Origin of the sequence: Paenibacillus sp. SC116 (genome assembly GCF_024733555.1) — a bacterium.
In the GTDB taxonomy this organism is placed as follows: domain Bacteria; phylum Bacillota; class Bacilli; order Paenibacillales; family Paenibacillaceae; genus Paenibacillus_B.
This window is the reverse complement of record NZ_JANIOF010000004.1, coordinates 1-115,343: the sequence shown is the minus strand read 5'-3', so window position 1 is coordinate 115,343 and position 115,343 is coordinate 1. Positions and strand designations below refer to the sequence as shown.

Here is a 115,343-nt window from a genome sequence, read left to right as displayed (position 1 = left end):
TAAATACCCCACATTATAACAACGCTGAAGAGGGACGTGCATAGTACTGCAAAATCCCATCATTAATGGTGGCACGTATTTTTGAACTATTGCTTAGCTCGGTCAAGTATGACCTGACAATGGAATTCGCCAAAGCGAAGTGGACTGGTTTATTTGGGAGCTGGTATTCATTCATTACTTTTTGGACAATACTTTCCAGCGTCTTCGGTTGTTGACGTATCAGGCTTACTATAAAATGGGACGCTGCATCAATAAGCTGGTGATGCTGTTGAACAAGCGAAGTGATCTCTTTGCATTTTCCTCCATGAGAAACGACAAAGGCATAGGGCTGGCTCTGGACGATTTTGTCCAAGCTAGCTCTAGCTCCTTTAACGTCGGTATAATACAACAGTTTTTGTTTCATCAAGGTCTTGTCCCCAAATAGGGCATCTCCGCAGTAAAATACTTGATCAGGAGTTATAATGCCGATCATTCCAGGGAAATGGCCAGGCAAAGTAACGATCGAAAATACTGCTTTTTCAATCACTAGCTGACGATCCCGATAAGGGATGATTTCGGTAATCACATCAACAGCTTCTGTACGCTCAGTTTCCTTTGATATACAAGGGATATGCCCAGACAGCCAACTCTCCAGAGCCCGCTTCTCCATAAATTGGGCGGTCCATGATGTCGCATACACTTTTATATTTTTATAGGTTTGCTTAAAATAACTGAGCCCACCCAACTGAGCCTGATGACCATGTGTAAGAATAATGGCTGCTGCTTGGCAACCGCATTGCTTCAAAGCATGGTCAATCCGCTTGGCAACCTCTTTGTTAGCACCGCTATCGATAAGAACTGCAGATTGATTAGATTTATTCACATATACGCCTATCGTTACATTTTCTTCAAATATATAGCTGTTACCGTTAATTAGCTCTAGACTCTTTACTTCCATGTATAGATTCCCCTTTATCCAAGGTTCCTATATCCGTATATTCACCTTGTTCATACAAAATATTTCCTACTGCTGCAGTGAGAAATGTGTTTATTTTGGGAAGAAACGGAGTTGGATTCTTTCTTACAGCTATTATGTTATGTTCCTTACTTTCAGAGGACTCCACTGCTAACAAAGTTTGCGGTTTGGATTGTGTCTGTACTTCGCTTTCTGTATGTCGGGCTATAATCTTGTCCAAGTTCGTTAAAATAAAATTCATATCTATGTTACATTCAAATGGACGATCAAGGATTACCTCTTTGACCATTCGACTCTCCTTAATAATGTCATCCATTATTTTCTTATGTATACAAGTCGACTTGACTGGCTTTTTATCTATGCGATGTCTATTGAACTGTCGTCTTTCACGAAAACAATGAAGATCGACAATGGAATGAATTAAGGAATATACGATAGTTTCTATAGCAGCAGCTTGTCGTTCATTCGCTGATAGGCGTCTATACAAGCTTCCACGCACTAAGCACAAAATTGCGAGTTCCATACGATAATATGGGATATCGTGATTTCCAATGTTAGAGAGCAGCATATACAACGCCCCATTTATTGATTGATTTAATAATCAAATGCATCGTCATGAAAAGCTCCATGGTTATTGAATCTTTTATTCTCTCTGTCGCCCAGACTGTCAACACAATCGTAGTCTCGCATACTTCTAACCGTATCCATTTTTTTCAGCAACAACCATTCAGCCATCAACAGCGTATCTAAAAATTGAACGACGGTTTGATTATACTGAATAATTTCTGAAGTAGAAGGGCCAGTAGGATAATCAAGGTTCTTTCCAACAAATGCTGTGGCCTTGTCCGTTTCTATGTTAATAAGATTAGACAAAGCCTCTTCTTCTAGAGCAATCGCCTTAATTAGCTGCGCAGTTGCTTCTTCTTTGGAAATTGGATTTTCATAAATCAGATTATTCTTTTCCCTCACAATATTCCTCCTTTCCTCATGCAAGCTCTTCACGATTGTCTAATGAAATAATGTCATCTAGTTTGATTTGAAGCAGCATTTGGCTCTGGATTACACTTCGCATCATTCGTTCTACACTATGATTTATTTTTAAAGCATCATCCAAACTGACGCATGAATCTTTAAGGAGCGCTTGAATGGATTCACTTTCTGCATTAATAATATGCGACAAACCAATTTCTTCAAGTGCAATTGATGTTAGCAGCAGGTTGATTACCTCATGACGACTTAAAACGATTTCTGGCTTTATATCTGGAATCGTTGGCATTGACATTCCCCACTCAGCTCCCTTTTATTAAGCTCATCCAATTTGTATAAACCCCTATATAAATGTAAGAGACTTGTTATGCTTATCCTATCTCTATGAGGTTGTTGCTTTCATTATGATTACTAGTGAACAGCACAAAAAGCCCTTTACACCACATCGTCAAACCCCATGTGATATAAAATGGCATACGCTCCAACACATATATTTCTCATAACATATATCAGTTATTTTACAGCAACATCAAAAGGCCCCGCACCTACCGCAACCGTATTAAGCACTGTATTCGTTAACAAATTAATTACCGAGACCGTTCCATCAAAATAATTGGTAACTGCACCTTTCGTACCGTCTGAAGATAAAGCAATTCCAATCGGACCATTTCCCACAGGAAAAGTAGTAGTAACTGTATTTGTCGCAATATCAAGTACATAAACCTCATTCGTATTCAAACTCGTGATATAAGCATAGTTTCCAGACGGGGTAATCGCTATTCCTTGCGGAGACGCCCCGATTCCAGCAATAGTTTGCACCACTGTATTCGTAGGGGTACTAATGACCGTTATTGTGCTATCTCCAGAATTAAGCACGTACACTCTTTGACCATTTGGCGTAATTGCCAATGCAATTGGGGAAAAACCTACTAGGATCGTTTGGATAACTGTATTCGTCACGGTACTTATGACATGCACCTTATTATCAATCGAATCCGTCACATATAATAAAGTTCCACTAGGTGTTATCGCCGCCCCATTAATACTATTCCCTACTGCAATTGTGGCCGTCACCGTATTCGTTGCGGTATCAATAACCGAAACCGTTCCACTATCTCGATTCACTACATAAACATATGCTCCGTTGGGCGAAACAGCTAAGCGAATAGGCGATATCCCTACTGATATAGATTGAACGACAGCATTCGTTGCGGTATCAATAACCGAGACGAGGTTTGTTATTAAATTCGTGACATAAACATAGCTGCCACTAGGTGTATCAATTAATCCCGCAGGAAACGTAATTCCCGTAATGGTTTGTACCGTTGTAGCGCTCATTAGGCGAATGACAGATACCGTACTATCTAAATTATTCGTAACATAAGCAAGGGAATCTGCTTCTACCGTGAGATCCGTCTCTGCTACTCCCTGTGAACCGAGAAATAACAACGTATTTTCAGCTTTAAATCGATAGGTTCCGGCAGTTGGCAGCGTTTTTGCTTTGAGCAGCAAATCAAATTGTGCGAGCCCCAACAAGTCAAGTGTTAAGCCAAGTGTTACTCTGCCCCCATTATTGGATATTTGGCTGCTTAACAATGTTGTGCCATTCAGTGTATCGTTCGTATCTGCTGTGAAGCCTGTTGGCAGTGTAAATACAACAGCCCCAAGTGCCAAAATGGCATTAGGGCGATAGGATATGAGTATGTCCGTAACCGCTCCTTCGCGATCAGTGGTTACAGGTGTCACCGTTAATTGGGCTGCAAAGGGAATGATTTCATCCTGATGTTCTTCTATCATAGGCTTACCGCCTCCCAAAATAAAGTAAATGGACCGATTTATTCGGTCCACTACTCTAGTTTATGTTTCTATTTTGCAATGTTGATAGAGTAAACAACTGTTTATATGAAATCACTTACTTTGCTTAAAATAATCCCGCTAATATCGCGACACGTCTGCTACTGTTCAATTTAATGCCAGCAGCTTCTCAGAATCCATAATCAAATGAACAGGGCAATGATCGCTGCCTAGTATTTCTGAATCAATTCGTGCATCCACTAAGGAATCATGCAGTCTCGCAGAAACAAGGTAGTAGTCAATACGCCAGCCAATGTTCCGCTCTCTTACCTTGGGCATATAAGACCACCATGAATAAGCATCTGTCTGATCAGGATAGAAATAGCGGAACGTATCCGTAAATCCAGCCTCCTGAAGCATCGTCATCTTTCCCCGTTCTTCCGTTGTAAATCCTGAATTGCCGTGATTCGACTTCGGATTTTTCAAGTCCATTTCTTGATGCGCCACATTCAAGTCACCGCAAATAATGACCGGCTTAATCGCATCCAACTGCTGCAAATAAGTGCGGAACCGATCCTCCCATACGAGACGTTCTTCAAGACGAGACAAATCCCGCTTCGCGTTCGGCGTATATACGTTGACCAAATAAAAGGTCTCGAATTCAAGCGTAAGAATGCGACCTTCCGGCTCTTCATTTTCCTCGATTCCATAGCGAACAGATAACGGCTTATGCTTTGTGAATACTGCGGTACCCGAGTATCCCTTCTTCAAAGCATAATTCCAATACTGCGAATATTGGTCGCCTAGGTCCAGATCAATCTGTCCTTCCTGCAGCTTCGTCTCCTGTACGCAAAAGATATCTGCGTCCATCTCCTGAAAATAATCCATAAACCCTTTATTTACACAAGCCCGCAAGCCGTTTACATTCCAAGAAATAAGCTTCATCGTCGACTGTATCTCCTTGCTATCCGTTAGTTCTACATCGTTTAGATGCAATGCTTGGCAGTATAAGCAATCTTATTTACTCATTACTGTACAGCTTATAGTGTAACATATTCAACACAATAGATAAGAACAGCACGATGGTTTCATGTCACAGGAACTTAAACGGCTGCTGGATTTGTGATTTATCGATAACAATTACGTGTTTATATTAACGACGACCATAGATTCTTCTTAACTCATTTCTATCATTTTCTGTTGGATCTGTAATGCTAGTCAGCCATGAATTATTCATAATAGAGTAGCCTGAGCTATGCTCCAGCTTGATGGTATGTCCAATTTCATGAGTAGCTAAAGCCTCTAAATAAGCAGCGTTGCGGTTGCTTACTCGGTTCCATTGGATGACTGCACCACCTCGGTGTCCTGAACCATAATTTTGCCACCAGCCCCATCCATCCCATCCATTGGCATAACCTTCGCCTAACGTAATGGAGGCATTTTGTGCAAGAGTTAACGAAATAAGGCCTGTCTCATTCCAATTTTGGATTGCTTTTTCCCATGCTTGTTTCAATTCAGGAATAGTCGTAGTGATTTGAACGGTAAAGGAGACTAGTGGATTCGTTGGGTTTGGGTTACTTTCAGGTGGGTTTCCATATATAAAAGCAGAAGATACGTAGTGTTTTACGCCATTTTTAATATAAATAAACCATCTATCATCAGGGGTGTTCAACCAATAATCATTCAATGACTGACCTCTTGTCCAAGCAGAAAATTGCACACGAGTATTGGGATTAATCTGTTCTAATATGGCGGCTGAAGTATTCGGTGCGGAACGGACATTAACAGGGATTGGAGCGGATACACCGCTAAAATTCACGGTCACTTCATTTTGAGCTTGCGCTTCTGTCGTAGATACAATATAGCCATTAACAACAAATAGCATAATAAATAAAAATAATAGTTTACTTAACATTTTTCTAGACATCATATGGAGGCTCCTTTCTAAGATGGGCATTTTCATTGTTCAACAATTTAGGTTTGAGTGGTCATTTGAACAACAGAGGACATCAATTTTATGACTGTTATCGAAAACAAGAGAGCTATTCTGTGTTCAAGATAGATAGATTGTATTGTCACCTCCCTAAACGAATATGAATGAAACTATGAAACCAACTTACAAGGTTACTCTATTATTTATTCGGTATATTCAACGAAATGTTTAGATATATTTAGTAAATTTATTTTATATATAAGATTAAAATCGTCGCTAGGATCAATCTATTATATTCTAATTCCTTGTATTTGCTTGGTATATTGGCACGTCTAGCGATTAGCAGGAAGAAAAAATAACTGCTCTTTAAATAAAGTAATAGATCAAACATTTATCCAGCTATTGTTTAAAGGAAAATCACAAATAACCATCAAGCTATTCTGGATTAAAATAACGGAATATTTCCGTATAACCAGACTTAAGGATGGTCATCTTCTTTCGCTGTTCAATTATAAATCCCAATTAACTATGATTGGACATTCGATTTGGTAAATCAATGTCTCGATACGCTGTATTCAAATATGGACTAATTCCGCCTCGGGTTCGGCGTTATATACGCTCACCAAATAATAGGTCTCAAAGTGTAGGATGAGAATCCTTTTCATAGACATCAATTAGTTCGCACACTTCTAGCTGTCGTTCATGACAGCAATACGTTGACCTTCATTCACACTAGGATAACTAGTAATCCGATCCCGGTCATTTCCTTTTGTCAGCCCATTTTGTACATCATGGCCCCTGCCATCATCCCTTAAAATATTATTATCAGCTCGAACCGTCTGTTTCGTTAAATCAACAACGCCTTGCTCACTATCCGCTGCGCTATCAGCAGTAGCTATAAAAGGATTGTTCGTTTTATTCCGCACTTTTGCCGTTTCTCCAATGACCGAGCTCTCGTCAAAACTAACAAGCTGCTTATGGTTATTCACTATTAAGGCAGGATAGAAAATGGTTTCATATTGCAGTACATCCTTCGGCCCGATAATCTCTACACTTTCTACGCTACTATTGCTAATTATTATTTTCGTTCCAGCATCAATCGATTTACTACTGGATAATACCCCTTTGTCAAAATCAACGACATTTCCGTAGCTATCGTACTCTGCAAATTCATACGTTCCTTTAAAATTAAGAGAATGAGATTGAACAGACGTATTTATAATCTGCATACTCTCCCCTTGTTTCAAGCTCTTCGTTTCCAAGGCAAAATCATCTCTCTCATATAAGGCAAATGCCTCATAAGGACCATATACATGCAGAGGCTCGACCTCTTTGTTCGTTACGACGTATTTGATTTTACCAATCTGCCGAGAGGAATCCGATGAACTCCCATAACGATCTATCTCATTATTCAAATAGGAAACATAGTCGTACTGCATCGTTCCTTGAGCCACATCAAAATAAACGTAATAGATGTTATCGCTTACATTGTTGATTTCCAGCGTCTTGTTCGGCTCTATGTATCGATGAAACACAGCTGGCTGCTGTCTTGACTCTATTTTAAAATAGGAATGTGGGGCATATACTTCAATCGCCTCTTCATCTCTATTCGTTATCGCTATCTTCTTAGCGATCTCAAGAACCATTTGTCCACCCGTATGATCAGCCTTATAAAATTGCAACATGTTATATTCATCGTAATCGGCGTGATCATTTTTACCACCTACATAAAAATATTCATCTGTAATCCCTATATTCGTTACTTCCGCACTTTCACCTGGCTGCAATCGAGTGCTTACAAGAGCAGGAGATTTCGACCGAACAATATCACTCTTATTCTGATCAGAAGCTATCGTAACGAATTCATTTGATGTATTAGTAAGGATTAAACGTTCTTCATTCTTAACAGAATGTGTAGATGACTTTGTCCCCTTCCCGTAGCCATTAGCCCCTCTCGAATAGCTGGTTGTTGCATAGTCAAACGTTAGTCCATTTACATGAACTGTTACTGTTCTACCATCTTTTGAGCTGACCCGAGCGGATTCACCTGGGGCTAGATTGTAGGTATAGTCAGTTGCATAAGCAGTTTGCGATACACCAATTAGAATCACAAAAAGCATACTAACGCTAAGCACAAGCCAGCGTTTTAAACTAGATTTCATAGCAGTTGCCCCCATTGTAGTGTCTCTATAAGTAAATATGTACTATTATGCATTGTTCTCTTTATGTATTTTAAATGAAACGATGATGAATCGCCCTTATTTATATCAATAATATTATGATTATACTAAAATAAGAATATGGTTGAATATTCACCATTCAGATCAAATTTCATAGTACTTTATTACTTGTTTTTAAGAAATTCGCTTAAATATTTGTAAATGATTAGGATGAACACTTCCGACAAGTACTTTGTTATAGTTCTTTGGGACTATTTTGATAAAAATACCTATATAAATAAACTAGAGAAGCACCTCTTTAAATTACTCAATTACTCGGTTGATAATAGTTTGCGTGCCAATAAGACGATAACTATAGGGTGCTTTTTTATAGCGTATAAAGGACAAAAATCACAGCCAAGCCGTTATATGAGACAATGTTGAAGGCCTTTTAGATACTTATGAGCGGAGTGACATTGCTTGGAGTTGTAAAAGAGTTAAAAATTATCCATGTTGATCAATTGAGCATAAAAAAGACCTGGAAAGAGTATATCCTTCAAGGTCTTTACGAAATTAACTACAGACTAGTGTTACATTTCTATTAGCAAATACATCTTTTAATTCTTCAAAAAACTTGTCACTCTCTGAACTTTTACTATTTACATGAATCAAATAAATATAAAATGGTGGTACTGCACCAAATCCCCTACAAAGACAATCTTCAAGACTACTCAAATTAAAACCAAAATAACCACCCGGGCCGTTAATAGCCTCTCCTAATGCACAAAAGAAATCAACAGAATCTTGTACATGTGTTACATCAATGTAATATTTCTTATTCATTTGATCTTGAGGGCTATGATTTCTGTTAAAAAATAATCGAGCAACTTCTAGCCATCCTATTTTTTGCTTTTTGGATAATGTTATCCAAATGTTACTTTTAGAAAGTAGCGATCTTCTCATATCCCAAATAGCCAAGCTTTCTTCTGTGGCTATTTGTAAAAGCTCCCCAATCAATTCAAGATTAATCAAACCTTCATTAAATCCAGACTTATAATAAGATTGAGGTTCTTTTAAAGTAAAATAGTATGAACCTATTGGATTCCCTTTATTATTTAAAATAGTTAGATATAAATTATTTATATATGATTTATTTTTCTTACAGTACTCTATAAATTCCTCATTAAATTGAAAATTCACTAGTATTATTTTATGAAACTCTTCATCGTCAATCTTCTCAATACAACATCCTGTCAGTCCAATCAAATCAGCGGAATTACCTATAACCAAGTCATTTTCAGCATCTATTAGGGAAAACTTATTTATCATACAACCTCCATAGCCTTCTAATTCGTTAATTCCTTCGTGCTTCCGCGACGGCCATATAACTTTGAGAAGACATCTCTCAAGGTTAATCCATATAAATCTATTATAGAATCTTGTTTATTTGTTGAACGTGATTCCAATTATCAGGTGGTCTTCTACTTTTAGAAAACCATTTGTAATTACTACCTTTCCATTGTGACCGCCAATGATCATACGCACTTGGATTATCATCATCATCAAAACCATAATGAAATCCACAACAAGGGCATATTTCGTCTGATGAAACTCCATTCTTATCCTTTGGCGGTTCATAAAGTTCATCGTAGCCACAAACTATGCAAGTGTGGGACATACTAATCCTCCAAGTAATCAGATAATGAAATGACCTTGAAGGAATATTCACTTCAAGGTCAAAAAAATTGTACTATATATCTTTAACTTTACTACTTCAAATAGTCTCACTTCCAAAAAGAAACAGGAATAATTGCGTCTCCTCTTTTGCCACTCTAATTATAATATCATTAAAGCATTCGATTATCATTTTAAAGTCTTCAGGAGCATTATTATCCATAATATCAGCACAAGTCCATAAGATATATAACTTATTGGCTTCACAATCTAAAATACCACTAGATATCGAATCAACAAAAGCATCTAAATTATCACTTATTAATGGTGGGTCTTGTGGAAGTATACGACTAGCCATTTGAAAAAAAGAATGCTTATTTAAAATACTTGAACCATCCAACAGAAAAACTGCAGATGAATTTCTATCAATTTCCCCTAATACAATACTAATTTCTGGCTTACCTCTCAAAGTCAAATACTTAATCGCCTCCAACATGTATAGCTTTAACATTGGCACTACTTAAAGATTGCACTAAGCTATCCAAGTTTGTATGATACGTAGAGTTAATAAATAATCGTACTTGCTTCAAATCTTCCACAAAGCAAAAAAGTTCAGATTGATTAAGCCGAACGTTAGTCTTGTAGTAATCCTTCATTTTTCTTAATTGCATATAGCTGCTCCAATTTGATGTACCCTTGAATATAGCTTCGTGTAAACTATTTGGTAATTCTATTATCCCAACCCTTACTTTTTTTTCATCGAATAATACAATATCCAGTCCCATAGCTCCTCCTACTATCATAGCTAGACTCAATTGCTTTTCTTGCTTCCTACCCAGGAGAGGCACATTCCCCATCAAGGTCTTACATATTGTTTGTGATTTAACTATATCTTACTTTATATCCCTCATGGTTCTCCGGCCAGAACCGATAATTGAAACTAAATCCTCTCCACTATTTAATCTGTAATATTCTTTTCCATCCTCTGGATGAAAAAATAAAATCACTGGAGTTTTTTTCACGAAACTGGATATCCATATCCACGAATCTGGAACATCAATTCCCACATAATCATGTAATTTCTCAAAGCTTCAGTTCTGGATGATATAGCAACGAGCTCTCATTTGGAATCCGTCATAACACCATCTCGACCATTGTAGCGGAACGGCTGCTCTATGACGCCTTGATGTCCTAGTGCTTCGCCATAGCAACCATACGTGTACGTATCTGTTACTTCTCCAACTGGATTCGTCAATGCCTTTGTGCTGCCACTACGGTCATAATGATAGATGACATATGTCACTTACAAGAAAGAAAAGACCTTGAGGATTTCCACCCTCGAGGTCTAATGAATTAACAAGAGATTATTAGAATTCAATAATCGTTGATTGTGTATTGTATCCGTCTGGTAGATTATATTTCCATAACTCTTCTACTTCAGAACCACCAATGTTGATACCTAAAAATGAAGGATCTAAAAATATTTCTTGATTGTTAGATAAAATCAATTTTAATGCATCGCATATTAACTCACAATTATTTACCTCTAAGTTGAACAACTCAATTTTGGCGATTTTATTGTCCATCATTGGATTATTAAAGATAACCCCGCTGATTCTCGATTTTGCTGGTATCACATCTTCCAAATCGATATCTATTTTAATAGTATCAACCTTAGTGATAGATAGTTTCGAATATTGCTCAATAGATTGAATGTTAATCAATTGTCCTCCAAACTCAAAAATAAGATAGTCCGGATTGGCAACAAATTCAGACAACTGATTTTCTTCGAAATCTATAAAACCCGTTAAGTATATTTCATCTAAACAAAACTTACGCATAACCTCTGCAATTTCTTTTAACATTTGGAACTCCATTCTGAAATATTATTTGAAAATTATATTAAGATCCATTGCCTCCGACTAATCGCTCAAACCTCTATTAACATCTAGGTTAACGAATCGTTTCAGTTCTGGATGATAGTAACGAGCTCTCATTGATACAAACCATTGAAATTCATCCTAACACCATCCCAGCCATTCTAAGGGAATGGACGCTCCTTGACGCCCTAATGTCCTAGGGCATCACCATAGTAACCTACGTGTACATATCTGTAATACCACCAGCTTCTTTCGTCAATGCCTTCGTGCTTCCACAACGTTCATAATATTACTCCTGTCACACTATTTTCAATCTGTTTTGTTAGCTACAAGATGAGCTATATAAAGAAAAACCTTAAGGAATTTAATTCCTCAAGGTCTGAAGTATATTATGCTACAATCATCCTTTATATCAGTTAAAATCCCTTAATAAATCTCTATTAATATCTATCCAGAGTTCAATAATTTTAAGTAATTCTTCTGTTTCTATAATACATTCTACTTCTTTATCTCTAGGAAATAGATTACAAACTGTGGTGAAGTCTCTTCTTATCTCTAAATCAACTATATTTCCACCATGCTGTCTGAAATCCACCTTTCCTGATAGTACTTCATTGATATGTTCGATAAATATTGGATTAGAAAAACCCTCCATATCATATAACATTACTTCTACAGGAGATAGTTCAATTGGCAGTTTAATCTTTTTAAAATGTGAGCCATCTTTTCTAGTATTAATGATTTCGTACTTATACTTCATTTAAACCACCCTTTCAGACATTATTCGTGTGGAAAAGCTGTTACCAATTCACCAGTGCTATTTATAAACATCCTGATCTTCATACCACTACTGGTAGTCCCAACATTCCAATTAAGCAAATCAACTTCAGATAGACTATTATAAGCTTCTTTTGTGGCATTAAGTACCTCTGCTCTGTTCCAATTATCAGGAAAAAAAGTAGAAGTTTTGGACATGCCGTTATAAGTAACGCTAGCTTTATAAACACCAAACCTATCTTTACTAGTTATATTGGATAGTGTATAGGGAGAATTCATATTTTTATGATGATATCCTGATGCTTTTCTTCCATCCAATCGACCATGAAATATATGCCCCATAAATTCACTGTTGTACCTTAATACATTACAATTATGCACCCAAATCCCAAGGTTAGATACAAAGTAAGACTGGAATCCGCAACCTCAAAGTTATTTATAAACTGCTGTTACTCGTGGTTCTTTCTCAATCTTATCTATCGATAGTTTAGAACCATCACTCGTAACAAGCAAGTCTCCAACCTTCAGATCTTTGACCTCAGTCCATCCCTTGCCATCCAACCGGAAAAATCATTCATCACTAGGTCGATATAAAAAAGACCTTGAGGATTACCACCCCCAAGGTCTGCTTCATCGATATCATTATCTTATCAGAACATTAAACAGGTTAATAAGTCTCTCCAGTACAGTTTGGTCGGAAGTAAATTCAAACCGCATGCTATGCTCTTGGTGACTTCCTCCAATTTGTCCAGAGACAGTTACCTTCCCTAATCTTGTTGCTTTAATAACTAGATGTGCATCAGAATCGTAGTCATCAATTTGACTACGTCCTGATAATTTTTCATATGCTTCCTCTAGCGATTGAATAATCTCTCCAATCTTTTCCTTTGATATACAAAAATTGGACTGCCCTGCGAACCCTCCCGATTTAACTTGAATATTAAAGGTAAGGTAATTCTCAACCGTGTATAAATGCTCCACAATAAGACACTGGGTTTCAGTATTCATGATAATATTGACATCTTCCATTTATTGATCCGCCTTTTACTTGAACTTAAAGTCGTCAAATTCTCCTGTTTTTGTGTTATACACAAAATGAATCTCAGTTCCATTGACGTTATTACTCATTTTTACCCATCCATCTTTCTCCAACCATCTTTTGTCAGTCATTGTGACTTTTGTTAACTGTTCTGCTCCTTCAAGTGGGTTTGATAAGACCTGTTTCATTGCCAATTGTTCATTAATAGCAAGTAAATTGAAATCATCCAAATCAAAAATTCTATTCGGTGAAATTAACGGATTCATGCCTCTAATAAATATACCTGTTACATCACCATTGTTCTTTTCAAGGAAAATAACAATGATCTAATCTTTCATTATCTTCCTCATCGTGTAAATAAATAATATTCGAAATTTCTTTATTTTCAAAAAAATAATCAAACTTTTTTGTAATCGATAAAATATAATTATTCATGGTCATCCTCTCTTCACTATTCAATCCAATCATCTTTGCTGTACGCACACGATTTTGGCAGGAAGTTGATAGGGAGCTAATGAGGGTTATTCATTCAAGACTTGCCGCCCGATTTATTCAGCACTGGCCCCCTCTGCCTCGGAATAAAGCAAAACGGTTATCCATGATGAATACCCATCGCTAATTTACGAGTCTATGCTGACTAGATTCTCCTACCTAAATCTCTATCAGCTTCTATTTGAAGGTCTATCGTTTTAGATCCCATGTATTTCTGTGCAGTCCCTAGAATCGTTCTATCATTCCCGAGTATTTTCAAAACCGTAACTGAAAAAACGTTCATTAAGTGAGCATCTTCGTCATTAGATACTTCTTCAAAATATTTAAAAATACTTTCTAACAGATTAATGTTTCTTTCCTCTTTTAATAATTTAATTATTTCAGGCATGAAGATGTCCTCAATTATGACCGTTTCTAGCACATTACCGTTAAACGTAATTGATTCTCTATACGCAGCCTCAGTTGATGGCAAGAACTCTAGCATTTTTCTTAAGAATTCTTCCGATTTTTTATTCATAAGCACCGACTCCTGTAGTTAAACAGTCTTATTGCTGCCCCTAAATCATCTCTTAAAGCATCAAGTATATCTAAATCATTAAGACTAAGTTTCCCGGATTTCACTAGATTATTTAAATTATCTAACCGTTCCTGTGCTTTTAATAGATGTTTTGAAGAACCCGCGTAAAACTCCTTTGTAGGTATAGTAGCAGTTCCGCCATCTCCAACTTTCGCACCAGGTCTATAAAGTTCATTTATGAATCCTCTGAGATCTACACTTTGAACAGCAGATAACAATTTTTCTCTATTAGAACCAGTAAATTCAGGCATATTGTTTAAAAGTCTAGTAACACCGTTAACAGCACAATTATGAACCCAAACTCCAAGGTTAGAAACAAAGTACGACTGAAAATCCGCAACCTCAAAGTTATAAACCGTTGCTTCGCGTGACTCTTTTTTAATCCTATCTATTTCCAGTTTAGAACCATCGCTCGTAACAAGCAAGTCGCCAACGTTCAGGTCTTTAACTTCTGTCCATCCCTTGCCATTGAGCCAGAATGGATGCTCTGCCGTAGCTTCAATGACTTCATCACCGATATGAACTTTATAAATTTCGTCAGCCTGTTTTTGGAACAGCCCCACAACTTCCTTGTAAGCCACTTCTCCCGTCTCATCGGACTTAGCAAGAACCATATCTCCGACTTGTATGTCTTCAATAGGTTTCTCCCCTTCAGTCGTCATTATTATAAAAATGCCTTGGACAAATTTCGTCCAAGGCATTAAAATAAAAACTTACTTCCACACTCTCTCAATATTACTGAGCTCGCTCCAAAGCGGAGGAAGCTTGTGTTCGCTCATAAAAGTATCGAAACCTGCACAACTTTCTTCTGAAATGTCGTTGCCATTCTGCCAAATCGTATCACATTCATCACAAATGTAAATAACGCAATTTAACTTCGTAACTCTAGCTTTATATACTACTCCTTGGCCTTCACACAATGGACAATATACTTGCATCGTCGTTTCTCCCCCTATCGCACAGGAAATGCCGTTATTAAAACTGATGGATTATTTTTTTTCACAACAATTCTTATAGAAGTTTCTCCGTTGATACCAATGACTCTTCCCATAGGAATATTATAAAACATATTACTACTATTTCTTTGTAAAACAGGAGATATTCTATATTTATTTGACCACGCCTCATCTACCAGACCTAATATTTCGTTTTTAGATACATTAAAAACAGTATGAGTGTCTTTCGTGGGATCAGGTGTACCATGAGCTAAAACATGCTTAACCCTATTACCATGAACAGAACCTGGTTCATAGATTAATCCAGCAGTAGAGCTCCATTTACCATTTCCATCATACGTTAATTTTCCATAATTCGCTTTAATCGCACAATTATGAACCCAAACTCCTAGGTTAGAAACAAAGTAAGATTGGAAATCCGCAACCTCAAAGTTATAAACCGTTGTTACTCGTGGTTCTTTCTCAATCTTATCTATCGATAGTTTAGAACCATCACTCGTAACAAGCAAGTCTCCGACCTTCAGGTCTTTGGCCTCAGTCCATACCTTGCCATCTAGTCAGAAAGGATGTTCTGCTGTGGCTTCTATTACTTCATCTTCTACCTAAATGTCTTCAATAGGTTTCTCCCATTCAGCTGTTGCACCTTTGTGCCTTCACGATGGTCATACGTTGCATATCGTCCTGATGGGCTACTGCCCGAGTCATTCAGCACTGCTGGGATTAGAAAGACCCCGAGAATATCCTTCCTCGGGGTCTTTTCTAAATTATAGATTATATATTACACTACGGGCTTCAAAAGCATTCTGACCTATGGAAACCAATTCCATACCTTCTTTGCATACTCAACAATAATAAAACTTAATCCACCTTCAAGGTCTGATGTCTCCGCTCTAATATACTCGCCTTGCCCAAGCAATTTTCCTGAGACAAGTAGAGTGTAGGTGTTTTCTTCTCGTTCACCGTCTAATTTTATTATCAAGACTGAAGAATCCCCCTCTATTTTTCTAAAAAAAGGGAGAAAACAATCAATGCCCTCTACATTATTTAGTTTAATATCGAGAGACTCACTTAATTGAAATATTTCTTGTTTATGCTTTTCAAAATCCATTTCCATATCTAAAATCCCCTTAGCACTTTTGCAATGTCCGAGATATCTTTAAGTTTTCCTGTTGAAATCTGATAAATAACATCTTTCATTGCAGCTTCACTAACACCAGTTGAAATATGGTTTCTTTTCATCAACTCTTGCATAACAGCTGCTGTACGCTTATTTCCATTATCGAACAGATGATTGCCAGCGATTTCTCTTTTTAAGTAAGCAGTTTTATGAACCCAAATCGGTTATGATTGATAACCGTCAATATCTTATGAGTCTGTGCTGACTATATTCTACCTAATGCTCTATCAGCTTCTATTTGAAGTTGTATCGTTTTGGTTCCCATGTACTTCTGTGCAGTCCCTAAAATCGATCTGTCATTTCCGAGTACTTCCAACACCGTAGTTGAAAAAATGCTCTTTAAGTGAACATCTTTATCAGTAGATACTTCTTCAAAATATTTAAAGATACTTTCTAGCAAATTGATGTTTCTTTCCTCGCTCAATAATTTAATTATTTTCGGCATGAATACTCTCTCAATTATGATAGTTTCTAGCACCTCACCGTAATACTCGATTGATTCTCTATACTCATCTTCAGCCGACGGTAAGAAATCTAACATTATTCTAAAGAATTCTTCCGATTCTTTACTCATAACCACCAACTCCTCTATTTAAACTGTCTTATTGCATTCTCTGGATGATAGTAACGAGCTCTCATTTGGTACAAACCATTCGAGTCCGTCATAACAACATCGCGGCCATTGTAGCGGAACGGCTGCTCTGTCACGCCTTGATGTCCTAGTGCCTCGCCATAGTAACCGTACGTGTACGTATCTGTTACTTCACCAACTGCATTCGTTAATACCTTCGTACTTCCACGACAGTCATAATGATACGTTGCATATTCATCTAACGCATATTTTCGCCCGATCTACAGAACTGAGTGGAGCATCGAAAAGACCTTGAGGATTGTGGCCCTCAAGGTCTTTTTAGTATTATTCCCACTCTTTTTCTATATTACTTAGTTCACTCCATAAAGGTTTTAATCCATGTGGAGTCATGTAATATTTGAAGCTCAAACAATTTCCCTCTATAATTTCTTGACCATTTTCCCACACCGTGTCACATTCATCACAGATAAATATACAACTACTCAACTTTGTTACTATTGCTTTATAAACTACTCCCGAACCATCACAAAAGGGACAGTATACTTGCATATTTTCAACTCCTATCTAACCGGGAATGCGGTAACTATATCTGATGTTCCTTGGTCTACAACAATTCTAATGGAAGTTTCTCCGTTTGTACCCACTACTTTGCCCATTGGAATATTATAAACCATGGTTCCACGGCTCTGCATCACCGGCATAATTCCACTTTTATTAGACCATGCCTCATCAACCAAACCTAAAATTTTGTCTTTACCTACATTAAAAACAGTATGATTACGTTTTGTAGGATTAGGGATACCATGAGCAAGAACATGCTTGACTCTATTTCCTTCTGCTGAACCTTGACCATAAATTAATCCTGCAGTAGAAATCCAATTACCATCCCCATCATACATTAATTTCCCATAGTTAGCTCTAACTGCACAATTATGAACCCAAATCCCCAAGTTAGATACAAAGTAAGACTGAAAATCCGCAACCTCAAAGTTATAAACCGTTGCTTCTCGTGGCTCTTTCTCAATCTTGTCTATCGCCAGTGTAGTACCATCGCTAGTAACAAGCAAGTCGCCAACCTTCAGGTCTTTAACCTCTGCCCATCCCTTACCTTCCAACCAGAAAGGATGCTCTGCTGTAGCTTCAATGACCTCATCACCGATGTGAACCTTATAGATTTTATCAGCCTGTTTCTGGAACAGCCCCACGACTTCCTTGTATGCCACTTCTCCAGTCTCATCAGACTTAGCAAGAACCTTATCACCTACCTCGATTTCCTCGATAGGTTTCTCCCCTTCGTCTGTTAGAACCTTCGTGCCTGCGGTGAAACAATTACACGCAACGTCATCAACCTTCTTGCTGCCCCAGCCGAAGAAGTTCTTAATTTTGCTTCCTGCCCAGAAGGCACCTTCGGTCACATACTTACCTGCATGCTTCATACCTGGGATCGGAATAAAGCTGGCTGTTGCACCTACGCCCTCTGCCCAGCGCTCTGCTGTCGATAACTTCTCGCCCGTAATATGGTTGTAGCCGCTAAAGGCTTGCTGGAAGCCCTTCGCAGTACCGATGCCTGGCATCGTATCTACGAGGAAATCTCCGCCTTGAATCCACGGCGAATCTCCATCTCTACTAAGTCCAAATGGATCAATATAAGAGATTGGGTTGCCATTTACATAGGCGAAACGGTTCAGCGTCTGCGACTGATCGATCGAACCTCTTACAATATCTCGATTCACGAAGCGCTTCAGTTCCGGATGATAGTAACGAGCTCTCATTTGGTACAAACCATTGGAATCCGTCATAACACCATCGCGGCCATTGTAGCGGAACGGCTGCTCTGTAACACCTTTATGTCCTAGTGCTTCGCCATAGTAACCATATGTGTACGTATCTGTGACTTCGCCAACTAGATTCGTCAATGCCTTCGTGCTTCCACGACGGTCATAATGATACGTAGCATATCCACCAGACGTATCTTCACGTCCGATTAATCCTAGACCATAAACATAGTACGTTTGTGCTTGACCTTGTTCATTCGTCTCCATCAGCACTTGCGACAGCATCGCTTCTGGATTGACGACATACTTGGTCGTTACTCCATTTGCCGAGACCGAAGTACGGATATTGTCGCTGTTGTAACCGTATTTCACACCGCCAGCTTCGATGAGCCTATTGCGTGCATCATACGTGTACAGCTGCATGCTGCCGTCGAGCGGTCCATTAATGAGATTTCCATCTGCATCGTACGTTACAGCTTGACCATTAAACGTTGCCATGCGGTTGTCCGTTGTATAGGTCATTTCAGCATCTGGCACCGTTTGCGTCATTGGGGAAAGACCTGGTCCATTGATATCAATGATAGGTTGTCCAGACATGCTCGTACCGCTTGTACCATTAGTACCGTACACATTGGCTGTAACAGATGCGCCAGCCAACTCTTGCTCCGTCAATACATTGCCTACAGCATCATACGTGTACGTGTAACCATGCAAGAGCGTGCCATCTGCACGTGTATCTGTAAGCTTGATCAAGCGACCTGCTGGGTTGTATTCACGTTTTTCTAGTGTGCCGTTAGGACGCTCTGTCGTAATGAGACGACCATTCGCATCATAGCTGTATGTCGTTACGCGATTTGCCCAGTCCGTTACGGTTTTCATTCGTCCTGCACGATCGTACGTGTATTTCACTGCTTTGCCATCTGGATAAATGAGTGTCGTTAATCGACCCGCAGCATCGTACACATACTTCAATCGCTGACCATCTTGATCTACGTATTGAGTCACGCGATTGAGCTCATCGAAAGTACGAGTGATACCATTTCCGTTATTTTCTTTCTGCTCTACCACATTGCCATTTTCATCACGCGTATACGTTACTTCTCCAGTTGGGTCTGTAAATGAAGCCAGACGTCCTGCTGGATCGTAATGGTACGTCGTCACTTGTGAACGTGCATTCGTTGACGTGACTAACTGACCTAATGGGTTGTAAGCATAGGCTTCATTACCGCCAGAAGCGTTGGATTGTCCTGTCAATCTGCCTATACGATCATACGTATATCCAGCAGCATTGCCATTTGGATCCGTCAATCCTTGTAATCGGCCAAGTGTATCAAATTGTTGAATCGTTTGTCCTTGCAGCGGATCGGTTACGCCATTCAGACGGTTCATACCGTCGTAAGTGTAAGCCGTTTGACGCTGTAACGGATCAATCGACTGCGTAAGGCGATTGTTCTCATCGAACATATACGTCCACGTTTCGTTCATCGCGTTCGACTGAGATTTCATATTGCCAGCCGCATCATATGCAACGCGATACACGTTGACACCAGATGCATCTTCTACCGCTGTAAGACGGTTCAATGCATCATATTCATACTTGAAGGTTTCACCTTCCGCATTCGTAGCCGCAATGACATTGCCAATGGCATCATGCTGGTACGCCGTAAAATTACCTAGCGGATTCGTGACCCGATTCAATCGGCCTTCTCCATCGTATCCAAACGCACTTGTTTCATTCTTGGCATTTGTCACTTGTGTGAGCTTGCCATTGCCATCATAGGCGAAGGACGTCTTAAAGCCTCGTCCATCTGTCGTGCTAGCCAAGAATCCTTGCTTGTCATACGTGTAACGAATCGTATTTCCTATTGCATCCGTCTCTGTTGATAACTGATCATCAGTCAAATAGACAACCTTCGTCGTATTGCCTGCTTCATCCTTCTCACTTACGAGACGACCTGCATCATCATAGCCGAGATGGAGTGTTTCTCCTTCGCTATTCTGTACAGTGCTTACTCGATTGCCCGTATATTTGTATAGCGACTGACTACCCTGCGCATTGGTTACCGATTGAAGCAATCCATTGGCATCATATGCATAGGTTGTCTTTCCTTGCTCAGGGTCCGTAACGGAAATAAGTCGATTATGCTGATCATACATATTCACAATCGTTTTCTTATCTGGTCCTGTCGCAGTTAGCAAATTATTTGCTTGGTCGTACGTCATCGTAATTGCTTGGTTCATATGATCGACAGCACTGATTACGTTCCCGCGCTCATCATACGAATATCGAGCTGTTTGCTTCAGCGGATTCGTCATACTTGTACGATTGCCCGCTTCATCATACGTATAGGAAGTCGTTCGACCTAGCGCATCTTCAACAGCAAGCAGCTGATAGCTGCTATTATGCGTACGTTTGAAGATGTCTCCGTTGCGGTCTGTTATGGTCGTGATAAGCTTCCCGTCTGCTTCTTGGTAAGCAAACAATGTCGGCTTGCTGCCAGCAAGCGCATCCTGCTGTTTCACGACACGGCCTTCGCTATCGTATTCGTTCACGAATAGCTTCGTACCTTCACTTTCCGCTGAAACGATGCGGTCCTGCGCATCATAGGCATAGTTCGTCACTCTGCCCGCTGCATCCGTAATCTGAGTCAATCGGCGAGCAGCATCATACCCAAATGTTACTTCGCGATTGGCTTGATCTTTTACAGAAGAAACATCACCATTTGCGTTATAGCTAAATGTTAATGCTGCACCCGTAAATGGATCGACTACCGCTTTCAAACCGCCTGCGTCATATTGGAACTGCAAACCCTGTCCAGTCTTATCTTTCATTTCAGTAAGACGACCGACTGAATCAAAATGATAGGTAGTACCTTTATTGCGCGACCACACATAGCCGCCATCTGCCTGTTTCTCGACTTTATCCAACTTGACTGCTTTATCGTCAGACTTATAGCTTCCATCTGCCTGCTGCTTAAACGTATTGCTATGGAAAGCATTGCGGTAGATCTTTAATGCGTCTCCTGCTTCATTTACCTCAAGTCGAAGCTCATAGTTATGGCCCCATGCTTTCCCTAGTGCTGCATCACCTTTAAGTAAAGAATGATACTGTGTCTGGAAAGGAATTGGTACCGCGCCATGCGCAGTTAGCAGCGTTCGGTTAATAATTTGTGCACCCGTTGACGTATCAATCGGATCGGCATGGAATGACTGTGGATCATAGTCAGATGCTTCTAGCTTCGCGATTTGATCTGCTCCTGCCGAACCTGAGATCGGAGCTGGTGGTGCATCCTTTTCTACGAAACGGAAGAAGTCATATGGCGCGTAAGCACTAATCATTGTCGCGTCTGAACTTCGGATCGTCACCGTCTGTCCAGCAGGGATCGTCATCGGACTATAGCCGATTTGTTCCGGCTGCTGCAGAATACGGTATTTGAAGTCACCTACAATCGTCAGTGCACGTTGTTCAGTGCTAATATTCGCAGCTTCCAGTACTTTACCGATGCCCACTTGTGCATGAACAAGCGCAGGCGTATCTACGGGAACTACTTTCAGCTCGTTTTTGTTACCTGTCACGACTGTCCCGTTAACTTTCGTACTTGTTAACACGACTCGCTGACCAGGCAATACTTCAATCGATTCTTGCAAAGCATCCTTACTATAACGAACTGCCTTACCTTGTCCATCATAGACGGCAATATCATATTTTCCTCGTACGGTCAGCTCCTGTGGAGCATTTGTCGCATTCGTTACCTCAATGCTGTTCCCTGAGAGGAGCTTAAGGAAAAATTGATTGGGATCCGCAGCCCAACGGATCGCATCTGTCGGCAATTCAACAGTAATAGGAACCGCTTGTGCATTCGTGATCACTTTACGTTCCGTTGAATCAAATGATTTCGCCAAGCCGCCGCCAGCCTTACCGGAAGACTGCAATGTTCCAGCAGCATCGAAAATTTGATACTCATATTGTGCGTCAGCTCTAGGAGCAAACGGACCAGCTGAAATGTTATAGAACGAGATCGTATCCATTGGCTGCATCGTCTTGATCGTTACAGCCCGATCCTTGTGATTCACAATCTCAAACGCATCGAATGCCCCTGATACCGTGACAGACTGTCCAATCGTTGGAGATACAACCATTTTGTATTGATCATGAATCGATTTGGTAGTTCCAGCTTGATTAGAATAGTAAGTAGAAACTTCGCCTTCCGCATTGTATTGAGCAAAGTCATACGTACCCTCGAAATCGACATACATCATTTTATTCAGCTTATTACGCAGCTTGATCGTATCATCTGCTTGAAGATGTCGCTTAAACGTTACCGGATTCTCACGTACTTGAACACGGAATGGATCATAAGCTCCATAGACGATAATCGGTTGTACATCGCTATTTTGTACAGCTGCTTTTTCGCCATGAACAAGTTTCTCCGTCGTTATCGTCTTGCGATTATTTTGATAGTAAGTAAGCTTGCCTTGCGGATCATACTTCGCCATATCATGGATGCCTGTCATCTTCACTTCAGCAGACGGCGTACTCGTCAATGTTGCTTCCATGCTTGCCCCAGGCTTCAGTTCATACTCAAATATGGCTGGCAAAGCGCGTTCCTTCACTTGGAACACATCATATGGCCCTTCGATAATCGTATTCGTCGCTAACGAGTTCGTCAGCGCAAGTCGGTTACCACTGCTCACAAGCTTGGACTTGCTCTTATAGCTGCGTTCTACGTCAGCTACATTCCCTTTAACATCATACAGGGCAAAGTTATAATTTCCTTCATTGTAGATGGAAAAGGCCTTATTCGATGTATTCGTCAGCTCTAGACTCGCTGCTGCTGGCAGCTTGTGCTTGAACGTAACGGGGTGCTTTCGATCTTTAATCGTAAAGACTTCATAGGCACCATATACTTCAATCGGTTCTGGCTGTCGACTCATGACAGCAATACGCTGTCCGGCCTCCACACTACGATAGTTGATGCTGCGATCCCGCGCATAGGTACCCGGTGCTCCATCTGCTTCATAGTCCATCATGTCATAGTTGCCTGTAAAGTTAATGTTCTCACTTCGAACCGTTTTGTTCGTAAATTCAACACTTTGCTCTGCTGTCAGCTTGCGCAGGGCAAGTGCAGGCGTCTCACTAGCTTGAACGCTTACTGCTTCATACGGCGCAAACCATTGCAGCATTGCCGTACCTGCTCCTGTAATGGTTATTCTTTCTCCACCATACAACAGCAAAGATTTCGATGAACGCAGTCGATCAAAGGAACGCAATGCTCCATCCTGTTTATAGCTCGCTTGATCATAGGTTCCTTCGATATCCAGATTGAAGTTACCAGGTGTGGTACTCGTAATTCGGGAGCTTGAACCAACAGGCAAATAGCCTTTATACAAAGCTGGATCTACTTGTTCCGAAAGTATAAATGCATCTTCAGCTCCGGAAATGGTCAAATTCGCAGCACCGCTATTTGTGAGTACGATATGCTCCGCTGCGGCCACACTGTAGGTATCTCCGATTAACAGACGACCAAATTTCTCAACCTTATTTTGTCCACTATAAATCGCATAGTGATGCTGATCATTAGCTGTTACCGTAAAGCTCTTTGTTGCTTTATTCGTCGCTTTCAGCGTCTCACCAACAGCAAGTCTCTTACTGAAGCTGACAGGCTTATCACGCTTAGTGAAAACAAAAGCATCGTAAGCCGTGTACATATGTGCTGGTGCAGAGCCAACATTCGTTAATGCGAATCTCTCCATGGAATCCACATAGAGTTGAGCAATACTTCGATTTTGATTATAAGTTTGAATCATACCTAACGTATCATACGTCGCATAGTCAAACAGACCGTTCAGCTTAATGGATGCTCGTCCTGTCGTTCCATTAGCGCCTGCTATACTTTGATTGGGAGCTATTTCTTTGACGACTAGAGCAGGATTTGGGCTTGATACATAGGTAAACCCCTGTTTTGGAGCAACTATTTCCATATCTGATGCACTATTATTCGTGATCACCATTTTGTTGCTGGCACCGATAGATTTGCTACTAGAAAATGCTCCTTTTTCAAAATCAACGACTTTGCCATGAATATCGTACTCAGCAAAATCATAGGTTCCCCTAAGGGTAAGCGAACGGGATTCAGCAGATGTATTGGTAATCTGCATACTCTCCCCTTTTTTCAGTACCTTCGTTTCCATCGCATAGTCATCTCTGTCATAGAGATGAAAACCGTCAGTAGGACCATAAACTTCTAGAAGCTCACTGGCTTTATTCGTAATAACAAACTTCTCTTTTTCACTAATTCTCCAATTCGTATTCGAGGAGCTACCATAACCTTTTAATTCACTGTTCAAATAAGAAACATAATCATACTGCCTTGTTCCTTTAGGTACTCTCAGGTAAATGTAAAAATCACTGCCATCTCTTTTATTGAGTTCCAACGTTTGATTCGTCGCAATATATTTATGGAACACAGCGGGTTTCAGCCTTGTTTCCATTTTAAAGCTGAAATACGGAGCATAGATTTCAATGGCCTCTTTATCACGGTTCGTTATCGCAATCTTCCGACCCATTTTAAGACTCATTTGGCCGCCTGAATGATTCTCATCAAAAGAAATTAGCGCATTATTTTCATCATAGTCCGCGTGATCATTTTTACCATCGACATGAAAATATTCGTCCGTTATTCCTTTGTTCGAAATTTCCGCACTGTCACCTGGCTGCAGCCACTTATTCACAAGCGCAGGAGTTGATGAATAATAGATGCTCGCTTTACTATCATCTACCGTTATCGTAACGGTATCATTTGATGTATTCGTAATCGTCAGTCGTTCATCACCGGTCACCATACGAGAAGATGACCGCTTACTTCTACCGTATCCAATTACCCCTTTCGTCGCACTCGTTTCCGCATAATCATAGGTAGGCCCTTTCATTTTGGCCGTTATCGATTTACCATCTTTGGAGCTGACCTCAGCGGATCCCCCTGGAGAAAGATTGTATGTATAGTCAGCCGCGTAAGCTGCCTGCGGCATACCAATCAGTAAAATAATCAACATGCTGACACTAAGCACAAGCCAGCGAGTTAAGCTAGATTTCATAGAAGATGCCTCCATTATGGTGTCGCTAACAATTGAACTGCTACATTGCTATATTTCGCAAGCGCAGATCCATTGTCACCTAGAAGTAATACTTGCAGATGCAGCCGCGCTTTGACTGCGTGTTCTGGAACTTTAAGTTCAGTTTGTACATGTGACCAGTCTTCTGGAGTCAGCATATTTCTGGCAACGGTATGGCTAACATATTTGTTGTCCTTGTCATAGAAATTAACTACCATTTGTGCCGCCGCATTACTCAATATTTCTGCCTTCATCCAGCCGCTTAAGCTGTACGTCGCACCGCCTAATACGGATATATCCTGATAAATATTTGCGCCGCCCGCTTGCGATGAACTAACTTGAATCATCTGGCTGTATGGACTAGCAGGTTGATAAACGGCTTGATAGACAGATTGGGTTACTCCACCTGGAATCTCTGGTATTACCGCTAAAGTGATAGGCTCAGCTACGACCTGATAAGCCGCTGTAATCCCTTCCGTAGCATAACTATTCCAACCTTGACCCGTCCCTGTAGGAAGCACCTCGCCTGAAAAATCCCCATTGATTAAGATTCCCGCCGCCGTCTGAGCTGTGCTGACACGCAAAATATTGCCTGCTGCATCATACTGATAGGAGGTTTCACCATGCTCCTTGGATGATGCTGTAATTAATCGGTCTCCCGCATCGTAGGTGTACTGAGCCACGTATGCCGCTAAGCCGGTGTACTGAAATAAGCTGACTACTGCAATAACCAATACAAATGCACTTATAAATTTCCGTTTCATACTTCATACTCCTTTCTTCTTGTTCATTCGTTTCTTGTCATAGTCAAATATATGATAGATTAAGCATTTATTCATATATTACGTAGAACGATCCCTTCCTTGATAATATGACAATAGTTTCATTATACTAAAATGAAATGAAGGAATAATATTATCCCTATTGATTAAAAACATAGTGCTTTATTACTTGTTTTTACATCTTATTAAAAGAATTTTGTCGATTTTTGAAGAATATTACACATGATCATTGATTTCGAAATAAATTGCATACTACTACTAAATATAACTCCAAAAAAATAGGCGACCATTCCCCACTGGCAGATAGGGAAGTGATCGCCGCAGCTTCTAAGTAGATGAACAAAATCAAGTCAACATACCAATCAAGGAAAAAATAACAAAAAAGATAATACTGCCAATAAGGAATGACTTTACAACGCCCCATATAAATTGCTTGTTTGAGTACGCTGCTTTCGGAAGACACTTATAAATTTGAACAATTCCCATCACGATCATCGCCGAAAAACTGATTTTAATGGCATTGCGCAGCACTTGGAGTACATATTCCCTGAGCGGAATTTCGTAACTCGAATATCCTCCCATCGATTGCCTTTCCGTTATTACATCTGGATAATATACAATAGAAAACAGTAGTCCAAGTATCAATCCGTATAATCCCGCTTTTACAATGACTCGTTCCATTACAACCTCCTAATACTCCAACACAAGTTACTCAACGTTTCGAATGTCTCCCTGTTATATAAAGAATTTAATTATTCACTCTACCTGTTTCCCCTAAATTTCTGAAACAAGCGCTTGCCCGCGATGAAGCTAACCATGCTAATCAGAATGATTCCACTAAAAAACATCAGCCCATCGATAGAATTGCCTGCCGCTCCAATAGTGACTCTTTGCTGTAGGTGTTCAACGTTCTCATACTGGTTTTGAATCTCAGGTACATAAGTAAGGGTCTTGTACATGCCAACTCCTATTTGAATACCGTAGTAAAGTACACAAACAAGAATCGAAAATATGAAGGCCTGCAACAATGTTCGCTTCAACTTGATCACCTCTTCACGAATAGCTAGATTTGCATGAAGACTGTTCTAAGTTGCTGGAATGGAAACATGTGTAATCACTGAGGTGAGGACTGACAACATAAAGCAGGTGTAGTACAAATCGAATACGGGCAGTATGAGCGCAAATACTTATTTTAGGATGTATGAGGTCAGGTTAATAAATCAGCAAGGGTCTTATCCAATGTGTCATACTTAAATGTATACCCTGACTGCTCCAGCCGTTCTGGGATTACCCAGCGACTTTTCAGTATTAATTCCGTTTCTGTCTTAATAACAACAGCCCCGATCTCAAGCAGCCATCGTGGTGAAGGCAGTCCAACTTTCACATTCATCGTCTTGCGAAGCTGCTCCATCAACTCACGATTCGTTACCGGGTGTGGAGAAGAGCAATTGAATACTCCGCTTAATTCTTCGTTCTCACGCAAGAACATCACAATCCGAAATAAATCCTCAATATGAATCCAGCTGAAGCGCTGATTGCCCGAGCCCTGAACACCGCCTAGCCCAAAACGCACTAAGTTCTTAAACGGGGTCATCACTCCGCCATCTTTGCCTAGTACGATTGCAATTCGCAGCGCAACTTGCCGTGTAGCAGGTAGATGAAAGGAAAATAACGCTTCCTCCCACTGCTTTGCTACATCGACAGAAAAGCCCGTACCAATATCTCCACCTTCCTCGCTCATCGGACGATCTTCCGCATGCCGGTAAATGGTCGCCGTACTGGAGTTAATCCACAAGGAAGGTGGATTGGAACATGCTAGGATAGCCTTACCGAGCAGATTCGTCGTACTCGTTCTAGAACGAATAATCTCCTGCTTGTTCTTATCATTGTAACGGCAGTCTACAGACTTGCCCGCCAAATTGATAAGCATATCTGCATGATTCAATGCTTCTATAATTCCTTGCTCGTTGTCCCATGCCAAATGATGTGGTTGTCTAGAAATGATGATTACGTCGTGTCCCATGCTGCGGAATTGCTTCTCGAAATATTTCCCAATAAACCCTGTACCGCCAGCTATAACAACTTTCTTCTTCATCTCCATCACTCATTTCCTGTTTAGTAGGTGCATGACGATTCGAACTTATTTCTACATCCCGATATCCCGCTTTGCCAGCTCGATGTGAGCGGCATGATGATTGCCATGCCATGCATATAGGCCAACATTATAGTCAAGACGAATCTCCTGCTTGGAATCAGGATGATAGAACGCTCGTTGGAAGTCCTGATCCGTCATCGATTGTAACAAAATGACCCATTTCCTGTGCAATGCTTCAATTAAAGCAAGTGACACCTCAACATCCACATCGTTCGAATCTCCAAGTGTCACCCATTTCGCCTCATCATAAGGTTTAATCGTTGGCACATCCTCCGTCAATGCGAGCTTAAAGCGAGTAATACTATTGATATGGCTATCCGCAATATGGTGCACGACCTGCCGAATCGTCCAGCCACCTTCCCGATATGGAGTTTCTAGCTGTTGTTCGTTCAGCCCTTGAACAAGCGCTCGCAGCTTCGTTGGCAAATGCTCAATTTCTGTAATCCACTGCTGCCTCTGTTCTAGCGTAATGATTCCTTCCCAAGTAAACGTTCCTACGGGATATTGTCTGTCCACCTAATCGCCTCCTGCTCCTTATAAACTAGCTAACTATGATTGGTTGATGGCTGTTTAACCGCAAACACCATGCCGACAAAAATAAGAACAATTCCGGCTCCCTGAATGACGCTTGGTACAAAGCCTGTAATGACGATATCCAACAAAATGGCAACTGCCGGATCAACAAAGACCAAGGCCGAAATAACAGCTGTCGGCAGCTCACGCAAACTATCAAAGAATAGTAAATAAACAATCCCAGTATGGATAATGCCTGTTGCGATAATATAGAACCAATTTGCCACAGTGAGATCATGAAATTCGGCAAAATTAACGAAAGGTAGAAGGATGATAATACCTAATGCCGTCTGCAAAAACGTAACTGTGTACGAACTCATCTCTTGCACACCTTTTCCAAGCATCATCAAGACCGCATAACATACCGCTGCTAAAAAGGCCCAAAGGAGCCCAGATGACATCAAGTCAGCCCACGATATCGATGTTTCCATTCCTACGATTAGCACCGTGCCGACAAAGCATGTAACGACAGACAGTGCAGCAAATATGGTAATCTTCTCTTTAAAAAAGATACTGCCCGCCACAAGCACAATAACAGGCGCAAGATGGTAGATCGTAATCCCAATCGTAATGGACGTTAATTCAAATGACTTAAATAAAAATACCCAATTTAACACTAAAAACAACCCGCAGAACAAAACTTGCACAACTTCTTTTGACTTCCACTTTTCCGATTTATAGCTTCCTGTCACGTACCAAGCCAGACTTAGAAAAATCGTCGCACATATACATCGGACAAATACGAGCTCCAACGCAGGTATCCCAGTTTGTACCGAAAAGAAGCCGACTGAGCCAAAGATAGACATTGCTATAATCATTTTTATTAATGCGTGTGTATTCACTTGTTGTATCCATTTTACCAAAAATTCACTTATCGTTCGATTTTATTCTGTTACCTTACCAATAAATAGCTTTTATAGATCAAGAATTCATGACATTCACCCACAGAAATGTCCTTTCATATGCTGTAAAAAAACTAAAGGAGATAACCTAATGTATATGTATCCAATAGGGATTCCTGTGTACCAGTACCCTATCCGAGCAGAAGGTGATCATACGTTTCAGACGTGGGTGAGATCGGGATACAGCACCTCTGCTGTTCAGCTCATGAATCTGATGCGTACGCTCTGGGAGCAGCATGTTGCTTGGACGAGAATGACGATTATTAGCATAGCTGAAGGGTTGGCTGATGAAGCAGCTGTTACCCAACGACTTCTGCGCAATGTTCCAGATATGGCAGTTGTATTTAGACATTTCTATGGCTCCAAGGTTGCTTCCAGATTTGAAACTTTGTTCCGAGACCATCTCGTCATTGCTGCTGAGCTTGTAAAGGCAGCCAAAGCTGGAGATAGCGCAAAAACGGCTGATGCGGAAAAGAGATGGTATGCCAATGCTGATCAGCTTGCTGAGTTTTTCAGCAGTATTAATCCGTATTGGCCTAAAGAAGAAGTGAAAAAGATGTTCTATGAGCATTTGGCTTTAACCAAATCAGAAGCTGCGCACCGACTCACCAAAGACTACGCTGCCGATATCGCAGACTTCGATGAAATTGAGAAACAAGCCCTCTTAATGGCCGATATGTTTTCCAATGGATTGATCCAACAGTTTCCTTCCGTCTTTACTTCGTAATTAATAGCCCCCTTAAGGCCAATCTCTGACCTTAAGGGGGCTTGTGGCTTGTTCATCCTTATTCAAACTCTATTTTCACTAAGAAAAAGAATCGTATCGCTTACCTCATATTTTCATGGTATTATTTTCATAGTTTTATTTTTACATATTAAACTGCTTTACTAGCTAACCAACATCATAATGCGAGGGGATTACAATGAGATTTGAGATTGCAGATGAGAGCTACTATCCGTTCATCCTTGAACGTGACAAGCATATGTGTAAGTCGTTGATGATGAGAAAATTGAAAGACAAGGAGTTCATTGTAGCGATAAATGACCAAAACGAGACAGTGGGCTGGCTGCGATATGGGTACTTCTGGGACCTCTTCCCGTTTATGAATATGCTTTATTTTGATGATGCTTACAGAAATAAAGGGTATGGACGTCAGCTCGTCGAGTTTTGGGAAGCGGAAATGAGAACGATGGGGCACAATCAAGTGATGACCTCCTCTCAATCCAATGAAGAGGCGCAGCATTTCTACCGTAAGCTAGGGTACAAAGATTCCGGCAGTTTATTAATGGATATCGATCCTGCTCTAGAAATTATTTTCACTAAAAAGCTATAGACCACTGGCATCAGGTTCGAAAGCTTACATATCAAATGCGTAGGCAGCCCATTCTTTGTTCAACAGTGCTTCATTCAATTTCGATTTTGTCGTAGTGTTTTGAACATACATGTAAATATTCAGGTATTTTATCCGGTATAGACGCTAATTAAAAAATGCCTGCTCAGATGCAGGCATTTAACTGATATCAAGAGAATTTGGCACTTTTGCACGGATAAGCATGCACATCTGCATCCTTTTTCATGGAGGGCCACTTGGGACTAGAAAAGGATGCAGAATCGCAGGAATTTCATTATAAAGTATGATCCCGATTCACATCTGAAAATACCTCATCATCATTACGAATGAACTCATCATTAATGATGACCTTCATGCCCTCCTGATGTGTCTAGATCATGTTTGGGCAACTCGTCTTGCAAGGCTTTCAGCTCTTCCTCGGATATATCACCAACGATTAATTGCTTCTTCGGCATCACATGCTGCTCACCCACTGAAATATGGGTTTGCACATAGTAGACACCTTTCTGTTCGAACGTTGCTTTCACGGTGTAGAGCCCGTCCTTATCATGCTCAGCAGGAAGCATTTGACTGCCCTCTTTGCCTCGCCCATTCTTCGCGTCCCAGATTTCAAAATGAACGAGATCTGCCTTTGTTACAGGTTCATTCTGATTAGTAAGGCTCACTTGGAGTACCGTCTCCTGCTTCAAAGCGATTGATTCAGGCGTAATAATTTCCGCATTCAGCTGGCTGGATACATGCTGCTTCTTCTGGGTTTCTGTATTAGCTGTACAGGCAGATACGTTTACTAGGACTAGTGCCAGCATAATGCCAACTGTAATTTTTTTAATCATGATGATGCCTCCTAAGCTCCATGCAACCACGTTTTTATTGGTTTAATACGCGATAACACGAATCGATCCAGTACAAAGACGACGATAATCGAAATCCCTACTAAAGGCATTAACACGCCCATGACGAGCATAAGGAGAAACACGACTCTAGTTCGATTTTTATCTTTGCTCGGTGGCGGTGAACCTAGCTTCGTCTGAGGCTTGCGCTTGCGCCACATCACGAAAGAGCTGATGACAATACCAATCACGCCCAAGCAAGTAATGAGTCCGAGCAATTGATTGGCAACACCGAACAAACGACCTTCATGCAAAGCTATGCCTATTGTAATCGCCTTTCCCATAATGCCGTAATCTGCATAGCGCACATCACTCAATACAGCTCCCGAATACTGATCCAAATGCAGCGTCGCTTCTCCACCTGGAACTGCATGCGTTGTCGTGATCGTATACACGCCTGTTTCACTTTTCGGCATAGTGACTCGATATGGCTTCTCTAGCTTCGTCCCATCTGCAATCATTACTGCCTCATTAATCGTCAAGGGAACATAACTACTAGCCACTGAAGTTGGAACAGGCAAGTTCTCTGTTGCCCATGGGCCACCCTTTGCAACGTCCTTCGTCTTTAAGGTCGATTCAGGCTTTGCACCAGAGCCCAAAGCATATTGTGGGTAGCCTGTATTCGTAGATGTGGCTAGGTTGCTAATCTGCTTACCCGTTACCGCAGACCACGGAAGCCCTGTCACTACTAAAATAAGAATAAACAGCGACAGCCAAAAGGCAGGTACCGCGTGCATATCTCGCCAAAACACTTTCCCTTTTTGACGCAATCTTGGCAGTACCGTCCCCCAAATAGAGGCTTTATTTCTTGGCCACCACATGTACAAGCCTGTCAGCAGCAATATAATGGTCCAACATGCGGCTAACTCGACGAGATAATTGGCAACCGTCCCACCAATGATGAGCTCACTATGCATTTTCACAAAAATATCTGTAAATCTTTCTCCGCTAACGAGAGAGCCCATAACTTCACCGCTATATGGATTTATAAATACAGAAGAGGCGATGTCATTTTCACTCATGCCAACTTCTACCGTTCTAGTTGCGTCATCATAAAACGTAATAGAATTGATATGCCCATTTGGATGCATCTGCTGTACAAAATGGATGAGTGCGGATGGAGCAAGTGCGGGTGAGTCATCTGATGGCTGCTCCACGTAATACATATTTTTATACAGCATAGATTCAATTTGAGGCTTGAATAAGTAAACACCTCCACTTATAGCAAGCACGATGAGAAATGGTGCAGCGAACAATCCTGCGTAAAAATGCCATCTCCATACAATTTGATAGAAAGACGCCTTAGGCTTCGTCTTCACGGACACAGCATTAGTCTGAAACGCTTCGTTCGCTTCCACGATATGATATTCCCCCTTATAAATGGTTTCGATTCGCGCACGATTGTGTGTGCATTTGTTGTTTTAGTGTTTGGACAGCCTCCTCAAAGCGATAAATTTCCCCACCGAAGCCCGTTTGAAACTTCACTGCCTGCTGGTAGGAATCAAAAGTAAGTATCGTTGGTTGACAACAATTGATGTTTACATCTGCATGGAACAAAAAAGTAGCCATCTTGGCACTAATCGTCGTGTCTGTCAAAAAGTCATGACAAAGAATCACATCACACTCGACATCCTCATAACGAAGCAGTGCACAATGCGCGCAGCAAGTATGTTCAATCTGTTGGTTCTTCGTGATAAGCTTAACGGAGTACCTCGTGTTCGCATTTTTGTAGCAATACGTACAGGTAGGCACCGCGTTGGCAGCCGTATTTCGATGAGGCAGCGCAGCAATTCCATTCGATGTCTTAATGACCTTCTGCTCATCAATTAAGGGCTTAATATCGCGATACACCGTCATTTCCGATACATCCAATCGACTGCTAATGTCAGACACACGCAAACTACCTTCTTGCTCAACCCATGTTAAAATTTGTTGTCTTCTTTCAATTGGCAGCATCGTTGACTATTCACCTCCTATCTAGCCAATTCCACTTATTGGCTTGAGATAAGATTATGGCATAAATAGGATAAAGGCAAGAACAAAATGTGGTTTTTTGTTGAAAAATGTTATAAATCACTCCCGTTACTTAGCAATCAGCAGCATACAAATAAGGAGAAATAAGAAAGGTGGAGCAGCTATGCGCGTATGGCAGGATTTGAAATCATTTGTACATATTCAAGGGGCAAGAACGTTACTGTTAACGCTCTTCATCTATGGAATAGGAACAGGTATTTTAGCGCCGATGAACGCGATTTACCTGCAAGATTCGGTGGGGCTTGGCAAGGAGGAGATAACTTCTATTTTTGCGATTTCTCTGTTTCTTAACATGTTGACGACGATCTCCGTCGGACTAATTAGTGACAAGATGAAACGGAAGAAGCTGCTGCCGGTCATAGCCTCTCTGCTCTGTATAATAGGACTGCTCCTATATATGAATGCCGACAGCTACAGTTCTGCACTCATTGGAATGATAGTAGCCGTATCTCCGTCAGGCTTAATTTTCGGGCAATTATTCGCCATGGCACGCAATCACTTTACGAGCAAAGCACCAACCATCGTAGAAATGGCGCAAATATGGCTGCGGGCAACCTATAGTATTGGTTTCTTTAGCGGCCTGCTGCTTGGTGCCAACCTCTATTTGCTTGCGACATTTCAAGGGGTGCTTTGGGGCAATCTTGCTGGATATGCTGCACTCTGCTTGCTGCTGCTCTTATATAAGGAAGTCACAACGGACAGCTCAGCCCAGCAGGTTCGTTCAAACGCAAATGAACCCTTTTCTCTGCTGATGCTGCTTGCCATTTTGTTGTTGAGCTGTTCGGATGCAATTCGAGGATTGTATTTGCCGCTCGTCGTCCATGAGTTATTTGGCGATCCGCGGCTCATGTCTTATTTATGGAGTATTCAAGCAGTGTTCGAGCTGCTGTTTATGACTGCTGCTGGCTATTGGGCTGTGAAGTACGGATATAAGTCTGTTATTCTGCTCGGAAGTATGTTCGCCCTTATTACGTATCTCGTATACAGCTGGAGCACATCTCTGACAATGTTCTTCTTTGTGCAGCCGATATACTCCGTCTTTGTATCGATTCTATATGGGGTCGGCATGGGCTATGTACAGCGCATGTTTCTGCATCGTGCAGGGTTCGGTGCCAGCCTGTACATTTTCTTATCACAAACGGCCACACTGATTGGTTACCATTTGCCATTGTTTATCGATGGCGTTACACCGAACATTTTCTGGATCCCTGCTGGCTTGATTACTTTATCCATGGCCATCATGATCTATGTGATGGCAAGCAACAAGTCTGCACATGTACATCGAACGCCTTCTGCCTAACCCTTTATTCCAAATCATTTCTTAACAAGCGATTAATCGTCTCCCGACGAACACCGATAAACTGCCCAATTTCTTCTTGCGTGAGAATATCCGTGAGCGGTTTCTGCTCGGTATAGCTGCTTAATGACTGCTGCAACAGCTTCAGCCTCTCGGCTGGTGAACCGATCGTCAAATGGTCAATGCGCTGCTGCATAAAGCGCAGCTTATCTTGCAATACTCTGCCTACTTCAATGGCCTTTTCGGGCTGCTTCGCGAGCTCTGCATACCAGTCGTCGGCTGGTATGCGCTCCACCTCGCTTGTCGTAAGAGCGGTTGCCGTACCATGACAATCTTTCGCTGACAGTAAGGAATGATGGGGTACGATTTCTCCAGGAAATAATAAATTGAACAATAATATATTCCCATTCTCATGCAAACGAGTTACTTTAAACACGCCGCTCATAATTCGATATAAATACGTTCCCGGATCTCCTTGCCGAAATAACACTTCTCCTCGATGTAACGTTAGTCGCAAGCGTCCCCCTCCTTTCCATCCATTCTTTTATCGATTTCATACGTTATATAGAATTGCCTCTTATTCGCTGCTGCCTATGTATGCACCATGCTCCAAATAATGCTTATACACACGGAAAAAGACTTTCATCCCGCTCCAATACTGAGCGTTTGACTGAATCGGGGTCAACCAATAAATAGCTTGTTGCTCCGCATCCTCGGCTCCCTCTTCACTCAGCTTGCAATAAGCAGGAAGATTGACTTCAAACATTCCTTCTACTTGCTCATTCTCATGATTCGTCATTTGAAATAGATAAACAGCCGTGTCCCCTTCTTGCGATTGTAATTGGAATTGTACGTTGTTCATTTCTTTCTCATCCTTTGTCTCTATCTGTTGATTATCTGTTAAATTGCTCACATTCCTCCTATAACGATAACGCATCCAGATTCATTTGCGTCAATCCAATTATAACCATATCAATTTCTTATTGCTAAACGAATATTCGTTCGTTATATTGGATATAAATAAGAACATTAGTTCTTATTTATTTGAAATACCCAAATAGAGAGGAAGAAATAAGTTGGCCAATCAAGCTCCCAAGCCTCAGGAGACTGCTCCACATCGCACCGAACATAAGATGACGGTCAAACAGTATATGATCGCCGTTCTCGTCTTGGATGTGCTGGAGCGCGACATCGCCAGCATCGGAAACTCTGCCTTGAAGATGGCGCATGTATACGTGGAATCACTGCGTCGCGCTCAGGATGAAGCCCATGCAGATTTATCCCGTATCCGTGCCCAATTTCGCCGCACTGGCATTAAAGTTCTGGATGAAGAGCGCCAATCTCATGGCATACGTGTGCAATATGTCGTGCAAGGCTATGAGCACTCCTTCTACCTTCTGCGCGGGCTGCTCCGTACCGAAGTGACAAGCTTGCTGAAGCGCTATTTACATTTGCCTGTCTCTGTAGAATCAGGACACTAGCCTCTAACGAGATCGAAAATGACAGCAATAAGCAAGAACAACGAGAACACTAACACTGACCAGAAGATCAGTACTAAGAAAGAACATCATTGAGAAACCAATAGTAAGAGCATCATCAATAAAAGCAACAAACAGCGAAAGGCAGACCATTTCGGCCTGCCCCATTTACGCTTATTCTAGAATAGCCGATTGTTCGTTCTCATCTATTCTAAAATGAAAGGTTTATATTCAGGTTATTGTGCATCCAGCTTTTCTTTCGCTTTCGGCGGAAGCTCATCTGCTTTAACCTCTTCATACGATGTCACTTCATTGATTTCTTTTTTCGATTTATCTTTTGGCTTTGCATAGATGCGCAGGTAGGCATCTTCTCTAAGCTTGCCCTTACTCTCTTCTTTATGGCTCACGAAGGTAATTTCTTTCTCTGTACCATCTTTATCATAGCCCTTCAGCGTATAATAACGGAATCCATCTTCCATCTTGCCTTCGCCTGTAATTTTCACGTAATACTCGTCTGCACCTAGTCTTTGAATATTGCATCCAGCCATTAAAACCGATACAAGCACGACCAGCATCATAATAGTGATACTTTTTTTCTTCATACTTTTTTCTGCCTCATCTCGTTGTTAGTTTCTATTTAGAAGGAAGAACAATCCGCTTGTACATTTGAACCGTGATGAAATAATAAGCTGCGTATATAACCGCAAATATCGTCAGTGGCACCCAAATGCGATCGTATGGATTACGCAATATGAATGAGAACATCTCCATGCCGAGAACAACATGGGCAATTCCAATAATCGCTGGGAACAAAAATACGAGAAACTGTTCTTTATAAATCGAACGCACCAGTCGTTCACGACGCACACCAATTTTGTGCAGCATTTGATAGCGGCTAGTATCTTTCGTTGCACCAGACAATATTTTGAACATCAAGCTGCTCGCCATCATCGCTAAGAATGCAATCCCTAAGAAGAAGCCCATAAATACCGTTCCGCTGGAGAATCCATGCATGGCGCTATACGAAGCATATTTACTACTCAATACCATCTCCGAAAGATTATATTTAGCTGCCTGCATCTTATCCAGCTGTGCCCACTTCTCTTTGTAGGTAAGGAAATCATCAGATATACCTACAATTACACTGCTTTCTTTCGCTTGAAGCTGATTGTACTTCTGTTCATCCACAATTTGTACCTGTTGCTCAAGATACAAGTAATGTGGTTGAATCAAACGAAGTGCGTCATTCCAATTTTCGCTTTCCACAACGCCTGTTGAGATTGCTTCCGTTATAGGCTTGTACTGACCAAAGCTGTCTCTCCCTACTCCATACGGAGCGAACGGAGGATGCTGCTCCAAGTCCGTTTTTACATAATATACGTATTTCTTATCTACTTTATAGCGGTACTGCTGCTTGCTTGTAAATGTAATCGTATCAATGACTGCCTTCTCCTGCTCCGTTGGCTGATGAATGACCAAATCGTAAGGTGTAAAACTATTTACCGTCACCATTACATTGTTTTGGAATCCCATTCCTGCTGTAATGGCACCTGCACCTAGTGCGATCAGCATCGCTACGGTAGCGAGCACTTTGGTTAAGCTATTTACACGGAAGCTGAGCTGCGCATACGTAAACGAATTAAGCCCTTTTTCATTTCTTTTCTTATTCTTTTTCAATCTACCTATCATAAGCGGCAAGAACGTCATAAACAACAAATACGTACCTGATGTGGTCGTAATTAACGAAATAATAATGCCTAGCTGCTGCAGCGTCTCCATATTGAACATTGCCCAATACCCGATAGCCAGCAATATAATCGACAGAATTGCAGTCACTACTGTCATTTTCCCTTTTACAGCAGGGCGATCGGTATGCGATTCCGCATGAACGAGCTGCAACACAGAGATTCGTGACAGTTTCAGCGTGTTCATAATAGCAGATATAATAAACAGCACCAAGAAGAACAGACACGTAATTTGCAGCGATGGCATATAGAACGCCTTATAGCCGCCAGCCGTAAATTCCAGCTGTTTCATTAACATTTGACCGACACCCTGTGCCAATCCAATCCCAATTGCATTCCCGATGACTAAAGATACAATACCGAGAATCATCGTTTCTAGGAACATAAGCATCATAATTTTATGCTTCTTGGCCCCCAGCATCATGTACATACCGAATTCTTTCTGCCGCAAGGTCATCAAGAACGAGTTCGCGTACAATATATAGAAAAACGTAATAACTGCTAACAGCACAGAACCCGCGTGGAACACAAACTGAATGCTGCTAATGATTGAATTAGATTCAATAAACGCTTTATTTAACGCCAGCGTCTGGAACATATAGAAGATCGAAACCGAGATGACAAGACCGACAAGCAGCACCAAATAATCTTTGAGCTTGCTTTTCAGCCCTGACATTGAAAGCTTAACTAACATGCTGACCCATCCTTTGTTGTCATTTTTGTGTGCCCAAGTCGGCAAGTACATCTAGAATTTCGCGATAAAATACCTCTCGTGTTGAGGTGCGACGAATTTCTTTGTATAGCTCTCCGTCTTGGATGAACAAAATACGCTGACAGTAGCTCGCGCTGAATGCATCATGCGTTACCATCATAATGGACACGCCGTGCTGCTCATTGAGATTCGTCATCGCTTCGAGCAAGCTCGTCGCATTTTTGGAATCGAGCGCCCCTGTTGGCTCATCGCCTAAGATGATCGCTGGCTCATGAACGAGTGCACGCGCTGCTGCTGTACGCTGCTTCTGACCGCCTGACAACTCCGCAGGATATTTTTGCAATAGTTCAGCAATCCCTAATGTTGCCGCTACCTTTTGCACGCTAGGTCCAATCTTACGAGACGGAACACCTTGCAAGGACAACGGCAGTGCAATATTTTCATACACCGTTAAATTTTCAATAAGGTTGAAATCTTGGAAAATAAAGCCCAACTTCTGCGAACGGAAGTCCGCCAGCTGCCCTGATTTCATTTGGCTAATATCGACGCCTGCAATCTTGATGATGCCGTCCGACGCTTTATCTAGCGTCGAAATGACGTTCAATAGCGTTGTCTTACCAGAACCCGATGGTCCCATAATACCTACGAATTCGCCTTCTTGAATTGAGAATGATACGCCCTTCAATGCATACGATTGATTCGCGCCTGATTTTCCATACACTTTTTTAACGTCTTGAATGTTAACGACAGGTGCTTGCATTTGTAAATCCCCCTACACTTTGTTTTGCTGTTGTCTCTATTGTGCAGGAATTCATGGTGAGCAACCATAGAATAGCGTGACGGTTACCTTACCATTTTGTCACCTTCGTTACAGAAAGCAAAAAAGACGACTCGGAATAAGTAGTCTACTCCTAATTCATTGAGACATCGTCTACGTTATTCGTTTGGATGGAATTAGTAATTATTGATAGAATAAATAGGAAGAGGATCAGGTAATACATTTGTACACATAAGGAGATAAAACTATGGCAAATAACAAATTACTAAGAATGGACAATGTGGGCATCGTTGTAGAATCCCTTGATAACGCAATCTCTTTCTTTGAGGAGATTGGCTTGAAGCTCGAAGGGCGAGCTACTGTCGAAGGTGAATGGGCTGGTCGCGTAACCGGGCTAGGTTCACAGTCTGTAGAGATTGCGATGATGGTTACTCCAGATGGCCACAGCCGAATTGAACTTTCGCGATTTCTCACCCCACCTACTATATCAGATCACCGAACTGCTCCTGTAAATGCCCTCGGTTATCTACGCGTTATGTTCACCGTTGAAGACATTGATGAAATGGTAGCCAGACTCACTAAGTTTGGTGCTCAGCTCGTTGGTGAAGTGGTTCAGTACGGAGATTCGTATCGGCTCTGCTACATTCGTGGACATGAAGGGCTTTTAATCGGTTTGGCGGAACAACTCAATAATAAATAAGTGATAAAGTAAAGTTAAAGCTCCCAGCTAACTTAGAAGATTTACGAACGCAAGAACGCAAGGCAGTTGAGTTAGCTGACGATGATGTCTGATAAACAACAGTATCTTGCACTGCCTTAAATAGAACATAAATCGCCCATCACCCTGTAAATCGGAAGTATTGAGCTTCTAATTCAGTGTTATGGGCTCATTTAGATTATTCATTATGCTTGTGAGTACCCATCAATCAGCAAATCTTCTATTATCTTCAGCTGTCTTTTCCTTTCATCTGTTGAAGCATCTAAGGATTCATTAGTTAAAGTATTTACTACTTTTATTGCATAATCACTACTAACCATAGCATGTCCTCTCATATGTCCAGTTGCAATTGCTTGAGCAAATGAACGTGCAGAATACTTACTAACGTCAGATTCAGACTCTTTAGCTAATTCATTCACAGTAAATCCAACTTTTCGTAAATCATAAGCTCTTATACTTCCCTCTATTCGTTTTTCTAAAGTTTCTATTCCTAAATTTACGCGTGGGTCATCTTTTAAATGGTTATCAAGATAATCTAAGTATGGAGTTGCTACTTTTAAAGCCCATTGAGAAAGTAATTTCTGTGGCAATCTTTCAAGTTCTTCTTCGATTTTATTTCTTAATTCATTGTTATCATATATCTTTATTTTAGGTTTGCTGTAAGTAAATTCTGTCTGTTCTTTTAATCTTTGCTCATGTTTATTCCATGCATATTCATCTATATTCATTTTATCTGCTCCTTCCTTCAATATTGTAAGCAACGTATTTACTTCTTCAACATTACTGCCCATTAGCTTAACCAACAGGAGCCAGTCTACAACTTTATTTTCTTAGCCTAATACATAACTTTATCTCAGCCTATAGATATTATATAGATTGCAGATAAGATATAGCCAAGGGAATTAAGCAGCTCCAAAAGCTTGATTCCCTCTCTGCTACTAACGAAAAAAGGTTAGGTTGTCAGATAACCTCTGACTGCCTATCCTTTCTTGTGGCGAAAATTTTTAAACGTCATTTCCACCCTAACTGGCCTTTGCTAATGACTCTACCGCCCTCGCCAGCAATGCCGCATAAGCTTGGGCACCTTTGGGGCGTAAATGAGTTCCATCAGGTTCAAAGTAACCGTCCTGATCGTGGCTGGCAGCGTACCAATCGACCAACGTAACGTTCGGATACACCTGTGAGACTTCCGCCAGCTTCTTATTTACTGCACGTTCCCAACGTTCTGGCATCCGAGTATTCACCAGAATAATATGTTTCACATTCTGTAAGGAATCAATTTGCGCTTCGAGCTGCTTCTGATTAAATACACCATTGGTACCAAGTGCGATAATAAGGTAATCTCCCAGTTTGCCGTTCCTTTGCAGCATAGTAAGCGTATCAGGCAGTGCCCACATTTGACGTCCAATCTTCGCATCAACATGCGCACCAGGGATCAGTTGCTGTAAGTAAGGTGCCACGTCAATCATGACCGAATCTCCAATCGCAGTTACTGACCACTTGCTCTCCGTTTTACCGCTGCTAGGATTAGCCTGCTCTGTAGGCTTTGTTACAGGCCGCAGCTTCTTCGGCGTTAACGGTTTAGACTGTGTACTTTCTACTGGCTGCTTCTGTGATGAACTTGAGTTATCCAGCGCTGTCTCTGATGATAAGGAACCTGGTACGAGCGGTGCGGACTGTACGGGCTGCGCCTTACCATGATAGCCCATGCCGAAGCCAAAAAGGATAAGCAATACAGCAATATAAGCCGATACCGTCCTTTGCCGCCACGTGATTGTGCGCCATGTCCATTCCTTCGATCTCAGTCTCGCCCACCATACGCCAATCGCGCCTTTGCGAATCGGTTCTTCGATATAACGCCAGGACAGGTCGGCAAGCACGAGACTCACGATAATCTGAGCGACAGAACGGACAGCATTGAAGCCATCCGTATCTACAGCGGGATTTGTCAGCATAATAACCGGATAATGCCAAAGATAAAGGGAGTACGAGCGTATTCCAATCCATTGCAGCGGCTTCCAACTGAACAACTTGTTCAAGCGACTGGCAGGATGAGCAAGCGCAGCCATAAGCATGGCTGTTGCCACAGCTAACAGCACAAGCCCCCCACGATACACAAAATCATCATACTCACTTATACGGAACAGCATGTAGATCATAATAATAAATCCAATCACGCCAACCATATCGATTATTTGCTTCATCTTGGGCCCAACTTGGCTTGAAAGCTTCCGACGAGGACAGACGATAGCAAATGCGGAACCGATAAGTAGAGCGAACACTCGTGTGTCTGTGCCATAGTAGACACGGCTTGGATCTGTGCCCGGCTCATAAATAAGAGCCATTGCGATAGCTGATATAGCTGCGGCAACCAAAGTCCAAGTGAGCAGCCAGCCCCGTGTGAGACGATATCGCAATGCGATGATAAGCAAGAGCGGCCAAATGAGATAAAACCGCCCTTCCACAGCCAATGACCATAAATGCGTAAATGGCGATGGCGGCCCAAAACTATCAAAATACGATACCTCGCTTAAAATGAGAACCCAATTGTTTGCATAAAAAAAGGTTGACCAGATTTCTTTATGTAAGGAAACTAACCGTGAAGGATCCGTTACCGTCAGCCAAGCAACTGTGACGACGAGTACGGACAAGAGTGCTGGCAGCAGTCTTCGAGACCTACGTATATAAAAAGTCTTCAAGTCGATCTTTTCGTTCCGACGATTTTCTTCCAGAAGCAAATCGGTGATGAGATACCCCGACAACGTGAAAAAGATGCCGACGCCCAAAAAGCCTCCGTTAGCCCAATCGAAGTTCATATGATAAGCAATAACGGCAAGCACCGCTAGTGCGCGAAGACCGTCAAGTCCAGGTAGATAGAGATTGTTTTTTGCTGAATTTTTATGTAACCATTTCATAATTGCTCATGTTGTCTCCCTTAAGAAGTAATAGAATGGTGGAATTCCTAATAATAGGGGATACCGATAAACTCTATTATATGCGGCGTGTATGTAGGGTTCGTTACGAATCTATTACAGTTCAGAATCAATTAATTAAGGTTAATGACGGCTTTGTCACCTTCGTTATAGTAAGCAAAAAAACAACCGATTCTAGATCAATAGATCATAAACGGTCGTTATTTTCCTGATACATATTCACATATCTCGTCAGCTCTGTAATCCCTTTAAATTTCAAAAATGAATGGTTGCTACCGGTGTTAGATCGATACAATCTTTGATTTTAACTGCAACTTTCTCGCAATATTTTTCAACATTAATCCATCCAATAAAATCATCTGGACCATATATATTCATATAGCCAGCAAAGGACACTTCTCCGTTGCTTTCAATGATTTCTGTATATATTTTAAATGGATGATTCCCCTCAATTTTACTAAGCCATCTTCCAAACTCAAGTTGCAATTTATATAGATTATTCCCCACTTCATCTATTACGTCATAGAAAAATGGATTATCTTGGATCATGATCGAAACAATCATAAATCTACCACCTCTATTATAATTTTAAGATTTTCATTCCTTCATTTAAATCTTGTGTTAATCTTACTTGGGATAAGAAATAATCGCTTAACTCTTCTTCATTAAGAAATGCAATGTACTTACTATGCTTATTTAGTAACTCCTCTTCACTTTCACAGAGCTCTAATTCGATAATTTCTATCGTATTATTGGCGTAGAAATGTCGTTCACCTCTTTCATGACATCCTATCGAAACTACTGCATATATGACTTTTAAGTCCTCCAGTTCACAAGAATGAAGGACTGCTTGTAATTTTGAGCGAATCTCTGTTATTTTGACTTTATGCTGCGTTACAGATAAATTTTGCTGGGATGCGTACAAGTCCTCTAACTGTTTGTAAATATCTTTTAATTGCTTTAACACTTTTACATTTTTTTGTGCAGTCAGATACATATATCTCCAACTCCTTGGTTTTATGTAATTTAATTAAACATAAAAAATCATAATATTCAACATGCTTCCTTTTTTACATAGTTGACTATGGGAGTTTCGTATTCAAATGAAATTAAATAACCAGTCGCCGATACAATATCGACAACTGGCTGCATAAAACTTGCAAGGTTTTTTTTATTGTAGACTATATAGTCAAATCAATTCACATCTTTAAAATGGATATTCACGTGTTGTGTTCTGAGTAGATATCCACTGCATCGTTGTGAATTCCTCCAGTGACCATTTGCCCCCAAAGCGACCCAATCCTGACATTTTCTCGCCGCCAAAAGCAATTAACGGTTCATCATGAACACTTTGATCATTGACATGGACCATTCCAGATACAATTTGCTTCGCGACCTCGACACCTTTTTCGATAGAGCCTGCATAAACAGCGGCGCTTAATCCATATGGAGTGTCGTTCGCAATATCTATGCCCTCTTGTTCCGTTTTGAAAGGAATGACTGTCGCAACGGGACCAAACATTTCACTTCGTGCAGTTGCAACATCATTGGTTACGGATGTTAAAATATAAGGAGAAATCGTGTTCCCTTCTACTTTCCCTTCCAGCACAACGGTTGCGCCTTCCTTTTTCGCCTCTTCAATCGTCGCCGTAATTCTTTCCACTGCTCTACGGTTAATGACTGGACCTATTACATTCTCGTGATCGCTTGGGTCGCCGACTTTAAGCTTTTTCGCTGCCTCCACGAACTTATCGAGGAATGTTTCATAAATACTTTCATGGACAATAATTCGATTGATAGCCATACAAATTTGACCACTATGGAAAAACTTCCCGTACACTGCCGATTTTACCGCTCTATCCACATCAGCATCTTCCAGTACAAGCATCGGGTTATTGCCGCCTAATTCCAGCGCAGCCTTTTTCATCGTTCTACTGCAAATTTGAGCAATATGAAGTCCTGCTGGAGTAGATCCGGTAAACGAGATAACTCGTGGAATCGGGTTCTCAGTAAGGCTATCCCCAATTTCACTTATCGAAGCTACTACTACATTCAATAGGTCTTTCGGAAGACCCGCTTCTTCGAAAATTTTCGCTACCATTAAGCCACCACTAATGGCCGTTTGCTCATCTGGCTTCAAGACAACTCCATTCCCCGTTGCCAACGCTGGTGCTACCGAGCGTATCGACAAATACATCGGGAAGTTAAAGGGGCTAATGACACCAACAACACCAACAGGACGGCGATATACCCGATTTTCTTTTCCTGGAACAAGAGATGGTACCATCTCTGCGCCCATTCTCATTGGGAAGCTTGCGGCTTCTCTTGTGATCGCAATACAAAAGTCCAATTCAACATTCGCTTTCGCATAAGTAGAACCGGTCTCCTTAATAATGATCTCGCAGATTTCCTCTCGACGAGCTTTCATAATGGAGACTGCGTTCTCCATTATATCTGCCTTTTCGAAAGCGCTTACTTTTTCCCACGAAAGCTGTGCCTTTTCTGCTGAAATGTATGCCTCATGAATATCTTCCTTGCTAGCAAGCTTTATTTGGGCAACTATCTCATCGTTAAAAGGATTTTTATTATCATAAGTGGTAACGCTATTTCCTTCACGCCATTCACCAGAAATGTATTGTAGATTCAACTTATTGTATGCAGTCATTTGCTAACTCCCCCTTTTTATTGGCAGACACTTATATTATGCACGAATCCTTAAAATTAAAAAGTATATTTCAATTAATTTTTGTGCAAGTTCACATATTTGTAGATAATTCTTATTAAAAATAACATATTTTAAGAAAAGAATATGATTTTTATGACATCATAAATATAAAAAAACGACTTCGAAAAAAGATTCTCTTACTAGGACTCAGGAATATTTTCGGAATATAAACACAATCTTATTCAAGTTTTTCATTTATGTGGTTGTTAAAATGCCATTTAAACTCACTTATATATATGTGAAGCAGTTACATGCACAGCAACTGTTTCAAAAAAAACGATAAAGGGGCTAATAATTATGGCATTTACAAAAGAGTATGCAAAGAAAGTAATTTTATCTTTGGATGAGGTTCGAAAAGCAAAACAAGCGCAAACCGCAATGTATGAACATGGTTTTAAAAAACCAAACGGTGATAAATTGGCTCAGCTCGTGGGTGCCTCAGCTACCATTCTCGGGCTCGTATTTATCGCAAGCACCTCAGTTGGTGTTGCAGCTGGAATAGCAGGTATTCTTGCTCTTCTTGCGCCTAACGAAAAAGCAGCACTTGAATCCATGATTAACACAGGTTACAAAGAATTAGACAAAATCGAAACCTTTTTGGAAACGAACACAAAGTACAGCCATGTCGAAGTTAATCTTCCATTTATCGAGTATGAGCGTCAGGGTATTCGTTTCGTCACTGGTAAAGGTGTTGTAACTCGTGTTAAAGCAAAAAACGGAGGTTGGGTTATTATGTAATTTAATAACCCCTTTGATAAACAACATATCCTCACCATATAAATGAAACAAGAACAGCCCCGATGGATGAACTGTGACCCCAATTGTGGACAGTTAAAAAGAGTTAACAAGCAAGTAGATGACCTCTGAACTCGTCAGGGGTCATCTTTTTTAATCCCCACTGGTATCTCTCCAAATTGTAATAGTTTATGTAGTCAGCAACACGTACTTTAACTTCATCAATGGTTTGGCAATCGATGAAGTTAACCTCATCTTTCATATGGCCAAAGAATGATTCCATGGAAGCACTGTCCCAACAATTACCTTACGCGACATGGACTGCTTGAGCCCAATTGTAGCAATGAGTATTCGTGTTTTTGGATGCGTGTAATGCATACCTTGATCAGAGTGCAAGATGGCTTCCGGATGTAAACTGCCATCCAAACGTGCGTGGCATTAAGTCTTCCGGGCAAGGAAGACGCTAAACCAAGCACTGCCCCGTCGAAAGCTGCTCCTGCAGCAACACAAACTAATCAACAGGGCAAACCCGCTACTAAAGCCACCGAGAATAAAAACCGTATTGCAGCTAAAGTAACCAGAGTTATTGATGGCGATACAATTGAGGTGAGCTTTGATGGAAAAACAGAAGATGTCCGCCTGTTACTAGTAGATACGCCCGAGACTAAGCATCGTGGCAAGCCTGTCCAGCCATTCGGGGCGGAAACATCAGCATATGCTAAGAAGATACTTGATGGCAAAGATATCGAGTTAGAAATCGATATGTCGGAAAGGGACAAATACGGCAGGCTGCTTGCTTATGTATGGATTGATGACAGGATGTTTAACGAGCTACTTCTCGAAAAGGGACTTGCTCGCGTTGCCTATGTATATGCTCCAAATGTAAAACATGTAGATAAATTTAGAGAGATACAAGACCAGGCTCGGCAAAGCGAGCTAGGTATATGGAGTATCGAGAACTACGCAACAGATGAGGGCTTCGATACGGAAGTTGCTCAGCCAGAGAAACCCGCTTCAACACCCAAGCCCGCTGCTAAACCAGATGTAAAAGTCGAAACAACGGTGTACTATATGAATTGCAAGGCAGCGAAAGCCACAGGAGTTGCCACACTCCACAAGGGCGATCCAAGCTATAGCAATAAGCTGGATCGTGATGGCGATGGCGTGGCGTGGCGTGGCGTGGCGTGGCGTGGCGTGTGAATGATACAACAAAAGCCCTGCTCTAGGGCTTTTTATTTTGTCGAAAGATTATCATGGATCTATTGGGAATAAATTGATATATTATCGGTAGAAATCCACATATTGAAACATACTCCATAATTGATAGAAAGGAGTAAAAGCATAGTTTTTTATTCTGTAATCTATCTTAAACAATTTATAAGGAGTGATAATCTTATGAAAAAAACTATTATCAGTCTTGCTGCTTTTGCCCTTTTGACTTCTGCTGTTCCTCTATCTGCTCAAGCTAATATCATTACTCCAACCAATACCAATGAAACTAAGCTCATTAGTACAACTGATATCTCCGTTTTAAACACTATGAGAACGAGTGTATTTTGGGATTACTATTTCAATGGTACAGAATGGTATGAATACACATATTGGGATGTTACAGAAAATAGATTGCATTCAAGTGGCTTGGTTTCAAAAAACCATAGATACGCTGCCGATTGGAGTCTAAAAAGAGGAAATTATTATTCAGTGCAGATACGAGCACTTAACGCAAACTACGCTCAACTTGCTACTGCTTCTACTGGTGTATTTAGGGCAGATTCTGCAGAGGCTTCTATCCCTGCTTTTTGGAATTAAATAGTGCTTAAAAAATAAGCCCCTACTGCTGCTAGATTCATAAACAGGTCCTCTCACCAAGTACACTTAAACCCAAGATTCAAAACTATTCCAGCGATGGTTTAAATATTTTCATTTTCGTGGTTGTTAAAATGCCTTTAAATATCACTTATTTAATAGAAGCAGTTAAGTGCCAAATGTTTCAAAATAACTATAAAAGGAGCTAATAACTATGAAAAAAACCATTATCAGTCTCGCGGCTTTTGCTCTATTAACTTCTGCTGTTCCAGCTTTTGCTCAGGAAAATAATCATGTTACAGCCACTATCACAAACAAAGAATCTAAAAACATCAGTAACAATTCAGTTATCACTCCAAGATCCGTTATTGGTTGGTACAACTCTGTTCCTAATGCATCGTATTACCAGGTACGCGTTCACAACCAAACAACTAATGTTACCGAATCAGTTCACAATTATTCCTCCAATGTGAATTCTGCTCAAACTAATTTTTTAACTTATGGACATAGTTACACTATATCAGTGTCTGCACTTGATGCTAATTATAATTATCTAGCTGGCAATACTACTCCAGTATTTGTCGCGAATTCGTACACTTCTTGGAGTGTTTATTTGTACTAGAACTATAACACTTGTCAGAACTAAATAAACTAAGCCCTAGGTAAAATCGGGGCTTAGTTTTTATGTGAAGAAAGAAGCAAGCAACAAATCTAATCATAATATATGCATAATAAAAGAGCCTCAGCATATGAACTGTGACCCGTAAGTAGGACACTTTGAAAAAAAGTACCTCTTACGGTTCACAGTTCAGGATGTAGATCCTTGGGGCTGTTCTTATGACAAGAGCACGTTAATTACAGCAGACAGGCCCTAAAAGATACGCTGCCATTCGAAATATAAGTTTCAAACTGACTCTTGTAGATCCCCTGCTCAAGTAATGACTGAGCCACCGTTTTCATATCCGCAGTTAGCCGATCAGGGTGAAAATGCAGTGCGACCCTAGTGTTCGGAAAGATCTTTGTACAAGCACTTTCAAATGTGCTCCAAGGGATATTGGACATGCATCTAACCCTTATTTTTTTTCGTCTCAGCCGTGTTTTGATTCTTGTGAGGTATTAGAGGTAAAACGATGAGTAGAACTCCAAGCAGAAGTGTAATCATGGGAATACTCCAAATATATTCTGGGGTTATCTGTAGGAGCATTCCATAGCTGTCAGCCCTACTGTTTATCATATAAATCAAAATTTGTTCTAAACCACTGAGTGCGATAAGACATATACCTAATATACTAGAATTTTTCATAGTAAAGCTCCTTAGTAAGGATTGATGAGTATAGACGAAAACAGCTTCATCAATTGCTTCTCATTTTATTGGTTTACTCATTTGTCGGTTTCCGTATCGAACGAGTGTATGCCACATATATTTTAACTCTTGAAGAACTTCCTCGTAGCTTCCTCTATCCTTCCAGACTTCCGGATTACGTTTCAAATCTAACGCGGCAGCCCCGATTACATTGGCATCAATATAACCGTTTTGTGCAATCCGTTTAGCTAAAGAAGGCATCGTTGGTCCCCTGAAATCTGAAGGTATTTCGTCTGCTTTCATAACGAATCCCATATGCCAATACAGTTCAATGGAATACTTCATACACATTTGTTCCAATATATTTCCCGTGGAAGAACCTTTGAACGAAGGATCTGCAACTAGAATGTCCACGTCTTCCTTTAATGTAATATCACCATGAACCTGAGACTCAATATAGTGGTTAAGATTTCGACTAGGCTTACGATTTGAAGGATCTCTTAATGGTTGTTCTAAATTAATTAATACATGATCGATTAATTTCTGAGGTGTCAGCTCCTTCTCACCAATAGCATCATTTCGAAAAAATGCATCTTTAAAAATCGCTGCCAGTATATCTTCAAACTCTTCATATGTACCTTTTTCTGCTGGGTCTTGATGCGAATCCAAATACGTATACGTACATCGCTTAGAGACATTTGGTGCAAGGAGAAAGTAACACGAGCCGAACCGAGGAGCTGGACCATCTGGGCTCAGCATTACATCCAACGCCCCATACTTCGGACGCTGATCATCAGTCACACCATCTAACTGATAAGCGCCGCCAAACAGTGTTTTCTCCCATAGATCTCGTCCGCCACCCGAGTAAGCGGATACGCTACCATTCGAAATCTGAGTTTCAAACTGACTCTTGTAAATCCCCTGTTCCAGCAATGACTGAGCCACCGTTTTCATATCTGCTGTTAGTCGGTCAGGGTGAAAATGCAGTGCGACCCTAGCGTTCGAAAAGATCTTTGTACAAGCATTTTCAAAAGTGCTCCAAGGGATATTGGACATCTGGAGCACTTCCATGAGTGATTTTCGAGCAGTACTTTTTCTTGTTCTGGCATACTGGGTAATATAATCGATAGCTTGGCGCTGTGAATGCGATAGCTTACTTACCATTAGAATCACCTACCTGTTAAGAGAGTCCTTGATTATTTTTCATTTCTCTAAACTCCACCTAGACACGAGGTGAACCCTTCATACATATCTCCTATCATGGTAGAATGTTTAACTTTCAAAAAGAGTTTAATTTGTTCTACTCCTTTTTTCTCTAATAAATCTGCTATAGTAGCGATCACATCAGTTCACCTTCTAAAATAAATTCATTTCCCATAACTTTTGTGTTTACGATATTCGATGAATGTCGAACTGTGTCCGTCAATCATAATTACTAGCCATATGCTTCTGTCGAGCGAAGCGGGAACAAATTCACGAGTCATTCTGTTATTACTTTTTTAACATTAACTCAATTATTTTTCTTGTATCTCCATCATCAGGTATTGCAGCATCCCATCCATGACCATACCATCGATCTATTTGTCTAATTAAAAAATCCAATTCAATCCATCGCTTTTCAATAATTAATTTGAAAATATACGCTATTCTATTCACCATGAATTTATTTAAAGTTTTCATATCAGAATCAGATAGTTGGTTATTGGGATTTGCATGCATATCTTCAATAGGACCATTTCTAAATGCAAAATGCGTAAGTGCTTTCGCAATCATCGTTAGGTTCTCGTCAACTAGAAGTTCAGCTTTTACTTTTTTATTCAATTCTTTTGCATGTTCGCTTTTAACAAACAAATAATCATCGAGTATAGAATTTCTAATAGTTATTCCTTGCTTTCTTCGTCTATATGTAATTTTTGATTTTTTTACATTAAACAATTGAGATAACATAGAGTCTGATACATGTTCTTCTATAAACATCGTTCTTAGATCTTCTTCTACAAGATCGTCTAAAGATAATTTTTCTCCTGCTATCTTTCTTGCCTCGAATTCTTCAAAAATACCCATGAATATGACCTCCTATCTTATCACCTACATACTATTATATAACGTTCTTGTGTTCACGACGTCGACGAAGTCGGATGTGTCCTTTGCTCCTCTGCTAAATACTTCTCGTAGACCAAGGGCGAATGCCCAATGCGTAAATACTTTGTTAGGTGCTCGGCTTCATTGAGATACAAATAAATATTAAAACCCATCTCACAACTTATGTAAGATGGGTTTTCGAAATTAAATTATATGTTCTGAAAAAATTTATTAAGCTCTAAGGAGGATTTAACTTGAACAAGCTCTTTTGTTCTAATTAATGTCTGACTGAAAATCCTATATCCCTCTTCATTCCTTACTACTCTATATTTCTTTCTTTTCCATTCTTTACATAAATATTCACTGTCAGATTGGATTACCCAGTCAGGTACTTCACTCTTTGTTTTAGATAAATCTTTATAAAATGAATCTAACGTTTTATAACGTAGTTTTATCGCATTATTTATTATTCTATTTATTTTTAAACAATATATAGGTAATTTAGGAATCACATTTATCAACTGATCTTTTGTAACAAGCTTCATTAATTGTTTTATTCCCTCTTCATAGATGTTTTCAGGACCTAATTTTCCCTTGCCTAACTGAGCATAAAATTCTACGTCCGCTGGTAGTAATCCATTAACTAATTGAAAAAGGATTAATCCTATTTGATAAATGTCTGATTGAATTGAATATATTCCTTTTGAAAATACTTCAGATGATCTATACATATAAGGTATTGGATCTTCAATCGTTACTTTTGCACCAATAGACTTGACAGAGCCTAGATCAATAATTATTGGCTTACTACCATCATAAATGATATTTTCGAGTTTCAAATCACGATGAACTAACCCAAGATTGTGTACATCACTAACACCTACTATTAATTCCATGACGATATCAATTGCCTGTTTTAAAGATATTTGAGATAGTCCACAAAATTTATCAAGAGTTTTTCCCTCAAGATATTCTGTAACAATGACTAATTGCGACCCAGTCTGTGAGTCAATAAATGAATCAAATACATTCACAATATTTTGTTTATCTCTTAGTTTAATAAGTGTTTCAACTTCATGTTCAATGTTTTGGTCTTCTTCCCAGGGAATTGAAATAAATTTAACGAATACCTTTTTTTTAAAAGTTTCATGATAACCTTGAAATGCTACACTAGAACCTTCAAATATCTCTGTCTCCAATTTAATATTTCTTTCTTTTAGGAAGAAATCTTGATACATAGATAGATTAGAAGCATCACTACTCATATTATTTCCTCTAACAACAAGTAAGCGATCACTTGCTGAGCTTTAGATGAATATCTAATTTGATTAAAACTAACCCATAATGGATTTGTCGGAAGTTCTTTAAATTTCTTTTTAGTCTTTTGTGTTTTTATCTTAGTTAATTGTTCAGCATACCCAAAGTCAGCTATCGCCAAGTCAATAATTCCTTCAGCCTTTACTCGCTGAATTGAAGGACTTCTTTGTCCATTTGAAGCGATTTCTAAAATTAAACTATCAATTTCCGTAAATCTCTTAATTATCATTTGAATATAATTGTAAAGTTCTCTAAGAGACTCCCCGGAATCATTAGACAAAACAAACTTTTCGATTGCCAAGGAACGTTCATGCTTATTAAAAGTAGATACGTATATTTCATTTGAACTAATTGAAAAACCTAAAATAATAATATGTAACATCCCCTTTGACAATAGAAAAATTTAATATAGAAATTTTACCACAAAAACATAGTGATAGAAAATGTCGTTTTATCTTAGATTTTCGATTATTTCACCTAACGTACTTGTATCTCCGAGCCCGAGAAGCTTAAAGTAGCGCCAGCGACTGGGTCCGACAGACTTAGCCTTGCAGAGTTGTGAACTGAATCTACTCCTCTGCCTATCTCTTCTGGCGAACCAAGGGCCGAACCGCCCGCAGCGTAGATATGATGTTATACAAAGTACGTTTCATCATTGATTTTGCATAAAAAAAATGTCTTTTATATACCCTCCAATAAACCCTGCAATAATTGCCGTAATAGCTATCTTTAAAATATCCCACCAAATACTTATAGTTTTTTGCCTCTTTTCTCTTAGTAAACGTTCAATCTGGATATTTAATATCCTTTTTGATTCCTTTATAGAATATTTTAATTTTAAGTAATTCGGTTCAAAACTTGTCACTTTTGTCGCTTCATCGATTAACAATTTACTTTGACTATCTATTACTTTATTAATTCCCTCTTTAAGAAGTGTGATTTCAGCTTTTTTCAGCAACTTTAAATTACTAAATTGCTCAATAATACTGACAATCTGAATATTAAGTTCAATGAATCCAGAATTAATAATATCATCGCTTGCAAATGATGCTGATAATACATTCCTTTTATTTAATTCACTAATTGTTTTCCCTATTGCGTCTCGTATCTTATATTCAACAATCATTTCTAAACCCTCAACTAAATCAGTAAACTTCATCAATATCACCCAATACTGTATTTTTCAAAAGTCTTTCGTATAACGTTCCCGTGCTCACGACTTCTCACCACCTTAAGCCACGTTGGGCGGCCGCGATGCGGTTAGGTGGTGCAAGTGTGTCCCGGCATCTACTTCCTCGACTTTTCTATCGGGACCGTGGCGGCTTGTCCGCAGATACGTGAACACATTGTTATAAGATGTCGGCGACTTCTTCGAATTTACAATCTGATATCTCTCTTCTTTATCTGATATCTCTCTTCTTTATTGGTACATATAGGTCGATCTTTGCTTTTCCATCAGGGTCATGTTCATTATTATGCAACTGCAAGTCATTATTGCATAATGTTTGCCCTTCCCAAACTCCCGCATTTCCTCTGGAATAGAAAAATCGTAATAAACCTTGATGTTTTCTATGTCCCTCTTCTTCTCGTCCTTGTACAATGGAACTAAGTTGATTTGAATATTGCGCCACTTGATTCTGTGCGTGCTTTTACCATCTTCTTCACTTATAAGCTTTGCGTCACTGAAATTAAAATACCTGCTGTAATCCTTTTCAGGTTTAGTCTCCTTTTTAAATCACTTCCTCAATTTCAATATCCATATACATTTTTTCACTATTCTAAGGTAACATCAATAATAAAAAATTATAATTCATTTATTAAGCTTATCCATCAAGCTAAACATTATTGTAAGCTTGTACACAAAAGGACGGGATGAGCTCCCGCCCTTCTGACTTAGTCATTATCATTTTGTGTCTCTTGCTTTCTTTCAGTAAGTTCTCGCTTGGCTTCAAAGAACTCGCGCTTCAATCCCTCAGAAGCATCCTCTTTTATCATTTTCGTAGTAAATGGATTATTTCCACTTGTTGTAGGGCTCCCTTTTTTCATGAATGGATTATTTTTACTAGTACTATCGTTCCCTGACATATTTATCACCTCCCTATTAAACAAAAACAATGAAGGTCATCACTCCGACAAGCAATGCCGCAACTCCTATTGTAATAACGCCTATTCTAAAATATACGCTTTTCCTAGTATTCACTATACTATTTGTATTAACAACGTCTCGATACTTTTCCATTAAGAATAGAGCGCTTTGTTCTTCTGGTAGTTTTGCTGTTTGCTTTTCGAAACCTTCCAAATCAAACCTTACATAACTTCTAGGAATCATTACGTATAAGAAACAGTAAACAGCCACAATCAATAAAATAGAAGGGAGTAATAAAAATAAACCAAACTTAATTGCGTAACTGATAAATTCTGCTGGCTGAACATTATCAAAGTATTTCGATTCTATTATTTTAGTTATCAGGGTTATTAAAACGCCAGTAAAGGCAACAAACACAGCAGACCTTGTTTCAAATGTTTTCTTACGGTCAATTTCATAATCATTCTCTTTCTGAGCTACTGAAAGAAGCAATTTGGCAGATGGTAATTTATCATTGTTTTCATCTGATACATTCCCACCTGATTCACTGTCTTTTTTCTTTTCAGCTCCATCTTTCTTTACATTTTCGTCTTTATTAGATTCATTCTTTTTCTCTTCTTCATCATTCGCCTTTTCAGACATTAACACTGCCCCTTTTATTACATTATGTACATATAGAACTATGAAATTGTACCACAAAGCCCGTATTTCATTTATATCCAATAAAGGAAAATTGACATACAAAACCCTCCGCTTTGATGTGTGGAGGGTTTAACTCATGAGCCAGTTGCGGGTATTCGCTACACACTTCACAATGCACTAACAACTTTATGTATTAAACTTTAAAAATTATATTTAAATCAATTCTGCGTAGTGCCTTCCATTTAACTGACCGAACTCCACCTTTGTAGGAAATAGCCTAACGCCCTGCATTGCTATTCCCATGCTATGCTGACACCATCCAATTAGGTCAGGTGGAAGTCTAAACGTGACTGGTAAACCACCAATTTTAACAGTAGCAATTGGAATGCCCGACATAACCCCTACGCTTAATACTTCATACACCTTTCCATTTCCAGCTTGATTTTTCAGTGTAGGAATTTCTAAAATACAATGTCTGGCCAAGTCTTTATAAATCTTTGCTCCTGCCTTATTAATGACAAATTCAGCGTTAAAGTCATCCTTAACAACATCAAGACCGCCAATTTTACCTTTTACATCTTTGTTGTATCCATCTTTTCGATTCATATAAGGTTCCCCATCAATTCTTATTTTTGCTTCTGCAAAAGCTAGTTCTACAATAATGATGACTATCCTACATTAAATACATAACAATTCGTTCATCCAGTTCCATTTCTTCGACTTTACTTCTTGCAAAGGTGGCATAGCCCTTTATTCATGCATGTTAGGAGCATTGGGTAATCCATCAAAGATTTCTTTAACTTGGCTTGAACTCCTACATTATCAGTAATCTTCGAGTTTTTGTTACTCATTTTTCACCAGCACTGATCTAACTCACATTCCTAATATTACCACAAAAAGAGATTGGCTGAATATAATACGCTTTTAGTTCAGTATGAATTTTCTAACATGAAAAAAATATTAGAAACTGTTACAGTCATCAGTTCTTTATGGATGAATTAACTAGAACATTATGCATACGATTCTCTTTTTAATAAGCGATATTCAATAAATACACGAAGTTCCACAAAAAGTAAATTATCCTGAAAGAAAAACTGAATATTTTAGTCTAATCCATAAAATATAATAAGTTTAGATATCGTCATTTTTGTATAAGCCCCCCTGCCCATACCGCCCGCTCCTTTTTAAGGCTCCAGCACGCATAAGTCCCTCACAACAACAAAACCTAATCTCTCAGTACGTTCCGTACTTACTAAGAAATTAGGCTTCATTATCTTTATAGCTATACACTTTTCCGTATACGGCTGCCACTGGATCTAATCCGACACATAAACCGTATCTATCAACGATTCAACCAAAGGAGCCAGCTCCTGAATCAATTCACGATATTGTTCACTATTTTTCATCGTCTCCAGTGTTTCTTGTTCCCTCCATATACTTACTACACCAAACAAATCGTTGTCTGCATGAGGCTCCAAGAAATAGACATGCACCGAACCTGCCTCTTGATTAATAGGCACCAGCGTTTCCCGTCCTAACTTCCGCACCCGCTCCTCTTTTCCTGCTTTACTTTTAAAAGTAACCACTCTAACAAACATTCTCTCTCCCCCTCGTATATGAATCTCTAATTGCAGCTCTTCCTCTCATTACTAACAATGAGCTTGTTATCGCACCATCTTCTCTTTTAACCAAGCATCCACCTTATGAATGGAATCATTCGATGCCGTGTCTTGCACAGCCTCATGCAAAGAAGCGATTGTAGTACGTTGCAAGATCGTCCGCCAAGCATGTTCCGCCTCATTCATCACATCAGATAATAAACAAGTTCTGTTTTCTTTCAACTGAAACACCGCTTGAAATACTCCATTGGAACGATACAGAGCTTCTACACCCTCTACAGCGACAAATACATCGTAGATGTGGATGCTCGCGGGATCAGCGATTAAGCGAAACCCACCTTTTACACCTGGCACGGAGGAAACAAGCCCTGCTTGGACAAGCTTTCTCATTAACTTTTGCAAATAAGTTGGAGAAACTTGCAGCTGCTGACTTAATGATTCACCTGACAACACAGCGTTCTTAGGCAAACGATTAAGAAGCAGCAAAGCATATACGGCTTGTTCCACGCCAGTCGTCATTTTCATATGGCATCAATCATTTGTACGGATGACTGCTCTTGTTCTTGTGTCAGCTTTTTAGGAGTAACATCATGTCCTTGAGCATCTAGAAATGTGATCGCATGGAAAGACTTATCTACATGTCCTCGAATAATGCCCAAGTACTGCTGTCGCAATAGCTGGCGTTCTTCTAGCTCTGCTGGAGTTAAACCACCTGCTTTGTTTTTTCGAGCTAGTACGTTGATCCGATCTAGTATGTTAATCATGTTCTTCCTCTTCCTTTCCTTATATAGAGTTATTTATAAAAATCTTTATAGAAGTCGCTTATAAAAGTTCCTTAGCAAGCAATTCATACGATTTTAGTCTTGCTTCATGACTGTGACTGATCGTACCCAACACAGCTTCGTTAATACCGAATTGCTCATCATGGTCGCGCAGCGTATTGGCAACTTCTTTTGCACTTCCTACTAGGAAGCGGCTGCGGTTATGCTGGATGCGCATTTTGTCCATTTCCGTGTAAGAATAATTGAGAGCTTCTTCTGGGGACAATACTTTAAACGGCATCCCTTTTTCCATAAACAACAAGTTCAAATCAAGGCTTGCTGCATGATATTCGGCTTCTTCGGTTGTTTCAGCTGCCATGACAAAGTAACCAACATTGACTTGAGGATTAGGCATGATTTCCGAAGGAACGAAGTTCGAACGATAAGCATCTAGCATCGGAACAGATAATTGCCCGCTAATAAATTGTGCGAATGAATATCCAATACCGAACTGTCCAGCTTGTGCCGCACTGCTGCCGCTAGAGCCCAACAGCCATACTTCAGGTAAGGTCCCGCCAAATGGAGCAGCCAACGTGTTGTGATAAGGATGATCTTCCGGCATCGTTTCGGTCATAAACATCATTGTTTCTTTCAACTTTTCATACTGATTATCCATTCTTGGTTTCTTGCCTTCATGCAGCGCAAGCGTACTATGCCAATCACCACCTGGCGCACGGCCTACACCAAAGTCAATTCGGTTCGGATACAAAGTCGACAATGTTTTAAATAGTTCAGCCATCTTCAGCGGAGAGTAATGCATCAGCATAATTCCACCCGATCCAACCCGAATCTGATTAGTAACAGACGCAATGTGAGCAATCAATATTTCCGGTGATGCGCTAGCTAAATTTTCAGAACCATGGTGCTCCGAATACCAGATTCGGTTATAGCCTAATTTATCTACAAGTTGAGCTAGCTCAACCGAGTTTTGCAGCGTTTGTTGAGACGTTTGTCCGTTTGAAGTTGGTGTTTGATCCAACACACTTAGTTTCACAATATGACCTTCTTTCGTTGTTAATGTGGATACATAATATCTGTAATTAGATGAAATAAAAATGCGTACCTAATGTGCTGCCAATCATAACGAAATGATGGTAGTGCACCTGTGACTCCAACATCCTCTAGGGGAACCCCCTACCTCTAACCCATTTCGTAAGCCCCGATGATTGGGCGGTTCCCATCTAAGAAGAATGCTTTATAATAAAATGAAGATTAGATGTTTCCGTTCCAAGTTGTTACTTCATCCACACCCAATCGTACCGTTGGGAAGCCTGGTTGTGCTGCTTTTCCAAGCGTAATCATAAGAACGTTGACCAAGTTGTCTGGAACGTTGAATTCTTTGCGGAATTCTTCTGTGTTGTAGCCAAGCATTGGTACGGTGTCATAGCCTCTTGCTTTTGCTGCAAGCATCAATTGCATCGCGAGAAGACCACCGTCAAGCATTTGCCATTCTTTTTTCGTTTGTTCACTCACGGAACCGTAGTAGCCTTGCACACTGTTGTTAATCGTTTCTTTAATTTGTTCGGTCATGTAGCCAGCATCTACAGCTCTTTGGTTGATTTTATCTGCGTTCTCAACGGTATAAGCGTCCATATCGCCCAATACGAGAATGACTGCGGATGCATCTGCTACTTGCTTTTGCCCCAATGCCAGTGGAAGCAGCTTTTGTTTCAATTCAGGGTCTGTGAAGACCATAAAGCGCCAAGGGTTTAGGTTCGTGCCGCTCGGAGCAAGCATTGCTTCGCCAAGAAGTTCTTTAATTTCTTCGTCCGAGATTTTATAAGAAGGGTCGTAGACACGAACCGAACGACGGTCGCGAATCACATCATAAAAGTTTGCATTGCGGTTAGCTGTATTCATATTTGTACAACCTCCAAAATATTTTTTGTATAATAAAATTAGTTATGAGCGAGATGTTAACGACGGTATAAGGTGATTTTTTATTTACTACTTACTTAACATCAGCTGCTAACAAAACCTATTATGCTACATAGCAAAATTATTGAAAAGTACGCACTTTTTCGTGATATAGATACGACTTCGTAACATAGGCACGAAAAAGTACCTATAGAAAAACCAAAGGAGTTACGTATGCAGAAGCAATACAACAATAGAATCGAAGTGGTTCTAGAAGTTATCGGAGGAAAGTGGAAAGCTCATATTTTGTATCATTTAACGAGAGGCCCTATACGGACTGGGGAATTAAAACGCTTGGTAACCGGCATTACACAAAAGATGCTGACCGAACAATTAAAAGAGCTTGAACAAGACGGTCTAATCGTGCGAAAAGTGTACAATCAAGTGCCTCCAAAAGTGGAATACACCCTCACTGAATATGGGGAGTCATTGAAAGAGGTATTGAAAGTGCTGTGTGATTGGGGCGGAGATTATATCAAGTTCAGGTATCCAAACGGTGAAGTTACCGTAAGAAATGGTAATGAAGAGCTTTAATTTGGGGGAGTTAGTGTGGGATTACTACATCATATCGAGATTTACGTATCAGACCTTAAACGTTCGGCTGAGTTCTGGGGTTGGTTTCTGTCAGAGCTTGGTTATACGCCCTATCAGCAATGGGAAGAAGGTCGTAGTTGGAAATTAGGAGACACTTACCTTGTGTTTGTTCAAGCAAAAGAAAAGCACTTGGACGTGCCATACAATCGTTGCCGGGTAGGACTGAACCATTTGGCATTCCATGCGAATTCGCGAGAACAAGTGGATGCGTTGACTGTAAAGGTTCGTGCCAAGGGAATGAATCTGCTTTATAAGGATAAGCATCCGTTCGCGGGCGGAGAACATTATTATGCTCTGTTTTTCGAAGACCCCGACCGAATAAAGGTCGAGTTAGTAGCGCCTTAAAGTGTCTCTACGCACATTACATCTATCTAATAGCGACATCTTCACGAAAGCAGGCTTCATTTTATAAACGAAAATGAACAGCTCTCTTACATACAATAGGGGTATCTCAAAAGTCACTTCCCCACGACTTTAAAGATACCCCTTTTCACCGCATATTTGTTAACTCGCTTCCTTACCAGCCTGATATAGACTTGATACAAGCACCTATCAGTAAATATAAAAGATGATACCTTTACCCTCGGCGGCAGCTTGGCTGTAGAAACGCCGGATTTCGTTAAAATACTGAAGTATGTAGGCAAAGAACTCGTTACAATTATGAAAGCAGCCGCTCATTGTGATCGGCTGCTTTTTCATCTAACTGGCGGTTAATCTATTTTAAACTTGTCTTTATATTTTTCTGCAAACTCTTTAAACGAAGTTAATTTAATATTGTAAGTCTTTAATAAATCAATATCTACATTATAACCAGCTACGTTATCCCATTGCTGAGATCGTACAATTAATGGATGAGTTCCTTGCTCTAATGATTCTTCAATACTAAGTGTTAAGATTTTAATCTCTTTTCCTGTTACCTCCGAGATGATCTCGGCAATTTTTTTATATGACAGCGATTCGGCAGCTAACTCAATATTATGTTCATTGAATTTTTTAGGATTTGCAAAGGCAGCACAAACAAAAGAAGCAATATCTTCAGCTGCAATGTGATCTATACGTGTATCCGCAAACGTAACCGTTTTTATTTCCCCTTGTTTTAAATGAGGATACATGAACTCAGCTTTTTCAGTGAAATTTTCCATAATAGCTGCTGGTTTCACGATAGTCCATGAAGAAAAGCCTGCTGAACGAACAGCTTCCTCTATATCCCACTTATCTGTCCAGTATTTCTCAAACCAATAACCTGTTCCCCATTCTGGGAATTCAGTATATCTGCTTGTGGCTGCAACGGAAGTATGCACAAATTGTTCTACGCCACTTTTTATTGCACTTTGAATTAATGCAAAAGCCTGTTTTCTCTCTCTATCCGTTTCATTGGTATCCACTCCAGATATCGGCACAGAAAAAACAGCATCGACATTTTTCATAGCATTTTCCAAAGAGGATGGGTCATCGAAGTTACCTACTACAGCTACTGCCCCTTTTTGAATAAGTGCCTGGGCTTTAGAAGAATTTTCATCTCTAACTAAAACACGAACTTTAAATCCCTGTTTTAATGCTTCATTTGCAACAGTACCTCCTTGTAATCCAGTAGCGCCCGTAACTAAAATCAATTTTTGATTATTCATGTTGATATCACCTTTCATGTGTATATTTTTAGTTTGGTTGAAGATTATAGAGTTCAGCAAGTTTCTCATACAATTTTAATCGCGTATCAAAGCCTTCTTGGGCAGTTGACACGATGAGTTCTTGAACACTTAGGGTATCCGCCAAATAGTCCAGTTTTGGCTTCAATTCGCCCCATGTACCTATTACATTAGTAGATAAAAACGATTGCGTAGCTTGATGATGCGTTTCAGAAAACTGTAACTCATGTGCCTTCAGTGGATCAACACCGTTAAAGTGCCCTAAGCTTTGTAAAAATTTTAAACTTAGGATTCTTTTTTGATATTCCACTTCTTTATCCGTATCTCCGCCGATTACTGAAACGCCTAATATAACATCTGGTGCTGACACTCCATGATTTGCTTGATAAAGCTTGCGATACAATGAGATGGCTTCTTTTGCCCCTGCAGGATTAAAATGATATGCAAAAGAGTAGTTGGCTGCTTCAATTGCCGCAAGTTGGGCACTATAAGGGCTGGAGCCTAGAATCCAGATTGGCGGAAGTGGTGCGTCTTGTGGCATCGCAATTATCTGAGCAAATGAATCAGACAACGACTCTGAAGGATGGTCATATCCTCTTAATTCACGAAGCAACCCCTGTAAATCATCTGCGTTTAATGAATTCTTAGAGCGACGTAAGGCAAGCGCAGTTTTACTGTCAGTTCCAGGTGCACGGCCCACACCTAAGTCAATGCGATCTGGGTAAAATGTCTCCAGTAGTTTGAAGTTCTCAGCTACTTTTAACGGAGAATGATTGGGAAGCATGACGCCACCTGAACCAACCCGTATGCGCTGCGTATTCGCAGCTATTTGACCGATTAAAAGTTCGGGCGAAGCGCTGGCTACGGAGGAAATATTATGATGCTCCGTGACCCAAAAGCGTTCGTAACCTAGTTCATCCGCTTTACTCGCTAGTTTAACCGAATTTATTAAAGCTTGTTTGGCTGATGTTTCTAGATCGACTGGAGCCATATCCAATATAGATAGACGTTGAACCATGTTCTGCCTACATCCTTTCTATTGATTGTTTTCACGTCCATATTGATAAGGTACTCCTAAATGTTCACGTAAAGTTGTTCCTTCATAATCCTTCATGAAACAATTATTTAAAAACCACAGCAAACGTGGTACTATTACCTTATTTCTTATAAGCGATAATAACAAGTACTGTTATTTTTAATAGGTACTATGTTTTTTGATAGTAATGAGATTTTAATTAGTTATTTTAGGAGGAGAAATGTGACTAAAAATACTAAGTTCCATTCACCTGACTGTGCTTTAGCAAAAGTTCAACAAATGTTAGGAGGGAAATGGAAACTCTTACTACTATGGTATCTTTCAGAGGAGCCTAGACGTTTTGGAGAGATCCGTCGATGTTTCCCGGAAATTACTGAGGCCATGTTGACAAAACAGTTGAGGGAACTGGAGCAGGATAAATTAATCCATCGTGAAGTATTCAAGGTAGTTCCGCCAAGAGTAGAGTATTCATTAACAGATTTAGGATTAAAATTTTTTCCAATTATAGAGGCAATGTATGATTGGGGGGAAGAGAATTTGAAGGATAAAACCCATTTGATAATTACTTGATATACTTGTTTTTTGATAGTCGCTAAACACAATTAGCGTTACTATTAGGGGATTCGTTATTCGTTTCTCATATTACGTTATTCATTATTTATTAAGCTAACGGGACACGTTAATTAAAAATAAAGGGTTCCACATATTAGTCATGCATAATATGTAGAACCCTTTATTTTATTTGATTTCCTTAAGTTTAGGTCTTGATAATTTTCAATATAATATTTAGGTCACCATTTAATGACTGGTCTTACTATTAAATAAAAAATGTACCCTATTATACAGCCTGATAAATTTAAAATTACATCATCTACGTCTGCTACACCAATACAAGCTATGAATTGAATGATTTCGATAATTAGTATAAACACCAAGCACTTTAACATTGTTTTTATAAATGACGTGTTATTTTTTTTGAGCAAAGGCAACAAAAAACCCATAGGAAGAAATCCAATAATGTTAAGAATAGCTACTTTAACGGTCACTATATTGATACCAAGGCGATTGTAAGAGTCGAGAACCGATGATATTGATTCGAATGGTGTCAAACTTATATTCCAGTTCCCCTCATTTCGCTGCTCTATTATACTTTCCATTCTCGCTAGTACATCACTAAGATCACCTTTAAGGACTACCATAATAATTAAAGCAACAAGATAGATGATAAAAATGTTCTTAATATTTATGTATCTTATCAAGTTCGGAACCTCCTTCCGTAAATCCTAATACATACTTCTAGCAAGCAGCTTCGCTACTTTCGTATAAAGCGCTGCGCTGCCATAGCGATTTTCAATCAAATCCGTCGCCTTATCCCAACGCTCTAGCTTTGACTTGATCTTCAAATAAGGTCAGCTGATACTCTTGATCCTTGAGCTGTCATCCGTGAGCCCACACCAAACATCTTGTTTACGGGCTACGGCCACAGCAGCTCCTCCACATCCGTTGGCGGCAGCGTGAAAATACCCTCTTTATTTTTCTTAGCCCATATATCTGTCGCAATTTTAGCCAGTATTTTATTTGAGCTAATCCCGATTCTAGCTCTTACTCCGGTTTGACTCAGCGCTTTTTGCTGAATCGCCCGCCAAATGACATAAAACCCACGCTAAAAAATCAGATTTAATAGCACTTTATAAATGAAGAAAGCTTATGACAAAAAGCGATTTGGAATTTTCCAAATCGCTTTTTTCAATATTATTACTTTTTAGGCTGCTTATCTAAAATATTGCGCAGTTCATTAATATCATCATCGGATAGGCTATCTTCCTGAATGAATTGGGCAAGCATAGATTTCACGGTACCTCCATAGATACGCTTGATAAATGATTGGGCCTCAGCACGCTGGCACTCTTCCTGTAGATAGAGTGGATAAAAGGTGTACACCCTTAGATCTTTATTGACACCTACTACATTTTTTTGGACTAAGCGATCAAGAAGCGTGCGTATCGTTTTAGGTTTCCAATCCGTACTTTCCTGTAAAGAAAGTATGATGTCATTCGCCGTTTGAGGAGCTTTATCCCACAGTACGTTCATGATTTCCCATTCTGATTCTGATATACTAGGAATGTTTTTCTCCATATTTATCTCCCCCGTTTGTTAATATACCCCTAAATCTTGTAAAATTGATAAAGTAATTTCTGCAGCCTTGCTTCCAGATGCATGATCTTCGTTGTTTATATGGGTAGCAAAGAAATAAGTATTATTGTTCGTCTCTACATACCCGATAAACCAACCATTGATGCTTTTTCCATTCACTGTTCCTGTACCTGTTTTTCCCGATAGGCTAGTTTCTTCATTTTTTTCTAAGAGCAGTGCATTCTTTACAGCTTCGATATGCATTTCCTTATATCCCAATTGATTGTTGTAAAAGGCTTTCAGTAGCTGCACTTGCTCGACTGGAGAAATCTTTAATGAGGATTCATGCCAGAATTCATCTAATCCCCCAGATATATTGGAGTTTCCATAGTTTATGTCCTGTAGATTAGATTGTATAGTTTCAAATCCTGTTCTACGATCTAGTTCTTGAAAATACCAGTTTACAGACTTTTGTAAGGCAGATGAGATATCCTGATCCATATTCCAAGCGTCATGGAATTGCTCCGTACCATCCCATGAAAGGGTGGATTCTTCGGGTGATATCACATTTGATTCTAGGGCAAATAAGGCACTATAAATTTTGTATGTGGAATCAGGTGATACTCGCAATGTACTTTTCTCTTCATTATAAATGCTATATTGTTTTGCACTAGAATCATATAGAACAAAGCTTCCTTCATACCCCTTAAAGAATGGATGTAAATCCTCATAAACGGTCCCGTCATTATTAAAATAGTATTGGTCGTTCTCTGTAGAAAATGCAGAAACAATAGGCAATTGGACTGCCAAAATGATACTGGCCAGCCCATAAATAAAGACGCTTTTTCTTATTGATTTCTTCGCGCCAGACTTGTAAGCAGAGATTTGTTCAATTCGTTTTTTGATTTGACTCTTCGATCCGTTTATTTGTGTTACTAACGGTAGTTTATTGGATCGTTTCGAAGGGTCCACAAAATGAATGAGTGTATGCCCATATTCGCGAACGGAATGATCATCTAGTAGATGTAACACAGATGTATCACACGCGATTTCCCGATCTACTCTCATTTCTCTAAAAGCAAGCCAGACGAGAGGATTAAACCAGTACATGATTTGATAGAACAATATCACGTAATTTGTCAGCAAATCCTTGTTTTTATAGTGATTCAGTTCATGAAGAAAGATATGCTCGTAATGCTTCAAGGTGAGCCAGTCTTCATGCTCAGAAGGTACGACGATATAGGTTTGAAAAAGTCCGAATATCATTGGAGATTGGACTCTTTTGGAAGCAACAATTTTTATCGATTTTTTAATCTGCAGTCTTTTTTTACATTCTTCAAACAGCACAAGAACTTCTTGATTAGAAAGCGTATGAGAATCATTCTGTATCCTTCTCAGTTTAATCCACCCACGAATCGTAGTAAAAGTTAATAATAATACTCCTGCCATCCATATTCCCATAACTCCTATATGAAGTAAGGATAGATCCAGCCGATTAACAGATACAGACAAGTCTTGTATCAGGTGTAGGCCCTGTATCATATCATTTCCGTTTATCCCTACACTAGAGCCAAGTGTAGCAGCTTGATAAGTATCCCCACTGCTAAAGAGAGAACTAAAAGTATATAAATGAGAAGGTATGAACGGAATTGCTAATGTGATAAAAAGAAACATCCATAAATGATAGTGCCATTTTGCTGTTAGTTGTCTCCCAAACCATTTGCGTATAAGTAGAATAACAGTAATGGAAAATGAAGACACCAATAGGCCAATTATAAAATGGGTTAAAAACATCCGCTTCAACACCAACTCTCTTAAATATTTAAAAATAGATACATAGCATATATTAGCATGATGATAAAAAAATAAAAGTTGACGCAATTAGACTACACATGTAATACTATACTACAGTTGTAATACGACTACAAATGTAATCCTGTGACACAAATTGAAAAAAGCTGTTTTTTAATTTGTACATAAGATTCTAAACAATTAATTTTGGAGGTTTTACATGATGAACAAAAGAAGATTTTATAAAATGCTAGCACCCCTAAGTTTGGCACTTATTGTTACAGGCTGTTTAGGTGGGAACAAACAGCCTGTACAACCATTAGAAACAGAACAGACAGTGGGAACGAACCAACCGTCAGAAAATATAATCAAAATAGAAAACACAGTGGAGAAATTTGAACAGCTTGAGAAGGAATACGATGCAAGACTTGGGGTCTATGCTATTGACACAGGAACAAAAGAAACGGTTCAATTTCGTGAGGACGAACGATTTGCATATACATCTACATTTAAGGCCCTAGCTGCCGGTATTGTATTACAGCAAAATCCGATATCAGCACTTGAGGAAATAAGGACATTTACTGCTGAAGATATTGTTACTTATTCTCCGGTTACAGAAAAGTTCGTGAACAAAGGGATGAGTCTAGGAAAGATAGCTGAAGCAGCGATACAGTATAGTGATAATACAGCAGGAAATCTTCTGTTCGAAGAATTAGGTGGACCAGCTGGGTTTGAAAAGGCTTTACGAGAAATTGGTGATAATACTACAATGGCTAGCCGTATCGAACCAGAATTGAACGAAGCTACTCCTGGGGATTCACGCGATACGAGTACTCCTAAAGCACTTGCAACTACTCTTGAGGTGCTTGGAACTAGTGATTATCTTCCTGCCGATAAGCAAGAAATTTTCACAAATTGGCTAAAAGGGAATACTACAGGTGATGCTCTTATTCGAGCTGGTGTACCAGAAGGTTGGGAAGTCGGAGATAAGACCGGAGCTGGTGGATATGGAACACGAAATGATATAGCGATTGTGTGGCCACCAAAAGGAGATCCGATTATTATTGCAATCATGTCGAGTCGCAAGGAAGAAGATGCAAGTTTTAATAATGAACTCATCGAAAAGGCTACAAAAGTGATTGTTCAATCATTTTCTAACAATTCATGATGATACTGTAAAAGAGCACTTACCCGTGGTATCTACTGAAGTGCTCTCCTCAGAATAAATAGTAGGACAAATAAAAACACCTCTGGTCGATATTTTTAAATACTAATCGAACCTAGAGGTGTTTTATACATGAACAAAAGAATATGTTCAAGTCGAAGTAAAATAAATGCGAAAATTATCGTTTAGCATCGTATATGCTGCTCACAAGCGCCTCCGCATAGCGCCTAGTATGAACGGTTTATTACAAAAATCATTTTGATAACAGTTACCTTCGATATTTTCTTAAAACAATATATTTTCATACTTTCCCCGAATTTCTCACATACATTAATAATCAGAATTTAGGATCGATCCAATAAAAAAAGTACCTGTAGAATTAAAGGCACTTTTCCCACTTCTTATGTTCTGAAAGAATTAATACAGTATCAATTTATATATCCGGGTGCATGGTTTGTTTACTTTTATTCTAACTATCTCGGCATGATCCATCCCTTTTCACCCTGCATTTTCTTTCTATCTTCAATTTGATGTCGTATAGCTATATCCGTTCGATTTAAAATTCTTGATAACACCGGGGTAATTGCTCTCATCTCATCGGGATGTGAAATTTTAGATGTTATCCAATCGAGAATTTCCCTCTCATCTTCTGTATAACGATTTGACAATTTTACCATTCCCTTCATCATTTATTCTAATATTATAGCATGTAGACTAGACTTTTTATCATTTTAAAGAATAGCACTGTGTTCTGAGTCGATCTAATTTTATCAAATCAATATCCTCCAGATGAAAGTCTTCTTTAAGTTTATTTACTTGCTCCTCAAAATGATTAATTAACTTTCCAAATGCAGCTATCTCTAAATAGAAAATACGCAGCTCTTTATTCAGAGGATTTTGTAACATCAAGTATACTATCATGTTAAGTGATTCCTTATATCGCTCTAATCTCTGTAGAGCAAAAGCTTTTGTTACAACCAAATTTTGATCGTTAATGTTAAGGTACATTTGTCCATCAGTAATTAACCTATAGAATAATTGTGATTTTTCAGTATCATCAATAATCAAAACATCTCCAACCAGTAATGATGTATAGTGGTACTTTTTAAGTTCAATGTATCTCTGAAAAGTCATTATCTCTTTTTTCGTTAGTCTAGTACCACTTACGATACGAGGAATATACTTTTTTAAAATGCTCTCCATAGGCTTGATGTATCTATTCTGGCTATACGAAAAATAGTTATTATATTTGCTATTAGAACACAAATAGATCAATGCGACTAGACAGAATTTCACTTTTTGTAAAGTTGTTAATTTTTCAATTTGAGAGGTTATCCATGAGTGTATGTGGCCGATAGTTGTTCTTTTCATTGTCATATTGAATAATGATTTTCCATCACTCTTAGATTATTACCCATATGCTCCTCATGTAATACTCAAGGAATAAGATAATCCCTACACAAAACAAATAACCCGAAAGACAAAATCATCTTTCGAGCTGATCCACAAAAAAATATATCTAACTATCCACCTTATTATTTTTATACAAACTACTCACAAGCGCCTCCGCATAGCGCCCAATCCTTTTGCTCGCTTCCGCACGCATATAGTCCCTCGTAATCACAAAGCTATCCTCATACTGACGACAAACATACCGATAGCGCACCATCTGATCATCCTTCTCCTCTTCCACCACACGGATGTTTCTTTCCATCAACGACCGTTTCACTTTACGCAAATCCTCATACATCGTTCTAGCAAGCAGCTTCGCTACTTTCGTATACAGCGCCCTTAACGTCTCGGAGGATCGCTCCATTTCAATCGCTCTTCTCATAATAATCGAATGCATAATCGGCAGAAGCACAAAGTCCTTCATCATATTCATTTCTTCCGTTGTTGGACGGCTCGGCTGTGCAGCAGCTTTTTGACCGAGTCTATGTTGGACGGACTCCTTATGCTGCGGCAGCATCATCCGGCTGGACTCCCACAGTCCGTTCTTTTCAAGCTTCTTACTCATTTATAATGCCCCCCTATCTTCAAAGACCTATCCGCTGCTTGCCCCGCAGTCGTCAGCGAGGAAGCCCTTACAATTGCTGCGCTTCCATAGCGATTTTTAATCAGATCCGTCACCTTATCCAACGCCCTAGCCTTTACTTGATCATCAAACAAGGTCAGCTGATATTCTTGGTCATCCTTAAGCTGGCTCAGCGTTATCCCCACACGACGTACAGGTAGTCGGTTCCAAAATTTATAAAAAAGCATCTTCACCGCTTCAAATACGGTATTCGTATGATTGGTCGGGTCCGGCATTTTCATCTGGCGTGAAAATCCTGTCGGTGCTTCATAAGGGCTGCACATACAGCTGACCGAAACGACCGAGCCCATATACCCTTTGCGACGGCAGTCGCGGCACACTTCCTCCGTAAGCTCCATCAAAATCGTCTCCACTTCCCACGGTTCGATATAGTCTCTAGGCAAAGTCATCATATGGCCCACTGACTTTGGCGGTGTGTCAAATGTCCTCGGTGTAACTGGACTGTCATCCAAGCCATTGGCCGTTCGCCACATGACCTCGGCCTGAATATCAGACTGCTTGCCGAAACGGGCACGAAACTTTTCTTTCAGCCGCGGCAGCGGTGTTCTCGCAATATCTCCAATCGTGTGCATGCCAAGAAGCGTAAAATGAGCCGTCATCTTTGAGCCGACACCAAACATTTTGTTTACGGGCTGCGGCCACAGCAAGGTCTCGACTTCACTTGGTGGCAGCGTGAAAATACCCTCTTTATTTTTCTTCGCCCATATATCGGTTGCTATTTTAGCTAGTATTTTATTCGTGCTAATCCCGACTCTAACTCTTACCCCGGTTTGGCTGAGCACCTTCTGCTGAATCGCTTTGGCAATCGTGGTAGGATCGCCGAATAGATGCTGACTCGCTGATACATCCAGAAACTGCTCATCGATACTAAACACCTCGACGAGATCGGTAAACTCCTCATAAATTTTCGTAATCATTAAGGAAACATCAATATAATGCTGCATGCGCGGACGCATCACGACCAGCTCAGGGCACTTGTTTAGTGCCTCTCCGAGACGATCGGCTGTACCAACGCCAAAGCTTTTCGCAATCGGACAAGCAGCTAAAATAATACCCGACCGACGTTCCACCGATCCCGCTACAGCAACAGGCTTATGCTCGTAGCCTGGATGCTCCGCCTTTTCCACGCTGGCATAGAAGCTTTGACAGTCCGCTAGGAAAATAACTTTTTCACGCTTGCGGCCTTCGTTCATCCTACCCGCCTCTGCACATTCATCAGCATCGTCATCAGATCTGCTTTGACTAAGCCACGCAGCATCGTGAAGCGATGGATATAGCCCCGCACTTTATATTCGATCTCGATGCCTAATGCATTCATTTCTGTGTTTAAGATTTTAATATCTCGTGCTCTCATCTTTGCTTTGAGCTTGCGCAGCTCAGAATAAATCGAACTTTCCACTTCTTTGAGGCAGCAAAGCACATAGCGGTACACCATCTTGTCTTTATACATCGCCAGTTCTTCCATATCTCTTGCCAGCATATCCAGTAAAATAGGAAACAACGTGTATTCCTTAATCATTTGAATATCCTCTTCGGTTTCAATCTTTGGATTCGTAGCAGCACTCATCATCTCATCTCCAACACACGAACGTATATTCTCTATATATTCGCATTATACACCGAACGTGTGTTCTTTATGCTAGTGAATTGCTGGTAATGTCTTATTTGACTATCCATGGTATATGAATAAAAGAAAACCAGTAAAATTTTTCTTGTAAAGGAAGATAAACGACATATCACTTTTATCTTGTAGTATACTAAAGGAGTTTGCAGTAAAATATTGGGAGGTAATTTCATGCAGATGAACACACTAGCTCCTTACAAACGCTTTGTTTGCGGCTTAACAACGGCTTGCTTATTATTTTCCATGCTGCCGATATCAATCGGTTCGTCGTATACAGCCCATGCAGAGTCGCTTGCAACTTTGCCTACTGACAGCTCAACCGTAACCTCTTCACCTCTGCACAAGCTAACTGCTAAACAGCCAACGACAGCAGCTGAATTGCTTAAATATGAAGCACAACAGGCGCATCGAGCAGCACGCTGCGCTTGGCCAGCTTTGGATAAGCTGTGGCCAGGCCTTCAATTTCAATCCCGTGTCATGCTCCTTACAAATGGTGAGCAAACGTATGAAATTACGACGGAAGGCTATAAGTTAGTCGATCCATCCCATCCCGGCTTGCCACTTGACCTGTATTTTAACCACCAGTATGAAAAGTTAGAGTGGAACGGCAAGCAAGCCTCTGCCATTTTTGTCGATAAGGATAAACCACTACAAGAGCGATTTGAACCTCATACAAGTACACCATCAAGCTTTATGACAACGACACATGAAATGTTTCATTTTTACGACCAACCATCCTGGCCCCTAGAAGATGGAACTCAATACGGCTCCCGATCTTCCATTTATCCAACTGAATCAAAGCCTAGAATCCAACGAGCCATGCTGTTCCAATCTTTATACAAAGCCTATTCCGAACCTCAAGCGTCCGACAAATACCTCGGACATGCTGCTTATTGGCATGAGCAGTATAAACAGGACAATCCCACCGAATACAAGAGCAGTATCTATTTTGATATTATAGAAGGTACGGCAACCTACGTTGAGAAAATGGCAGACGTGTATGGAGCCTTTAAAAGAAGTGCTACTACGGAGCAAATACGCACTTATTTATCCAAACAATATACAGATGTCATAAAAACGGAGTTTGTTACCTTCGATTCAGAATCTTACATACTCGGAAGTTTGTCAGCGTTGTTATTAGATGCTATGCATAAAGACTGGAAGCATTCAGCTACTAAGGGGCACAACCCTATTGAACTGCTGCTGAATGGTATTACACCACTATCTCAACCAGTGGACGAACAAATCAAATCGGATATTGAGGCGACAATTGGGAAATTAAATGCAGAACGCGCTATTTCGCTGGAACCGCTCAAAAAAGGACTGGACGACAAGCAAATACCACTGTTATTAATTCCACGAGAAATAAAGCGCGGTATATTTAGTACAAGAGGATTTATTACATTAAAAGGCTACGAGCAGGGCAGTGTCATTATGAATATGACTACCAAATTTACAACAAATACAGGAGATTTGGAGTTAACAGAACGATCCATGCTGAGAAAATATACTACCGTAGAGACTCAAGAAGGAGACTATTTAATTACTCCGCTCCCAGAAGGTGAATATGCCCGAGCAGGTGATACGCTTACGTTCGCTCAGAATGGCTTGAAAGGTACAGTTAAGGTGAGGGCAGTTAAATATGATGGGCGTGAAGCCTTTATCGTGCTGCCGTAATTAATACTTGGATTAAAGAAATCCCAGCTCCACTTGCAATTTTACGATCCTACTCCACTTACTCCAATTCTACAGAGCAGAGAGGCCGAATCTTTTCGACTCTCTGTTTTTCATGTGCACAAATGACTTTCAATCACAACAAGAGACCGCTCGACAGTCTCTTTAGACGGTAGGGCAGCCCCTTATTTCTTTCCTATTTTTTAGATGAATCAAATACTAACGAAGGTATTTGAGCATGTAATTTTGAAATCACTTCTGATCCATGTGTCAATTGCCCAGCTGTAAAATAATTATTGCTCATGGTTAGCATCTTTTTCCCACCTAAGGTACCTACCGTATGGGATAATGTACCGTGAATCCCTCCACTATGTCCCCACACCGTGACTCCATTTGATAACTTTATCTCCTTAATGCCCAAACCGTAGCGCAAGCCCGGTGCTGCTTCCACAGTGTTAAACATTTCCTTCATCTGTTCAGGCTTCAGCAAATGGCCAGCTAACAGCTTTGTGAAGAAACGGTTTAAATCACCGGCTGTCGATATCATTTCACCTGACGCACCAGCCACGGATGGATTTAATTCCGTGATGTCTCGGAGTGACTTATCTTTCGCACTATAGTAATTTCTAGCATGAGGTTCTGGCAGTTTAGATGAAGTACCTGGAACCAAAGTGTTCTTCAAACCGAGCGGTTTAATCAATCGTTCTGTAATTTGCTCCGCGTATGTATCGCCTGTTACTTTTTCAATAATTAAACCCGCTAACACGTAGTTGGTGTTGGAATAGCTGAATTTCGTCCCAGGTTCAAATAAAGGCTTCTGCTTCAAACCGGATTTTACATGCCCACGTTCTGAATAGCTCTTCAAAGGTTGTTCAAAGCTTCTCTTCATAAAGTGCTCAGCATCCGAATAGTTGGCAATGCCACTCGTATGATTAAGCAATTGGCGAACGGTAATCTTGCTGCCGTCATAGCCATTACCTTGTACAACACCTGGGAGCCATTTTTCAACCGAGTCATCCAAGCTCAATTTGCCTTCACCTACTAATTGCAGTACAACTGTAGCGGTGAACGTCTTCGTTATACTCCCAATTCGAAAATGAAAGTTGGGCTGCATCTTGTGGTTAGCAACGATGTTGCTCTTCCCCGTTGCATATTCCCACTTCGCTCCATTATGCTGCGTTTGGATAATCATACCCGGTACGCCTTGCTTAATTGCACCATCCATTAGCTTCTTGATTGCAGCTTGAGTTTGCTTGGATGTCGCAGATACCTCAGTGGTATGCTTTTTCGCAACCAATGTACGATTGGACTGGTCAGCAAAGGCTGCGGAACCCCCTCCATTCGCATACAAAAGCGTTGTCCCTGTCATCATGACTGCCAAACTAAGCATCATTATTTTTTTCGCGTTCATGGTCATTTCTCCTCAGTTGCTAAGATTGTATTTGTGCCTCAGCACATCCTTAGATTAAGTTTGAATGTGTCATACTTCATAGCGACGAATTGTCATCACTTAGGAATGACACTATGTCATATGACATTAGAAATAAGTGTTCAACGACGAATAACGGCCCACGCATCCAGATGGAGCAGCACAAAAAGCTGCCCGTTCACAACACATTTAACTTCTTCAACTGTCATAATAGATTGTAGGATGAATGGGGATAGTGGTAGACTTTTTTATAGAGTCGCCACCTTTCGGTTGGTTTTGTAGGGTACAAACATTTTACCGAGTTGGTCGCTTTTTTCTACCATTTAGTGGACTATTATGTTTGAGATGTAATTGAAATATGGTACAGGGCACATAGAGGGAAAGGCGCACAACAGACTCGCGCATATCATTCAACTTGTACTTAGAAAATAACACGAGTACTGCAAAAATCTATACTACTCACAAGGAGGGCTGCATCATGTGCGGACGTTATACATTAACCGTGACGTGGGAGGAACTACTGGCCTACTATAAGCTTGAGCGAGATCTCGCAGCAGCTCCCTTCCATGAGCCGCGCTACAATATTGCACCTGGGCAAATGGTACCCGCCATTATTCACGACGGAAGCAAGCTGCGTCTCGGCCCTTTGCGTTGGGGACTCGTCCCTTCGTGGGCCAAAGACGACAAGATGGGCTGGCGCACGATTAATGCTCGTGCTGAGACACTTACAGACAAGCCTGCCTTCCGCCTTCCCTTTCAACGTAAACGCTGTATCATCCCTGCTGACGGCTTCTACGAGTGGAAACGAATTGCCAACAATGATAAACAGCCAATGCGCATCATGCGTCGCGATGGAGCGCTGCTGCATTTAGCTGGTTTATACGATACATGGCAGGATGAGCAGGGCAAGCGCATTAGCACCTGCACCATTATTACAACAACACCGAATCGAGTCATGGAAGAGGTTCATGATCGCATGCCCGTTATTTTAAGCGAACAGCAGCTGCCACTATGGCTGGAGCGAAAAGAAACAGATACCCAGCAGCTTCAATCGCTGTTAACGCCTTGTCCCAATGAATGGCTGACTATGTACCCTGTCAATTCTATGGTCGGAAATGTAAGCAATGATTCGCCAGCATGCATTGAACCAACTGAAATTCCACCAATGCTGTTTTAACTCTGCTAATACCATTCAAATTGTACCCTTCACCTGTCATCAAGCCGTTATCCAACATTCCTGACAAGCATACATTGCTAGTAGTGAATTCGTAGGACATCCTGCTTGTTCACAAGGAGGACAGAGAAATGAAACATAACGGCTATACAACCAAAGACATTGACGAGCTTCTTACACAGCTTGTCCCTGAAGACAGCCCTGCCTGTCTATCTGTTGCGTTGTGGAAACATAATCGTATTGCCTATCATTTTATAAAAGGAACATACGCATCCGTACGTTCTTGGCGCGACATTACACCAAACACACCTTTCAATATTGGTTCCATTACAAAAGTAATCACTTCCCTCATCATGCTGCGTATGCAGGAACGTAACCTGCTATCGATACAGGACAAGATTGTCGACTATTTACCATCGTTCCCCCATGATGATGTCACCATTGAGCAAATGATGACTCATTCGGCAGGCTATGAAACGATACGCATTATACTATGGCCTAAATGGAATGAAAGTATGGAGGGATTTGCAGCTCAATTAGTGCCCTTGCTGGAACGAAAATACGAACCAGGTACAAAAACCATCTATTTTCCACACAGCTATTTCTTTCTTATGCAAATTATCGAGAAAGTAAGCGGGCAGAGGATTGAACGACTTGCTCAACGCGAACTGTTTCAACCGTTAAATATGAAACATACCACATATGATATGAGAAAACTCAAACCTAGAACCTATGTGCTCCCGTGCACTCCATACTTAGAAAAAGGAGATTTGCGCTATGATCGTCTACGGATAACAGGAGACAGCAACCTGTACTCAACTACGCATGATTTACTTAAGCTTGCTCAAGCTTTATTGAATCCCGGGAAGTCCCCCTTATCCCAATCAATTATCGATCAAGCACTAGGCAGCGAACAGTATAAACAAGCTCCTCACAACTCTGTATTTTTTCAAAAAGGAAATAGTGAGCTGCCTTCCTTTTTCTCACCAAGCCATTCCTCTTCTGCTGTCGGACATCTCGGATTTACAGGCTGTATGTTCTGGATCGACCCTGAGCAGGAAATAGCGGGAACCATACTCAGCAATATGCCTCCCCTTAACGATGCAGCCGTATATGCTAGCCTCAATGAAGTTGTATTGCATTGGAAAGAATAATGCTTCGAAAAACTTCATCCCATAGTGGTTTTACCTCAATTTCCAAAGGCATGCGGATTGCACATATTCCATCGGATGAACACGGTTCTTCAACGATTTCAAAGTTTACTCCATCATTAATGAGCAAAATATGAAAGCCTCCACGAACAAGATTTGACAAGGCCGCTTGCAATCGATAAGCCTCATCCAGTGTACCGTTTAAACGAACAAATAATAAACGATATCCCGAGTTACAAATATGAAGAAAACGAGTAATTCTCCGAATGAGTTTTTCATAGAAAAAAGGATAGGCATTGAGATCATGCTTCATGGTAGTCAAATCTACAAGCAAATCATGCACTAGCGTGATTTCATAGTTCAGATCATACAGCAGTTGCTCGCCTCCAGCCCGCTCTATAAATGTCAAATTAGAAGGCGACATAAAGTTTTGAAACCTCATCTCAAGCAATAGACATACATGCGGCAGTGAAGGTGACAGCATCCAATCTAATACACCGCTGCAAGGGCGTAAGCCACGATCTCTCAACTGAATAGCCCCTAAACACTTGCTTCCTAGGCTAAATGCACCGTCATAAACGCCTCGAATCTGATCTAATTTCACAAGTTGTCCCTCCTCACACTCCAATATATGCGTAAGAGCTGGAATCCGCTTGTGTCGATGTGGATAATTACATGGTCTATCGAGCATGGGAATAATGAGTATGTTCCGCCAACAATAAAATACGGTACACAAAAAGAACCAAGATTACCTATCTTGGCTCTTCAGCATGTTCTTTAGCGGAACATCGTCCACAATTTTAGTAGATGAAGTGTATTATTAGGGTCAATTTTTTGCGCAATAATAAATTGTACAAATTGTTCTTCCTGCGTTGCAGTTAAAGGTTCGTTCACAATTTTAGCACCTTGGCGCAGCAGTTTCCGAACCGTGGCTGTATTTTGCAAATCTGCTTTTGTCACACCTTGAAACAATTGCTTTAGACGATCTTTTACAGCAGGATTACGTGTCTTGTCCTTCACTCGTTGAACGAGCTGTGGGCTGATGCCGTACTTTTGATAACTCACGTGACCGCTACACCTCCGGCATAGTATATTGTCCGCTTGTATGTGAAGTCTACAGGCGACATGGCATAGGAGCACTAACCATTGTTACATTGTATGCGAATAGGCTTGTCTACTGTGCCCAATATTGCGTGTGGATTCCGTCTCTATGGATTCATGTCGCTAAAGCTTCATACCTTCCTGTTCACAAGCAGCGGAAGTACACACCGTGTCCATACAAAACAATATAAAAAAAGCCTTGCCCTCTCACCATATAGGGACAATCCCTATGTACGAATGAGAGAAGCAAGGCTTCTATACAGTAATGATCTTAACGAACTTAGAGAATCTAGCGTATCTAGAGAATCCAACGAACCATTAGAACCATTACTATCGTCTATTACCGTAAATCAATTAGTCCAACTGTTCGCCTTGGAATGGCTGCTCCTGCTGAATAGCATCACGCAGCAATTGATATTCCTGAGAAGTCCAGAAATCTTCCGAACGAATAAGCTCTGCCGCATCGTCACGCGCTTGCTCCAATACAGCAAAATCACTAGACATGTCCGCAATCTTGAAGTCTGGCATGCCGCTTTGTTTCGTACCGAAGAAGTCACCTGGCCCCCGGAGCTCCAAGTCCCGTTCAGACAGCTCAAAGCCATCCTCGGTCTCGGTCATAATACGCATCCGTTCTTGTCCAACTTCCGACTTCGGATCGGCAATTAGCACACAATACGATTGGTGCTGGCCACGTCCAACCCGACCGCGCAACTGATGTAATTGGGACAAGCCAAACCGTTCTGAGTCCATCACGATCATCAGCGTTGAGTTAGGCACATCAACACCAACTTCAATAACGGTCGTCGAGACGAGAACATGCGTCTCGTTCGCACTGAACAGCCTCATCGCTTCGTCCTTCTCTGATGCATTCATACGGCCGTGCAGCAGTCCCACCTTAAGATCAGGGAATGCCTGCTGCATCTGGACATGCACATCGATAGCATTTTGTACATCAAGCTTGTCCGATTCTTCGATCAAAGGTGTAATGATATACGCTTGGCGTCCAGCCGCAACTTCACGTCGGATAAAGCCAAGCACGCGGTCCAGCATCTCATGCTTCACCCAGTACGTCTTAATCGGCTTACGCCCCGCTGGACGCTCCTTAATCGAAGAAACATCCATATCGCCAAATGCCGTAATCGCAAGTGTTCGAGGGATCGGCGTTGCCGTCATCAGCAGCACATCCGGATTAAAACCTTTATGGCGCAATATGCTGCGCTGGTTCACACCAAAACGATGCTGCTCATCCGTAACGACCAAGCCCAAATTGCGGAAATGGACATCATCTTGGATGAGTGCATGCGTACCAACAATGATGTTGACCGTGCCCATCTGCAACCCACTTAGCAGATCACGGCGCTTGCGTGCCGTCAAGCTTCCTGTTAGGAGACCCACCACAATACCGTGTGGCTCGAACAGCTTCGTCAAGGAGCGCATATGCTGCTCTGCCAATATTTCAGTCGGCACCATAAGTGCACCTTGATAACCGCTGCGAACAGCAGCATACAAAGAGACTGCGGCCACAACGGTCTTACCAGAACCAACATCCCCTTGCAGCAATCGATTCATGCACAACGGTGAGCGCATATCACTAAGGATATCCGTCACAGCCTTCTTCTGTGCTTCTGTCAGCTCAAATGGTAAGCTGCGGACAAACTCACGAACCGTCGCATTAGAAGCGTCATGTACAACCCCATCTGCTCGCTCACGTGTTATCGCACGGAACATATGCAGCTTAAGCTGGAACAGCAGCAGCTCTTCATAGACCATGCGCCGTCTAGCCTGCTTGCCCGTCTCCACATTATCAGGCTGATGCATCGCCCGAATGGCTTGCTTGCGTGGCATCAACTTGTAACGCTGCATAAACGATGCAGGCATAATCTCTGGAATCGTCTCACCAAACTGTACGAATGCCTGTGCAATCGTCTTGCGCATCCATGTCTGTGTAATCTTCCCTCCAACCGAATACACTGGTTGGAACGTATCCCTACGCTGTGTTCCTTGACCGGGAAATTCCGAAGCGGATACAGTAATCTGCAAACGACGCTGATCCCACTTCCCAGTCAACACAATATCTCGCCCTTGCGTAAGCTGTTCACGTAAATAAGGACGATTGAACCAAGTCGCAGTCACAAGCCAGCTTTCGATCATCACACGACATGACAAGCGTGACTTCTTGCCAAATCGCTGCATGACAGGCTCACTAACAATACGACCTTCAACAGTAATTTTATCGCCATCTTTTACTTCACTAAGCTGGCGTACCCGGAAATCATCATAACGAAATGGAAAGTACAAGAGCAAATCAGCAACGGTAGAAATGCCAAAGGCGTGAAGCTCTTGTTGTTTCAAAGCGCTCACGCCTTTAATCTGTGTTACCGGAATAACGGTATAATCAATCATGAATTCAATGGCTGTGGATCTGGACTAGCTGGGCGAACAAACACCGCAACGGTTCCATGTCCAACATGTGTGCCAATAACGGCACCAATACGAGTATATTGAACAGATTGTACGTCGAATTGAGACTTCAATTCTGCAACAACCGTATCCGCCGTAGATTTCTCTGTGGAGTAACCGACCCCAACATCTACAGGTTGATTACCAAAATGCTCTTTGTACATCTCCAACACACGCTGAAGCAGCTTCTTCTGTCCACGTACTTTCTCAACTGCATAAACCTCGCCATCTTTGTCGATAGACAAGATTGGCTTAATATTAAGCAGTGTTCCAAGCATAGCCGAAGCTTTCGCTATGCGACCACCCTTTTGTAGATACTCGAGTGTATCTACAAGGAAGTAAAGTTTCTGCTCCTGCTGCAATTGAGCAATTCGAGCTAAAATAGCATCTTTATCGTATCCAGCTTGAGCAAGTTTTGCAGCTTCTAATACATAGACGCCAATGCCGAATGAAGCGGATTTGGAATCAATAACCGTTACATCGATTTGCTCTTCTTCCAGCATACTGCTCGCTAGCAGTGCTGACTGGTACGTTCCACTCATCGCTGCGGAGAGATGAATAGAAATGATCGCACAATCTGGTGATTGTGACTCAAGACGCTTGTAAACTTCCAAAAACTCAACCGGAGAAGGTTGCGATGTCGTCGGCAGCTTCGAAGCGTGAGCTAATTTTTCATAGAATTGGTCCGGGCTGATCGTTACTGCATCTTGATACATTTCATTGCCGAAATGTACTTTCAGCGGAACCATCTCAATGTTGTAACGCTCCCTTAATTCCTGGGGAATGTCCGCTGTACTATCCGTAACTATACGTACGTTGGCCATGTTATAACTCCCTTCCGATGCTTATAACCAGATTCTATTCAATCGAGATTAAATAGGAGTATATCGGCTGTCCACCTTCGTGAACTTCAACCTCAGCATCTGGATAATGCTCTTCAAGCCATTCTACCAGCTTCGCTGTATCTTCTTCCTTTGCATCTTCACCAGTAAGCAGCGTAATAATTTCGCCACCGTCTTCCATCATCTTCAGAAGCAGCTGTTGACAAGTTTCTGTTAAGTCCTCTGTCGTAGCTACAATCTTACCGCCGGAAATACCAATGAAGTTGCCAGCTTTAATCTCCAAATCATCGAATGTCGTATCACGTACTGCGTATGTCAATTGACCGGATTTCACATGTGCAATTGCATCCTTCATTACTTCGATGTTGGTTTCTACACTTTCTTCTTCTTGGAAAGCAAATGCAGCCGAAATTCCTTGTGGAATCGTCTTCGTCTCCAATACCGTTACTTCTCGCTCTACGATCTCAGCAGCTTGCTTAGCAGCCATAACGATGTTCGAGTTATTCGGTAAAATGAAGATATGCTGCGCAGAAATGCTATTGATTGCTTCCACAAAATCTTGCGTGCTCGGATTCATCGTTTGTCCACCGGACAAAACAATATCCACACCCAAACTATTAAAGATATCCGTAACACCTTGACCCATTGCAACAGAGATAAATCCGTACGCTGCAATTTCATCTGCTGGCGGTTCAGCCATAACAACATCAGATGCACTTTCATGAACAGGCATATCAGCGAATACATCCGGCATTGCAGACAATTCGCCCTCATGCTCCAGCAATTCGCGGTGCTGCTCACGCATGTTCAAAATATGAATGCGGATCAGTTCTCCGTACTGCATAGAAAGGTCAAGTACTTCACCTGGTTTGCGAGAATGTACATGGACCTTTACGATCTCATCATCTTGGATAATGATAATCGAGTCACCATTCTTCGCTAGCGCTTGCTCGTACACATCCGCTTGGAACGGACGTCCCGTACTACGCGAAAGATCAATAAAGAACTCCATATCATACAAGAATTCAATATCTTCTGTATCCAGCTTCGCTTGCGCAGAAGTGTGCTTGTCCGCTGCCTTCAGCTTCTCAAGTACAGACATATCTGGTGCTTCCTGTGTTACAACAGCAGAAGTTACAGAAGCAACATCGGATCCGCTGAACTCCTCGATAGCACGCATAAATCCTTCATAAATATAAACAAGACCTTGTCCGCCTGAATCTACAACTCCAACCTGCTTAAGTACAGGAAGAAGATCCGGTGTCTTAGCAAGAGCTTCATTCGCCTTTGCCAATACTTCACGCATTAGGTCTGCAACGTCTGGTGTGCGGCGCGCAATATGTACCGCATGTTTCGCTGCCTCTTTGGCAACGGTAAGAATCGTACCTTCAACAGGCTTCACAACCGCTTTATAAGCTGTATCAACACCTGATTGGAGCGCATGTGCGAACTGAACAGCGTTTACTTCATCCAAACCTGCTACTCCACGGCTGAATCCGCGGAATAACTGCGACAGGATAACGCCTGAATTGCCTCGTGCACCCATCAATAAACCTTTTGACAATACTTCTGCTGTCTTGGAGATAGATGGAGACAACTTGCCTTTCATCTCCGCAACTCCAGCAGTCATCGTCAAATTCATGTTCGTACCCGTATCACCATCTGGGACCGGAAATACGTTAAGAGCATTAACGTACTCGGCATGGCGATTCAGTAATTCAGCTCCGCTTAACACCATATTGGAAAAATGTGTTCCATTTAATGAACGAATGTTCAACGAATATTCCCCTTCCTAGCTTAGTACACGCACGTCTTGCACAAAGATGTTCACTTGATCAACCTGAAGCCCAACTACCTCGTTCAACACATACTTTACTTTAAGTTGAATGTTGTGCGCTACTTCGGAAATCTTCGTACCGTAACTAACGACAATGTACAAATCTATATGCACATGATTATGTTCGCGGCGAACTTCTACACCGCGTGACAAATTCTCACGTCCTAGCAGTTCCGCAATGCCATCCTTAAGTTGCTTGCGTGACGCCATGCCCACGAGACCGTAGACCTCCATCGCTGCCGAACCTGCGATAACCGCGACGACTTCGTTGGAGATGTTTACTTTCCCTAGTTCCAATCCGAGTTCGATGGCCATGGTTGGTTCACTCCTTTTTTTGTGTATTATGGACTAATCATCATTGTACTATAATAGAAAAAAGAAATAAACAACCCAAACATATAAAGTTTTCGTTTCAGTTGACGGGGTAAATCCGCCTATGGTATGATATTGGAGTATTTGAATTGAGCAAATGAACGTATGCATTGTTGCTTTTTGGGGATAAAGGAGGTGTTAAGCATGGCTCGCAAATGTTTTATTACGGGGAAGAAAGCTGGCTCCGGTAACAACCGTTCTCACGCGAACAATAAAACTCGCCGCTCTTGGGGAGTAAACGTGCAGAAGGTTCGCATTTTGGTTGATGGTAAACCTAAACGTGTTTACGTGAGTACACGTGCTTTGAAAGCAGGTAAAGTGGCTCGCGTTTAATCCCATGCACCATATACAAAAAGCACCTGGTCTTCCAGGTGCTTTTTCTCTATTCACTTACTCTGTTTACCCCTGCTGCAGCTAGAGCGAATCCCGCCACATAAGCTGCCACTTCACTACACAACACGTTTCCGCCCCGTACGAACTAGATTAAAATCAAGTTGGATGGAATGACAACGGAGTTCGCCATATGGCCGCCTGGAGTATCAATTTTTATGAAACGTGTTTAAAATCGCTTTGACGAATCCCCCCAGAAACTTCGGCAGCTTAAATGTGTAAAACTTCATCTATTTCCACCCTCCTCGCCGTTCTCAGTTATCCTTAAAAGTGAGCCTCACTATCACAGTCCACAAAAAAAGGTTACATGAGACCATTCCTCATGTAACCATCATATGCTGTCGGTTTCCCTCGTATGCTTGTCTACCCTTTCAAATAAATCATAACCATCAAATTAAGCATTAATAGGCAGCTTTTTCGTGTATTCTACCATGGCCATTAAGACGAGAAATGCAAATAAATAAAAGATAGACAGCACTACGAATGTAATGCGCATGCCTCTCGTTTCAAACTTGCGGAAAAACCACACGCCTACGAAAAAAGCACCTAGCGAAGCGATTAAATTATACGGGAATGGAATAAACGCATACCATCCAATTAATGACCCACAAAGAAAGCTCGTTGCTCCCAAAGTTAAAGCTTGCCGCCAGTTCAAGCCCCTCTCCCCCTTTAATTGGTCATTACTTGCCTTCAGCTGCACGGCGGATTGCTGCAATCGCAGCTCCGCGATCTGATTGACCATATACAGCACTTCCTGCTACAAGCACGTCTGCTCCTGCCTCTGCTACCGCTCTAGCTGTCTCTGTGCTAACGCCTCCATCCACTTGGATGTGCATAGCATGATTGCCCTTAGCATCTGCTAGATTGCGCAGGCGACGAATTTTATCTAGCGTATTCGTGATGAACTTTTGTCCGCCGAATCCAGGATTTACTGTCATAACAAGTGCCAAATCAAGATCTGGAATTACTTCTTCGATAGCTGCAAGCGAAGTATGAGGGTTAATCGCCACTCCAGCCTTAGCGCCAGACTCTTTAATTTGATAAATGACACGGTGCAAATGCGAACATGCTTCTGCATGCACAGTAATGATATCTGCTCCTGCCTTCGCGAAGTCGGACACATATTTCTCAGGTTCTACGATCATTAAATGAACGTCCAATGTCAATTTCGTCAGCGGTCGAATCGCTTGAACAGCAATTGGGCCAAACGTTAGGTTAGGCACAAAACGACCATCCATCGCATCGATATGAATCCAGTCCGCGCCACCGCGCTCGACATCAAGCACATCTTCCCCTAGACGTGCAAAATCTGCTGATAAAATAGAGGGTGCAATACGTATCATCTTAGTTAGTACCTCCGCTTTTTGTCTTTCATTTCTTCCATAAAGAGCTGATAATGCTCGTATCGGGATGACGAAATATCGCCTTCCTCCAAAGCTTCCTTCACACGGCAGCCTGGTTCATGCGTATGCGTACATCCACGGAATTTGCATGACTCAGCAAGGGTACGAAACTCGCGGAAGCAGCTGGACAGCTCCTCTACGCCAAGTTCCAAGAAGTCCAATTGGCTGAATCCCGGTGTATCCGCAATGTATCCTTCCCCTGTTGCCAAAGGAATGAGTTCCACGTGCCGAGTCGTGTGCTTACCGCGTCCAAGTCGATGACTGATCTCATTCGTCTCTAGAGAGAGCCCTGGGAACATCGCATTAAGCAAGGATGATTTGCCCACCCCAGACTGGCCTGCAAACACGCTAATATCATCAGACAGCAGCTCTGACAGCTTATCATAGCCCCAGCCCGTCTTTGAACTTGTTTCCACTACATCGTAGCCTATCGAACGATACAACGAAACAATATCCTTCAGCTTGGCTTCCTGCTTGCTAAACTGAGCATCAGGCAAATCCGCAATCAGATCCCATTTTGTTAGTACGATAACCGCATCCAAGCCCGCGTGTTCGATATGTACAAGGAACTTGTCCAACAACTGTGTATTCAGATCTGGCTCCAATACAGAGAACGCTAATATTGCAAGACTAACATTGGCTATCGGAGGGCGTATAAGCTCACTATGACGCTCATCTACGCCTTCCACAGTGCCTTCCCCGTTGTCTGTCATTGAGAAGTTGACGCGATCCCCCACGAGGGGGGATACGCCCTTCTTCTTGAATACACCTCTCGCTCGGCATTGAACGACTGCATCCATCGACTCACCGTCTGGGCGCACATAATAATATCCGCTCAGCGCTTTCACGATCAAACCTTTTGGCATATGTTAACCTCCATGCCCCGCATGTTCGCCATCCTGGGCATTTTCATTGTCTGACTCAGCTGACTCGCCCTCACTTCCACTCTCACCTTCGCTGCCAGCAGGAGGGCTCTCAGCGCCTCCAGTAGGCTCAGTTGGCGTTGAAGGCTGAATCTGAGGAATAGGTACTGTACCTTGTTTCACATCCACGTAAGTTACTGGATAAGCACCCAAGTATTCACCATCTCGTTCGACGCTTACAACGCCGTCCTTTCTTGGATCCACGACTAGATCAACACTAAATACTTGTGTCGTACTAATCTTTCTCTTTTCCAATTTCATGTTCTCTCCACGAGCGTCGGTATACTTGATTTCAATAGTGCTCAGCTTACCTTCTTCCTTAGGAGGAACAGGAATTTGCAGTCTATATTCTACTGCATCTGGAGGATATCCAGAGCTTACGTATATACTTACTTCCATTCCTTTTGTAACAGTTTCATTTGGATAGTATGGCAACTGCTTAATGACTTGACCTTCTGGCAAATAGCTATTTTCTTCGATAATGCCGTCCTGCGGCTTCAGCTTCAATCCAAGCGATTCAATTTGGGCAAGTGCTTCTGCCTTCGTAGAGCCAACTAAGTTCGGCATTTTGAACGATTCCTTGCCCTTGCTCACTTCTAGCGTTACTGAGTCCTTGAGCGGATCGACATTTTCACCAGCCCCCGGTGTCATCGTCACGACTGAATCTTCAGGAACGTCATCACTGAACACAGGTTTTCGATGAACACGTTTGCTGTCAAAGCCCATATCTAGCAGCATCTTAACTGCATCATCATAAGGTTGACCAATTAAATTCGGCAGCGGCTTGGCCGGCTCGCCTTCACTAACGGATATTTTAATAGAGGCGCCTTCTTTCACCTTTGTTCCTGGCGCTTTGCTCTGTTCAAATACAATGCCTTTCGGCACACCCGCTTGCGGCTTACGAATGATCGGATCTTCCAATACAAGCTTAAATTTCTCCAACTCCGCCTTCGCCTCAGACTCCGTCAAATTAACGAGTTCAGGTACGCTAATCTCCTCAACTGCAAGCAAGCTCTTCACATAAAATACAACACCTATCATAATTGCGAGGAACACCAACGTAAGCGAAATCCATAATGCTGGTTTGACCCATTTTTTCTGTACTGGCGCAGTAGAAGGTGATGGTTGTACAGATTGTACGTTTCCTTCCTGCGCACTCCCACTCCCTCTACGGGACAAAGACTGACGTGCATTGGCAGCCGATGATGAACTACCAATCGATGACTCTGACTGATAGTCAGATCCCTTAGCCTCCGCATATCTGCCAGCTGATGCACCCGTTTGAACATCTGATGGAAGAGCATCCTGTTCATAAGGGAGACGAATAGCCGGCATAACACGTGTCTCCTCATGGTCTCCGTAATGATAATTGGGAGACACGAATCTTACTTTGGATTCACGCAAACGTTCAGGCTGGAGTACCGTTTCTAAATCACGCATCATTTCCGCAGCCGATTGATAGCGTTCATCGGGATTTTTGCGCATCGATTTTAAAATAACGTTCTCCACACTTTGAGGAATGCTCGGATTCAATTCGCGAGGCTCCTCAAATGGCTCTTGCAAATGCTTAAGTGCAACACTTATAGGACTCTCTCCTAGGAACGGCAGCGTTCCTGTAAGCATTTGATACAAAACAATACCTAGTGAATAAAGATCTGATTTCTCTCCAGTTGAGATGCCTTTCGCATGCTCAGGTGAAAAATAATGAACAGATCCTACAACCGAACCTGTTTGCGTAATCGTCGAAGACGTTACGGCTCTAGCAATACCGAAGTCCGTTACTTTCACACGACCATTTTGACCAATTAAAATATTATGCGGTTTAATATCACGATGAATAATATGATTATGATGGGCATGATCAAGCGCATCGCATATTTGAGTCGCAATGCGAATCGCTTCTTCCGACTGAAGCGGAGCCCGTTCTTTAATAATTTCATTTAAATTCTGGCCATCTATGCATTCCATGACAATGTAATGCACTTCATCCTCTTGTCCTACATCATAAATACTTACGACATTGGGATGGGATAATGATGCGGCCGATTGTGCTTCGCGTCGGAAACGGCGAACGAATTCCTCGTCATGCACGAATTGCTGACGCAGCACTTTCACAGCTACATAACGATTAAGCAGCACATCAAGCGCTTTGTACACAAGCGCCATGCCGCCCTCACCAACGCGAGCAATAATTTCATATCGACCTGCCAATGTAGTTCCTATCACGAGTTCCACCCCACTTTCTCCGCAACGCTTGCTTGAGCTTGGGCAAGAATCACCGTAACATTATCATCTCCGCCAGCTTCTACCGCCTGTTCAATCAAGCGATCAGCAATTACTTCCAGCGGTAAAGACGGATCAACAATTGTAGACCATATTTCTTTTGTACTAATCATATTCGTTAAGCCATCGCTGCATAGAAGCAGTGTCTCATCCTGTTCCACACGAAGCGGCGCTACATCCACGCGCACACGGGCATCCGTACCTAACGCACGCGTGAGCACATTGCGACGTGGATGATGATTCGCTTCTTCCTGCGTAATTTGCCCTGACTTCAGTAATTCATTGACGAGTGTATGATCATCGGTGAGCTGCCGAATATGTTGCGGGCTGATGATATAAGCACGGCTGTCCCCAATATGAGCAACCGTTCCTTCCTCCTGTTGAAGCAGCGCAGCGACAATCGTCGTTCCCATGTTGTTGTACTTCTCATCTTGCGATGCAATATGATAAATCGTATCATTCGCTCGAAAAATAGCACTTTTCAAAGCATCTTCTCTATCCTTCTCATCTAGCTCGGAAGGTAGCTGTCTCAGCTCATTTACAACGGTTTCGACGGCCAAGCGACTTGCAATATCACCAGCTTGATGTCCCCCCATGCCGTCAGCGACGATAACGAGCGTATAGCCGTTAGGCAGCGTCGCTGCATAAGCACGATCTTCATTTACTGCGCGTACTTTGCCGATATCAGAACGGTGCACAGCCTTCATCTCATTCACCTCGCATTGGATTCCATATGCTTCGAACGCAATTGTCCGCATGCTGCGGCAATATCATGACCTTGCTCACGACGAATCGTCGCGTTAATTCCTTTATCCACCAACGCTTTGTGGAACTTAAAGATGTCATTGCGCGGTGTACGAACGTAGTTGCGTTCAGGAACATAGTTAACTGGTATTAGATTGACGTGCGCCAGCATGTCCATGCGTTGAAGTACATCTGCAAGCTCTTCGGCATGCTCAACTTGGTCGTTGACACCACCAATTAGTGCATATTCGAATGTTATGCGACGACCTGTCTTTTCTTGATAAAATTTAAGCGAATTCATCACTTCTTCGAATGGGAAACGACGGTTAACCGGCATTAGCTTCGAACGAAGCTTGTCATTCGGTGCATGGATGGAAATCGCAAGGTTAATCTGTGTATTTTCTTCCGCAAATTTATAAATGCTCGGCACGATACCACTCGTAGATACGGTAATATGACGCTGACCGATATTAAGACCTTTTTCATGAATCATATTGCGCAAGAAGACCATTGTCGCATCATAATTCTCGAACGGCTCGCCAATTCCCATAATAACGATACTGCTGACACGTTCATTCGTCTCATCCAGTATTTTTTGAGCAGCAACAACCTGAGCAACAATTTCTCCGCCTGTCAGGTTACGCTTCAAACCGCCGAGCGTCGAAGCACAGAACGTGCAACCAACACGGCAGCCAACTTGCGTCGTTACACAAACACTGTTGCCGTAGTTGTGCTTCATAACAACCGTCTCAATCGCATTATCGTCATGCAACCCGAACAAGAACTTAATTGTGCCGTCAGACGATTTCATATGTGTAATTTCTTTCAACGTAACGAATTGAAAGTGATCCATCAACTTCGTACGCAGACCTTTAGAAAGATTGGACATTTCCTCAAAGCTCATCACGCGCTTTACATAAATCCAATCAAAAATTTGACCAGCACGGAATGCTGGCTCCCCATTTTCTTTCAGCCATTCTTGCAATTGATCAAACGTTAAGTCGTATATAAAAGGTTTCATTCGGTATTTATCCCTACGCTTTCTTTGTGTCATGTAATTGGATTATGCCTGTTTCCATCATCTCATTGGGCAGATAAACCGTGCCCGCTTGTAGAATATACGATGCATCTTTTTCCGTCAAACGGCTCATTCATCCATTGTAGAATTCAGCATTGCATCCCTTTTTCAAGAAACGCAGCATCGCAATAATTTATTGTACCACAATTGGCTTATTTTCAAAAAGCTGTCGCCTGCTCCAAATGCATATTTTTCTAAAAAAAGCCCCGCTCAGCCGCTGGATTAAACCGAGGCAGCCAATAGCGGGGTCATGTGCTTCATGTACCGTGGCATATGCAGCTAACTATGAATATGAAATAGGTTCTGCCTTGTGGATCTCATTCTACTGCTTCTGCAAGCAGGCAATGAAAAATCCGTCCGAATCCGCATCATGCGGCAGCACTTGCAGCATACCTGACGAACTGCGTGCGAGCGCAGCGCCCAGCTTCGAAGAATCTAGCGCTGACTTCCAAGAATCATCCAAGGACCATGCTTGATCACGGCTCGCCTCTTCCATAAACGTCTGTATGACATCCTCATTTTCTTCATGTTCAATCGTACAAGTGGAGTAAACCAATCTTCCGCCTGGCTTAACAAGCTTAGCCGCTTCTCGGATAAGTCGCGCTTGCAGTGCTGCTATCGCCGCTACATCAGAAGCAGTCTTCGTCCATTTCAAGTCAGGCTTGCGTCGAATGACGCCAAATCCCGTGCATGGCGCGTCCAAAAGAACGACATCGAAGGACTGTTCAGGCAATTGCTTGCTAAGCTCAGCCGCATCCATATTGATCGTTTGAATGCAAGATAACCCTAAGCGAGCTGCCTGTTCTTCTATCAGTTTCACCTTATGAGCATGAACATCATTGGAAATAAGCTCCCCGACATTGTTCATCCGTTCTGCAATATGCATTGACTTGCCCCCAGGAGCAGCGCAGCAATCCACGATGCGCATGCCTGGCTGCGGACGAACAGCTTCAACGACGAGCATCGAGCTTTCATCCTGTACAGAAAGTTTGCCTTCACGATATGCAGATGTAAAAGCAAAGTTGCCTGCCTGATGAGCAACAATACCATCTTGGCTAAGCATGGATGGTTCTGCATCGATCCCGTTTGCACGCAGCTCTTCCAATAGTTCATCACGCGTAGAGCGAACGCGATTCACTCGTCCACTTGCATGTGGAGCTGTATTGTTCGCTTCACACATGCTGCGGACTGCATCTTGGCCATAAGCTTCGATCCAGCGGGAGACGAGCCACTCTGGATGCGAATGCGTCCAAGCGATGCGCTTCACAGCATCATCTACTTGAGGAGCATTCCACAATTCAGGCTCACGCATCACGGCACGCAATACACCGTTTACGAACCCGCCCATCGCCTGCTGCCCACGACGCTTTGCAATCGCGACCGCTTCATTAACGGCGGCATGCGAAGGCACCCGGTCTAAATATTGCAGCTGATACAAACTCATGCGCAGCAAATTGCGCATCCAAGGCTTAAGCTTGTCGATCCCTTTTGCAATTTTCAATTGCAGGACACCATCAATTGTATTCAGTCGCTGAATCGTTCCATACACAAGCTCTGTCGCTAAGCCCGCATCCACGCGTTCCAATTCGGCCTCCTGCAACGCTGCGTTCAGCTGCAAATTGCTGTAAGAGCGATGCTTATCTACCATTACGAGCACATCCAGCGCTACTTCGCGTGCTGTCTTCCGCCTTGGACGAGGAGCATGATTGCCGCCTTGCTTTTGATGTTGAGGAGAAGCGCTCGCTCCCTTTTTCACTGAAGGCGAAGCTTGCTCCGAACGCTTGGATGGAGCGGCAGACGTTGAACTTGAACGTTGACGCTGTGCTCCTTGCTGAGCGCGAGTTGACTGCTGTTGACTGGAATTGCTGGAGTTACTAGAACTGCTCTTCTTCACCCAAGCACCGTCCCTGTCTCAAGCTTGCCACCGCGAACAAAGTCACGTACGGCCATCGCCTTTTTACCCGCTGGCTGCACTTCAGTCAGCCAAATCGAACCGTCACCAGTCTTTACTTCGATGCCATCTTCGGATACCGTGAGCACCGTTCCAGGCACAGCTGAGGATAAAGCTTGTCCTTGTTCTTTCAAGGAACATTTCCACACTTTAAATACTTCACCGTTCCACGTTGTAAACGCACCTGAATACGGAACAAGGCCGCGAACCTGATTGAACAAGGCACGAGCAGACTTGGACCAATCGATCAGCTCATCTTCACGCTTAAGGTTCGGTGCATAGGTTGCCAGATCATGATTTTGCACTTCTGCTGTCAACTTGCCCGCTAGCAAGTCAGGCAATGTGCGTCGAAGAAGATCTGCTCCCTCCACACTCAATTTCTCAAACATCGTACCAGCATTATCTTCATCGGTGATCGGTACTTCTACACGCGTAAGCATGTCTCCCGTATCCATACCTTCTGCCATATACATAATCGTGACGCCAGTCTTGGCTTCACCGTTTATAATCGAGCGTTGAATTGGCGCACCGCCGCGATATTCAGGCAGCAAAGAGCCATGCACATTAATACAGCCATGACGAGGAACATCAAGCACCGCTTTAGGCAAAATTTGTCCATAAGCCGCTGTCACGATAAGATCAGGCGCCAGCTTGCGAATGTCCTCTACGGTTTCAGAAGTGCGCAGCTTTTCAGGCTGCCACACTTGAATGCCATGATCCATCGCTAGCTGTTTGACCGGAGTTGGCGTCAACACGCGTTTGCGACCTACTGGACGATCAGGTTGGGTAACAACTGCTGCTACATCATATCCTTCATCCAGCAGCATTTGCAGGGATGTCACCGCGAACTGCGGCGTCCCCATAAATACGATTTTTGTCATCCCTTACTCCTTCTCTTGACGCGGAATTTCATATACACTTTCAGCGATAGATGTAAATAGCACACCGTTCAAATGATCAATTTCATGCTGGAATGCACGTGCCAAAAAGTCTGTTGCTGTTATTTCAACTGGCTTGCCGTGACGATCAAAGCCTTTTACATGGATCTTTTTGTAGCGGCGCACATCACCATTCAATCCAGGAATACTGAGGCACCCTTCAGGCCCAAGCTGTTCGCCTTCTTTTTCTACCATTTCTGGGTTAACCATTTCAATCAATCCATTATCATCACCAACATCAACAACGATAACACGCTTCAAAATACCGATCTGTGGAGCAGCGAGGCCTACACCTTCTGCATGATACATCGTATCAGCCATATCATCGAGCAACTTATGCAAGTTAGCGTTGAACTTCGTTACTTCTTTTGCTACCTCATGAAGAACCGGATCTGGTTCATGTACAATAATGCGAATTGCCATTTAAGACACCATCCTTAATCATTTGCTTTATAAAAATCATGTATAAAATCAATATATATCCTTATTCCAAAATATCATACGAAAAAGTAGTGCTTACATGGATTTACATCATCATTTGTGGATCAACATCCACGTGGAACAATACGCCTTGTTCGCGAGTCATCGACTCTAGCGTCTTCAACGCAGCTGCCACAAGCGAAGGCAAATCCACTTCCCCACGGCATTTAATCGTACATTGGAAGCGGTACTTATTTTTGATCCGAGGAATCGGTGAGGCAACAGGTCCAAATACGTCCACCGCCTGTATCGCACCGTGCAATGGCTTAAGCAATCCCCATTCCTCTGCAATCTCCTTAATGCGCAGCACTGCATTTTCCGCAGCTCGAACTAATAACGGGAGCTCTTCATGCGTCATCGTAAGCAATGCCAACCGACAAAACGGCGGTACTAGACGCGCCCTGCGCATCCGAAGCTCCTCAGATGAGAAAGCCGTATAATCATGACCAGACGCATGTACAATCGAATAATGCTCTGGCGCATAGGTTTGCACAACAACTTCACCAGGCAAATGATGCCTTCCCGCTCGACCCGCTACTTGGGTCAGCAGTTGGAACGTCTTTTCTGCTGCCCTAAAATCAGGCATGTGCAAGGCAGAATCCGCAGCGATAACACCAACAAGGGTAACATAAGGGAAATCTAGTCCTTTGGCTACCATCTGTGTACCAAGCAGGACGTCCGCACGCCGTTCGCGGAACTGCTGCAGCATTTTCTCATGCGAGCCTTTCTCTGTCGTCGTATCCACATCCATGCGAATTACCCGAATACCTGGGAAACGTCGAGCCAACTGCTCTTCAACACGCTGTGTTCCTGTCCCGAAGAAGCGAATATGCTCGCTCTCACATTCCGGACACGTTTGCGGCGAGCGCTCCGTATATCCGCAATAGTGACAGCGAAGATGTTCGGTCTTCATATGATACGTCAGTGAAATATCACATTCTGGACATTGAGCCACATACCCGCATGTACGGCACATGATAAAGGTAGAATATCCTCTTCGATTCAAGAGAAGTACCGTCTGCTCACCTTTTTCCAACCGATCTTCCAGCGCTTCTTCCAATGGGGCACTGAACATCGAGCGATTGCCAATCTTCAGCTGCTCCCTCATATCGACGACCGTAACTGGTGGCAATGGACGCCCGCCAACCCGTGTCGGCATCTCCAACAATTCAGCATCCCAAAGTGGACGCTCCAAACCTCGCGCCTGAGCATCATAGCCATGCATCTTTGCAGCGTAGTAGGTTTCCATAGATGGTGTAGCAGAACCAAGCACTACTACCGCTCCATGCTGCACAGCTCGTTCAATCGCAACATCACGCGCATGATACTTGGGCGTCTCTTCTTGCTTGTATGAAGTTTCGTGTTCTTCATCAATAATAATAAGGCCAATGCGGCGAAATGGTGCAAATATAGCGGAGCGCGCCCCGATTGCTACCGATACGCTGCCTTCACGAATTTTCCGCCATTCATCATAGCGTTCGCCTTGCGATAATCGACTGTGCAATACGGCCACTTTAGCACCGAAGCGGCCTTTGAAACGTTCCACCATTTGCGGAGTAAGCGAAATTTCAGGCACGAGCACAATAGCTTCCCGTTCCGAAGAAAGACAGCGTTCTATTGCTTGAAGATAAACTTCCGTTTTGCCGCTGCCTGTCACTCCGTGAAGCAAAAATGTCTTTGGCTTCTCCCGATCTAGCGCTTCTTGCAACTGACCATACACTTGCGCTTGTTCATCTGTCAGTGGCAGTGGTTGAGTAGGCTTAAATTGCCGTTCTTTGTACGGATCACGGAGCACTTCTCGATCCTCAATCCGAACTACCCCTTTATCTGCTAACGCCTTAACCGCAGAAGCATTCAAATCCTTCAATGGCACTTCACCGTTCATGGCAAGTAAGTGCTCCATCGTTTCTTGCTGACGCTTGGCTTTGAGTGCAGCTGTAAATGCAATTGCCTCTGCTTCAGTCAATGTTAGACAGACGCACTTCAGCTTCTTCACGCCAATTCTATCTTTAATGCGCTCGATTTCCACAAGCCATCCTGCATACAAAGAGGCGCGGATCGCCTTTGCAGCATAAGGGAACGTTTGAAGCAACTTCTCAGCTGTTATAGGCTCATGCTGCTTCACATAAGCGAGCAAACGTCGGTACATAGGCTGATGCAGCAGCTCACGGTTTAACCAACCGATTAACGTCTGTTCACCACTCCATTTGTCCAGCTCAAGTTCTTCATCACTATGCTGCCAGAGGCTGTCGTCCGTACCTGCTCTATCTACATCCCAGTCGTCAACGACAGGTTGAGTCTCCAACAGACGCAGCGCTTCCGTCCCAAGTCGAAGCGCCTTTTCCGTTCTGCCTTTTAGAGCAGCAGGAATCATCACTTGCAGAGCAGCTGTAAACGTACACACATATTGATGGCTCATCCATTCCGCCAACCTAACCAAATCAGGAGGGAGCGGTGGAACGAGATCTAGTAATTGCTGAATAGGCTTTAACTTCTTGCTGGGAATGTTCGTTCCATTTACTCGATCAATGACGATCCCTTGAATCGTGCGCGGACCGAACGGAACCCCTACTCGACTGCCGATTTCGATCCAAGGCTCCATTTCGCGTGGAATCGAATAATCGAACGGTCGATCAGTCTGTTTGCTCGGCACATCTACAATAACGCGTGCGATGTGAACCGAATCGGACGGATTAATCAATGACAAGCACCTCTTCAGGAAGCAGCTTAGCCGCCTGCGCTAGTACCCGTTTTGCCACATCTTGCTTCGCACGTACTGATACTGACTCAACAAGCCCTTGTCCATCAAAAATAAGCACCTCGTTATTGTCTGAACCGAAGCCGATATCAGAACGAGACACATCGTTGGCTACAATTAAGTCGCAGCCCTTCCGCTTTAACTTATCCTGAGCGAATTCCGCTACTTTTTCGGTTTCAGCCGCAAAGCCGACAAGCACTTGATGGTGCTTGTGCTCTCCAAGCCATGCTAATATATCCGTATTTCGCTCTAACTCAAGCACGAGCGACTCAGCTGTTTTTTTAATTTTTTGCTCAGCACGGAACTTCGGACGATAGTCAGCAACCGCTGCTGCTTTAACCACGATGTCAGTCTTATCATAGTGAGCTTGTACAGCATTCAGCATATCAGCAGCAGATTCTACTCGGATAATGTTAACGCCTTCTGGAAGCATCGTCTGAACTTGTCCTGCAATAAGGGTTACATCAGCACCCATATCACGAGCAGCCTCAGCAATTGCAATGCCCATTTTGCCAGATGCATCATTTGTTAAATAACGTACCGGATCAATGCGCTCAAGTGTTCCACCAGCTGTCACCATCACTCGGCGTCCTACTAGTAAGTTTGAATGGGTGTTCGCAATGCTAGCGCTCGCAGCCGCTGACACATTGTTCCCTTGGCTTCCTACAAGCTGAGGTGAGGATTGCAAATTAGCTCCCTCAAAGAACTGCCTCACATGCTCTATGATCAATTCTGGCTCCTCAAGACGCCCTTTCCCCGTATATCCACATGCAAGCGGTCCTTCAGCCGGTTCAATGAAATGGACGCCACGCTGACGCAGAAGCTCCATGTTGTGCTGGACGGCAGGATGCGCATACATGTGCACGTTCATAGCAGGTGCCACCATCACAGGTGCGGTAGTAGCTAGCAATGTTGTTGATAACATATCATCCGCTAAGCCATACGCCATTTTTGCTAGTATGTTAGCTGTAGCAGGTGCGATCAAGAACAAGTCGGCACGATCCGCCAAATGGATATGTGACACAACAGCTGGGTCACGTTCATCAAACGTATCCGTATAGACCGGATTGCGAGATAATGTCTGCAAAGTCAACTCGGGAATGAACTTCGTCGCACTGTCTGTCATTATGACATGCACGCTTGCCCCAGCCTGAGTAAGCTTACTGCATAGCGTTGCCGCTTTATAAGCAGCAATTCCACCTGTTATACCGAGCACAATCGTTTTTCCATGTAGCATCATGTCCCCCGCCTTTCTAAACATGCTGATGAAAAAAATAACAACCTTCGGTTCAAAACGCCAACGGACGGACGTCATTCACCAACGGGTTGTTCATGGATAAGTAGCCGCTTGAGCAAACAAGTTACTCAGACAGCCATCTTGCTTATATACAAGACGAGAGCATCGACTTTGAACCATTAAGATTCAGCATACGATGCTCTTCTGCATTAGAATTGATTTTGACGTTCTTGTTCGATGTGAATCTGTTCACCATAAATCTCTTCAAGCGCAACCCCAACGTATTTGTGGGATTTGGCTTGAGTCAATACTGTACGGCTGCCCTCGCGCAATTGACGAGCACGTCTCGACGCTGCCACCACGAGCGAATATTTGCTATCAGCTTTTCTTACTAGTTCATCAATAGATGGATAAAGCATGCTTTGCACCCCTCTTATCGTAATAAACATATGACAAGGTGCACTGAGACAGTGCACCTTACACAATCGTTGTATCCCTTAATTCTCAATCTTACAGTGTTCGGCAATAATGATGCTTTCTATTCGCTTGCAAGCCAGATCGATTTCATCATTAACGACCGCATAATCATAATGCTCCATTAATGCGATCTCCTCAACAGCAACGTTCATACGATGATCGATAACGACTTCGTTCTCCGTGCCGCGCCCGCGAATTCGATCTTTGAGTTCTTCCAAAGAAGGAGGAAGCAAGAAAATAAAAATACCCTCTGGGAACTTTTCTTTTACTTTCAATGCACCTTGAACTTCAATCTCCAAGATGATGTCCTTACCAGCCGCTAGCGTTTCTTCCACGAAAGCACGTGGTGTTCCGTAGTAGTTGCCTACATATTCAGCATGTTCAAGCAACTGATCGTTCTCCATCATACTGCGGAACTCTTCATGAGACTTGAAAAAATAATTAACGCCATCCACTTCTCCAAGACGTGGTTGACGTGTCGTAGCGGATACTGAGTATGTTACATTTTGCACTTTTTTCATTAGTGCTTTGCATACCGTGCCTTTGCCTACGCCTGAGGGACCAGACAGTACAATTAGTAAACCCTTTTTCATAATCGTCTCCATCTTTTATTCGTCGTTGTCGTCATCCTTCGTTGATAAACGATGGGCAACCGTTTCCGGTTGAACCGCGGACAAAATAACGTGATCACTATCTGTAATAATAACCGCTCGAGTACGGCGGCCATATGTTGCATCAATTAGCATATGTCTATCTCGTGCTTCTTGAATAATACGCTTAATCGGAGCCGATTCGGGACTCACGATTGAAATGATGCGGTTCGCGGATACGATATTCCCGAAACCGATATTAATCAGTTTAATTGCCATGATAGGTCCTCCCTCATATACGAACGCTACATACTCTATTCGATATTCGCTGCTTGCTCTCGAATTTTCTCTAATTCGGCTTTCATATCGACAACTCGATTGACCAATTCCAGATGATTAGCCTTCGAACCGATTGTATTCGTTTCGCGATTCATTTCCTGTACAAGAAAGTCTAACTTACGACCAATCGGCTCTCCACTGGACAACAGCTGTCGGAATTGAGTGAAATGACTCTTCAAGCGTGTCAGTTCTTCATCGATGTTGGAGCGCTCTGCGAACATAGCCACTTCCATACCGAATCTGGATTCGTCAAACGCAGCAGACTTATCGAGCAATTGCTCAAGCCGTTGCTTAAGCTTGTTCCGATACTCCTCTACAACGCTTGGCGCCCATTGGATCATCTCCGTATGTAAACTTTCAAGTCGGGACAACCTTTCCAATGTATCATCAGCAAGATGACGGCCTTCAATCTCACGCATCCGGCATAAGCCGTTCAACGCTTCGGTGAAGCCGTCTTCTAGAACAGCAATCAATTGTTCATCAGACCATGTCGCCTTCTCACGAACGTTCATAACATCAGGAAGACGAAGCAAATCATTTACAAGCAGCGAACCTTCCAACCCATAGCGCTGTTTCAGTTGCTCACCGGCCTGCACATAGGCTTCGACAACACCCATATTGCATTCCGCTTCATAGGCAGATTCGCTCGTACGTTCCTTATTCACAAATACGTCAATGCGACCGCGACTGACGTGCTGTGCAACAAGACGTCGCAAATGATCTTCGATCCCTGCCCATTCGCGAGGCATACGAAGCACGATATCGCTATATCGGTGATTGACGGATTTCATCTCAATATTGATTTTATAGCCGCCTAATTCTCTGGCGGCCTGACCATAGCCCGTCATACTATAAACCATGGGAACCACATCCATTATCCTATTGTAATTGATTACGTCTAACGAGACAAGAGGTTAGCAGGGCGTTCCGCTTTTTCCCATACGTAAGATGTAAGCTCTGCTGTCATCTCATAAAACATGAATGGAGTGATCAAATAAATACCATTGAAATGCTTCATAGCCTCATCAAGCAAATCACGTGCAATATTGACACCTACTGCTCGCCCAACTTCACCTTCCAGACCCGCCATACGAGAGCGAACCTCATCAGACAATAATATGCCCGGCACCTCATTATGCAAATACTCAGCGTTGCGTCCACTTGCCAGCGGCATTATGCCCACGAAAATAGGAATCGAAATCGATTTTGTTAATGCTGCCATTCGTTCTATTAACAACGGATCATAAATGGGCTGCGTCATTATATAATCTGCACCCGCTTCAACTTTGCGATACAATCGCTCTACCGCCTTTTCCAAATGCTTCACATTCGGATTAAAAGCTGCGCCCACAACAAAATTCGCTTTTTGCTTCAATGGGCGTCCTGAAAAGGCAACACCATCATTCAACTGTTTAATCATACGAATAATTTCAAAAGAAGTTAAGTCATAGACTGAGCTGGAATCCGGCAAATCTCCAAATCGAGCAGGATCACCAGTTACGGCAAGCACATGATCCATCTCTAATGCATCTAATCCCATCATGTGAGATTGCGTTCCAATTAAGTTGCGGTCACGGCATGCAATATGAACAAGCGGTCGTACACCTACTTGCTCCTTAATTAAATAGCCAAGAGCCAGATTGCTCATCCGAGTAACCGCTAGCGAATTATCTGCCAACGTTACGGCATCAGCTCCCGCTCGTTTTAGCTCCGCTGCACCGCGCATGAATTTAGCAATATCCAAGTCACGCGGCGGATCGAGTTCAACGATAACCGTATGCCTTTCTTTTGCCAGATCAACAATAGTAGGCTGCTTGTTCCAATCCTTATGGGAAGACGAAGAAGCACCAATAGGTTCTTCTGTTCCAACCGAAATATGGAGCTTAGCCGCATTTTCTTTAATTGCTAGTGATGGGAGTTCTTTAACGGCTTGAAGTGCGCTTACGATAGCACGAATATGCTCTGGTGTCGTACCACAGCATCCTCCGACGAGGCGAGCACCCTTATTAGCAAACTCTACTGCGCTTTGCGCCATGTACTCCGCTGTGGCAACAAAGTTATAACGGCCATCCACGTAATCAGGCAACCCTGCATTTGGGAAAGCAGACAAAGGCAGTCCTACCATGCTTTCTACGGACTCTATCGCTCTTAGTAGACCGTTAGGACCCATACGACAATTGAACCCAACGACATCCGCGCCATCTTCACGCAAAATGCGAAATGCTTCAGGCAGTACGAAGCCATCTTTCGTGCGCTCCGAATCTTCTACTGCAAATTGACAAATAATAGGCACATCATGATCAATTTGACGGGCAATTTTGAAAGCAAGACGCATTTCCTCCAGATCATAGAACGTCTCGAACATAATGGCGTCAACGCCTGCTTCAATAAGTGCGGACAATTGTTCTTCATAATCCCGGACAACTTGCTCGGTAGAAATATTTTCACGCTTACCAGCACGAATAGAGCCTAATGCGCCTGCCACGAAAGCTTTACCTTGTGCAGCTTCACGAGCCAAACGCACACCCTCGCGGTTCATTTCCTTCACAAGATGCTCCATACCATGTTTAGCAAGTTTCTCACGATTCGCTGTAAAGGTATTGGTCTCAAGCAAAGTAGCTCCAGCTTCTACATATTCACGGTGAATGCCCAGGATGATATCTGGGTCACTAATGTTCATTGCTTCATATGACTTACCTACTGGATAGCCCAATTGATACAAATACGTACCCATTGCTCCGTCTCCGACTATCAATTGGTTCTGAATGGCCTGTCTGAACTTCTCATACTGACTAGTAGTCATTCCTCTACACCCCAATCTCCCATGATGCGGCCGTTCTTTTTCGTATAAAGCCCAATATCCATGCACACGAAGTAAGGTAACAGCCTAAAGCTTGCCAGATGAACAAAAGACGCTCCGCTGGAGCGCCATGAACTACAAGTGACTTACCTAGATACGGTTCTGTGATCATAAGAGTGAGAAGATTCCATACGAGGAATCTTCTCTATCGTTTGCTTCTATTTACACGTCAACACGTCGTTAATAGAGACGGTTCATTACTTCAACCAAGTACCATCATATACCATTTCGGATGGTCCTGTCATGTATACATGTCCATCTTCTTCATTCCACTCGATAAATAATTCTCCACCTGCTAGCGAAACCGTTGCCGCACGGTCCGTTTTCCCATTGAGCACACTTGCAACAAGTGTGGCACAAGCGCCTGTACCGCAAGCAAGTGTTGGTCCTGCACCACGTTCCCAAACACGCATATCGGTATAGTCACGAGAGCGGATCGATACAAATTCAACGTTAGTCTTGCGAGGGAATAAAGGATGAACTTCTAACTTCGGTCCCCAAATGTTGAAATCAAATGCCGTTGCATCATCAACATAAATGACACAGTGTGGGTTGCCCATAGATACCGCTGTAAAATGGAATGTCGTACCTTCTACTTCGATTGGGTGATTGACTACTATATCTTGATCAATCGTCGTAGGCACTTGCAGCCCTTGAAGAATAGGCTTGCCCATATCAACGCGGACTGTGTTCACAACTCCATCCACTTTATTCAACTGCACGCGCTGCACACCTGCTCCCAGCGTCTCGATCGTTAGCTCATCACCTGAAACATAGCCGCGGTCTGATACGTATTTCGCAACACAACGAATTGCATTACCGCATTGCTCTGCCTCAGAGCCATCTGAGTTTATAATACGCATCATAAAGTCTGCCTGTGTGGACGGTAAAATATATACTAAGCCATCTGCACCGATCCCAAAGTAACGATTACATGTTGCAATAGCTAGTTCAGCTGCGTTGGCTGGCAATTGTTGTTCACCAAATACGATAACAAAGTCATTACCTAGTCCGTTCATTTTCGTAAATTGCATCTACTTCCACTCCTCTAAATCAAAACTTGCTACTAGAATAACGTAAAAGGAGGGGAAAGTATATTCACCAACTGCAAAAATGTTTGCACTATACTGCCTTTTTTATGGATCTAAGTTGCGTCCGATTCCGCTTGTGAGAAGACTTTCGACCTGAAATAATCGACCCAAAGCCAAGTAAAAACGTTGGAATTCCTGCCATTACCAATGTAATCGTCCAGTCACGCAGTGATAACGGCACTGTTTTGAAAATAGGCTGCAACGCCTCGACATACAGTACAGCAAGCAGCAATACGACCGAAGAAAGTACAGCTAGCACAAGATATTTATTCTGGAATAGATTACGGTGAAAAATAGACCGAGAGCTGCGGCAGTCGAACACATGAATAAGCTGAGCCATAACAAGCGTTGCAAATGCTACTGATTGAGCATGTACTAACTGCTGGCTGCTGTTATCAGCCTTCAACGTTAGCCAGAATGCCGCCAATGTGCATATCCCAATGAGGAAGCCGCGGCTTATAATTTTCCAACCTAGTCTTCTGCCAAATATATTTTCCTTCGCACCACGCGGACGCTGCTCCATGAGATCTTTCTCCGCTTGATCGACACCCAGCGCCATAGCAGGTAGGCCGTCAGTCACTAAGTTGACCCAAAGAATTTGTATCGGAACGAGCGGCAGCGGAAGACCCGCCATCATCGCAAAGAACATCACGAGAATTTCACCCACATTGGAAGCCAGCAAATAACGTATAAATTTACGGATATTTTCATAGATGCCTCGGCCTTCTTCTATCGCTGCCACAATCGTAGCAAAGTTATCATCGCTCAAAATAAGTGATGACGCTTCCTTGGTGACGTCGGTTCCCGTAATCCCCATCGCAATGCCAATATCTGCTGCCTTAATCGCCGGAGCATCATTAACCCCATCCCCTGTCATCGCTACAACATGACCTTTACGCTGAAGAGATTTGACGATCCTTAGTTTATGTTCAGGCGAGACACGGGCGTATACGTAGATTTGATCGACTACCTTATCCAATTCTTCGTCCGTCCATTGCGACAGCTGTACACCGCTGACAGACATCCCACCGCGTGGAACAATACCAAGCTGACCCGCAATCGCTTCTGCAGTAAGCTGGTGGTCCCCCGTAATCATGACGGTTTTAATACCGGCACGCCGACATTTATGAATGGCTTCGCGTACTTCTTTGCGCGGGGGATCAATGAGCCCGCCCAATCCAACAAATATAAGCTGATTCTCAACCCGTTCATCTTGTATATCCTCAAATGGCTTCAGCTCGCGATAAGCAACTCCCAGAACACGAAGCGCTTGCTTAGCCATTTCTGCATTGGCTGCAATTGCTCGCTGCTTCAACGTATGAGTAAATGGCACAACTTTTCCTTCCCATAACACATAAGAACAGCGCTCCATTAGCACATCTGGCGCCCCTTTTGTGTAGAGAAGCCTGCCGCCCTGATGATCAACAATGACGGACATCCGCTTACGGTCAGAATCAAACGGAATTTCTTGCGTTCGATTGTACATTCCTTTTAAGTTCGTTGATGTCATTCCTAATTTAGCAGCAAGCACGAGGAGAGCACCTTCTGTAGGATCCCCTTTAATCGCCCACGTGCTAGAAGGATCCATAACCACTCCTCGCTTTGATCCCCTCATGCCTTTTCTGGAGCCAACATCTTGCTGCTCCTCTAGAATCGCATTGTTACACAGCGCGCTAATTTGCACAAAGCGGCGCAGCCCCTGCTCCTGTTTCAATTCAACAGGTCTGCCAGCAGCTGTTACCTGCCCAACCGGCTCATAGCCTTCACCGCTTACATCCATATGCGAGCCGCCGATCCACAGTTTCGTCACGGTCATCTTGTTCTGCGTCAACGTACCTGTCTTATCGGAGCAAATAACCGATGCACAGCCAAGTGTCTCCACGGATGGAAGCTTGCGAACGATTGCCTTGCGCTTAATCATGCGCTGTACACCAAGAGCAAGTGCAATGGTCACAATAGCAGGGAGCCCTTCTGGTATAGCAGCAACCGCCAAACTGACGCCGGCCAAGAACATGCCTAGCGCAGGCTGTCCATGCAAAATACCTGCAACGACGACCATAACCGTCAATGCAAGAGCTACGCCGATCAGTATTTTCCCGAGCTGTTCCAGGCGATGCTGCAATGGTGTCTCCATTTCCTCGGTACTTTGGATCAAATGAGCGATCTTGCCCATTTCCGTATTCATGCCTGTCCGAGTAACCAAGGCTTTCCCCGTACCTCGCGTAACCATGGTTCCCATAAACCCAATATTGCGGCGATCACCAAGCGGCAAATCATCCCCAGCAATCGCTCCACAGTGCTTGTTAACAGGAACAGATTCACCTGTTAGCGCAGACTCTTCTGTATAACAACTGTTCGTCTCCAACCAACGAACATCTGCTGGAATACGATCTCCACTTTCCAGCAGCACAATGTCTCCTGGAACAAGTTCTTTGGCAGAAATTTGCGCGAACTTACCATTCCGAATTACTTTGGCGGACGGTGCGGACAATTGCTTAAGCACACGCAGCGAACGCTCCGCACGGAACTCCTGTACAAAGCCCAAAATGCCGTTAATTAAAATAATGGCTATAATTGTGACCGCATCTAAATATTCACCGAGCAAGCCTGAAACTAACGTAGCGCCAGCAAGTACAAGTACCATGAAATCTTTAAACTGATTCAAAAATAAAGCAATAGGCGACACGGTCTTGCCTTCTGATAATTCATTGTGGCCTGCTTGCTCTCGTCGTAAAGTGATTCCTTCCTCCGACAATCCGCTTTCAGCGTGGACGTCCAGCTCAGCTAGCAGCTCATTGACCGACATCTGGTGCCACTTATTATGATCCATGCCTTGATCTCCTTTCACCCGTTAGGCTGTCGCTTCTCCGACTCATAAACTGTGATCGGACGAGCGAGTCATCATGACACCAATGTATTCAGTACAACCCTAAAATATCCCACCCACTGAAATGCCTCTTAAGTTTTGGTGGAAAATATGGCATCATAGAAGTAGCATCGTAACGAGATAGGAGAACCCATTATGGCATTAGACGGAATCGTAACACGCGCCCTTGTCCATGAATTAACACAAGCAACGAGCGCTCGGATCAATAAAATACATCAGCCAACAGAGCACGAAATCATTTTTCACCTTCGTGTAAAAGGCCAAAACAAAAAACTGCTCTTATCTGCGAATCCAACTTATCCGCGCATTCACTATACGGAGCAGACTCACAGCAATCCAGCAGAACCACCAATGTTCTGCATGCTCATGCGCAAACATTGCGAAGGCGGCTTTATTGAACGGGTCGAGCAGATAGGAATGGAACGAGTCGTTCATATCGTCGTTCGACAACGAGATGAGCTCGGAGATGAATCAGTAAAAGTCATCATTATCGAGCTGATGGGACGACACAGCAATATTATTTTGATCGACCCTGCATCTAATCAGATCATTGATGGCATTCATCATCTTACACCTGCCATTAACAGCTATCGGATCGTTATGCCTGGCTTCCAATACACTGCTCCACCAGAGCAGCACAAGCATAATCCATTAGAAGTAGACAAGCCGACTTTTCTCGCTTCATGGGAGCAGGCGGTAGCTGCAACTGCTGACGGACAAGAACCACTGAAAGCATCTTCTTGGCTCGTACAGCATATGTCCGGCATCAGCCCGCGTATTGCTGAAGAGTGGGCATATCGCTCTAACTTGGCCGCGTTGACGGAGAATAGTGACACTGAGCAGGCTTGGACAGCGTTTGATAGTATCGTCCAGCAGTTGCGGAACCATCAGTACAAACCGCAAGTAATTGAAGCTGAAAGCGGCCGCACGTTCTTCTCGGCGCTTCCTCTTACACATTTGGATGGCGAGGTTAAACTATACGAAGAAATGAGCATATGCATGGAAGCGTTCTATGGCGATAAGGCTGTCCGCGATATGGTCAAACAGCGCGTAGGCGACCTAGCCCGCTTCTTGCAACAAGAACGAAATAAAAATGAAAAGAAAATAGCAAAGCTTCAAGAAACACTACAAGACGCGAACGATGCTGATCGTTATCGCATTATGGGTGAGCTGCTGTTCGCTTCTTTGCATCAGTTGAAGCGAGGCGACAGAGAAATAGAACTGATGAATTTCTATGATGAAAATGGTGCAATGATAAACATTCCATTGGATCCACTGTTGAACCCTTCTGACAATGCACAACGTTATTTCAAACGCTATAACAAGATGAAGAACAGCATCCTAGTCGTAGAGCAGCAAATACAAGAGGCTGGAGAAGAGAATCGTTACTATGATACTCTCTTGCAGCAATTGCAAGATGCAAATATTCAAGACGCGCAAGAAATTCGCGAAGAACTTGTAGAGCAAGGCTTACTGCGCGATCGTTCCAAGCGCTCGAAGCGCAAGCGCAAAGACAATCGCCCTACCGTGTATACGTATACGTCTTCTGAAGGCATTACGATTCACGTAGGTAAAAACAATATCCAAAATGAATATGTCACCAATCGTTTAGCTCATCCAAACGACACTTGGCTGCATACGAAGGATATTCCAGGATCTCATGTCGTTATTCGCAGCGAGCAATTTAACGATGTCACGCTAGAAGAGGCTGCTCAACTAGCTGCGTATTTCAGCCAAGCGAAGAATTCTAGCCTAGTCCCAGTAGACTACACACTGATTCGTCATGTTCGTAAGCCGAACGGATCGAAGCCAGGTTTCGTCATTTATGAGCGGCAGAAGACCCTATTCATCACACCTGATGCAGATCGAATTGCGAAGCTTCCGCTGCATGTGAAACAAAGCAACAACTAGCACTGGAACAGTGACATGCTGGAGCAATTATTGGTTAATAAGCTGGCTAAAAACCTGCAAAGTTGCAAGTTGAAACCGTGCAAAATTGGATGCGCTGCAAAAACGGCAATAAAAAGGTGCCCTACAAGAGAAAATCTTGCCTGGGCACCTTTTCGTTTATAAATTCATTTACAATTTACTTAAAATTGATGCACTTTTGTCCAAAGCACTATTGTTTCCTATCTAAGTGGAATATTTATTTACGTCCATCAGCAATTACACGCAAAGATTCCACAATTCCCATATCTATTCGGCGGCTGCCAAGCGCTCCATGGAATACTTTTCCTTGTCGAGCACCATGGAAATCGGACCCTGCTGTTTTCAACAAACCATGCGTATCGGCCATTTCGATATAGCGGTTTACATCAGCATCTGTATGATCAGAGTGCCATACTTCAATCCCATCTGGTTGAATCTCTCGCACGATACGATCAACCAACCCATCATCGCCATATAAGCCAGGGTGTGCCAATACGACTGCTCCCCCTGCTTCACGTATCCACTTCGCTGCCGTAAGCGGAGTTATGCGTGGGGGATTGACGTAGGCCAACCCTTCTTTGCCCAAATATCGGTCAAACGCCTCTTTCATATTCGCTACTACACCTCGACGTACTAGCGCATCGGCCATGTGTGGACGGCCAACCGTTTCTCCTTCTTGCAGTGGATTTGGCAGCTCAGCTATTACCTCTTCCATCGTCAACGGAATACCAAGCTCGGTTAATCTAGCAACCATCATTTCATTGCGTACGTCGCGTGTTTGACGTAATTCGAGCAAATGATCGATAAAGGACTTATCTTCTGGATTTACATAATAGCCTAGCACATGAATATCTATGCCTTGCTCCACCGTGCTTATTTCAACACCGGGAATAAGGTGGATACCAATTCGCTCCGCTTCTAAGGATGCCTCTCCAAGACCAGCCGTTGTATCATGATCGGTAATCGCAATCGCATCGAGTCCCGCTTCCTTTGCTAGCCTTATATTTTCCAATGGGCGACATACACCGTCGGAAGCAGTAGTATGAGTATGCAGATCGGCCCCGCCGTTGCGGTGCGGAACACCAATTCGTTCAAACTGTTGTTCAACCATTTCTATCACTTCCATCTATTCTTATTCATCAATCGGTTGGCGCCAGTACTTCCGGAATAATGCTCTGCTGACGCAAATACGTTAGGAATGCCATTGCTGGCCAAGCAAGCATGCTATCCTTCAGTTGAATGGCATAGAACTTGCGTTTAAAAGATATGCCATCGATCGGAATTGCCGCTACTAAGCCTAAGGAACACTCATGTCGCACAGCAGATTTGGACATAATCGTGACACCAAGCCCACTTTCTACCGCTGACTTAACAGCACCTGTGCTGCCCAGTTCCATTACAATACGAAGCGACGAGTTGCTATGCCCATGATCTCGAAGTACATTCTCCATTACTTGCCTCGTACCCGAACCTTTCTCTCTCAATATGAAAGCACAAGTCAATGCCTCTTCTAGAGCTACTGATGCCCTTCCAATAAATGAATGACCCTTCGGTACGACAAGAAATAACTCATCCTCCATAACCTCTTCTGTTATCATATCAGGGTCATTCACTGGCGCTTCAACTAAACCCAGATGAAGCTGATGCTGTCGAATACCTTCAACAATTTGTGTCGTATTCATGACCCCCATACTGATCGTCATCTCAGGATGAGAAGTTATAAAGGTCCCAAGCAAAGGAGGGATAACGTACTCTCCTATTGTCAAACTCGCCCCTAGCTGCAATTTGCCATGAAGCTGCTTCGTAAAGAGTGACATCGCTTCCTCTGTGGCTTGTACGAGATTAATCGCCTGTTTCGCAAATGGAATCAGCGTTCTTCCAGCGTCAGAAAGCTGCAGCTTCTTAGTAGAGCGATGAAATAGCTTCGTTCCAAAATAGTCTTCTACACTTTGAATTTGCATCGTCACGGCGGGCTGAGTCATATGAAGTGCTTGCGCAGCTGCCGAGAAACTACTCTTCGCAGCTACTGTGTAAAAAATATGTAACTGATGGAAACTAACTGCCATCGAATCCGCCACCTTCTAATCACATTGGTTTCCATTATATCACACTGTGCCTTCAAAACAGTCTACCCATACCAAAAAGTCGCATTCCAAGGAATGCGACTTCAACAATCATGAGAGTCGTTGCTGCACCGATAAGAGATGCATATAGGTATCACATAATGATACAGTCGAAGAACTTATCCGAGAGAACCTGAATTGCGAAACATTCATTTCTTCTCATCGATGCTTGCGACTGTTCTTCACTAATGTCATACGCCTTGAATGACGTAACCAAGAGTAATATGACTTCAAATCACGAAGTTCAATAGTTTGTGACATGCGTCCCAAATAGGTTACAACTACCATCTTCGTCATTGGCGTTCCTGACAAATCCAGATCTCGTTCAGACTCAACCAGTTCTGCAACCATCACGATATCATCATCGATCAAGTAAACATCCTCTTCTTGGCGGTAATACGAGGTAATCCGGTTCGTCTTCAAACAGTCCCACATAAACGAAGCAATAGCTTCCACATCCTGCGTCTCTGACGCAATACGGTCATTCCATCGACTACGTGCGTGATTCGTTATAATGATGTCTGAAATCTTCTTATCGCCGAGCAAGACATAGAACGGTTCATACGTACTCCAGCGTTCCATTACTTTGTCTTTCACCGGATACCACTCTCCACCACATAGGTCTTTATGTCTATGTATATTTACCCGTTATATTACAGGAAGTGTAAGTCGATCACAAGTTCAAATCCATCATTTATGGGTGTTTTTAGAAAATCTTTAACTTAAATGATCAAATTAAGACACATATAAAAATGGAAACCGCTTTCGCACGTAGCGAAAACGATTTCCATTAAATTAACGTTAGATCTAGAAAACAATGTAATCTTAGTTGAATTGTGGTGGTTACTCTTACTTTGCTTACATGCCGTAAAAACGAGTTTTTTCTTCGAACTCATTGCTGTACTCGGTCTTAATCTCGTTGCGATAAGAACGCTCAATCTTCTTCACATAGTTCAATCGCTTCAAATTTTTAACCGTATCTTCCGCACGATCTGCGTTAACATACAGTACTGCATAGTGCATTTTACGCGAAATGTAGTGTAGAGAACCGTATTTCTCCAGATTACGAGCTGCTTTTACATCGCTCACCCATATAATATAGCCTGTACGTTGTGGAAACATATTTTCCCCCGCTTTCCATCGTAACTTCAGCTGTTTCCTTACTAAGCACCGCTACTTCGATTATCTAAAGGCGATACCCTGTCCACTGCTATATATCTAGCCACAGCTCGAGCAGCCGCCGCTGCATCCTCCACCAGAACAACCGCCAGTTGGCTGAAGCGCGTTGCTTGGTACCTTGATCGATTCAGATACAGAATGAGCAATAACTTTAGAAAGTTCATACAGCATCTCATCAAGCTGCTCTTCCGCACGTTTGAACTGTTGAACTTCCTCTATCTCGTCAAGCTTCTGCTCAATAGCAAATACCGCATCTCTTGCAGAATGGTAATCAGGGTGAAAATGACCGAAACGCTCTGTTTCCTCGAACAAATCTTTCTTGCGAAGAAATTCACGTTTTAGCTGCTTAACTTCTTCATGTTGCTCCATTCGCTGTTTCCAAGTTAAATAACTCGTTAATTCAGCAGAATGCTTAATCATATCCCCCAGTTCATAAGCTTCCGTTAACAAAACAGCCGTATCTGCTTGGCCGCCCTGTTCGGGATACTCCGATTGTGACACATGTATATGTGGCATGACTATCACGCTCAATTCTTGTTATACTTGATGCTGTGTCTTCCTTACAACCACTCTGGAACGAGGAGACGAACACCTTCCCATTGATTCGGCATCAGCGACTTACATACTAATCTGGAATCTTCATTGATATGCGCTTCAAGAGCGTAATCCATATCAACCTGTCCAATCAGCCGGATCGGGACGACTCGAAGGAGTTTGCCATTCTCTTTAATTTGCAAGGCTAGCTTCAAACGGATCGCAGTCTCCACGATTTCCTTCATTGTCGAGGCATGGTAAGTGCGTACTTCTTTCGTCCACATGAGAGGTAGTCCAATGTAAGACGACAGCCATGACTCATCTCGACGATAAGCCATATCCATTTCATAATACTGCAATGAACTGGGACTGTAAACTATTCCATTCATTGTCGATATATTCTGGAAGTGCTTCGCTGATTGATCACTTGCTATTACACTAGCCTTAAGCGGCTCATCTTCCGAACCATGACGATCTACAGATACACCTTCAACATCATCATTTCTCCAGTTTTTGAGCAGCGGCAAACCGATTTGCTCCATAATCATTCTTATTTGTTCCACTTGATCACGAGCAACAACAAATGCATTAGGGCCAATCTTACTAAGCTTTCCTTGGAGTTTTCCCTGTTCACACTCTTGCTGGATAAGAAGCGCTGCCGATTCATCTTCACAGCGAAGCAACACCACTTCACTGAACCACGCTCGTCCATATTGTTCATTCCATCGTTCCCATGCATCGATAATATTTTCCGGAATGCCAGTTAGTGCATACTGCTCTAAGAACTCCTGCTGTTGTTTACGAGTACGACCAGCATCTATCGCTGCCTGAAAGGAGTCCCTTGTCAATCTATACATGTGCATCCCACTGGAAGACATATGCTCTGCAATTTGCTCCAACTTCCATCGAATAAACAAAGGACAATCTGGAGGAGCGATGATTTCAAAATCAGGCTGAACGAAAAATCCACGGCCATCTTCTGTTTGTTCGTCCACATCACCCTCACTGCTTATCAGCCATTTGTACCAAATTGAACCATCAGATGTGGCGCGAAGTTCACACCAGCCAAAATTGTGAAGAGCATGTAACCAAGCCTTCATCGTTTGGAACTGTGACTGTTCCGCATCAAGCCAGCCGCTTTCTTGCAACTGCTGCACAACCGAAGCTGCTTGTACCCACTGTTCTGGTCGACCAGCAGCACTTAAGGCATAGAATAGATGCTTCGTCTCGACATTCGCTACTGTGTAGTGCTGGCCAACAAGCAGCCATATCGCTTCATTCCACTTTTCAATTGGCTGCTGAAGCCAAGCATATAATTCATCTGTCTGTATAGAGAAAGACTGAGTATCTTTGCGAATCAATCCTAAGCGCATAGCAAGATCAAGACTGATCGCTAGCTTAGGCGATAAAGCTTCCGCAAATGCATAGCTGATCCTGCATACACCCAGCGCTTCATTAGTCATTTGAAGTTGAGATTCAAGGCGCTGTATCGTTCGTTTATGAAGCGTTCCCTTTGCCGTTACTGGCAATCCTTCGTTAGCCGTAAATACAAGTAGACGGAATAAATCGTTAATGACACCTGTTCCTAGTTCTGAGTTGGAAAAAGCATCTATATGCAGCTCATCAGCTGATTCGCTAGGAGCCGTTTCCATGGCATATTGAAGAACCTTTACATATACGTCAACAGGCACTACATATAAACGTTCTCCCCACGCTTTACGAAATACGGCTAACAATCCAGCT

General features: G+C 42.1%; 116 protein-coding genes and 4 pseudogenes. 18 read left to right on the top strand and 102 right to left on the bottom strand.

The window, feature by feature from the left end; translation table 11 throughout:
* Positions 1-13: 13 nt before the first annotated feature.
* The 31 genes and pseudogenes from NQ117_RS16745 to NQ117_RS16605 all read right to left on the bottom strand — a co-directional run bounded on the left by NQ117_RS16745 (position 14) and on the right by NQ117_RS16605 (position 30,208).
* Complete coding sequence (locus NQ117_RS16745) at positions 14-937, bottom strand: MBL fold metallo-hydrolase (protein ID WP_258279171.1); 924 nt, start codon at positions 935-937, stop codon at positions 14-16.
* On the bottom strand, positions 909-1,244 hold the full coding sequence (locus tag NQ117_RS16740) for a hypothetical protein (RefSeq protein ID WP_258279170.1): 336 nt from the start codon (positions 1,242-1,244) through the stop codon (positions 909-911). The genes NQ117_RS16745 and NQ117_RS16740 overlap by 29 nt, the downstream gene beginning before the upstream one ends.
* 305 nt (positions 1,245-1,549) lie before the next feature.
* Complete coding sequence (locus NQ117_RS16735; RefSeq protein WP_258279169.1) at positions 1,550-1,924, bottom strand: alpha-helical endospore appendage domain-containing protein; 375 nt, start codon at positions 1,922-1,924, stop codon at positions 1,550-1,552.
* Between the two features lie 16 nt (positions 1,925-1,940).
* The gene (locus tag NQ117_RS16730) at positions 1,941-2,237 is read right to left on the bottom strand and encodes an alpha-helical endospore appendage domain-containing protein (protein WP_258279168.1); all 297 of its coding nucleotides are present in this window, start codon (positions 2,235-2,237) and stop codon (positions 1,941-1,943) included.
* A 218-nt stretch (positions 2,238-2,455) separates the two neighbouring features.
* Positions 2,456-3,739 (bottom strand): BslA/BslB family hydrophobin, encoded by a 1,284-nt coding sequence (locus tag NQ117_RS16725; RefSeq protein ID WP_258279167.1) that lies wholly within the window; start codon positions 3,737-3,739, stop codon positions 2,456-2,458.
* A 165-nt stretch (positions 3,740-3,904) separates the two neighbouring features.
* A complete protein-coding gene (locus tag NQ117_RS16720; RefSeq protein ID WP_258279166.1) occupies positions 3,905-4,681 on the bottom strand; it encodes an exodeoxyribonuclease III in 777 nt (258 codons plus the stop codon).
* A 208-nt stretch (positions 4,682-4,889) separates the two neighbouring features.
* Entirely contained in the window at positions 4,890-5,666 is a 777-nt protein-coding gene (locus NQ117_RS16715; protein WP_258279165.1) for a M57 family metalloprotease, read from the bottom strand.
* Between the two features lie 692 nt (positions 5,667-6,358).
* A complete protein-coding gene (locus NQ117_RS16710) occupies positions 6,359-7,831 on the bottom strand; it encodes a hypothetical protein (RefSeq protein ID WP_258279164.1) in 1,473 nt (490 codons plus the stop codon).
* Positions 7,832-8,401: 570 nt separating this feature from the next.
* On the bottom strand, positions 8,402-9,157 hold the full coding sequence (locus NQ117_RS16705) for a barstar family protein (protein ID WP_258279163.1): 756 nt from the start codon (positions 9,155-9,157) through the stop codon (positions 8,402-8,404).
* A gap of 445 nt (positions 9,158-9,602) precedes the next feature.
* The gene (locus NQ117_RS16700) at positions 9,603-9,977 is read right to left on the bottom strand and encodes a barstar family protein (protein WP_258279162.1); all 375 of its coding nucleotides are present in this window, start codon (positions 9,975-9,977) and stop codon (positions 9,603-9,605) included.
* Positions 9,978-9,981: 4 nt separating this feature from the next.
* Positions 9,982-10,287 (bottom strand): hypothetical protein, encoded by a 306-nt coding sequence (locus tag NQ117_RS16695; protein WP_258279161.1) that lies wholly within the window; start codon positions 10,285-10,287, stop codon positions 9,982-9,984.
* A gap of 335 nt (positions 10,288-10,622) precedes the next feature.
* On the bottom strand, positions 10,623-10,757 hold the full coding sequence (locus NQ117_RS16690; RefSeq protein ID WP_258279160.1) for a hypothetical protein: 135 nt from the start codon (positions 10,755-10,757) through the stop codon (positions 10,623-10,625).
* 112 nt (positions 10,758-10,869) lie between these two features.
* Positions 10,870-11,367 carry a hypothetical protein gene (locus NQ117_RS16685; protein WP_258279159.1) on the bottom strand — a complete coding sequence of 166 codons (498 nt, stop codon included), beginning with the start codon at positions 11,365-11,367 and terminating at the stop codon, positions 10,870-10,872.
* A gap of 427 nt (positions 11,368-11,794) precedes the next feature.
* Positions 11,795-12,142, bottom strand: a complete 348-nt coding sequence (locus NQ117_RS16680; RefSeq protein WP_258279158.1) for a hypothetical protein — start codon at positions 12,140-12,142, stop codon at positions 11,795-11,797.
* A 20-nt stretch (positions 12,143-12,162) separates the two neighbouring features.
* Positions 12,163-12,501, bottom strand: a complete 339-nt coding sequence (locus NQ117_RS16675) for an EndoU domain-containing protein (protein WP_258279157.1) — start codon at positions 12,499-12,501, stop codon at positions 12,163-12,165.
* A 300-nt stretch (positions 12,502-12,801) separates the two neighbouring features.
* On the bottom strand, positions 12,802-13,188 hold the full coding sequence (locus NQ117_RS16670; protein ID WP_258279156.1) for a WapI family immunity protein: 387 nt from the start codon (positions 13,186-13,188) through the stop codon (positions 12,802-12,804).
* Between the two features lie 15 nt (positions 13,189-13,203).
* Entirely contained in the window at positions 13,204-13,404 is a 201-nt protein-coding gene (locus NQ117_RS16665; protein ID WP_375163093.1) for a hypothetical protein, read from the bottom strand.
* Positions 13,390-13,633: pseudogene (locus NQ117_RS24070) on the bottom strand (hypothetical protein); the annotation flags it as partial. The pseudogene NQ117_RS24070 and the gene NQ117_RS16665, both read right to left, overlap by 15 nt.
* 202 nt (positions 13,634-13,835) lie before the next feature.
* Positions 13,836-14,207 carry a DUF7674 family protein gene (locus NQ117_RS16660; RefSeq protein WP_258279154.1) on the bottom strand — a complete coding sequence of 124 codons (372 nt, stop codon included), beginning with the start codon at positions 14,205-14,207 and terminating at the stop codon, positions 13,836-13,838.
* Positions 14,204-14,968, bottom strand: coding sequence for a polymorphic toxin-type HINT domain-containing protein (locus NQ117_RS16655; protein WP_375163083.1), 765 nt, complete (start codon positions 14,966-14,968; stop codon positions 14,204-14,206). The genes NQ117_RS16660 and NQ117_RS16655 overlap by 4 nt, the downstream gene beginning before the upstream one ends.
* Before the next feature lie 251 nt (positions 14,969-15,219).
* Positions 15,220-15,753 (bottom strand): annotated as a pseudogene (locus NQ117_RS16650) (polymorphic toxin-type HINT domain-containing protein); the annotation flags it as partial.
* A gap of 278 nt (positions 15,754-16,031) precedes the next feature.
* Positions 16,032-16,337, bottom strand: coding sequence for a hypothetical protein (locus NQ117_RS16645; RefSeq protein ID WP_258279153.1), 306 nt, complete (start codon positions 16,335-16,337; stop codon positions 16,032-16,034).
* Positions 16,338-16,605: 268 nt separating this feature from the next.
* On the bottom strand, positions 16,606-16,974 hold the full coding sequence (locus NQ117_RS16640) for a DUF7674 family protein (RefSeq protein WP_258279152.1): 369 nt from the start codon (positions 16,972-16,974) through the stop codon (positions 16,606-16,608).
* 14 nt (positions 16,975-16,988) lie between these two features.
* Positions 16,989-17,108, bottom strand: coding sequence for an RHS repeat-associated core domain-containing protein (locus NQ117_RS24235; protein ID WP_483874618.1), 120 nt, complete (start codon positions 17,106-17,108; stop codon positions 16,989-16,991).
* A gap of 444 nt (positions 17,109-17,552) precedes the next feature.
* Positions 17,553-25,862, bottom strand: coding sequence for a polymorphic toxin-type HINT domain-containing protein (locus NQ117_RS16635; RefSeq protein ID WP_258279151.1), 8,310 nt, complete (start codon positions 25,860-25,862; stop codon positions 17,553-17,555).
* Positions 25,863-25,876: 14 nt separating this feature from the next.
* Positions 25,877-26,644: an RHS repeat domain-containing protein gene (locus tag NQ117_RS16630; RefSeq protein ID WP_258279150.1), complete on the bottom strand. Its 768-nt coding sequence runs from the start codon at positions 26,642-26,644 to the stop codon at positions 25,877-25,879.
* 363 nt (positions 26,645-27,007) lie between these two features.
* Positions 27,008-27,343: a hypothetical protein gene (locus NQ117_RS16625; protein WP_258279149.1), complete on the bottom strand. Its 336-nt coding sequence runs from the start codon at positions 27,341-27,343 to the stop codon at positions 27,008-27,010.
* Between the two features lie 80 nt (positions 27,344-27,423).
* Positions 27,424-27,702 carry a hypothetical protein gene (locus tag NQ117_RS16620; protein ID WP_258279148.1) on the bottom strand — a complete coding sequence of 93 codons (279 nt, stop codon included), beginning with the start codon at positions 27,700-27,702 and terminating at the stop codon, positions 27,424-27,426.
* A gap of 167 nt (positions 27,703-27,869) precedes the next feature.
* Entirely contained in the window at positions 27,870-28,757 is an 888-nt protein-coding gene (locus NQ117_RS16615) for a TIGR01777 family oxidoreductase (protein ID WP_258279147.1), read from the bottom strand.
* A gap of 51 nt (positions 28,758-28,808) precedes the next feature.
* Positions 28,809-29,333, bottom strand: a complete 525-nt coding sequence (locus NQ117_RS16610) for a YfiT family bacillithiol transferase (RefSeq protein ID WP_258279146.1) — start codon at positions 29,331-29,333, stop codon at positions 28,809-28,811.
* 29 nt (positions 29,334-29,362) lie between these two features.
* The gene (locus tag NQ117_RS16605) at positions 29,363-30,208 is read right to left on the bottom strand and encodes a DMT family transporter (RefSeq protein WP_258279434.1); all 846 of its coding nucleotides are present in this window, start codon (positions 30,206-30,208) and stop codon (positions 29,363-29,365) included.
* 175 nt (positions 30,209-30,383) lie between these two features.
* Between NQ117_RS16605 and NQ117_RS16600 the strand changes: the two genes are divergently transcribed.
* Positions 30,384-31,019, top strand: coding sequence for an acetylglutamate kinase (locus NQ117_RS16600; protein ID WP_258279145.1), 636 nt, complete (start codon positions 30,384-30,386; stop codon positions 31,017-31,019).
* Between the two features lie 196 nt (positions 31,020-31,215).
* The gene (locus NQ117_RS16595) at positions 31,216-31,626 is read left to right on the top strand and encodes a GNAT family N-acetyltransferase (protein WP_258279144.1); all 411 of its coding nucleotides are present in this window, start codon (positions 31,216-31,218) and stop codon (positions 31,624-31,626) included.
* A gap of 356 nt (positions 31,627-31,982) precedes the next feature.
* Here the strand turns inward: NQ117_RS16595 and NQ117_RS16590 are convergent, their stop codons facing one another.
* The 3 genes from NQ117_RS16590 to NQ117_RS16580 are packed head-to-tail and all read right to left on the bottom strand — an operon-like array spanning position 31,983 to position 34,490.
* Entirely contained in the window at positions 31,983-32,477 is a 495-nt protein-coding gene (locus tag NQ117_RS16590) for a FixH family protein (RefSeq protein WP_258279143.1), read from the bottom strand.
* Between the two features lie 11 nt (positions 32,478-32,488).
* Complete coding sequence (locus NQ117_RS16585) at positions 32,489-33,892, bottom strand: PepSY-associated TM helix domain-containing protein (RefSeq protein ID WP_258279142.1); 1,404 nt, start codon at positions 33,890-33,892, stop codon at positions 32,489-32,491.
* 16 nt (positions 33,893-33,908) lie between these two features.
* Positions 33,909-34,490 carry a DeoR family transcriptional regulator gene (locus NQ117_RS16580; protein WP_258279141.1) on the bottom strand — a complete coding sequence of 194 codons (582 nt, stop codon included), beginning with the start codon at positions 34,488-34,490 and terminating at the stop codon, positions 33,909-33,911.
* A 181-nt stretch (positions 34,491-34,671) separates the two neighbouring features.
* Between NQ117_RS16580 and NQ117_RS16575 the strand changes: the two genes are divergently transcribed.
* Entirely contained in the window at positions 34,672-35,868 is a 1,197-nt protein-coding gene (locus NQ117_RS16575) for an MFS transporter (protein ID WP_258279140.1), read from the top strand.
* Between the two features lie 4 nt (positions 35,869-35,872).
* On the opposite strand, the gene NQ117_RS16570 is transcribed toward NQ117_RS16575, so the two are convergent.
* Positions 35,873-36,382, bottom strand: a complete 510-nt coding sequence (locus NQ117_RS16570) for a Crp/Fnr family transcriptional regulator (protein WP_258279139.1) — start codon at positions 36,380-36,382, stop codon at positions 35,873-35,875.
* A 60-nt stretch (positions 36,383-36,442) separates the two neighbouring features.
* Positions 36,443-36,778: a hypothetical protein gene (locus NQ117_RS16565; RefSeq protein ID WP_258279138.1), complete on the bottom strand. Its 336-nt coding sequence runs from the start codon at positions 36,776-36,778 to the stop codon at positions 36,443-36,445.
* Positions 36,779-36,941: 163 nt separating this feature from the next.
* On the opposite strand from NQ117_RS16565, the gene NQ117_RS16560 reads away from it, so the two are divergent.
* Positions 36,942-37,346, top strand: coding sequence for a YhjD family protein (locus tag NQ117_RS16560; RefSeq protein ID WP_258279137.1), 405 nt, complete (start codon positions 36,942-36,944; stop codon positions 37,344-37,346).
* A gap of 233 nt (positions 37,347-37,579) precedes the next feature.
* Here NQ117_RS16560 and NQ117_RS16555 read toward each other — a convergent pair whose 3' ends face one another.
* The 3 genes from NQ117_RS16555 to NQ117_RS16545 are packed head-to-tail and all read right to left on the bottom strand — an operon-like array spanning position 37,580 to position 40,560.
* Entirely contained in the window at positions 37,580-37,945 is a 366-nt protein-coding gene (locus NQ117_RS16555) for a YxeA family protein (protein WP_258279136.1), read from the bottom strand.
* Positions 37,946-37,976: 31 nt separating this feature from the next.
* The gene (locus NQ117_RS16550; RefSeq protein WP_258279135.1) at positions 37,977-39,782 is read right to left on the bottom strand and encodes an FtsX-like permease family protein; all 1,806 of its coding nucleotides are present in this window, start codon (positions 39,780-39,782) and stop codon (positions 37,977-37,979) included.
* Between the two features lie 19 nt (positions 39,783-39,801).
* Positions 39,802-40,560 carry an ABC transporter ATP-binding protein gene (locus NQ117_RS16545; protein ID WP_258279134.1) on the bottom strand — a complete coding sequence of 253 codons (759 nt, stop codon included), beginning with the start codon at positions 40,558-40,560 and terminating at the stop codon, positions 39,802-39,804.
* 265 nt (positions 40,561-40,825) lie between these two features.
* Between NQ117_RS16545 and NQ117_RS16540 the strand changes: the two genes are divergently transcribed.
* Positions 40,826-41,278 carry a VOC family protein gene (locus NQ117_RS16540; RefSeq protein WP_258279133.1) on the top strand — a complete coding sequence of 151 codons (453 nt, stop codon included), beginning with the start codon at positions 40,826-40,828 and terminating at the stop codon, positions 41,276-41,278.
* Between the two features lie 203 nt (positions 41,279-41,481).
* Here NQ117_RS16540 and NQ117_RS16535 read toward each other — a convergent pair whose 3' ends face one another.
* From NQ117_RS16535 to NQ117_RS16515, 5 genes are all read right to left on the bottom strand, one after another.
* On the bottom strand, positions 41,482-42,024 hold the full coding sequence (locus tag NQ117_RS16535; RefSeq protein WP_258279132.1) for a putative immunity protein: 543 nt from the start codon (positions 42,022-42,024) through the stop codon (positions 41,482-41,484).
* A 294-nt stretch (positions 42,025-42,318) separates the two neighbouring features.
* A complete protein-coding gene (locus tag NQ117_RS16530) occupies positions 42,319-44,211 on the bottom strand; it encodes an acyltransferase family protein (RefSeq protein ID WP_258279131.1) in 1,893 nt (630 codons plus the stop codon).
* Positions 44,212-44,484: 273 nt separating this feature from the next.
* Positions 44,485-44,793 carry a hypothetical protein gene (locus NQ117_RS16525; RefSeq protein ID WP_258279130.1) on the bottom strand — a complete coding sequence of 103 codons (309 nt, stop codon included), beginning with the start codon at positions 44,791-44,793 and terminating at the stop codon, positions 44,485-44,487.
* A gap of 16 nt (positions 44,794-44,809) precedes the next feature.
* Positions 44,810-45,226, bottom strand: coding sequence for a hypothetical protein (locus tag NQ117_RS16520; protein ID WP_258279129.1), 417 nt, complete (start codon positions 45,224-45,226; stop codon positions 44,810-44,812).
* Between the two features lie 210 nt (positions 45,227-45,436).
* A complete protein-coding gene (locus NQ117_RS16515) occupies positions 45,437-46,894 on the bottom strand; it encodes an aldehyde dehydrogenase family protein (RefSeq protein ID WP_258279128.1) in 1,458 nt (485 codons plus the stop codon).
* Between the two features lie 357 nt (positions 46,895-47,251).
* Here NQ117_RS16515 and NQ117_RS16510 point away from each other — a divergent pair, with 357 nt between their 5' ends.
* Positions 47,252-47,692, top strand: a complete 441-nt coding sequence (locus NQ117_RS16510; RefSeq protein WP_258279127.1) for a hypothetical protein — start codon at positions 47,252-47,254, stop codon at positions 47,690-47,692.
* A gap of 103 nt (positions 47,693-47,795) precedes the next feature.
* On the opposite strand, the gene NQ117_RS24205 is transcribed toward NQ117_RS16510, so the two are convergent.
* Positions 47,796-47,972, bottom strand: a complete 177-nt coding sequence (locus NQ117_RS24205; RefSeq protein ID WP_375163082.1) for an IS3 family transposase — start codon at positions 47,970-47,972, stop codon at positions 47,796-47,798.
* A 149-nt stretch (positions 47,973-48,121) separates the two neighbouring features.
* Between NQ117_RS24205 and NQ117_RS16500 the strand changes: the two genes are divergently transcribed.
* The 3 genes from NQ117_RS16500 to NQ117_RS16490 all read left to right on the top strand — a co-directional run bounded on the left by NQ117_RS16500 (position 48,122) and on the right by NQ117_RS16490 (position 50,117).
* A complete protein-coding gene (locus NQ117_RS16500) occupies positions 48,122-48,889 on the top strand; it encodes a thermonuclease family protein (RefSeq protein ID WP_258279126.1) in 768 nt (255 codons plus the stop codon).
* 195 nt (positions 48,890-49,084) lie between these two features.
* On the top strand, positions 49,085-49,498 hold the full coding sequence (locus tag NQ117_RS16495) for a hypothetical protein (protein WP_258279125.1): 414 nt from the start codon (positions 49,085-49,087) through the stop codon (positions 49,496-49,498).
* Between the two features lie 211 nt (positions 49,499-49,709).
* A complete protein-coding gene (locus tag NQ117_RS16490; protein ID WP_258279124.1) occupies positions 49,710-50,117 on the top strand; it encodes a hypothetical protein in 408 nt (135 codons plus the stop codon).
* 254 nt (positions 50,118-50,371) lie between these two features.
* Here NQ117_RS16490 and NQ117_RS16485 read toward each other — a convergent pair.
* The 14 genes and pseudogenes from NQ117_RS16485 to NQ117_RS16420 all read right to left on the bottom strand — a co-directional run.
* A pseudogene (locus NQ117_RS16485) lies at positions 50,372-50,557 on the bottom strand (DUF3626 domain-containing protein); the annotation flags it as partial.
* Positions 50,558-50,858: 301 nt separating this feature from the next.
* Complete coding sequence (locus NQ117_RS16480; protein WP_258279123.1) at positions 50,859-51,962, bottom strand: DUF3626 domain-containing protein; 1,104 nt, start codon at positions 51,960-51,962, stop codon at positions 50,859-50,861.
* A gap of 327 nt (positions 51,963-52,289) precedes the next feature.
* Positions 52,290-52,862: a hypothetical protein gene (locus tag NQ117_RS16475; RefSeq protein WP_258279122.1), complete on the bottom strand. Its 573-nt coding sequence runs from the start codon at positions 52,860-52,862 to the stop codon at positions 52,290-52,292.
* 227 nt (positions 52,863-53,089) lie between these two features.
* Entirely contained in the window at positions 53,090-54,145 is a 1,056-nt protein-coding gene (locus NQ117_RS16470; protein WP_258279121.1) for a protein kinase domain-containing protein, read from the bottom strand.
* Positions 54,142-54,579, bottom strand: coding sequence for a hypothetical protein (locus NQ117_RS16465; RefSeq protein ID WP_258279120.1), 438 nt, complete (start codon positions 54,577-54,579; stop codon positions 54,142-54,144). The genes NQ117_RS16470 and NQ117_RS16465 overlap by 4 nt, the downstream gene beginning before the upstream one ends.
* A 270-nt stretch (positions 54,580-54,849) precedes the next feature.
* Entirely contained in the window at positions 54,850-55,356 is a 507-nt protein-coding gene (locus NQ117_RS16460; RefSeq protein WP_258279119.1) for a hypothetical protein, read from the bottom strand.
* 734 nt (positions 55,357-56,090) lie between these two features.
* A complete protein-coding gene (locus NQ117_RS16455) occupies positions 56,091-56,282 on the bottom strand; it encodes a hypothetical protein (RefSeq protein WP_258279118.1) in 192 nt (63 codons plus the stop codon).
* Between the two features lie 16 nt (positions 56,283-56,298).
* Positions 56,299-56,925: a hypothetical protein gene (locus NQ117_RS16450; protein ID WP_258279117.1), complete on the bottom strand. Its 627-nt coding sequence runs from the start codon at positions 56,923-56,925 to the stop codon at positions 56,299-56,301.
* 213 nt (positions 56,926-57,138) lie between these two features.
* Positions 57,139-57,531: a hypothetical protein gene (locus tag NQ117_RS16445; protein ID WP_258279116.1), complete on the bottom strand. Its 393-nt coding sequence runs from the start codon at positions 57,529-57,531 to the stop codon at positions 57,139-57,141.
* 710 nt (positions 57,532-58,241) lie between these two features.
* Complete coding sequence (locus tag NQ117_RS16440) at positions 58,242-58,523, bottom strand: putative quinol monooxygenase (protein ID WP_258279115.1); 282 nt, start codon at positions 58,521-58,523, stop codon at positions 58,242-58,244.
* Between the two features lie 66 nt (positions 58,524-58,589).
* Complete coding sequence (locus NQ117_RS16435; RefSeq protein WP_258279114.1) at positions 58,590-59,069, bottom strand: Rrf2 family transcriptional regulator; 480 nt, start codon at positions 59,067-59,069, stop codon at positions 58,590-58,592.
* Positions 59,066-59,308, bottom strand: a complete 243-nt coding sequence (locus NQ117_RS16430) for a DUF896 domain-containing protein (protein WP_258279113.1) — start codon at positions 59,306-59,308, stop codon at positions 59,066-59,068. Before NQ117_RS16430 ends, NQ117_RS16435 begins: the two co-directional genes overlap by 4 nt.
* Positions 59,309-59,366: 58 nt before the next feature.
* Positions 59,367-60,359: an LLM class flavin-dependent oxidoreductase gene (locus NQ117_RS16425; protein ID WP_258279112.1), complete on the bottom strand. Its 993-nt coding sequence runs from the start codon at positions 60,357-60,359 to the stop codon at positions 59,367-59,369.
* A gap of 218 nt (positions 60,360-60,577) precedes the next feature.
* The gene (locus NQ117_RS16420) at positions 60,578-61,225 is read right to left on the bottom strand and encodes a nitroreductase family protein (RefSeq protein ID WP_258279111.1); all 648 of its coding nucleotides are present in this window, start codon (positions 61,223-61,225) and stop codon (positions 60,578-60,580) included.
* 231 nt (positions 61,226-61,456) lie between these two features.
* On the opposite strand from NQ117_RS16420, the gene NQ117_RS16415 reads away from it, so the two are divergent.
* Positions 61,457-61,816, top strand: coding sequence for a winged helix-turn-helix transcriptional regulator (locus NQ117_RS16415; protein WP_144991247.1), 360 nt, complete (start codon positions 61,457-61,459; stop codon positions 61,814-61,816).
* A gap of 15 nt (positions 61,817-61,831) precedes the next feature.
* Positions 61,832-62,221 (top strand): VOC family protein, encoded by a 390-nt coding sequence (locus tag NQ117_RS16410; RefSeq protein ID WP_258279110.1) that lies wholly within the window; start codon positions 61,832-61,834, stop codon positions 62,219-62,221.
* Positions 62,222-62,428: 207 nt separating this feature from the next.
* On the opposite strand, the gene NQ117_RS16405 is transcribed toward NQ117_RS16410, so the two are convergent.
* From NQ117_RS16405 to NQ117_RS16395, 3 genes are read right to left on the bottom strand one after another with little or no spacing between them, the layout of a single operon-like run.
* Positions 62,429-62,554 carry a YfbM family protein gene (locus NQ117_RS16405; protein ID WP_258279109.1) on the bottom strand — a complete coding sequence of 42 codons (126 nt, stop codon included), beginning with the start codon at positions 62,552-62,554 and terminating at the stop codon, positions 62,429-62,431.
* A gap of 32 nt (positions 62,555-62,586) precedes the next feature.
* Positions 62,587-63,504 (bottom strand): NmrA family NAD(P)-binding protein, encoded by a 918-nt coding sequence (locus NQ117_RS16400; RefSeq protein WP_258279108.1) that lies wholly within the window; start codon positions 63,502-63,504, stop codon positions 62,587-62,589.
* Positions 63,505-63,532: 28 nt separating this feature from the next.
* Positions 63,533-64,540 carry an LLM class flavin-dependent oxidoreductase gene (locus NQ117_RS16395; protein WP_258279107.1) on the bottom strand — a complete coding sequence of 336 codons (1,008 nt, stop codon included), beginning with the start codon at positions 64,538-64,540 and terminating at the stop codon, positions 63,533-63,535.
* A 240-nt stretch (positions 64,541-64,780) separates the two neighbouring features.
* On the opposite strand from NQ117_RS16395, the gene NQ117_RS16390 reads away from it, so the two are divergent.
* Positions 64,781-65,128, top strand: a complete 348-nt coding sequence (locus tag NQ117_RS16390) for a winged helix-turn-helix transcriptional regulator (protein WP_309137887.1) — start codon at positions 64,781-64,783, stop codon at positions 65,126-65,128.
* A 221-nt stretch (positions 65,129-65,349) separates the two neighbouring features.
* On the opposite strand, the gene NQ117_RS16385 is transcribed toward NQ117_RS16390, so the two are convergent.
* The 4 genes and pseudogenes from NQ117_RS16385 to NQ117_RS16370 form a co-directional block, all read right to left on the bottom strand.
* Complete coding sequence (locus NQ117_RS16385) at positions 65,350-65,817, bottom strand: VanZ family protein (protein WP_258279106.1); 468 nt, start codon at positions 65,815-65,817, stop codon at positions 65,350-65,352.
* A 143-nt stretch (positions 65,818-65,960) separates the two neighbouring features.
* Positions 65,961-66,200: pseudogene (locus tag NQ117_RS16380) on the bottom strand (Y-family DNA polymerase); the annotation flags it as partial.
* 113 nt (positions 66,201-66,313) lie between these two features.
* Positions 66,314-66,694, bottom strand: a complete 381-nt coding sequence (gene blaI / locus NQ117_RS16375; protein ID WP_258279105.1) for a penicillinase repressor BlaI — start codon at positions 66,692-66,694, stop codon at positions 66,314-66,316.
* A gap of 18 nt (positions 66,695-66,712) precedes the next feature.
* The gene (locus NQ117_RS16370; protein ID WP_258279432.1) at positions 66,713-68,485 is read right to left on the bottom strand and encodes a BlaR1 family beta-lactam sensor/signal transducer; all 1,773 of its coding nucleotides are present in this window, start codon (positions 68,483-68,485) and stop codon (positions 66,713-66,715) included.
* Between the two features lie 220 nt (positions 68,486-68,705).
* On the opposite strand from NQ117_RS16370, the gene bla reads away from it, so the two are divergent.
* Positions 68,706-69,650: a class A beta-lactamase gene (gene bla, locus NQ117_RS16365; protein ID WP_258279431.1), complete on the top strand. Its 945-nt coding sequence runs from the start codon at positions 68,706-68,708 to the stop codon at positions 69,648-69,650.
* A gap of 723 nt (positions 69,651-70,373) precedes the next feature.
* On the opposite strand, the gene NQ117_RS16360 is transcribed toward bla, so the two are convergent.
* The 4 genes from NQ117_RS16360 to NQ117_RS16345 all read right to left on the bottom strand — a co-directional run bounded on the left by NQ117_RS16360 (position 70,374) and on the right by NQ117_RS16345 (position 73,312).
* The gene (locus NQ117_RS16360; RefSeq protein WP_258279104.1) at positions 70,374-70,850 is read right to left on the bottom strand and encodes a hypothetical protein; all 477 of its coding nucleotides are present in this window, start codon (positions 70,848-70,850) and stop codon (positions 70,374-70,376) included.
* A 316-nt stretch (positions 70,851-71,166) separates the two neighbouring features.
* The gene (locus tag NQ117_RS16355; protein ID WP_258279103.1) at positions 71,167-71,664 is read right to left on the bottom strand and encodes a YhjD family protein; all 498 of its coding nucleotides are present in this window, start codon (positions 71,662-71,664) and stop codon (positions 71,167-71,169) included.
* Positions 71,661-72,935: a DNA polymerase IV gene (locus tag NQ117_RS16350; RefSeq protein ID WP_258279102.1), complete on the bottom strand. Its 1,275-nt coding sequence runs from the start codon at positions 72,933-72,935 to the stop codon at positions 71,661-71,663. Before NQ117_RS16350 ends, NQ117_RS16355 begins: the two co-directional genes overlap by 4 nt.
* Positions 72,932-73,312 (bottom strand): YhjD family protein, encoded by a 381-nt coding sequence (locus NQ117_RS16345; protein WP_258279101.1) that lies wholly within the window; start codon positions 73,310-73,312, stop codon positions 72,932-72,934. The genes NQ117_RS16350 and NQ117_RS16345 overlap by 4 nt, the downstream gene beginning before the upstream one ends.
* 225 nt (positions 73,313-73,537) lie before the next feature.
* On the opposite strand from NQ117_RS16345, the gene NQ117_RS16340 reads away from it, so the two are divergent.
* The gene (locus tag NQ117_RS16340; protein WP_258279100.1) at positions 73,538-75,043 is read left to right on the top strand and encodes a hypothetical protein; all 1,506 of its coding nucleotides are present in this window, start codon (positions 73,538-73,540) and stop codon (positions 75,041-75,043) included.
* 193 nt (positions 75,044-75,236) lie between these two features.
* Here the strand turns inward: NQ117_RS16340 and NQ117_RS16335 are convergent, their stop codons facing one another.
* Positions 75,237-76,451: a serine hydrolase domain-containing protein gene (locus NQ117_RS16335; protein ID WP_258279099.1), complete on the bottom strand. Its 1,215-nt coding sequence runs from the start codon at positions 76,449-76,451 to the stop codon at positions 75,237-75,239.
* Between the two features lie 496 nt (positions 76,452-76,947).
* Here NQ117_RS16335 and NQ117_RS16330 point away from each other — a divergent pair, with 496 nt between their 5' ends.
* Positions 76,948-77,646 carry an SOS response-associated peptidase gene (locus NQ117_RS16330; RefSeq protein ID WP_258279098.1) on the top strand — a complete coding sequence of 233 codons (699 nt, stop codon included), beginning with the start codon at positions 76,948-76,950 and terminating at the stop codon, positions 77,644-77,646.
* Positions 77,647-77,774: 128 nt separating this feature from the next.
* On the top strand, positions 77,775-78,797 hold the full coding sequence (locus tag NQ117_RS16325) for a serine hydrolase domain-containing protein (RefSeq protein ID WP_258279097.1): 1,023 nt from the start codon (positions 77,775-77,777) through the stop codon (positions 78,795-78,797).
* Here the strand turns inward: NQ117_RS16325 and NQ117_RS16320 are convergent.
* The 6 genes from NQ117_RS16320 to NQ117_RS16295 all read right to left on the bottom strand — a co-directional run bounded on the left by NQ117_RS16320 (position 78,766) and on the right by NQ117_RS16295 (position 85,349).
* Positions 78,766-79,398: a papain-like cysteine peptidase gene (locus tag NQ117_RS16320; protein ID WP_258279096.1), complete on the bottom strand. Its 633-nt coding sequence runs from the start codon at positions 79,396-79,398 to the stop codon at positions 78,766-78,768. The two genes, NQ117_RS16325 and NQ117_RS16320, sit on opposite strands and share 32 nt — an antisense overlap.
* A 173-nt stretch (positions 79,399-79,571) precedes the next feature.
* Positions 79,572-79,859 (bottom strand): stage VI sporulation protein F, encoded by a 288-nt coding sequence (locus NQ117_RS16315; protein ID WP_258279095.1) that lies wholly within the window; start codon positions 79,857-79,859, stop codon positions 79,572-79,574.
* Between the two features lie 390 nt (positions 79,860-80,249).
* The gene (recG, locus tag NQ117_RS16310) at positions 80,250-82,298 is read right to left on the bottom strand and encodes an ATP-dependent DNA helicase RecG (RefSeq protein ID WP_258279094.1); all 2,049 of its coding nucleotides are present in this window, start codon (positions 82,296-82,298) and stop codon (positions 80,250-80,252) included.
* Entirely contained in the window at positions 82,295-83,179 is an 885-nt protein-coding gene (locus tag NQ117_RS16305) for a DegV family protein (protein WP_258279093.1), read from the bottom strand. The genes recG and NQ117_RS16305 overlap by 4 nt, the downstream gene beginning before the upstream one ends.
* Before the next feature lie 34 nt (positions 83,180-83,213).
* On the bottom strand, positions 83,214-84,935 hold the full coding sequence (locus NQ117_RS16300; protein WP_258279430.1) for a DAK2 domain-containing protein: 1,722 nt from the start codon (positions 84,933-84,935) through the stop codon (positions 83,214-83,216).
* Between the two features lie 54 nt (positions 84,936-84,989).
* Positions 84,990-85,349, bottom strand: coding sequence for an Asp23/Gls24 family envelope stress response protein (locus tag NQ117_RS16295; protein ID WP_258279092.1), 360 nt, complete (start codon positions 85,347-85,349; stop codon positions 84,990-84,992).
* Positions 85,350-85,550: 201 nt separating this feature from the next.
* Between NQ117_RS16295 and rpmB the strand changes: the two genes are divergently transcribed.
* Positions 85,551-85,739, top strand: a complete 189-nt coding sequence (gene rpmB, locus NQ117_RS16290) for a 50S ribosomal protein L28 (protein ID WP_258279091.1) — start codon at positions 85,551-85,553, stop codon at positions 85,737-85,739.
* A gap of 206 nt (positions 85,740-85,945) precedes the next feature.
* Here the strand turns inward: rpmB and spoVM are convergent, their stop codons facing one another.
* The 19 genes from spoVM to NQ117_RS16195 all read right to left on the bottom strand — a co-directional run bounded on the left by spoVM (position 85,946) and on the right by NQ117_RS16195 (position 107,778).
* Positions 85,946-86,026: a stage V sporulation protein SpoVM gene (gene spoVM / locus NQ117_RS16285; RefSeq protein ID WP_018751565.1), complete on the bottom strand. Its 81-nt coding sequence runs from the start codon at positions 86,024-86,026 to the stop codon at positions 85,946-85,948.
* A 164-nt stretch (positions 86,027-86,190) separates the two neighbouring features.
* A complete protein-coding gene (locus tag NQ117_RS16280) occupies positions 86,191-86,538 on the bottom strand; it encodes a hypothetical protein (RefSeq protein ID WP_258279090.1) in 348 nt (115 codons plus the stop codon).
* The gene (gene rpe, locus NQ117_RS16275; protein ID WP_258279089.1) at positions 86,477-87,139 is read right to left on the bottom strand and encodes a ribulose-phosphate 3-epimerase; all 663 of its coding nucleotides are present in this window, start codon (positions 87,137-87,139) and stop codon (positions 86,477-86,479) included. The genes NQ117_RS16280 and rpe overlap by 62 nt, the downstream gene beginning before the upstream one ends.
* A 5-nt stretch (positions 87,140-87,144) precedes the next feature.
* Complete coding sequence (gene rsgA, locus NQ117_RS16270; RefSeq protein WP_258279088.1) at positions 87,145-88,065, bottom strand: ribosome small subunit-dependent GTPase A; 921 nt, start codon at positions 88,063-88,065, stop codon at positions 87,145-87,147.
* A 3-nt stretch (positions 88,066-88,068) separates the two neighbouring features.
* On the bottom strand, positions 88,069-90,348 hold the full coding sequence (gene pknB, locus NQ117_RS16265) for a Stk1 family PASTA domain-containing Ser/Thr kinase (protein WP_258279429.1): 2,280 nt from the start codon (positions 90,346-90,348) through the stop codon (positions 88,069-88,071).
* Complete coding sequence (locus tag NQ117_RS16260; protein ID WP_258279087.1) at positions 90,345-91,112, bottom strand: Stp1/IreP family PP2C-type Ser/Thr phosphatase; 768 nt, start codon at positions 91,110-91,112, stop codon at positions 90,345-90,347. Before NQ117_RS16260 ends, pknB begins: the two co-directional genes overlap by 4 nt.
* A gap of 5 nt (positions 91,113-91,117) precedes the next feature.
* On the bottom strand, positions 91,118-92,170 hold the full coding sequence (gene rlmN / locus NQ117_RS16255) for a dual-specificity RNA methyltransferase RlmN (RefSeq protein ID WP_258279086.1): 1,053 nt from the start codon (positions 92,168-92,170) through the stop codon (positions 91,118-91,120).
* A gap of 379 nt (positions 92,171-92,549) precedes the next feature.
* Entirely contained in the window at positions 92,550-93,875 is a 1,326-nt protein-coding gene (gene rsmB / locus NQ117_RS16250) for a 16S rRNA (cytosine(967)-C(5))-methyltransferase RsmB (RefSeq protein ID WP_375163092.1), read from the bottom strand.
* Between the two features lie 242 nt (positions 93,876-94,117).
* Positions 94,118-95,059 (bottom strand): methionyl-tRNA formyltransferase, encoded by a 942-nt coding sequence (gene fmt / locus NQ117_RS16245; protein WP_258279084.1) that lies wholly within the window; start codon positions 95,057-95,059, stop codon positions 94,118-94,120.
* Between the two features lie 3 nt (positions 95,060-95,062).
* Positions 95,063-95,539 (bottom strand): peptide deformylase, encoded by a 477-nt coding sequence (def, locus tag NQ117_RS16240; RefSeq protein ID WP_258279083.1) that lies wholly within the window; start codon positions 95,537-95,539, stop codon positions 95,063-95,065.
* A 103-nt stretch (positions 95,540-95,642) separates the two neighbouring features.
* Positions 95,643-98,297: a primosomal protein N' gene (gene priA / locus NQ117_RS16235; RefSeq protein WP_258279082.1), complete on the bottom strand. Its 2,655-nt coding sequence runs from the start codon at positions 98,295-98,297 to the stop codon at positions 95,643-95,645.
* The gene (gene coaBC / locus NQ117_RS16230) at positions 98,290-99,591 is read right to left on the bottom strand and encodes a bifunctional phosphopantothenoylcysteine decarboxylase/phosphopantothenate--cysteine ligase CoaBC (RefSeq protein ID WP_258279428.1); all 1,302 of its coding nucleotides are present in this window, start codon (positions 99,589-99,591) and stop codon (positions 98,290-98,292) included. Before coaBC ends, priA begins: the two co-directional genes overlap by 8 nt.
* A gap of 209 nt (positions 99,592-99,800) precedes the next feature.
* Positions 99,801-100,010 carry a DNA-directed RNA polymerase subunit omega gene (gene rpoZ / locus NQ117_RS16225; RefSeq protein ID WP_258279081.1) on the bottom strand — a complete coding sequence of 70 codons (210 nt, stop codon included), beginning with the start codon at positions 100,008-100,010 and terminating at the stop codon, positions 99,801-99,803.
* A 78-nt stretch (positions 100,011-100,088) separates the two neighbouring features.
* Entirely contained in the window at positions 100,089-100,661 is a 573-nt protein-coding gene (gmk, locus tag NQ117_RS16220) for a guanylate kinase (protein ID WP_258279080.1), read from the bottom strand.
* A gap of 15 nt (positions 100,662-100,676) precedes the next feature.
* The gene (gene remA / locus NQ117_RS16215; protein ID WP_005548256.1) at positions 100,677-100,937 is read right to left on the bottom strand and encodes an extracellular matrix/biofilm regulator RemA; all 261 of its coding nucleotides are present in this window, start codon (positions 100,935-100,937) and stop codon (positions 100,677-100,679) included.
* A gap of 35 nt (positions 100,938-100,972) precedes the next feature.
* A complete protein-coding gene (locus NQ117_RS16210) occupies positions 100,973-101,857 on the bottom strand; it encodes a YicC/YloC family endoribonuclease (protein ID WP_258279079.1) in 885 nt (294 codons plus the stop codon).
* Between the two features lie 38 nt (positions 101,858-101,895).
* Positions 101,896-103,800, bottom strand: a complete 1,905-nt coding sequence (locus NQ117_RS16205; protein WP_258279078.1) for a bifunctional homocysteine S-methyltransferase/methylenetetrahydrofolate reductase — start codon at positions 103,798-103,800, stop codon at positions 101,896-101,898.
* Positions 103,801-104,054: 254 nt separating this feature from the next.
* Positions 104,055-104,891 carry a diaminopimelate epimerase gene (dapF, locus tag NQ117_RS16200; protein WP_258279077.1) on the bottom strand — a complete coding sequence of 279 codons (837 nt, stop codon included), beginning with the start codon at positions 104,889-104,891 and terminating at the stop codon, positions 104,055-104,057.
* 88 nt (positions 104,892-104,979) lie between these two features.
* A complete protein-coding gene (locus NQ117_RS16195; protein ID WP_258279076.1) occupies positions 104,980-107,778 on the bottom strand; it encodes a calcium-translocating P-type ATPase, SERCA-type in 2,799 nt (932 codons plus the stop codon).
* 192 nt (positions 107,779-107,970) lie between these two features.
* On the opposite strand from NQ117_RS16195, the gene NQ117_RS16190 reads away from it, so the two are divergent.
* Positions 107,971-109,746 carry an Rqc2 family fibronectin-binding protein gene (locus tag NQ117_RS16190; RefSeq protein WP_258279075.1) on the top strand — a complete coding sequence of 592 codons (1,776 nt, stop codon included), beginning with the start codon at positions 107,971-107,973 and terminating at the stop codon, positions 109,744-109,746.
* A gap of 235 nt (positions 109,747-109,981) precedes the next feature.
* Here NQ117_RS16190 and NQ117_RS16185 read toward each other — a convergent pair whose 3' ends face one another.
* The 6 genes from NQ117_RS16185 to NQ117_RS16160 form a co-directional block, all read right to left on the bottom strand.
* Entirely contained in the window at positions 109,982-110,875 is an 894-nt protein-coding gene (locus tag NQ117_RS16185; RefSeq protein WP_258279074.1) for a PHP domain-containing protein, read from the bottom strand.
* A gap of 28 nt (positions 110,876-110,903) precedes the next feature.
* On the bottom strand, positions 110,904-111,830 hold the full coding sequence (locus NQ117_RS16180) for a LysR family transcriptional regulator (protein ID WP_258279073.1): 927 nt from the start codon (positions 111,828-111,830) through the stop codon (positions 110,904-110,906).
* Positions 111,831-112,046: 216 nt separating this feature from the next.
* Positions 112,047-112,484 carry a hypothetical protein gene (locus tag NQ117_RS16175; RefSeq protein WP_258279072.1) on the bottom strand — a complete coding sequence of 146 codons (438 nt, stop codon included), beginning with the start codon at positions 112,482-112,484 and terminating at the stop codon, positions 112,047-112,049.
* Positions 112,485-112,745: 261 nt separating this feature from the next.
* Positions 112,746-113,009 (bottom strand): YlbG family protein, encoded by a 264-nt coding sequence (locus tag NQ117_RS16170; RefSeq protein WP_144991283.1) that lies wholly within the window; start codon positions 113,007-113,009, stop codon positions 112,746-112,748.
* A gap of 96 nt (positions 113,010-113,105) precedes the next feature.
* Positions 113,106-113,582 (bottom strand): YlbF/YmcA family competence regulator, encoded by a 477-nt coding sequence (locus NQ117_RS16165; protein WP_258279071.1) that lies wholly within the window; start codon positions 113,580-113,582, stop codon positions 113,106-113,108.
* A gap of 44 nt (positions 113,583-113,626) precedes the next feature.
* The coding region (locus tag NQ117_RS16160) for a helicase-associated domain-containing protein (protein ID WP_258279070.1) at positions 113,627-115,343 on the bottom strand (1,717 nt) is incomplete at its 5' end.

Excerpts from the sequence above, each read along its gene's own strand:
- NQ117_RS16450 (WP_258279117.1), bottom strand. The coding sequence starts at position 56,925 with ATGTCTGAAAAGGCGAATGATGAAGAAGAGAAAAAGAATGAATCTAAT.
- NQ117_RS16540 (WP_258279133.1), top strand. The coding sequence starts at position 40,826 with ATGGCAAATAACAAATTACTAAGAATGGACAATGTGGGCATCGTTGTA.
- NQ117_RS16525 (WP_258279130.1), bottom strand. The coding sequence starts at position 44,793 with ATGATTGTTTCGATCATGATCCAAGATAATCCATTTTTCTATGACGTA.
- NQ117_RS16190 (WP_258279075.1), top strand. The coding sequence starts at position 107,971 with ATGGCATTAGACGGAATCGTAACACGCGCCCTTGTCCATGAATTAACA.
- NQ117_RS16695 (WP_258279161.1), bottom strand. The coding sequence starts at position 10,287 with ATGGGACTGGATATTGTATTATTCGATGAAAAAAAAGTAAGGGTTGGG.
- dapF (WP_258279077.1), bottom strand. The coding sequence starts at position 104,891 with ATGCAATTTACGAAAATGAACGGACTAGGTAATGACTTTGTTATCGTA.
- NQ117_RS16725 (WP_258279167.1), bottom strand. The coding sequence starts at position 3,739 with ATGATAGAAGAACATCAGGATGAAATCATTCCCTTTGCAGCCCAATTA.
- NQ117_RS16350 (WP_258279102.1), bottom strand. The coding sequence starts at position 72,935 with ATGAACGAAGGCCGCAAGCGTGAAAAAGTTATTTTCCTAGCGGACTGT.
- NQ117_RS16720 (WP_258279166.1), bottom strand. The coding sequence starts at position 4,681 with ATGAAGCTTATTTCTTGGAATGTAAACGGCTTGCGGGCTTGTGTAAAT.
- NQ117_RS16550 (WP_258279135.1), bottom strand. The coding sequence starts at position 39,782 with ATGTTAGTTAAGCTTTCAATGTCAGGGCTGAAAAGCAAGCTCAAAGAT.
- NQ117_RS16685 (WP_258279159.1), bottom strand. The coding sequence starts at position 11,367 with ATGTTAAAAGAAATTGCAGAGGTTATGCGTAAGTTTTGTTTAGATGAA.
- spoVM (WP_018751565.1), bottom strand. The coding sequence starts at position 86,026 with ATGAAGTTTTACACATTTAAGCTGCCGAAGTTTCTGGGGGGATTCGTC.
- NQ117_RS16330 (WP_258279098.1), top strand. The coding sequence starts at position 76,948 with ATGTGCGGACGTTATACATTAACCGTGACGTGGGAGGAACTACTGGCC.
- NQ117_RS16530 (WP_258279131.1), bottom strand. The coding sequence starts at position 44,211 with ATGAAATGGTTACATAAAAATTCAGCAAAAAACAATCTCTATCTACCT.
- NQ117_RS16430 (WP_258279113.1), bottom strand. The coding sequence starts at position 59,308 with ATGATTAACATACTAGATCGGATCAACGTACTAGCTCGAAAAAACAAA.
- NQ117_RS16465 (WP_258279120.1), bottom strand. The coding sequence starts at position 54,579 with ATGTTACATATTATTATTTTAGGTTTTTCAATTAGTTCAAATGAAATA.
- NQ117_RS16705 (WP_258279163.1), bottom strand. The coding sequence starts at position 9,157 with ATGATAAATAAGTTTTCCCTAATAGATGCTGAAAATGACTTGGTTATA.
- NQ117_RS16470 (WP_258279121.1), bottom strand. The coding sequence starts at position 54,145 with ATGAGTAGTGATGCTTCTAATCTATCTATGTATCAAGATTTCTTCCTA.
- NQ117_RS16710 (WP_258279164.1), bottom strand. The coding sequence starts at position 7,831 with ATGAAATCTAGTTTAAAACGCTGGCTTGTGCTTAGCGTTAGTATGCTT.
- NQ117_RS16495 (WP_258279125.1), top strand. The coding sequence starts at position 49,085 with ATGAAAAAAACTATTATCAGTCTTGCTGCTTTTGCCCTTTTGACTTCT.
- NQ117_RS16170 (WP_144991283.1), bottom strand. The coding sequence starts at position 113,009 with ATGTTTCCACAACGTACAGGCTATATTATATGGGTGAGCGATGTAAAA.
- NQ117_RS16545 (WP_258279134.1), bottom strand. The coding sequence starts at position 40,560 with ATGCAAGCACCTGTCGTTAACATTCAAGACGTTAAAAAAGTGTATGGA.
- rsmB (WP_375163092.1), bottom strand. The coding sequence starts at position 93,875 with ATGGTAGATAAGCATCGCTCTTACAGCAATTTGCAGCTGAACGCAGCG.
- NQ117_RS16590 (WP_258279143.1), bottom strand. The coding sequence starts at position 32,477 with ATGATTAAAAAAATTACAGTTGGCATTATGCTGGCACTAGTCCTAGTA.
- NQ117_RS16210 (WP_258279079.1), bottom strand. The coding sequence starts at position 101,857 with ATGGTTTATAGTATGACGGGCTATGGTCAGGCCGCCAGAGAATTAGGC.
- rpe (WP_258279089.1), bottom strand. The coding sequence starts at position 87,139 with ATGATACGTATTGCACCCTCTATTTTATCAGCAGATTTTGCACGTCTA.
- rpoZ (WP_258279081.1), bottom strand. The coding sequence starts at position 100,010 with ATGCTTTATCCATCTATTGATGAACTAGTAAGAAAAGCTGATAGCAAA.
- NQ117_RS16600 (WP_258279145.1), top strand. The coding sequence starts at position 30,384 with ATGTATATGTATCCAATAGGGATTCCTGTGTACCAGTACCCTATCCGA.
- NQ117_RS16605 (WP_258279434.1), bottom strand. The coding sequence starts at position 30,208 with ATGATTATAGCAATGTCTATCTTTGGCTCAGTCGGCTTCTTTTCGGTA.
- NQ117_RS16300 (WP_258279430.1), bottom strand. The coding sequence starts at position 84,935 with ATGGTGTTAAGCGGAGCTGAATTACTGAATCGCCATGCCGAGTACGTT.
- NQ117_RS16480 (WP_258279123.1), bottom strand. The coding sequence starts at position 51,962 with ATGGTAAGTAAGCTATCGCATTCACAGCGCCAAGCTATCGATTATATT.
- NQ117_RS16555 (WP_258279136.1), bottom strand. The coding sequence starts at position 37,945 with ATGAAGAAAAAAAGTATCACTATTATGATGCTGGTCGTGCTTGTATCG.
- NQ117_RS16335 (WP_258279099.1), bottom strand. The coding sequence starts at position 76,451 with ATGAACGCGAAAAAAATAATGATGCTTAGTTTGGCAGTCATGATGACA.
- NQ117_RS16165 (WP_258279071.1), bottom strand. The coding sequence starts at position 113,582 with ATGCCACATATACATGTGTCACAATCGGAGTATCCCGAACAGGGCGGC.
- NQ117_RS16420 (WP_258279111.1), bottom strand. The coding sequence starts at position 61,225 with ATGAATACAGCTAACCGCAATGCAAACTTTTATGATGTGATTCGCGAC.
- NQ117_RS16295 (WP_258279092.1), bottom strand. The coding sequence starts at position 85,349 with ATGGCCATCGAACTCGGATTGGAACTAGGGAAAGTAAACATCTCCAAC.
- NQ117_RS16595 (WP_258279144.1), top strand. The coding sequence starts at position 31,216 with ATGAGATTTGAGATTGCAGATGAGAGCTACTATCCGTTCATCCTTGAA.
- NQ117_RS16515 (WP_258279128.1), bottom strand. The coding sequence starts at position 46,894 with ATGACTGCATACAATAAGTTGAATCTACAATACATTTCTGGTGAATGG.
- NQ117_RS16730 (WP_258279168.1), bottom strand. The coding sequence starts at position 2,237 with ATGTCAATGCCAACGATTCCAGATATAAAGCCAGAAATCGTTTTAAGT.
- NQ117_RS16630 (WP_258279150.1), bottom strand. The coding sequence starts at position 26,644 with ATGAAACGGAAATTTATAAGTGCATTTGTATTGGTTATTGCAGTAGTC.
- NQ117_RS16670 (WP_258279156.1), bottom strand. The coding sequence starts at position 13,188 with ATGGAAGATGTCAATATTATCATGAATACTGAAACCCAGTGTCTTATT.
- NQ117_RS16325 (WP_258279097.1), top strand. The coding sequence starts at position 77,775 with ATGAAACATAACGGCTATACAACCAAAGACATTGACGAGCTTCTTACA.
- rlmN (WP_258279086.1), bottom strand. The coding sequence starts at position 92,170 with ATGAAACCTTTTATATACGACTTAACGTTTGATCAATTGCAAGAATGG.
- NQ117_RS16660 (WP_258279154.1), bottom strand. The coding sequence starts at position 14,207 with ATGAATAAAAAATCGGAAGAATTCTTAAGAAAAATGCTAGAGTTCTTG.
- NQ117_RS16510 (WP_258279127.1), top strand. The coding sequence starts at position 47,252 with ATGGCATTTACAAAAGAGTATGCAAAGAAAGTAATTTTATCTTTGGAT.
- NQ117_RS16675 (WP_258279157.1), bottom strand. The coding sequence starts at position 12,501 with ATGGGGCATATATTTCATGGTCGATTGGATGGAAGAAAAGCATCAGGA.
- NQ117_RS16640 (WP_258279152.1), bottom strand. The coding sequence starts at position 16,974 with ATGAGTAAAGAATCGGAAGAATTCTTTAGAATAATGTTAGATTTCTTA.
- NQ117_RS16185 (WP_258279074.1), bottom strand. The coding sequence starts at position 110,875 with ATGGTTGAACAACAGTTTGAACGAATTGGTGTTCCGCACCGCAACGGC.
- NQ117_RS16360 (WP_258279104.1), bottom strand. The coding sequence starts at position 70,850 with ATGGAGAGCATTTTAAAAAAGTATATTCCTCGTATCGTAAGTGGTACT.
- NQ117_RS16680 (WP_258279158.1), bottom strand. The coding sequence starts at position 12,142 with ATGAAGTATAAGTACGAAATCATTAATACTAGAAAAGATGGCTCACAT.
- NQ117_RS16355 (WP_258279103.1), bottom strand. The coding sequence starts at position 71,664 with ATGAGTAAGAAGCTTGAAAAGAACGGACTGTGGGAGTCCAGCCGGATG.
- recG (WP_258279094.1), bottom strand. The coding sequence starts at position 82,298 with ATGATTGATTATACCGTTATTCCGGTAACACAGATTAAAGGCGTGAGC.
- NQ117_RS16205 (WP_258279078.1), bottom strand. The coding sequence starts at position 103,800 with ATGACTACTAGTCAGTATGAGAAGTTCAGACAGGCCATTCAGAACCAA.
- NQ117_RS16745 (WP_258279171.1), bottom strand. The coding sequence starts at position 937 with ATGGAAGTAAAGAGTCTAGAGCTAATTAACGGTAACAGCTATATATTT.
- NQ117_RS16280 (WP_258279090.1), bottom strand. The coding sequence starts at position 86,538 with ATGGTCAATCAGATCGCGGAGCTGCGATTGCAGCAATCCGCCGTGCAG.
- NQ117_RS16340 (WP_258279100.1), top strand. The coding sequence starts at position 73,538 with ATGCAGATGAACACACTAGCTCCTTACAAACGCTTTGTTTGCGGCTTA.
- NQ117_RS16400 (WP_258279108.1), bottom strand. The coding sequence starts at position 63,504 with ATGAATAATCAAAAATTGATTTTAGTTACGGGCGCTACTGGATTACAA.
- NQ117_RS16715 (WP_258279165.1), bottom strand. The coding sequence starts at position 5,666 with ATGATGTCTAGAAAAATGTTAAGTAAACTATTATTTTTATTTATTATG.
- def (WP_258279083.1), bottom strand. The coding sequence starts at position 95,539 with ATGGCAATTCGCATTATTGTACATGAACCAGATCCGGTTCTTCATGAG.
- NQ117_RS16490 (WP_258279124.1), top strand. The coding sequence starts at position 49,710 with ATGAAAAAAACCATTATCAGTCTCGCGGCTTTTGCTCTATTAACTTCT.
- NQ117_RS16415 (WP_144991247.1), top strand. The coding sequence starts at position 61,457 with ATGCAGAAGCAATACAACAATAGAATCGAAGTGGTTCTAGAAGTTATC.
- NQ117_RS16645 (WP_258279153.1), bottom strand. The coding sequence starts at position 16,337 with ATGGAAATGGATTTTGAAAAGCATAAACAAGAAATATTTCAATTAAGT.
- NQ117_RS16460 (WP_258279119.1), bottom strand. The coding sequence starts at position 55,356 with ATGAAGTTTACTGATTTAGTTGAGGGTTTAGAAATGATTGTTGAATAT.
- rsgA (WP_258279088.1), bottom strand. The coding sequence starts at position 88,065 with ATGCCAAAAGGTTTGATCGTGAAAGCGCTGAGCGGATATTATTATGTG.
- NQ117_RS16260 (WP_258279087.1), bottom strand. The coding sequence starts at position 91,112 with ATGAAGGCTGTGCACCGTTCTGATATCGGCAAAGTACGCGCAGTAAAT.
- NQ117_RS16435 (WP_258279114.1), bottom strand. The coding sequence starts at position 59,069 with ATGAAAATGACGACTGGCGTGGAACAAGCCGTATATGCTTTGCTGCTT.
- NQ117_RS16370 (WP_258279432.1), bottom strand. The coding sequence starts at position 68,485 with ATGTTTTTAACCCATTTTATAATTGGCCTATTGGTGTCTTCATTTTCC.
- bla (WP_258279431.1), top strand. The coding sequence starts at position 68,706 with ATGAACAAAAGAAGATTTTATAAAATGCTAGCACCCCTAAGTTTGGCA.
- NQ117_RS16195 (WP_258279076.1), bottom strand. The coding sequence starts at position 107,778 with ATGGATCATAATAAGTGGCACCAGATGTCGGTCAATGAGCTGCTAGCT.
- NQ117_RS16615 (WP_258279147.1), bottom strand. The coding sequence starts at position 28,757 with ATGAAGAAGAAAGTTGTTATAGCTGGCGGTACAGGGTTTATTGGGAAA.
- NQ117_RS16655 (WP_375163083.1), bottom strand. The coding sequence starts at position 14,968 with ATGCCTTGGACGAAATTTGTCCAAGGCATTTTTATAATAATGACGACT.
- NQ117_RS16305 (WP_258279093.1), bottom strand. The coding sequence starts at position 83,179 with ATGGCCAACGTACGTATAGTTACGGATAGTACAGCGGACATTCCCCAG.
- NQ117_RS16445 (WP_258279116.1), bottom strand. The coding sequence starts at position 57,531 with ATGAATCGAAAAGATGGATACAACAAAGATGTAAAAGGTAAAATTGGC.
- NQ117_RS16440 (WP_258279115.1), bottom strand. The coding sequence starts at position 58,523 with ATGTTTGTTAGAGTGGTTACTTTTAAAAGTAAAGCAGGAAAAGAGGAG.
- NQ117_RS16475 (WP_258279122.1), bottom strand. The coding sequence starts at position 52,862 with ATGGGTATTTTTGAAGAATTCGAGGCAAGAAAGATAGCAGGAGAAAAA.
- NQ117_RS16625 (WP_258279149.1), bottom strand. The coding sequence starts at position 27,343 with ATGGAACGAGTCATTGTAAAAGCGGGATTATACGGATTGATACTTGGA.
- NQ117_RS16455 (WP_258279118.1), bottom strand. The coding sequence starts at position 56,282 with ATGTCAGGGAACGATAGTACTAGTAAAAATAATCCATTCATGAAAAAA.
- remA (WP_005548256.1), bottom strand. The coding sequence starts at position 100,937 with ATGGCAATTAAACTGATTAATATCGGTTTCGGGAATATCGTATCCGCG.
- NQ117_RS24205 (WP_375163082.1), bottom strand. The coding sequence starts at position 47,972 with ATGGAATCATTCTTTGGCCATATGAAAGATGAGGTTAACTTCATCGAT.
- NQ117_RS16395 (WP_258279107.1), bottom strand. The coding sequence starts at position 64,540 with ATGGTTCAACGTCTATCTATATTGGATATGGCTCCAGTCGATCTAGAA.
- gmk (WP_258279080.1), bottom strand. The coding sequence starts at position 100,661 with ATGAAAAAGGGTTTACTAATTGTACTGTCTGGTCCCTCAGGCGTAGGC.
- NQ117_RS16535 (WP_258279132.1), bottom strand. The coding sequence starts at position 42,024 with ATGAATATAGATGAATATGCATGGAATAAACATGAGCAAAGATTAAAA.
- NQ117_RS16520 (WP_258279129.1), bottom strand. The coding sequence starts at position 45,226 with ATGTATCTGACTGCACAAAAAAATGTAAAAGTGTTAAAGCAATTAAAA.
- coaBC (WP_258279428.1), bottom strand. The coding sequence starts at position 99,591 with ATGCTACATGGAAAAACGATTGTGCTCGGTATAACAGGTGGAATTGCT.
- NQ117_RS16575 (WP_258279140.1), top strand. The coding sequence starts at position 34,672 with ATGCGCGTATGGCAGGATTTGAAATCATTTGTACATATTCAAGGGGCA.
- NQ117_RS16580 (WP_258279141.1), bottom strand. The coding sequence starts at position 34,490 with ATGCTGCCAATTGAAAGAAGACAACAAATTTTAACATGGGTTGAGCAA.
- NQ117_RS16635 (WP_258279151.1), bottom strand. The coding sequence starts at position 25,862 with ATGAAATCTAGCTTAACTCGCTGGCTTGTGCTTAGTGTCAGCATGTTG.
- rpmB (WP_258279091.1), top strand. The coding sequence starts at position 85,551 with ATGGCTCGCAAATGTTTTATTACGGGGAAGAAAGCTGGCTCCGGTAAC.
- NQ117_RS16180 (WP_258279073.1), bottom strand. The coding sequence starts at position 111,830 with ATGGCAGTTAGTTTCCATCAGTTACATATTTTTTACACAGTAGCTGCG.
- NQ117_RS16345 (WP_258279101.1), bottom strand. The coding sequence starts at position 73,312 with ATGATGAGTGCTGCTACGAATCCAAAGATTGAAACCGAAGAGGATATT.
- blaI (WP_258279105.1), bottom strand. The coding sequence starts at position 66,694 with ATGGAGAAAAACATTCCTAGTATATCAGAATCAGAATGGGAAATCATG.
- fmt (WP_258279084.1), bottom strand. The coding sequence starts at position 95,059 with ATGACAAAAATCGTATTTATGGGGACGCCGCAGTTCGCGGTGACATCC.
- NQ117_RS16405 (WP_258279109.1), bottom strand. The coding sequence starts at position 62,554 with ATGAGCGGCTGCTTTCATAATTGTAACGAGTTCTTTGCCTACATACTT.
- NQ117_RS16740 (WP_258279170.1), bottom strand. The coding sequence starts at position 1,244 with ATGGTCAAAGAGGTAATCCTTGATCGTCCATTTGAATGTAACATAGAT.